General features: G+C 66.5%; 102 protein-coding genes, 1 tRNA gene and 3 pseudogenes (2 of these 106 cut by a window edge). 62 read left to right on the forward strand and 44 right to left on the reverse strand.

Features of this window, described 5'->3' with window-relative positions:
* Both ASE30_RS04835 and ASE30_RS04840 read left to right on the forward strand, forming a co-directional pair.
* Positions 1-45, forward strand: the 3' portion of a protein-coding gene (locus ASE30_RS04835) for an alpha/beta fold hydrolase (protein ID WP_057283082.1). Its footprint begins 828 nt before the window's first position; only the last 45 of its 873 coding nucleotides appear in the window; its start codon lies off the left edge, out of view; its stop codon occupies positions 43-45.
* A gap of 54 nt (positions 46-99) precedes the next feature.
* The gene (locus ASE30_RS04840; protein ID WP_057283083.1) at positions 100-1,005 is read left to right on the forward strand and encodes a LysR family transcriptional regulator; all 906 of its coding nucleotides are present in this window, start codon (positions 100-102) and stop codon (positions 1,003-1,005) included.
* A gap of 8 nt (positions 1,006-1,013) precedes the next feature.
* Here ASE30_RS04840 and ASE30_RS04845 read toward each other — a convergent pair whose 3' ends face one another.
* The 5 genes from ASE30_RS04845 to ASE30_RS04865 form a co-directional block, all read right to left on the reverse strand.
* Complete coding sequence (locus ASE30_RS04845; protein ID WP_057283084.1) at positions 1,014-1,478, reverse strand: RidA family protein; 465 nt, start codon at positions 1,476-1,478, stop codon at positions 1,014-1,016.
* Positions 1,479-1,529: 51 nt separating this feature from the next.
* Entirely contained in the window at positions 1,530-2,261 is a 732-nt protein-coding gene (locus ASE30_RS04850) for an SDR family NAD(P)-dependent oxidoreductase (RefSeq protein ID WP_057283085.1), read from the reverse strand.
* A gap of 149 nt (positions 2,262-2,410) precedes the next feature.
* Complete coding sequence (locus ASE30_RS04855; RefSeq protein ID WP_156407533.1) at positions 2,411-3,187, reverse strand: ABC transporter ATP-binding protein; 777 nt, start codon at positions 3,185-3,187, stop codon at positions 2,411-2,413.
* A 5-nt stretch (positions 3,188-3,192) separates the two neighbouring features.
* Positions 3,193-4,863: an iron ABC transporter permease gene (locus ASE30_RS04860; protein ID WP_057283087.1), complete on the reverse strand. Its 1,671-nt coding sequence runs from the start codon at positions 4,861-4,863 to the stop codon at positions 3,193-3,195.
* 145 nt (positions 4,864-5,008) lie between these two features.
* Positions 5,009-6,052: a Fe(3+) ABC transporter substrate-binding protein gene (locus tag ASE30_RS04865; RefSeq protein ID WP_057283088.1), complete on the reverse strand. Its 1,044-nt coding sequence runs from the start codon at positions 6,050-6,052 to the stop codon at positions 5,009-5,011.
* 342 nt (positions 6,053-6,394) lie between these two features.
* Here ASE30_RS04865 and ASE30_RS04870 point away from each other — a divergent pair, with 342 nt between their 5' ends.
* From ASE30_RS04870 to ASE30_RS29855, 3 genes and pseudogenes are all read left to right on the forward strand, one after another.
* Positions 6,395-7,171 carry a ferredoxin--NADP reductase gene (locus ASE30_RS04870; RefSeq protein ID WP_057283089.1) on the forward strand — a complete coding sequence of 259 codons (777 nt, stop codon included), beginning with the start codon at positions 6,395-6,397 and terminating at the stop codon, positions 7,169-7,171.
* Positions 7,172-7,303: 132 nt separating this feature from the next.
* Positions 7,304-7,900 (forward strand): DUF6088 family protein, encoded by a 597-nt coding sequence (locus ASE30_RS04875; RefSeq protein WP_057283090.1) that lies wholly within the window; start codon positions 7,304-7,306, stop codon positions 7,898-7,900.
* A pseudogene (locus ASE30_RS29855) lies at positions 7,893-8,913 on the forward strand (nucleotidyl transferase AbiEii/AbiGii toxin family protein). Before ASE30_RS04875 ends, ASE30_RS29855 begins: the two are co-directional and overlap by 8 nt.
* An 81-nt stretch (positions 8,914-8,994) precedes the next feature.
* Here ASE30_RS29855 and ASE30_RS04885 read toward each other — a convergent pair.
* From ASE30_RS04885 to ASE30_RS04895, 3 genes are read right to left on the reverse strand one after another with little or no spacing between them, the layout of a single operon-like run.
* Positions 8,995-9,957: a tripartite tricarboxylate transporter substrate binding protein gene (locus ASE30_RS04885; protein WP_057283091.1), complete on the reverse strand. Its 963-nt coding sequence runs from the start codon at positions 9,955-9,957 to the stop codon at positions 8,995-8,997.
* Between the two features lie 37 nt (positions 9,958-9,994).
* Positions 9,995-10,384 carry a hypothetical protein gene (locus ASE30_RS04890; RefSeq protein WP_057283092.1) on the reverse strand — a complete coding sequence of 130 codons (390 nt, stop codon included), beginning with the start codon at positions 10,382-10,384 and terminating at the stop codon, positions 9,995-9,997.
* Complete coding sequence (locus ASE30_RS04895; protein WP_057283093.1) at positions 10,381-11,739, reverse strand: acyclic terpene utilization AtuA family protein; 1,359 nt, start codon at positions 11,737-11,739, stop codon at positions 10,381-10,383. The genes ASE30_RS04890 and ASE30_RS04895 overlap by 4 nt, the downstream gene beginning before the upstream one ends.
* 97 nt (positions 11,740-11,836) lie before the next feature.
* On the opposite strand from ASE30_RS04895, the gene ASE30_RS04900 reads away from it, so the two are divergent.
* The 5 genes from ASE30_RS04900 to ASE30_RS04920 all read left to right on the forward strand — a co-directional run bounded on the left by ASE30_RS04900 (position 11,837) and on the right by ASE30_RS04920 (position 17,065).
* Complete coding sequence (locus ASE30_RS04900) at positions 11,837-12,751, forward strand: LysR family transcriptional regulator (protein ID WP_057283094.1); 915 nt, start codon at positions 11,837-11,839, stop codon at positions 12,749-12,751.
* Positions 12,752-12,859: 108 nt separating this feature from the next.
* A complete protein-coding gene (locus ASE30_RS04905) occupies positions 12,860-13,246 on the forward strand; it encodes a Rid family detoxifying hydrolase (protein ID WP_057283095.1) in 387 nt (128 codons plus the stop codon).
* Between the two features lie 39 nt (positions 13,247-13,285).
* Positions 13,286-15,376 (forward strand): ATP-dependent DNA helicase RecG, encoded by a 2,091-nt coding sequence (gene recG, locus ASE30_RS04910; RefSeq protein WP_057283096.1) that lies wholly within the window; start codon positions 13,286-13,288, stop codon positions 15,374-15,376.
* Between the two features lie 80 nt (positions 15,377-15,456).
* Positions 15,457-16,407, forward strand: coding sequence for a LysR substrate-binding domain-containing protein (locus tag ASE30_RS04915; RefSeq protein ID WP_057283097.1), 951 nt, complete (start codon positions 15,457-15,459; stop codon positions 16,405-16,407).
* A 157-nt stretch (positions 16,408-16,564) separates the two neighbouring features.
* A complete protein-coding gene (locus ASE30_RS04920; RefSeq protein ID WP_057283098.1) occupies positions 16,565-17,065 on the forward strand; it encodes a Dps family protein in 501 nt (166 codons plus the stop codon).
* Positions 17,066-17,149: 84 nt separating this feature from the next.
* On the opposite strand, the gene ASE30_RS04925 is transcribed toward ASE30_RS04920, so the two are convergent.
* The 3 genes from ASE30_RS04925 to ASE30_RS28355 form a co-directional block, all read right to left on the reverse strand.
* On the reverse strand, positions 17,150-19,288 hold the full coding sequence (locus ASE30_RS04925) for a capsular biosynthesis protein (protein WP_235515180.1): 2,139 nt from the start codon (positions 19,286-19,288) through the stop codon (positions 17,150-17,152).
* A 262-nt stretch (positions 19,289-19,550) separates the two neighbouring features.
* The gene (locus ASE30_RS04930) at positions 19,551-21,632 is read right to left on the reverse strand and encodes a glycosyltransferase (protein ID WP_057283100.1); all 2,082 of its coding nucleotides are present in this window, start codon (positions 21,630-21,632) and stop codon (positions 19,551-19,553) included.
* 13 nt (positions 21,633-21,645) lie between these two features.
* Entirely contained in the window at positions 21,646-22,968 is a 1,323-nt protein-coding gene (locus ASE30_RS28355) for a glycosyltransferase family A protein (protein WP_235515181.1), read from the reverse strand.
* Positions 22,969-23,297: 329 nt separating this feature from the next.
* On the opposite strand from ASE30_RS28355, the gene ASE30_RS04940 reads away from it, so the two are divergent.
* The 14 genes and pseudogenes from ASE30_RS04940 (at position 23,298) to ASE30_RS05000 (ending at position 39,848) form a co-directional block, all read left to right on the forward strand.
* Complete coding sequence (locus tag ASE30_RS04940; protein WP_057283101.1) at positions 23,298-24,071, forward strand: ABC transporter permease; 774 nt, start codon at positions 23,298-23,300, stop codon at positions 24,069-24,071.
* 23 nt (positions 24,072-24,094) lie between these two features.
* Positions 24,095-24,781: an ABC transporter ATP-binding protein gene (locus tag ASE30_RS04945; RefSeq protein WP_057283102.1), complete on the forward strand. Its 687-nt coding sequence runs from the start codon at positions 24,095-24,097 to the stop codon at positions 24,779-24,781.
* A 47-nt stretch (positions 24,782-24,828) separates the two neighbouring features.
* Positions 24,829-26,007, forward strand: coding sequence for a hypothetical protein (locus tag ASE30_RS04950; RefSeq protein WP_057283103.1), 1,179 nt, complete (start codon positions 24,829-24,831; stop codon positions 26,005-26,007).
* A 32-nt stretch (positions 26,008-26,039) separates the two neighbouring features.
* Positions 26,040-28,133, forward strand: a complete 2,094-nt coding sequence (locus tag ASE30_RS04955) for a glycosyltransferase (protein WP_057283104.1) — start codon at positions 26,040-26,042, stop codon at positions 28,131-28,133.
* Between the two features lie 61 nt (positions 28,134-28,194).
* On the forward strand, positions 28,195-29,283 hold the full coding sequence (locus ASE30_RS04960; RefSeq protein WP_057283105.1) for a polysaccharide biosynthesis/export family protein: 1,089 nt from the start codon (positions 28,195-28,197) through the stop codon (positions 29,281-29,283).
* A gap of 18 nt (positions 29,284-29,301) precedes the next feature.
* The coding region (locus ASE30_RS28360; RefSeq protein WP_369819286.1) for a nucleotide sugar dehydrogenase at positions 29,302-29,937 on the forward strand (636 nt) is incomplete at its 3' end.
* 1 nt (position 29,938) lies between these two features.
* Positions 29,939-30,940 (forward strand): annotated as a pseudogene (locus ASE30_RS04965) (nucleotide sugar dehydrogenase); the annotation flags it as partial.
* An 11-nt stretch (positions 30,941-30,951) separates the two neighbouring features.
* On the forward strand, positions 30,952-31,977 hold the full coding sequence (locus ASE30_RS04970; protein ID WP_057283106.1) for an SDR family oxidoreductase: 1,026 nt from the start codon (positions 30,952-30,954) through the stop codon (positions 31,975-31,977).
* A 1-nt stretch (position 31,978) separates the two neighbouring features.
* A complete protein-coding gene (murJ, locus tag ASE30_RS04975; RefSeq protein WP_057283107.1) occupies positions 31,979-33,328 on the forward strand; it encodes a murein biosynthesis integral membrane protein MurJ in 1,350 nt (449 codons plus the stop codon).
* Positions 33,329-34,468: a glycosyltransferase family 4 protein gene (locus ASE30_RS04980; protein ID WP_057283108.1), complete on the forward strand. Its 1,140-nt coding sequence runs from the start codon at positions 33,329-33,331 to the stop codon at positions 34,466-34,468.
* Between the two features lie 45 nt (positions 34,469-34,513).
* Positions 34,514-36,445: an asparagine synthase (glutamine-hydrolyzing) gene (asnB, locus tag ASE30_RS04985; protein WP_057283109.1), complete on the forward strand. Its 1,932-nt coding sequence runs from the start codon at positions 34,514-34,516 to the stop codon at positions 36,443-36,445.
* Positions 36,446-36,448: 3 nt separating this feature from the next.
* Positions 36,449-37,564 carry a glycosyltransferase family 4 protein gene (locus ASE30_RS04990; protein ID WP_057283110.1) on the forward strand — a complete coding sequence of 372 codons (1,116 nt, stop codon included), beginning with the start codon at positions 36,449-36,451 and terminating at the stop codon, positions 37,562-37,564.
* Positions 37,561-38,718 carry a glycosyltransferase gene (locus ASE30_RS04995; RefSeq protein WP_057283111.1) on the forward strand — a complete coding sequence of 386 codons (1,158 nt, stop codon included), beginning with the start codon at positions 37,561-37,563 and terminating at the stop codon, positions 38,716-38,718. The genes ASE30_RS04990 and ASE30_RS04995 overlap by 4 nt, the downstream gene beginning before the upstream one ends.
* The gene (locus ASE30_RS05000; protein WP_057283112.1) at positions 38,715-39,848 is read left to right on the forward strand and encodes a glycosyltransferase family 4 protein; all 1,134 of its coding nucleotides are present in this window, start codon (positions 38,715-38,717) and stop codon (positions 39,846-39,848) included. The genes ASE30_RS04995 and ASE30_RS05000 overlap by 4 nt, the downstream gene beginning before the upstream one ends.
* Here ASE30_RS05000 and pgi read toward each other — a convergent pair.
* Together pgi and ASE30_RS05010 are read right to left on the reverse strand one after the other, a co-directional pair.
* The gene (pgi, locus tag ASE30_RS05005) at positions 39,838-41,385 is read right to left on the reverse strand and encodes a glucose-6-phosphate isomerase (protein ID WP_057283113.1); all 1,548 of its coding nucleotides are present in this window, start codon (positions 41,383-41,385) and stop codon (positions 39,838-39,840) included. The two genes, ASE30_RS05000 and pgi, sit on opposite strands and share 11 nt — an antisense overlap.
* Before the next feature lie 7 nt (positions 41,386-41,392).
* Positions 41,393-42,784 carry a phosphomannomutase/phosphoglucomutase gene (locus ASE30_RS05010; RefSeq protein ID WP_057283114.1) on the reverse strand — a complete coding sequence of 464 codons (1,392 nt, stop codon included), beginning with the start codon at positions 42,782-42,784 and terminating at the stop codon, positions 41,393-41,395.
* Positions 42,785-43,101: 317 nt separating this feature from the next.
* On the opposite strand from ASE30_RS05010, the gene ASE30_RS05015 reads away from it, so the two are divergent.
* The 5 genes from ASE30_RS05015 (at position 43,102) to ASE30_RS05035 (ending at position 48,140) form a co-directional block, all read left to right on the forward strand.
* Complete coding sequence (locus ASE30_RS05015; RefSeq protein ID WP_057283115.1) at positions 43,102-43,734, forward strand: BPTD_3102 family carboxylase-like protein; 633 nt, start codon at positions 43,102-43,104, stop codon at positions 43,732-43,734.
* Between the two features lie 100 nt (positions 43,735-43,834).
* Positions 43,835-45,250 carry an FAD-binding oxidoreductase gene (locus ASE30_RS05020; RefSeq protein ID WP_057283116.1) on the forward strand — a complete coding sequence of 472 codons (1,416 nt, stop codon included), beginning with the start codon at positions 43,835-43,837 and terminating at the stop codon, positions 45,248-45,250.
* Between the two features lie 29 nt (positions 45,251-45,279).
* Positions 45,280-45,993: a response regulator transcription factor gene (locus ASE30_RS05025; RefSeq protein WP_057283279.1), complete on the forward strand. Its 714-nt coding sequence runs from the start codon at positions 45,280-45,282 to the stop codon at positions 45,991-45,993.
* The gene (locus tag ASE30_RS05030; protein ID WP_082601441.1) at positions 45,990-47,333 is read left to right on the forward strand and encodes a HAMP domain-containing sensor histidine kinase; all 1,344 of its coding nucleotides are present in this window, start codon (positions 45,990-45,992) and stop codon (positions 47,331-47,333) included. Before ASE30_RS05025 ends, ASE30_RS05030 begins: the two co-directional genes overlap by 4 nt.
* 63 nt (positions 47,334-47,396) lie before the next feature.
* Positions 47,397-48,140, forward strand: a complete 744-nt coding sequence (locus ASE30_RS05035; RefSeq protein WP_082601442.1) for a phosphatase PAP2 family protein — start codon at positions 47,397-47,399, stop codon at positions 48,138-48,140.
* On the opposite strand, the gene ASE30_RS05040 is transcribed toward ASE30_RS05035, so the two are convergent.
* From ASE30_RS05040 to ASE30_RS05060, 5 genes are all read right to left on the reverse strand, one after another.
* Positions 48,133-49,416 carry a TRAP transporter large permease gene (locus ASE30_RS05040; RefSeq protein WP_057283118.1) on the reverse strand — a complete coding sequence of 428 codons (1,284 nt, stop codon included), beginning with the start codon at positions 49,414-49,416 and terminating at the stop codon, positions 48,133-48,135. The genes ASE30_RS05035 and ASE30_RS05040 overlap by 8 nt on opposite strands.
* Complete coding sequence (locus ASE30_RS05045) at positions 49,407-49,973, reverse strand: TRAP transporter small permease (RefSeq protein WP_082601443.1); 567 nt, start codon at positions 49,971-49,973, stop codon at positions 49,407-49,409. Before ASE30_RS05045 ends, ASE30_RS05040 begins: the two co-directional genes overlap by 10 nt.
* Positions 49,974-49,980: 7 nt before the next feature.
* Positions 49,981-50,958, reverse strand: coding sequence for a TRAP transporter substrate-binding protein (locus ASE30_RS05050; protein WP_057283119.1), 978 nt, complete (start codon positions 50,956-50,958; stop codon positions 49,981-49,983).
* Between the two features lie 111 nt (positions 50,959-51,069).
* Positions 51,070-51,948 (reverse strand): SMP-30/gluconolactonase/LRE family protein, encoded by an 879-nt coding sequence (locus tag ASE30_RS05055; protein ID WP_057283120.1) that lies wholly within the window; start codon positions 51,946-51,948, stop codon positions 51,070-51,072.
* Between the two features lie 7 nt (positions 51,949-51,955).
* Positions 51,956-52,774, reverse strand: coding sequence for an NAD-dependent epimerase/dehydratase family protein (locus ASE30_RS05060; protein ID WP_369819287.1), 819 nt, complete (start codon positions 52,772-52,774; stop codon positions 51,956-51,958).
* A 150-nt stretch (positions 52,775-52,924) separates the two neighbouring features.
* On the opposite strand from ASE30_RS05060, the gene ASE30_RS05065 reads away from it, so the two are divergent.
* The 3 genes from ASE30_RS05065 (at position 52,925) to ASE30_RS05075 (ending at position 56,881) form a co-directional block, all read left to right on the forward strand.
* Positions 52,925-53,653 (forward strand): FadR/GntR family transcriptional regulator, encoded by a 729-nt coding sequence (locus tag ASE30_RS05065; protein ID WP_057283122.1) that lies wholly within the window; start codon positions 52,925-52,927, stop codon positions 53,651-53,653.
* A gap of 212 nt (positions 53,654-53,865) precedes the next feature.
* A complete protein-coding gene (locus tag ASE30_RS05070) occupies positions 53,866-55,761 on the forward strand; it encodes an LTA synthase family protein (RefSeq protein WP_057283123.1) in 1,896 nt (631 codons plus the stop codon).
* 205 nt (positions 55,762-55,966) lie between these two features.
* Positions 55,967-56,881 carry an acyltransferase gene (locus ASE30_RS05075; RefSeq protein ID WP_057283124.1) on the forward strand — a complete coding sequence of 305 codons (915 nt, stop codon included), beginning with the start codon at positions 55,967-55,969 and terminating at the stop codon, positions 56,879-56,881.
* 105 nt (positions 56,882-56,986) lie between these two features.
* On the opposite strand, the gene fahA is transcribed toward ASE30_RS05075, so the two are convergent.
* Both fahA and hmgA read right to left on the reverse strand, forming a co-directional pair.
* Positions 56,987-58,306: a fumarylacetoacetase gene (fahA, locus tag ASE30_RS05080; RefSeq protein ID WP_057283125.1), complete on the reverse strand. Its 1,320-nt coding sequence runs from the start codon at positions 58,304-58,306 to the stop codon at positions 56,987-56,989.
* Positions 58,307-58,440: 134 nt separating this feature from the next.
* The gene (gene hmgA / locus ASE30_RS05085) at positions 58,441-59,739 is read right to left on the reverse strand and encodes a homogentisate 1,2-dioxygenase (protein ID WP_057283126.1); all 1,299 of its coding nucleotides are present in this window, start codon (positions 59,737-59,739) and stop codon (positions 58,441-58,443) included.
* Positions 59,740-59,903: 164 nt separating this feature from the next.
* Here hmgA and ASE30_RS05090 point away from each other — a divergent pair, with 164 nt between their 5' ends.
* Positions 59,904-60,812 (forward strand): LysR family transcriptional regulator, encoded by a 909-nt coding sequence (locus ASE30_RS05090; RefSeq protein WP_057283127.1) that lies wholly within the window; start codon positions 59,904-59,906, stop codon positions 60,810-60,812.
* Positions 60,813-60,860: 48 nt separating this feature from the next.
* Here the strand turns inward: ASE30_RS05090 and ASE30_RS05095 are convergent, their stop codons facing one another.
* The 4 genes from ASE30_RS05095 to mutM form a co-directional block, all read right to left on the reverse strand.
* On the reverse strand, positions 60,861-61,061 hold the full coding sequence (locus tag ASE30_RS05095; protein ID WP_057283128.1) for a DUF2783 domain-containing protein: 201 nt from the start codon (positions 61,059-61,061) through the stop codon (positions 60,861-60,863).
* A gap of 18 nt (positions 61,062-61,079) precedes the next feature.
* Positions 61,080-62,759, reverse strand: coding sequence for an FAD-dependent oxidoreductase (locus tag ASE30_RS05100; protein WP_057283129.1), 1,680 nt, complete (start codon positions 62,757-62,759; stop codon positions 61,080-61,082).
* Between the two features lie 123 nt (positions 62,760-62,882).
* A complete protein-coding gene (locus ASE30_RS05105) occupies positions 62,883-63,836 on the reverse strand; it encodes an MBL fold metallo-hydrolase (protein WP_057283130.1) in 954 nt (317 codons plus the stop codon).
* A 139-nt stretch (positions 63,837-63,975) separates the two neighbouring features.
* Positions 63,976-64,803 carry a bifunctional DNA-formamidopyrimidine glycosylase/DNA-(apurinic or apyrimidinic site) lyase gene (mutM, locus tag ASE30_RS05110; RefSeq protein WP_057283131.1) on the reverse strand — a complete coding sequence of 276 codons (828 nt, stop codon included), beginning with the start codon at positions 64,801-64,803 and terminating at the stop codon, positions 63,976-63,978.
* Between mutM and ASE30_RS05115 the strand changes: the two are divergent.
* From ASE30_RS05115 to ychF, 10 genes and pseudogenes are all read left to right on the forward strand, one after another.
* Positions 64,802-66,686: pseudogene (locus ASE30_RS05115) on the forward strand (tetratricopeptide repeat protein). The gene mutM and the pseudogene ASE30_RS05115 sit on opposite strands and share 2 nt — an antisense overlap.
* Positions 66,683-67,285 carry a lipoprotein insertase outer membrane protein LolB gene (lolB, locus tag ASE30_RS05120; RefSeq protein ID WP_057283133.1) on the forward strand — a complete coding sequence of 201 codons (603 nt, stop codon included), beginning with the start codon at positions 66,683-66,685 and terminating at the stop codon, positions 67,283-67,285. Before ASE30_RS05115 ends, lolB begins: the two are co-directional and overlap by 4 nt.
* A gap of 223 nt (positions 67,286-67,508) precedes the next feature.
* Positions 67,509-69,107, forward strand: a complete 1,599-nt coding sequence (locus ASE30_RS05125) for a methyl-accepting chemotaxis protein (RefSeq protein ID WP_057283134.1) — start codon at positions 67,509-67,511, stop codon at positions 69,105-69,107.
* Positions 69,108-69,191: 84 nt separating this feature from the next.
* Positions 69,192-70,157 carry a 4-(cytidine 5'-diphospho)-2-C-methyl-D-erythritol kinase gene (gene ispE, locus ASE30_RS05130; protein WP_057283281.1) on the forward strand — a complete coding sequence of 322 codons (966 nt, stop codon included), beginning with the start codon at positions 69,192-69,194 and terminating at the stop codon, positions 70,155-70,157.
* 1 nt (position 70,158) lies between these two features.
* Positions 70,159-70,235 (forward strand) — tRNA-Gln (locus ASE30_RS05135).
* Between the two features lie 156 nt (positions 70,236-70,391).
* A complete protein-coding gene (locus ASE30_RS05140) occupies positions 70,392-71,342 on the forward strand; it encodes a ribose-phosphate pyrophosphokinase (protein ID WP_006227587.1) in 951 nt (316 codons plus the stop codon).
* Positions 71,343-71,489: 147 nt separating this feature from the next.
* A complete protein-coding gene (locus ASE30_RS05145; RefSeq protein WP_057283135.1) occupies positions 71,490-72,098 on the forward strand; it encodes a 50S ribosomal protein L25/general stress protein Ctc in 609 nt (202 codons plus the stop codon).
* Between the two features lie 110 nt (positions 72,099-72,208).
* Entirely contained in the window at positions 72,209-72,805 is a 597-nt protein-coding gene (gene pth, locus ASE30_RS05150; protein ID WP_057283136.1) for an aminoacyl-tRNA hydrolase, read from the forward strand.
* A complete protein-coding gene (locus ASE30_RS05155) occupies positions 72,805-73,584 on the forward strand; it encodes a type II CAAX prenyl endopeptidase Rce1 family protein (protein WP_057283137.1) in 780 nt (259 codons plus the stop codon). Before pth ends, ASE30_RS05155 begins: the two co-directional genes overlap by 1 nt.
* Positions 73,585-73,680: 96 nt before the next feature.
* The gene (gene ychF, locus ASE30_RS05160) at positions 73,681-74,772 is read left to right on the forward strand and encodes a redox-regulated ATPase YchF (RefSeq protein ID WP_057283138.1); all 1,092 of its coding nucleotides are present in this window, start codon (positions 73,681-73,683) and stop codon (positions 74,770-74,772) included.
* A gap of 101 nt (positions 74,773-74,873) precedes the next feature.
* Here ychF and ASE30_RS05165 read toward each other — a convergent pair whose 3' ends face one another.
* Positions 74,874-75,890: a tripartite tricarboxylate transporter substrate binding protein gene (locus ASE30_RS05165; protein WP_057283282.1), complete on the reverse strand. Its 1,017-nt coding sequence runs from the start codon at positions 75,888-75,890 to the stop codon at positions 74,874-74,876.
* 52 nt (positions 75,891-75,942) lie between these two features.
* The gene (locus ASE30_RS05170) at positions 75,943-77,112 is read right to left on the reverse strand and encodes a M20 family metallopeptidase (RefSeq protein WP_057283139.1); all 1,170 of its coding nucleotides are present in this window, start codon (positions 77,110-77,112) and stop codon (positions 75,943-75,945) included.
* Between the two features lie 81 nt (positions 77,113-77,193).
* Here ASE30_RS05170 and ASE30_RS05175 point away from each other — a divergent pair, with 81 nt between their 5' ends.
* Positions 77,194-77,964, forward strand: coding sequence for an IclR family transcriptional regulator (locus tag ASE30_RS05175; RefSeq protein WP_057283140.1), 771 nt, complete (start codon positions 77,194-77,196; stop codon positions 77,962-77,964).
* An 18-nt stretch (positions 77,965-77,982) separates the two neighbouring features.
* On the opposite strand, the gene ASE30_RS05180 is transcribed toward ASE30_RS05175, so the two are convergent.
* Both ASE30_RS05180 and ASE30_RS05185 read right to left on the reverse strand, forming a co-directional pair.
* A complete protein-coding gene (locus ASE30_RS05180; RefSeq protein ID WP_057283141.1) occupies positions 77,983-78,432 on the reverse strand; it encodes a MarR family winged helix-turn-helix transcriptional regulator in 450 nt (149 codons plus the stop codon).
* A 3-nt stretch (positions 78,433-78,435) separates the two neighbouring features.
* Positions 78,436-80,034, reverse strand: coding sequence for an MDR family MFS transporter (locus tag ASE30_RS05185; protein WP_057283142.1), 1,599 nt, complete (start codon positions 80,032-80,034; stop codon positions 78,436-78,438).
* A 330-nt stretch (positions 80,035-80,364) separates the two neighbouring features.
* Between ASE30_RS05185 and ASE30_RS05190 the strand changes: the two genes are divergently transcribed.
* Together ASE30_RS05190 and ASE30_RS05195 are read left to right on the forward strand one after the other, a co-directional pair.
* A complete protein-coding gene (locus ASE30_RS05190) occupies positions 80,365-82,860 on the forward strand; it encodes an AsmA family protein (protein WP_057283143.1) in 2,496 nt (831 codons plus the stop codon).
* Complete coding sequence (locus ASE30_RS05195; RefSeq protein ID WP_057283144.1) at positions 82,857-83,243, forward strand: MOSC N-terminal beta barrel domain-containing protein; 387 nt, start codon at positions 82,857-82,859, stop codon at positions 83,241-83,243. The genes ASE30_RS05190 and ASE30_RS05195 overlap by 4 nt, the downstream gene beginning before the upstream one ends.
* Positions 83,244-83,269: 26 nt before the next feature.
* Here ASE30_RS05195 and ASE30_RS05200 read toward each other — a convergent pair whose 3' ends face one another.
* The 4 genes from ASE30_RS05200 to rsmD all read right to left on the reverse strand — a co-directional run bounded on the left by ASE30_RS05200 (position 83,270) and on the right by rsmD (position 85,990).
* Positions 83,270-84,430, reverse strand: coding sequence for a benzoate/H(+) symporter BenE family transporter (locus tag ASE30_RS05200; RefSeq protein ID WP_156407552.1), 1,161 nt, complete (start codon positions 84,428-84,430; stop codon positions 83,270-83,272).
* 65 nt (positions 84,431-84,495) lie between these two features.
* On the reverse strand, positions 84,496-84,747 hold the full coding sequence (locus ASE30_RS05205) for a YfhL family 4Fe-4S dicluster ferredoxin (RefSeq protein WP_006391351.1): 252 nt from the start codon (positions 84,745-84,747) through the stop codon (positions 84,496-84,498).
* A 114-nt stretch (positions 84,748-84,861) separates the two neighbouring features.
* Entirely contained in the window at positions 84,862-85,365 is a 504-nt protein-coding gene (gene coaD, locus ASE30_RS05210) for a pantetheine-phosphate adenylyltransferase (protein ID WP_006227601.1), read from the reverse strand.
* A gap of 58 nt (positions 85,366-85,423) precedes the next feature.
* On the reverse strand, positions 85,424-85,990 hold the full coding sequence (rsmD, locus tag ASE30_RS05215; protein WP_057283283.1) for a 16S rRNA (guanine(966)-N(2))-methyltransferase RsmD: 567 nt from the start codon (positions 85,988-85,990) through the stop codon (positions 85,424-85,426).
* Between the two features lie 184 nt (positions 85,991-86,174).
* On the opposite strand from rsmD, the gene ftsY reads away from it, so the two are divergent.
* A complete protein-coding gene (gene ftsY, locus ASE30_RS05220; protein ID WP_082601444.1) occupies positions 86,175-87,470 on the forward strand; it encodes a signal recognition particle-docking protein FtsY in 1,296 nt (431 codons plus the stop codon).
* Between the two features lie 72 nt (positions 87,471-87,542).
* On the opposite strand, the gene ASE30_RS05225 is transcribed toward ftsY, so the two are convergent.
* The 7 genes from ASE30_RS05225 to ASE30_RS05255 form a co-directional block, all read right to left on the reverse strand.
* A complete protein-coding gene (locus ASE30_RS05225; protein ID WP_057283147.1) occupies positions 87,543-89,201 on the reverse strand; it encodes a CYTH and CHAD domain-containing protein in 1,659 nt (552 codons plus the stop codon).
* Between the two features lie 213 nt (positions 89,202-89,414).
* Positions 89,415-90,239 (reverse strand): phosphonate ABC transporter, permease protein PhnE, encoded by an 825-nt coding sequence (gene phnE / locus ASE30_RS05230; protein WP_057283148.1) that lies wholly within the window; start codon positions 90,237-90,239, stop codon positions 89,415-89,417.
* Positions 90,236-91,123, reverse strand: a complete 888-nt coding sequence (phnE, locus tag ASE30_RS05235; protein ID WP_057283149.1) for a phosphonate ABC transporter, permease protein PhnE — start codon at positions 91,121-91,123, stop codon at positions 90,236-90,238. The genes phnE (ASE30_RS05230) and phnE (ASE30_RS05235) overlap by 4 nt, the downstream gene beginning before the upstream one ends.
* Positions 91,120-91,890, reverse strand: coding sequence for a phosphonate ABC transporter ATP-binding protein (phnC, locus tag ASE30_RS05240; protein WP_057283150.1), 771 nt, complete (start codon positions 91,888-91,890; stop codon positions 91,120-91,122). The genes phnE (ASE30_RS05235) and phnC overlap by 4 nt, the downstream gene beginning before the upstream one ends.
* A gap of 6 nt (positions 91,891-91,896) precedes the next feature.
* The gene (phnD, locus tag ASE30_RS05245; protein WP_057283151.1) at positions 91,897-92,895 is read right to left on the reverse strand and encodes a phosphate/phosphite/phosphonate ABC transporter substrate-binding protein; all 999 of its coding nucleotides are present in this window, start codon (positions 92,893-92,895) and stop codon (positions 91,897-91,899) included.
* Positions 92,896-93,042: 147 nt separating this feature from the next.
* The gene (locus ASE30_RS05250) at positions 93,043-93,855 is read right to left on the reverse strand and encodes an IclR family transcriptional regulator (RefSeq protein WP_057283152.1); all 813 of its coding nucleotides are present in this window, start codon (positions 93,853-93,855) and stop codon (positions 93,043-93,045) included.
* Between the two features lie 12 nt (positions 93,856-93,867).
* A complete protein-coding gene (locus ASE30_RS05255; protein WP_057283153.1) occupies positions 93,868-94,695 on the reverse strand; it encodes an HAD-IIB family hydrolase in 828 nt (275 codons plus the stop codon).
* Between the two features lie 150 nt (positions 94,696-94,845).
* Here ASE30_RS05255 and ribBA point away from each other — a divergent pair, with 150 nt between their 5' ends.
* The 6 genes from ribBA to ASE30_RS05285 all read left to right on the forward strand — a co-directional run bounded on the left by ribBA (position 94,846) and on the right by ASE30_RS05285 (position 99,290).
* Complete coding sequence (gene ribBA / locus ASE30_RS05260; protein WP_057283154.1) at positions 94,846-96,021, forward strand: bifunctional 3,4-dihydroxy-2-butanone-4-phosphate synthase/GTP cyclohydrolase II; 1,176 nt, start codon at positions 94,846-94,848, stop codon at positions 96,019-96,021.
* 10 nt (positions 96,022-96,031) lie between these two features.
* Positions 96,032-96,565, forward strand: a complete 534-nt coding sequence (gene ribH, locus ASE30_RS05265) for a 6,7-dimethyl-8-ribityllumazine synthase (protein WP_057283155.1) — start codon at positions 96,032-96,034, stop codon at positions 96,563-96,565.
* Complete coding sequence (gene nusB / locus ASE30_RS05270) at positions 96,534-97,043, forward strand: transcription antitermination factor NusB (RefSeq protein ID WP_057283156.1); 510 nt, start codon at positions 96,534-96,536, stop codon at positions 97,041-97,043. Before ribH ends, nusB begins: the two co-directional genes overlap by 32 nt.
* Before the next feature lie 149 nt (positions 97,044-97,192).
* Entirely contained in the window at positions 97,193-98,158 is a 966-nt protein-coding gene (gene thiL / locus ASE30_RS05275) for a thiamine-phosphate kinase (protein WP_057283157.1), read from the forward strand.
* Positions 98,159-98,220: 62 nt separating this feature from the next.
* Entirely contained in the window at positions 98,221-98,727 is a 507-nt protein-coding gene (locus ASE30_RS05280; protein WP_057283284.1) for a phosphatidylglycerophosphatase A, read from the forward strand.
* A complete protein-coding gene (locus tag ASE30_RS05285; protein WP_057283158.1) occupies positions 98,724-99,290 on the forward strand; it encodes a CinA family protein in 567 nt (188 codons plus the stop codon). Before ASE30_RS05280 ends, ASE30_RS05285 begins: the two co-directional genes overlap by 4 nt.
* 34 nt (positions 99,291-99,324) lie before the next feature.
* Here the strand turns inward: ASE30_RS05285 and pyrF are convergent, their stop codons facing one another.
* From pyrF to ASE30_RS05300, 3 genes are read right to left on the reverse strand one after another with little or no spacing between them, the layout of a single operon-like run.
* A complete protein-coding gene (gene pyrF, locus ASE30_RS05290; protein WP_057283159.1) occupies positions 99,325-100,143 on the reverse strand; it encodes an orotidine-5'-phosphate decarboxylase in 819 nt (272 codons plus the stop codon).
* A gap of 7 nt (positions 100,144-100,150) precedes the next feature.
* Positions 100,151-101,470 carry an NAD(P)/FAD-dependent oxidoreductase gene (locus ASE30_RS05295; protein WP_057283160.1) on the reverse strand — a complete coding sequence of 440 codons (1,320 nt, stop codon included), beginning with the start codon at positions 101,468-101,470 and terminating at the stop codon, positions 100,151-100,153.
* Between the two features lie 48 nt (positions 101,471-101,518).
* Positions 101,519-101,917, reverse strand: coding sequence for a diacylglycerol kinase (locus tag ASE30_RS05300; protein ID WP_057283161.1), 399 nt, complete (start codon positions 101,915-101,917; stop codon positions 101,519-101,521).
* A gap of 171 nt (positions 101,918-102,088) precedes the next feature.
* Here ASE30_RS05300 and ASE30_RS05305 point away from each other — a divergent pair, with 171 nt between their 5' ends.
* The 9 genes from ASE30_RS05305 to ASE30_RS05345 all read left to right on the forward strand — a co-directional run bounded on the left by ASE30_RS05305 (position 102,089) and on the right by ASE30_RS05345 (position 111,951).
* Positions 102,089-102,802 carry a FadR/GntR family transcriptional regulator gene (locus ASE30_RS05305; RefSeq protein WP_057283162.1) on the forward strand — a complete coding sequence of 238 codons (714 nt, stop codon included), beginning with the start codon at positions 102,089-102,091 and terminating at the stop codon, positions 102,800-102,802.
* A gap of 150 nt (positions 102,803-102,952) precedes the next feature.
* A complete protein-coding gene (locus ASE30_RS05310) occupies positions 102,953-103,927 on the forward strand; it encodes a sialic acid TRAP transporter substrate-binding protein SiaP (RefSeq protein ID WP_057283163.1) in 975 nt (324 codons plus the stop codon).
* A 63-nt stretch (positions 103,928-103,990) separates the two neighbouring features.
* On the forward strand, positions 103,991-104,617 hold the full coding sequence (locus tag ASE30_RS05315; RefSeq protein ID WP_082601445.1) for a TRAP transporter small permease: 627 nt from the start codon (positions 103,991-103,993) through the stop codon (positions 104,615-104,617).
* Between the two features lie 52 nt (positions 104,618-104,669).
* Positions 104,670-106,079 (forward strand): TRAP transporter large permease, encoded by a 1,410-nt coding sequence (locus tag ASE30_RS05320; RefSeq protein WP_057283165.1) that lies wholly within the window; start codon positions 104,670-104,672, stop codon positions 106,077-106,079.
* Between the two features lie 13 nt (positions 106,080-106,092).
* Entirely contained in the window at positions 106,093-106,839 is a 747-nt protein-coding gene (locus ASE30_RS05325; RefSeq protein WP_057283166.1) for an SDR family oxidoreductase, read from the forward strand.
* A 38-nt stretch (positions 106,840-106,877) separates the two neighbouring features.
* A complete protein-coding gene (locus ASE30_RS05330; RefSeq protein ID WP_057283167.1) occupies positions 106,878-107,744 on the forward strand; it encodes a fumarylacetoacetate hydrolase family protein in 867 nt (288 codons plus the stop codon).
* 28 nt (positions 107,745-107,772) lie between these two features.
* Positions 107,773-109,308, forward strand: coding sequence for a UxaA family hydrolase (locus tag ASE30_RS05335; protein ID WP_057283168.1), 1,536 nt, complete (start codon positions 107,773-107,775; stop codon positions 109,306-109,308).
* A gap of 60 nt (positions 109,309-109,368) precedes the next feature.
* Complete coding sequence (locus ASE30_RS05340; protein WP_057283169.1) at positions 109,369-110,889, forward strand: mannitol dehydrogenase family protein; 1,521 nt, start codon at positions 109,369-109,371, stop codon at positions 110,887-110,889.
* Positions 110,890-110,898: 9 nt separating this feature from the next.
* Positions 110,899-111,951 carry an Ldh family oxidoreductase gene (locus tag ASE30_RS05345; protein WP_057283170.1) on the forward strand — a complete coding sequence of 351 codons (1,053 nt, stop codon included), beginning with the start codon at positions 110,899-110,901 and terminating at the stop codon, positions 111,949-111,951.
* Positions 111,952-111,965: 14 nt separating this feature from the next.
* Here ASE30_RS05345 and ASE30_RS05350 read toward each other — a convergent pair whose 3' ends face one another.
* Together ASE30_RS05350 and groL are read right to left on the reverse strand one after the other, a co-directional pair.
* Complete coding sequence (locus ASE30_RS05350; RefSeq protein WP_057283171.1) at positions 111,966-112,910, reverse strand: YihY/virulence factor BrkB family protein; 945 nt, start codon at positions 112,908-112,910, stop codon at positions 111,966-111,968.
* A gap of 214 nt (positions 112,911-113,124) precedes the next feature.
* Positions 113,125-113,845, reverse strand: partial view of a chaperonin GroEL gene (groL, locus tag ASE30_RS05355; RefSeq protein ID WP_057283172.1) — the 3' end only. The gene runs 920 nt beyond the window's last position; only the last 721 of its 1,641 coding nucleotides appear in the window; the start codon falls outside the window, past its right edge; its stop codon occupies positions 113,125-113,127.

The raw sequence follows: 113,845 nt of genomic DNA on the forward strand, positions 1-113,845 counted from the left end.
GGGCAGTACATTGGCCAGCGTATCGTGGATGTGCTGGGCCGCTGATTGCCCAGGCACGTTGCCGGGGCCGCCGTGGGTGGCCCCATTCTAGAGATCGCCATGACCCGCCATTTCGACGATCTGCAGCTTGGCAGCATCGAGATCTTCTGCCTGGCCGCGGAGCTCAGCAGCTTCACGGCGGCCGCCAACGCCGCGGGCGTGACACCGGCGGCGGTCAGCCGCAGCGTGTCGCGGCTGGAGGCTCGCCTGGGCATCCGCCTGTTCGTCCGCAGCACCCGGCATATCCGCCTGAGCGACGAAGGGCGGGCCTACTTCGAGCAGGTCCGCCCCGCGCTTGCGCAACTGGTCGACGCCGAGCGGCAGGTGGGCGGGCACGAGGCGGCCGGGCGGCTGCGGATCAGCCTGCCCACGCCCTATGCGCACTACCGCATTCTGCCGCTGCTGCCGGCATTCCGCGCGCGATATCCCAATGTGGATGTCCACATCCACATCAGCAACCGCAACGTCGATTTCGCGGACGATGGTTACGACCTGTCCGTGCGCGGGCGCGCGCCCGACGATTCGGCGCTGATCGCCCGCAAGCTGGAGGATGCCGAACTGGTGGTGGTAGCGGCCCCGGACTACCTCCGGCAGCGAGGCGTTCCGCAGCAACTGGCAGACCTGGCGGCGCACGACTGCATCCAATTCGATCTGCCCAGCAGCGGCCGCCGCCTTCCCTGGACCTTCCAGCATGAGGGCGAATCCGTGGATATCCTGAGCGATGGCCCGTACAGCACCGCCGAGGACGTGCTGGGCGGCGTCACGCTGGCGCGCGCCGGGGCGGGGCTGTTCCAGACCTACCGCTTCGTGGTCGAAGAAGACTTGCGGCAGGGGCGCCTGGCCGAGGTGCTGCAGGCGCATGGCGGCAGCACCCGTCCGTTCGTCCTGCTGTACCCGCATGCGCGGCATGTGTCCCGCAGGGTGCGGGGGTTCGTGGATTTCCTGGTCGACAAGCTGGCGGATTGAGCGCCGTCTCAGGGGTGCTTGAGCTGCGCAATCACGACCAGGATCACGGTGGCGTTGCCGGGCTGCTGCGCGACCGAATTCGCCGTGCGCGCGTGGCCGGCCTTGTCGCCGAGCACCCGCGCAAACAGGCCGGACGCCCCATCCAGGACCTTGGGCTGATCCAGGAATCCGGCCGCGCTGGCGACATAGCCTTCGACACGGACGATGTGGTCCAGCCGGTCGAAGCTCCCCGCGTGCTGGCGGATCTGCGCCAGCACATTCAGCGCGGCCAGCTCGGCGGCCTGCTGGCCCTGTTCAAGCGTGAGTTCCGCGCCCACACGGCCTTGCCAGACGACGCGGCCGTCGCGTAGGGGCAACTGGCCCGAGATGAACAGCAGGTCGCCGGCCTGGCTGGCGGCGGTGTATTGGCCCAGCGGTTGCGGCGCGGGCGGGAGGTCGAGGCCTAGGTCGGCCAGCTTGGCTTCAATGGACATGGTGTGGCTCTCTGAGCGCGGAACGCCCGGAAGGGCGCTCCGCGTTGGTGGCTACCAGTGCCCGGCGGCGGCGCCGCCATCGACCGGAAGAATGGCGCCCGTGGTGAAGGACGAATCGGTCAGGTAGGTTACCGCGCCAACGATATCGTCGACCTTGCCCATCCGTCCCGCAGGCTGCAGCGACTTCAGGAAATCGAAGCTGCCGGGATCGTGCATCGGCGTCTCGATGATGCCGGGCGCGACGGCGTTGACCCGGATGTTCTGCGGCGCCAGTTCGATGGCAAGGCCACGCGTGGCGTGATTCAGGCCGCCCTTGATCAGGATGGGCAGCAATGCCGGCACCCGGGTGCTGGGCTGCATGGCGATGCTGGCCGTGATGTTGACGATATGGCCATCCAGATTGCCGGCCATGTGGGCAGCGGTCTGCTGGGTGATGTGGAAGAAGCCCTTCAGGTTGGTGTCGATGATGCGGTCCAGGTCTTCATCGGTGTATTCGCCCAGGGGCTTGGGGATGAAGATCCCGGCGTTGTTGATCAGCACGTCGATCTTGCCGAAGCGCTCTATGGCCTGGCGCACGATGTCGCGCGCCGTGCTGGCCAGCGCGATGTCGCCGGCCACCGCCAGGAAGTTCGCGGGGCGTCCCAGGCGTTCGGCGGCGGCGTCCAGCCCTTCGATGCCGCGGGCGTTGCCCACCACGTTGTCGCCGCGGCGCAGATAGGCCTGCGCCAGGGCAAATCCGATACCGCTGGACGCGCCCGTGATCACTACAGTCTTGTTGGACATTTCAATTCTCCGGTTCTGGCATTCAAGGAAGCCTGCGCGCACAGACAGTGAACGAACTATAGGGGCGCGCGCGGGGGCGATAAACGCCCGCCGCGGAACATGAATTGATACCTGGAGGAACAAGCGGCGGCCGGCCGCAAGCCCGAGCGTTAGCGGCCGCGCGCCAGCGCCTGTTCGCGCTGCGCTTCAAGCGCCTCGCGCCGGATGAAGTCGCGCACGAAGGTGTCGGCGGGATTGTGGTGCAGGTTGTAGGGCGTATCCCACTGCGCGATCCGCCCCTTAGACATCACGCCGATGCGGTCGGCGATGGCAAAGGCCTCGGCCTGGTTATGCGTGACCAGTATCGCCGTGTGGCCCGTGGTCTTGAGGATCTCGCGCACCTCGAACGCCAGGCGTTCGCGCGTGTCCACATCCAGGTTCGAGAACGGTTCGTCCAGCAGCAGCAGGTCGGGCGAGGGCGCCAGCGCGCGCGCCAGCGCCACCCGCTGTTGCTGGCCGCCCGAGATTTCGTGCGGATAGCTGTTGGCCGCGTGCGCCAGGCCCACCAGTTCCAGCAGTTCCTCGACGCGGCGCGCGCGGTCCGCGCGGGCCAGCTTGCGCAGCCCGAAGGCCACGTTCAAGGCCACGGTCAGATGGGGGAACAGGGCATAGTCCTGGAACATCATGCCGACGCGGCGTTGCTCCGGCGCCACCTGCATGGTGGGCGACGAAATGACGCTGCCGTCCAGCAGGATGCGGCCGGCGCGCACCGGTTCGAAGCCCGCGATGGCGCGCAGCACCGTGGTTTTGCCGCAGCCGGATTCGCCCAGCAGGCAGCCGATGTGGCCAACCGGCAGACCCAGGGTCAGGTCCTGCACGATCGGCTTCAGGCCGGCGGGCGTGTCGTAGGCAAGCGAGATATGGTCGATTTCTAGCAGATCGGGCACGATGATCAATGTCCCATTTTGAGATTGGTGCGCGCCAGCAGGATGACAGGCAAGAGGCCGGCGAGCACGATGGCCAGCGCGGCCACGGCGCCTTCCTCGTACGTGCCGCGGGCGGCTTCCGCATACAGCCAGGTGGCCAGGGTGTCGAAGTTCATGGGCCGCAGCAGCAGCGTGGCGGGGAGTTCTTTCATGGCGTCCACGAACACCAGCAGCGCGCTCGCGGCCAGCGCCGGCCGCAAGAGCGGCAGGTGGACGCGGCGCAGCGTGCCGCCGGAGGTCTCGCCCAGCAGGCGCGACGCCTGTTCCAGCGATGGCGGAATGCGCGCCAGGCCCGCTTCGAGCGCGCCGGTGGAAATCGCCAGGAAGCGGATGGCATAGGCGCATACCAGCGCGCCCATGGATCCCATCATGAACAGGCCCGCGCCGCCAAACACCTTGGCGACGGCCGTGTCGATCCACACGAAGGGCGTCAGCAGGCCGATGGCCAGCACGGTGCCGGGCACCGCATAGCCCAGGCTGGCGATGCGTGCGCAGGCGCGGCCGGGATTGAAGCCGGCGCTTTCGCGCAAGCTGCGGCCTGCCCACGCGACCACCAGGCCGCAGAGCAGCGTAACGAGGGTGGCGCTGAACGCCACGATCAGCGTGTTGCTCAGGCCATTGATCAACTGCGCCGACACGCCGCCCACCAGGTGCAGGCGCTTGGAGGTCTCCACGACCAGATACAGGGCAGGGGCGGCGAAGCCCACGATGACCGGAATCCAGCCCAGCACGGCGGCCACCCCGGCGGGCACGCCGTGCAGCCGGCGCGGTTGCATCGGCCGCATGCGCTGGGTGTTGGCGTAGCGCTGGCGCTTGCGGCCGTGGCGCTCCAGCAGGATCAGCCCGATCACGATGGCCAGCATGGTCAGCGCGATCTGCGCCGCGCCCGCCAGATCCGAGCGCGTGACCCAGGTGGTGTAGACGGAAACGGTCAGCGTCTGCACGCCCAGGAATTCGGACGCGCCGATGTCGTTCAGCGTCTCCAGCAGCGCCAGGCTCACGCCCACCACGATGGCGGGCCGGGCCAGGGGCAGGGCGACCCGGCAGAAGACGGCGACGCGGCCGGCGCCCAGGGTGCGCGCGGCTTCCAGCAGGCTGGCGGCCTGCGTCATGAACATGACGCGCGTGCTCAGGTATACATAGGGGTACAGCACGAAGCCCAGCACGAAGATCGCGCCGTAAATCGAGCGCAGGTCGGGCAGGCGGAACTGGCGGGGGCTGTCGTAGCCCAGCAGCGCGCGGATCGCCGTCTGGATCGGGCCGATCGGATGGAGCAGGTCCAGGTAGGCGAAGGCGATGATGTAGGTGGGCACCGCCAGCGGCAGCAGCAGGGCCCAGGTCAGGATGCGGCGCGTGGGGAAGTCGTAGGCGGTCACCAGCCAGGCGGCGCCGGTTCCCAGCAGCGTGACCATCACGCCCACGCCGGCCAGCAGCAGGGCGGTGTTGGCCAGGGCCTGCGGCAGCACGTAGCTGGCAAGGTGTTGCCAGTGGGCCAGGCTGCCGCCCAGGGCCCACCAGCCCAGCGTCAATACCGGCGCCAGAACGGCCAGCGCGATCAGGGCGGCGCCGGCCAGCCAGCCGGCCCCGCGTTCAGACCAGCGCAGACGCAGCGGCCGGGGCAAGGAATCAGTATGCATGCTTCAAAGTCGATGGCATCAATGGCAAGGCCTGTTCCCCCGAAAAAGGGGAACAGGCCCTACGCGCGGCCCCGCTGGCGGGGCGCGCGCGTGTCACTGCCGCAAGGTTGCGCCACGCTCGCGGGCATGGCGATCCGGCGGCTTATCAGTTGTCGAAGCCGACCTTGTCCACCAGTTCGCTGGCTTGCTTGCGATGCTTGGCGATCTCGGTCAGGGGCAGCGGATCGACCTTCAGTTCGCCAAAGCTGGCGATCACGGGGTCCAGCTTCACGCCCTTGCGCACCGGGTATTCATAGTTGGCCTGCGCATACAGCGCCTGAGCCGGTTCCGACACCAGGAAGTCCAGCAGCTTGACCGCGTTGGCCTTGTTGGGGGCGTGTGCCGCCACGGCCGCGCCGCTGACGTTCACATGGGTGCCGCCGCTCTTGGCGTTGGCGAAGGTCGGGCGGATGACCTTGATGGCATCGCCCCACTTGCGCGCGTCGGTGCCGGGTTCGGCGTTCTTCATGTGGCCGACGTAATAGGCATTGGCCAGGCCGATGTCGCAGATGCCGCCCAGGATGTCGCGCGCCACGTCGCGGTCGCCGCCGGCCGCCTTGCGGGCCAGGTTGGCCTTGACGCCGCGCAGCCATTTTTCGGTGGCTTCGGCGCCGTCATGCGCGATCATGGAAGCGACCAGCGCGGTATTGTAGGGATGCTGGCCCGAACGGATGCAGACCTTGCCCTTCCACTTGGGATCGGCCAGGTCTTCGTAGCGGAAGGACTCCAGCTTCAGGTCCTTTTCGACATACAGCACGCGGTCGCGCAGCGACAGCGCATACCATTTGCCGTCGGCGCCGCGCAGGTTGGCGGGGATGACGGATTCGAGCGTCTGCGATTTGACCGACTGCGTCACCCCGCCGTCCACCAGATCCAGCAGGTTGCCGATGTCCACGGTCATCAGCACGTCGGCGGGCGACTTGGCGCCTTCGGCCTTGACGCGCTCGAGCAGGCCGTCCTTGACGAAGACGGTATTGACCTTGATGCCGCTTTCCTTGGTGAAGGCGTCCAGCAGCGGCTGGATCAGCTTGGGTTCCCGCGTGGTGTACAGGCTGACTTCATCGGCGGCGTTGGCCGACACGGTGAAGGCGGCGGCGCCGGCCAGCGCCAGCGCGCGAAGCAGCGAATTCAATTGGGGACGCTTAATCATGAAGGAAACTCCAGCAAGGGCTGCATCGAGAAAAGCCGTGACGCGCAATAGGCGCGCCGCCGCTCAAAACGGTCTGCTAACGAAAATGATTATCAACTGAGAATGCGACAATAACAGGAAGCAATGCGGTGTTCAACTACCCGTAAGCCAATGGTTCAAGACGTTGATCCCCATCAATACGTTATAAGCGTATTACGGAATAATGAGAGCAGTTATCATCAAGACCCTGTAGAATAGGGTCAACCCTAATGCCGGTCGCGTCCTTTGTGCGATACGGATTGACCTCGCGGCGCAAGCGGGCCTTCTGGTCCGATGTTTGCCCCGCCCCTTACTCAATACGACATGGCTGCTTTCAATACTGAGCGCGTACTAAGCGTGCACCACTGGAACGACACCCTGTTTTCCTTCACCACGACGCGTGATTCGGCCTTGCGGTTCCACAACGGCCACTTCGTGATGATCGGTTTGGAAGTTGAAGGCAAGCCGCTGCTGCGGGCCTACAGCATCGCCAGCGCCAACTACGAAGAGAACCTCGAGTTCCTGAGCATCAAGGTGCAGAACGGGCCGCTGACGTCGCGCCTGCAGCATCTGAAAGAAGGCGACACCATCCTGGTCAGCCGCAAGCCGGTGGGCACGCTGGTCGTTGACGACCTGCGGCCGGGCAAGCATCTGTTCCTGTTCGGCACGGGCACGGGCCTGGCGCCTTTCATGAGCATCATCAAGGACCCGGACGTCTACGAACGCTTCGACAAGGTCATTCTGGTGCATGGCGTGCGCTGGGTCAGCGAACTGGCCTACGCCGACTTCATTGAAAAGGAATTGCCCAACAACGAGTTCTTCGGCGACATCGTGCGCGAAAAGCTTGTCTACTACCCGACCGTGACGCGCGAACCTTTCCGCAACCAGGGCCGCATCACGGAACTGATGGAAAACGGCAAGCTGTGCGCCGACATCGGCATTCCGCAGATCAACCCCGAAACCGACCGCGCCATGATTTGCGGCAGCCCGCATATGCTGGCCGACATCAGCGCCATGCTGGACAAGCGCGGCTTCGTGGTGTCCCCGGGCGTCGGCCAACCGGGCGACTACGTGGTCGAACGGGCGTTCGTGGACAAATAAGCTGCATCGTGGCCGGGCCATAGGTATGGCCCGGCTCGTTGCGCCCTAATTTCAATGAGCCGCCACGAGCGGTATTTTATTGCCCAGAGTGTCAGAAATAAGGGTATCATTTCTGACTAAAGAGGTGCCTTGATGACCACACTGCCGGAAACGATTCTGCGACAAGCCCAATCCCTGCCCGAGGGAGGCGTGTTGTCGCCCAAGGAATTTCTGCATCTGGGAAACAGGGCGGCGGTTGATCAGGCGTTCTCGCGGCTGGCCCGCGCCGGCAAACTGCTGCGCGTAGCACGCGGTGCGTATGCCGCTCCGGTTGTCGGCCGGTTCGGTCCGCGTGCGCCCGCACCGAAGCGCGTCGTCACCGCACTGGCCGAGCAAAGAGGCGAAACCGTCGTGCCGCATGGCGCCAGTGCAGCCAATGCCTTGGGGCTGACCCAGCAAGTGCCAATACGCGAGGTCTACCTGACTTCCGGCAAGACCCGGAAGCTGAAGCTTGGGCAGTCGGAAGTGCTGGTGAAGCACGCGCCGAGCTGGATGCTGGCGCTGGGTGAACGGCCGGCGGGCGCTGCCATTCGAGCTCTGGCCTGGATTGGTCCGGCGCATGCCGCCGAATCGCTGGCAACGCTCCGCCGCGTCCTGCCTCTCTCCGAATGGCAGGCGCTGGCCTCGGCGCGCGCGGCGCTGCCCGGCTGGATGGCGCTCGCTATCGGCAAGGAAGCCGCGCGTGCCTGAGGGCTTCTTCGACCTGAGCAAAGCGGATCAGCGCGAAGCGCTGGAATACGGGCGCGCCCAAACTGGCCGTCCCGCCCATCTGCTGGAAAAGGACATCTGGGTGGTATGGGTGTTGCGCGAATTGTTCGCGTCCCCGCTTTCATCCGATCTGACGTTCAAGGGAGGCACGTCGCTGTCGAAGGTCTACAAGGTCATCGACAGATTTTCCGAAGACATCGACCTGACCTACGATATTCGCAAACTGCTTCCGGATTTGATCGGGAAAGGTAGCGAGTTGCCGGCAAGCCGCAGCCAGGCGGGCAAATGGACACAAGCCGTGCGGCATCGGCTGCCGTGCTGGCTCGCGCAGAACGTACAGCCGGTGATTCAGGCCGCTGGAGCGCGACGGTCTGGACGCCCGGCTCGACATTGGCGGCCAGGAGAACGATAAGTTGATGCTGCGCTATTCCGCCATGACGCAAGGCACGGGCTACGTCGCGCCTGTCGTCACGCTGGAATTCGGAGGGCGCGCTACCGGTGAACCCCACCAGATCTTTCAGGTGGAATGCGATATCGCCCAGCATCTGACCGACGTGTCGTTTCCCCGCGCGGCGCCATTGGTCATGAGCGTCTCGCGCACCTTCTGGGAGAAAGCGACCGCCGCGCACGTTTTCTGTGCGCAAGGCCGTATCCGCAGCGAACGCTATGCACGGCATTGGCACGACCTGGCCGCGATCGCGCGCAGCCCGCACTACGCCACCGTCATTGCTGATCGAACGGTCTCAACGGCCGTTGCGCGGCACAAGTCTCTTTTCTTCATCGAGAAGGACGCCAATGGCCAGGTCATCGACTACGTGGCCGCGATTACGGGGCAACTAAGCATCGTGCCCGAAGGTGAAGCCAGAGTCGCGCTGGCCAAAGACTACGATGCCATGCTGGCCGACGAAGTGATGGCAGGCGACGCGCTCTCCTTCGACGCGCTGCTGCAAGCATGCGCCGACCTCCAGGACCGCATGAACATGGCCAGCCCATGACATCGAAAAAGTAAAAAAAACCCATCGCAAGCGCGATGGGTTTTTGCTTTTGGGGCGCCGGCGGCAAGGCCGGCCGCGGTGTCATTCCGGCTGGATGCCCGCCTTCTTGATGATGTCTCCCCACTTCGAGGACTCGGCTTGCTGGAACTTCGCCAGCTCGTCCGGCGTGGACGTGGCGGCGTCGGTGCCCGTCTGCGCGTAGAACTGCTGCGCGGGCTTGGTCTTGGTGGCGTTGACCAGCAGTTCGTTCAGGCGCTTGACCACGTCCGGCGGCGTGCCGGCGGGGGCGTAGGCGGCGAACCAGTAGCCCATTTCGTAGCCCGGCACGCCGGCTTCCGCGATCGTGGGAACGTCCGGCGCCAGCGGCGAGCGCGCCTTGCCCGTGACGCCCAGCGCGCGCAGCTTGCCCGACTTGACCTGCGGCAGTCCGGTGGCGGTGTCGGTGATCATCATGTCGATCTGTCCGCCCAGCAGGTCGGTGACCGCCAGCGGGTTGCTCTTGTACGGCACGTGCAAAAGCTGCACGCCCGCCATCTGCTGCAGCAATTCGCCCGCGATGCGGCTGCTGGAGCTGCCGCTGCCGAAGCTCAGCTTGCCGGGGGACTGCTTGGCCTGGGCCAGGAAATCGCCCACGGTCTTCGCTGGCGAGCTGGGATTGACGACCATGATCTGGCCGCCTTTGCCCAGCAGCGTGAGCGGCGCATAGTCCTTGACCGGGTTGTAGGTCAGCGTCTTGTACAGGTGTTCGTTCGCGGCGTGCGTGGTGTTGGTGGTGATCAGGACGGTGTAGCCGTCCGGGGCCGCGCGGGCGCCGGCCGCGGCGCCGATCATGGCGCTGGCGCCGGGCTTGTTTTCGATCACCACGGCCTGGCCCGTCTGTTCCGTGACGCCCTGGCCGATGGCGCGGCCGATCTGGTCGGTAGCGCTGCCCGCGGCGAAGGGGACGATGAAGGTGATGGGCTTGGCCGGGAATTGCGCCATGGCCGCGAAGGGCAGGGCGGCGGCCAGAAGCAAGGCCAGTCGGCCCTTGGTAGCGATACGCATGTGTGTCTCCTGTGGTGTTTTTTTCTAGGTACGGAAGTCAGGCGGCCGCGGGGCGGTCGCCGGGTATGTCTGGCAGCCGGCGTGCCAGCTCGGGGCTGACCTCCACCGTCATGTCCAGCAATCTGAAAGACAGGCTCTTGCCGTGCGTGTCGAGGTTCAGGGCGTCGTTGACGCCGCCATCCAGCACGCCTTCCAGCACGAAATTCATGGCGTGCAGCATTGGCAGCTCGTAGCGCGTGACCCGCTTGGGATGGCGGTAGGCGAACCACTGCGCGACCCGCGACTCGGTCACCTGCGCGGCCAGCACGGCATGGCATTCGGGATCCCAGGCGATAAGGCTCAGGTTGGAGATGTCGCCCTTGTCGCCGGAACGGCTGTGGGCCAGCCGGTACAGCGGCACGGCCAGCATCGGGGGTGTCGGGGTCATGGCGCGATCTCCTCCAGGAAGTTCCAGCCGCTCTGCACGGCCTCGCGGGGAATGGTGCAGGACATCATGTTCAGGCGCGGGCGCAATGCCGTGCGCACGCCGCCGCCGCCGGCCGGTCCGCAGGTGTAGAGCGCGGTCACCTCGCGCAGCACCCGTTCGGCCTGGGCGCGATCCACGTGTTCGCCGGCAAGGCGCAGCCGCACGTCGCGGGCATGGCCGTCGCCCAGGGCGCCGAGCATTTCGCCCGCGTCGTCGCCCAGGATGCTGACGGCGCCGATCAGGTCGGCGCGCAGCTTGAATGCGGAACCGAGCCGCTTCTGCACGATGTCCGCGGCCAGGCGGGCGCGCGCTTCGGCTTGCACGCCCGCGTAGGAGATCTCGGCTTCGGCCAGCCAGCCGCCGCGATAGCACACGTTGACCTTGAGCTCGGGCGGACGGGCATGGCCGGTGATGCCGTGCACCGCGACGCGGTTGCCGCCCAGTTCGACGACGCGTGCCTGACTCAGGTCGGCCACGACATCCGGCGTCAGGTAGCGCGCCGGATCATGGACTTCGTACAGCAATTGTTCCTTCACCGTGCGGGCGTCCACCGCGCCGCCCGTGTCGGCGGCCTTGCCGATCACGAACTCGCCGTCGGCCTGGATCTCGGCGATGGGAAAGCCCGCCGCGTGGACGTCCGGCACTTCCTTCAGGCCGGGCACGCAGAAATAGCCGCCCGTGACCTGCAGCCCGCATTCCAGCATATGGCCGGCCATGGTCGCGCGGCCCAGGCGCGGCCAGTCCGCCGCGTCCCAGCCGAAGTGCGCCAGGGCGGGGCCCAGGGTCAGCGAAGGATCGGCCACGCGTCCGGCCACCACGATCTGGGCGCCCGCCGCCAGCGCCTGCGCGATCTCTGTGGCGCCCAGGTAGGCGGTGGCGCTGACGATGTCCAGCCCCTCCAGCGCGGCGCCCAGGCGTTCCGAGAGCAGGGCGCGATGGGCCGGCGTGTTCAGCGTGTCGCCGTACACCACCGCGATGCGCGGAGCCGGCAGGCCTTGCTCCCGCGCCAGCTCGGCGATGCGCCGGGCGGCGGCGGGCGGGTTGGCCGCGCCGAAGTTGCTGACGATATTGATGCCACTGCGCAGGCAGTCGCCGAGGATGGGCCCGACCAGTTCATCCAGCAGCGGCTCGTAGCCGCGGCGCGGGTCGTCGTTGCGCGCCAGTTGCGCGAGCGCCAGCGTCCGTTCGGCCAGCGTCTCGAAGATCAGGGTGCCGCCGCCTTGGGCGGCAAGGGTGCGCACCACGGCCGCGGCGCCGTCGGTGCGGTCGCCGGAGAACCCAGAGGCGCAGCCTATGAGCAGGGGGGATTGAGACATGAGCGGTCCAGACGGCATTCAGGGATTTCCGGCCACTATAGGCAAGCCTTAGTCATCAGTAAAATAGAAAGATCGGATCAATTCATTCAAGAAAGCCATGAATCTATCAGCCCGGCAATTGCGCGCTTTCGTGGCCCTGGCCGACGAAAAGCACTTCACCCGCGCGGCGCAGCGCTGCCATTTGACGCAGCCGGCATTCAGCGCCTTAATCCGGTCGCTGGAAGACAGCGCCGGCCTGCGCCTGTTCGACCGCAATACGCGCCGCGTGGAGCTGACGGCCGAAGGCCGGGTGCTGGACGCATCCGCGCGCCGCCTGCTGGCCGACATGGACCTGGTCATGGGCGACCTGCGCGACCACGCCGCGCGCCGGCGGGGCCGCGTGACGCTGGCCGCGCTGCCCTCGCTGGCGGCAGGCTGGCTGCCGGGCCTGCTGGCGCGGTTTCGCGAAGAACATCCGGGCATCGTGCTGGACCTGCGGGACGCGCTGCTGGATCCTTGCCTCGACATGGTGCAGAACGGGGTGGTCGATTTTGCCGTGGCCTCGCGCCGGCCCGACATGACGGACCTGGACAGCGAATTCCTGCACGCCGACCGCTATTTCCTGGTGTGCCGGGCCGATCACCCGCTGGCCAGCCAGAGCCGCGTGCGGCTGCGCGATGTGCTTCGGCACCCCGTCATTCAGCTTGCGCGGGGCAGCAGCGTGCGTAAACATCTGGACGAGGCGCTGGGCGCCGACGCGCCGCCGCCGGTCTTCGAGGTCGAACACCTGGCCACCGTCACGGGGCTGGTGCGCGCGGGTCTCGGGGTGTCCGTCGTGCCGGCCATGACACTCTTTCATTTCCGCAGCGACGACCTGCGTATCGTGCCGCTGGCGGGCCGCGCCTTGACCCGCCCGCTGTACCTGGTGCGGCGCCAGGGCCGCGGGCTGTCGGTGGCGGCGCAGGCGCTGGTCGAGCTTCTGATCGCGCATCGGGCGGATATCGGCGGCGCGGGCCATCCTCCGGATGCCTGAATCGCGTTCTAGGCCATCTCTATAAGCGTTCGGCCCTTTCGCAAATGTCTATTGCTGTTTAAACTTCGATAGTTGTAGCTTCTATCCGTCACTTGAAGGATTCCGCCCATGAGCAAGCAAATCATCCATACCGACGCCGCGCCCGCCGCCGTCGGCCCTTACTCGCAAGCGGTTGCCGTTAGCGGCACCAAGACCGTCTACCTCTCGGGCCAGATCGGCCTGGAGCCGGGCACCGGCGACCTGGTTTCCGAAAACTTCGACGCGCAGGTGCGTCAGGCTTTCGCCAACATGCAAGAAGTCATCACCGCCGCGGGCGGCACGCTGGACAACGTGGTCAAGCTCACGCTGTTCCTGACCGATCTGGGCAAGTTCACGGCGGCCAACGCCATCATGGCCGAGATCATTCCCCAGCCGTTCCCGGCGCGCTCCACCATCGGCGTGGCCAGCCTGCCGAAGGGCGCGCAGTTCGAAGTCGAAGCCATCCTGGTCCTGTAAGGCGCGCCCGGACGTTTCATTCCAGGGGCTCGTTCCTTCATGACGGCCGCGGCCGTGGCCTCCAAGCGAACCGGCGCCGACAAGAGCGGCGCCGGCAAACCGATGACGGATACGGAGCGCAAGCTCCGTAACCTGGGCCTGGTGCTGCCCGAGGACTTCGTGCTGCATCTGCCGCTGCGCTACGAAGACGAAACCCGCGTCATCCCGATCAGCGCCTTGCGACCCGGCTTTGCCGGGCAGGTCGAGGGCGAGATCACCAAGTCCGAGGTGCAATACCGGCCTCGGCGCCAGCTCACCGCGACCCTGGCCGACGAAACAGGCGAACTCCAGTTGCGGTGGCTGAACTTCTATCCCAGCCAGCAGAAACAGATTGCCGTGGGCAAGCGGCTGCGCGCCCGCGGCGAGGTCCGTGGCGGCCTGTTCGGCCGCCAGATGGTGCATCCCCGCATGACCAACGCGGACGCGCCGCTGCCCACGGCCCTGACGCCGGTCTATCCCACCACCGAAGGACTCCCGCAGTTGCCCCTGCGGCGCGCCATCGCGCAGGCGCTTGACCGCGCGGACCTGTCCGACACGCTGCCCGACGAGGCCCGCGCCCGCTACGACCTGCCGCCTTTTGAGCCGGCCATCCGCGCCTTGCACACGCCGGCGCAGGGCGAATCGGAACAGGCGCTGCTGGACCGCGTGCATCCCGCCTGGCGGCGGATCAAGTTCGACGAGCTGCTGGCGCAGCAGCTTTCGCTGGCGGCGGCGCGCGCCGCGCGCCGCGTCAAGGAAGCGGAGTCCCTGCCGGTCCAGACCGGGCCGGGCGGACTGGTCGCCAAACTGTATGAGACGCTGCCGTTCAAGCTGACCGGCGCGCAAGAACGCGTGGTCCAGGAAATATCGGCCGATCTGGCCAAACCGTATCCCATGCACCGCCTGCTGCAGGGCGACGTGGGCAGCGGCAAGACCGTCGTGGCCGCGATCGCGGCGGCGCAGGCCATCGCCGGCGGCGCGCAGGTCGCGCTGATGGCGCCCACGGAAATCCTGGCCGAGCAGCACTTTCGCAAACTGGTTTCCTGGCTGCAGCCGCTGGGCGTGAATGTCGCCTGGCTCAGCGGCAGCCTGAGCGCCAAGGCGCGCCGCGAAGCCGCCGCGGCCGCCGCGGCCGGCAGCGTGCAGCTCGTGGTGGGCACACAGGCGCTGATCCAGGACCACGTCGAATTCCATCGCCTGGGCCTGTCCATCGTGGACGAGCAGCACCGTTTCGGCGTGGGTCAGCGCCTGGCGCTGACGCGCAAGGGCGAGACCGTGCGCGGGCGCATCGTTCCGCATCAGCTCAACATGAGCGCCACGCCCATCCCCCGCACGCTTGCCATGACCTTCTTCGCGGACCTGGACGTCTCCGTGATCGACGAGTTGCCACCGGGGCGCACCCCCGTGCTGACCAAGCTGGTCTCGGATGCGCGGCGCGAGGAAGTGATCGCCCATGTCGCCCAGGCCGCGCGCGGCGGGCAGCAGGCGTATTGGGTCTGTCCGCTGGTCGAGGAAAGCGAGGCCCTGGAACTCCAGACGGCGGTGGATACTTACGAAGGCATGCGCGCCGATCTGCCGGACCTGCGGATCGGCCTGGTCCATGGGCGTCTGCCGCAGGCCGAGAAGGCCGCGGTGATGCAGGCCTTCCGCGACGGCGAGGTGGACCTGCTGGTGGCCACGACCGTCATCGAGGTCGGCGTGGACGTGCCGAACGCGTCGTTGATGGTGATCGAGCACGCGGAACGCTTCGGCCTGGCGCAACTGCATCAACTGCGCGGGCGGGTGGGGCGTGGCACCGCCGAATCCGTGTGCGTGCTGCTTTACCAGACGCCGCTTTCGCAGGTGGCGCGCGAACGCCTGCGGGCCATGTTCGAAACCTCGGATGGCTTCGAGATCGCCAGGCGCGACCTGGAGCAGCGGGGCCCGGGCGAGTTCCTGGGCACGCGCCAGTCCGGCATGGCGCTCCTGCGTTTCGCCGACCTGGAAACCGATGCCGCGATCGCCGAGGACGCGCGCGACGCCGCGGTCTGGCTGCGGGCCGAGCACCCCGCCGCCGTCGAGGCGCACCTGACGCGCTGGATGCGCGGCCGTGAAGACTTCCTGCGGACCTGACCATGCGGCTCGACCCACACCTTAATCCAGCAAGCGCCGGCCGCAGGGCCGGCGCATAACCCCCGGGGGCGTAGTCCACCATGACTCTCACCGAACTGAAGTACATCGTCGCCGTCGCGCGCGAACGGCACTTTGGCCGTGCGGCGGAGGCCTGTTTCGTCAGCCAGCCGACGCTGTCGGTCGCGATACGCAAGCTGGAAGACGAGCTGGGCGTGACGCTGTTCGAACGCGGCGGCGCCGAGGTGGGTGTGACCCCCATCGGCCAGCGCATCGTCGCGCAGGCGCAGAAGGTGCTGGAAGAAAGCGCCAGCATCAAGGAGATCGCCAGGCAGGGGCACGACCCGCTGGCCGGTCCCTTGCGCGTGGGCGTCATCCACACCATCGGCCCGTACCTGCTGCCCAAGCTGGTGCCGGTGCAGATCGCGCGCACGCCGCAGATGCCGCTGCTGCTGCAAGAGAACTTCACGGTCCGCCTGGTGGAGCTGCTGCGCCAGGGCGAGATCGACTGCGCCATCATGGCCTTGCCCCTGCCCGAGGCCGGGCTGGTGATGCAGCCGCTGTACGACGAGCCGTTCGTCGTGGCGGTGCCCAATGACCACGAATTCGCGCAGCGCAAGGCGATCGATGCGCAGGACCTCAAGCAGCAGACCATGCTGTTGCTGGGCAGCGGCCATTGCTTTCGCGACCAGGTGCTGGAAGTCTGCCCCGAACTGTCGCGTTTCTCGGCCGCCAGCGACGGTATCCAGCGCACCTTCGAAGGGTCGTCGCTCGAAACCATCCGCCATATGGTGGCGGCCGGCATTGGCGTTACGGTCCTGCCTGTCACCGCCGTGCCCGAGCACCCGCCGTCCAACAGCCTGCTGCGCTATCTGCCTTTCGATGGCCACGTGCCCGAGCGCCGGGTGGTGCTGGCGTGGCGCCGCAGCTTCCCCAGGCTGGCCGCCATCGAAGCGCTGGCCCAGGCCGTGTACGAATGCGAACTGCCCGGCGTGAAGATGCTGGCGGGCGAGGTGGCCGCGGTGCAGGATTGAGCGGCGTCGGCCGCCATGCCCCGGCCTTGCGGCGCGCCACGATTTGCGCCGCGTCAAAAGGTCGCAGGGGCATCCCGGCGCCCGCGCCGTCCGCGCCTCGGATTGTCGTGTTTGCAGTGGTATCCTTATTTCGCACTTTTATCCATAGGAGCTAGCAATGGCCAAGTCCACCAAGAAGACCTCGGGCGTTCCGCGCATCAATATCGGTATTTCGGACAAGGACCGCGCCGCGGTCGCCGGCGAACTGTCCAAGCTGCTCGCCGATTCGTACACGCTGTACCTGATGACGCACAACTTCCACTGGAACGTCACGGGGCCCATGTTCAACACGCTGCACCTGATGTTCATGACGCAGTACACCGAAGAGTGGAACGCGCTGGACAGCGTGGCCGAACGCATCCGCGCCCTGGGCCACTATGCGCCCGGCACCTACCGCGAATACTCCAAGCTGTCTTCCATCGCCGAGCCCGAGTCCGTGCCGGAAGCCCTGGAAATGGTGCGCCTGCTGGTCGACGCCAACGAATCGGTGGCCAAGACCGCGCGCGCCGCCTTCGAAAAGGCGGACGCCGCCAACGATCAGCCCACGGCCGACCTGCTGACGCAGCGCCTGGACGTGCACGAAAAGAACGCCTGGATGCTGCGCAGCCTGCTGCAGTAAGCCTTCCCGCTCCAGCGGTAAAAAGCCCCGGCGCCTTGCGGCGCCGGGGCTTTTTTTCGGCTGCGTTCCGCGCCGCGGGGGCCCTTAGGCGGGGCTGCCCTGCAGGAAGCGGTCCAGAATGCGCCGGCTTTCGGCGATGTTGCCGTTCTTGAGGTTCTGCATCGCCAGTTCGATGTTGGCTTCGCGGTCCATCGGGCTGGCCTGGATGACGCGTTGCGCGCTGGCGATCACGTCGTCGGCATTGGCGGCGTTGCTGCGGCGGGCCAGGAACTCGCGCTTGTGCGCATCGGCCAGGGAGCGCTGCAGCGAAATCAGCCCCTGATACGACGGATCGATCGACTGGATGCCGTTGATCGCGTCTTCGGCGTCGCGCAGGCGTTCCTCGGTCAGGCACTTGCGGAAGCTGCGGGCAAGCGCGCGCAGGCACTTGTCGATGTGCTCGTGGGCGCTGGTGAGGTCCATGGCGCCGCTTTGCGACAGGCGGGCGTAGACCTTGGCGGCGGCCTGATGAGCGCCAAGCTGGGTCAGGCGGGCGGCGGCCAGGGTCGCGGTCTCGCTTTCGGCGGGAAGCGGCGAATTGGCCAGGCGCTGCCAGCATTCGATGGCCGGGCGGACATGTCCTTGCGCCTGCAATTGCTTGGCCGCGCGTTGCACGTAGCGGGGATCGACGGGTTCCAGGGAAGCCAGGCGGCCGAGCAGGGAAATGGTCTCGGTGCTGTTCTGGTATTCCGGGAAGGTCTCGTAGGCCTTCAGCAACCGGCGATAGGCCTGGTTGATCTGGTCCTCGTGATCGTCCTGGGCCGTCTGCGGCAGGGATTGCAGGGCATAGAACGCGCTGAGCGAGGGCAGCAATGCGCCCACGCGGCCGGTGCGCTTGACCTCGCGGGCGGCGCGCTTGAGCACGGCGGCGCGTGCGGCCTCCAGGCCATCCTTGTCGATCGAGGGCGTGCTGGCCAGGGCATTGACCATGTTGGCGGCATCGGCAAGCGGCGTGAACGAACGGGTGGCGAAGCGCAATGCGCGTTCGGGGTCGCCGGCCGAGTACTTGCGGAAGGCCGCTTCGGCCTGCTGATTCTGGCCCAGCTTCGAATGAACGCGGCCAAGCAGCAGCGCGGTCTTTTCGTCGCTTTCCTTATCCAGCGATTCGGCGGCCCAGGCCTGGGCGGTGTCGTACTCGCCGACCTTCATCGCGCCTTCGGCGGCCTGGCGCAGGATGAAGGCGCTGCGGTTGCTGTCGATCGAGAGCGCGATGGACCAGGCGTCGAGGATGTCGTCGGTCTGTTCCAGCGCCGTGACGGCGCGCGCGCGCAGCACGTAAGCCGTGGGGCTGCCGTTCTTCAGTTCGATGGCGCGGTTGGTCAGGAGCAGGGCGCTGTCCCATTCCAGTTCCTTGGCGGAGGCCTTGGCGCGTTCAATGCATTGCTTCCAGTCCAGCGGATCGGCCGCGTTCGCGGCGCTTTCCGCGCTGCCGTTGCCAAGCAGCTTTTCGCAGATTGCGCGGCCTACAAGCTTGGCGAAGGCGGGCGTGTAGTGGGCCGTATCGCGGCCTTCATCCGGCATGCCGCGGCTTTGGCCGAAGTGCGCCAGCAGCGTGCCCGGCTCCACGAGGGGAATGCCCAGCGTGTTGGCCGCCAGCTTGATGGTCTCGACCATCTGCGCGCGGTCCGCGATGGGCTGGCCATTGGCGTTGATCGCGTTGCAGTGGGTGACCAGGACGAATCCGTTGCCCAGCAGTTGCTGGATGATCTTCAGGTCATCGAGGATTTCCTGGGCGCTCTGGATGTGCAGGACGGTGTGGAGCAGGGCGTGCTGCACGTGATCGGGCACGTGGGCGAAGCTGGGCGCGGCTTCGAGCGCGGCGCGGCGCTTGTCCCGCGCATCGGACGAGGAATTGTCAAAGAAGATCTTGAGCAGCTCGGGGCAGAAATTCAGGGCTTCCTTGAAGCGCACCAGTTGAAGGAACTTTCCGTCCAGTTCCAGCACCTTGGTCGAGCTGATTTCCACCACGTAGCGGGTTCCCGCGATATGGGCGTGAGCGGGGTTCGTTTCGCGCAGCGGTTCGCTGGAGATGAACGACCACGCGCTTTCCGGCAACGAGGCCTCGCCGCGCATGTAGCGGATGGCTTGAACGGTTTCCTTGGTGTTGTGCGTGAAACCGTAAAGAAGGCGATTATCCAGAACGAAGTTTCGCTGCGCCTGGAGTTTGGTAAGAGGGCCTGCCACACGGCAAGATCCGATCGTTGAGATAATCACTGGTCGATACTCCTTCATAACATCAGGGCAAAAAGATACAGGAAGCCGCAGGCTGTCCCGGGGCCGGGTCGTGAGTAGGCGTAACTCACTTCAGCGCCCCGCCCGGCGAAAAGATGCAGGCGCGGATGACAGGACGCAATATAAAAAGAAGTGTTGCAAATGCGGTTTCGAAATAATCAAATGAATGCTGGCTATTAATCCGGACGAGTTCGCGGATTATTACGGACGCATGTCAGGATATTTTCATCTGCAGCAGCCGGGGCTCCGTCCGCACGCCCGGACGATCCAGCGGCTGCGGCTTGGCGGCCTGCATCAGGAAGTCGTCAAGCGCGCGCTCCAGCGGGGGATATTCCTCCGCCAGCCGCTCGCGGGCGCGCTTGCCCATTGCCCGCAGCGCCTGCGGGTCCTCCAGCGCTTCCAGCACGCGATGCGCGGTGGTGGCGGCGCTTTGCGAATAATCGAGGTGCAGGCCGCCTTTATCGGGGTCGACCAGGTCGATATACGCCGAATTCATGCCGACGGCAGGGCAGACCCCCAAGGCCATGCATTCCAGCAGGCCGGCGGTAAGCGGCAGCGGGGCGATTTCGGCGCGCGTCGGAATATAGGGGAATAGCGCCAGTTCCACCCGGGCCAGCAGTTGTTCCCGGGATACCTGGTCGCCGATATCCGGCACGAAAAGCAACTGTTCGTCATGCAGCCCGATGGAAACGGCATGGCGATGCATGGTCGCCGCGGATTTCTCGTCGCCCAGCACCATCAATATGACGTCATGGCGGCGCAGCGCGATTTCGGCATATATGTCGATAATGGTCCGCGCCGTGACGGGATCGGGATGGTCGTCCGTCAGCGCCAGCACCCGTTTGCCTTCCAGCGCCTGCATCGCGGCGTCGATCTCGGGCGCAGCCGCTTTGCGCGCGCGGCCCGGCGGCAAGGGCAGGGGCGGGAGGATGGTCGCGTCCTGCGCGCCGCCCAGCAGTTGCTCGGTGGCGCTTTGCATCGCGCGGGAACCCAGCGCGACCAGATCCGCGTCCACGATGGCTTCGGTGACCAGCTTGAGCTCCAGACGGCCGCGTTCCGACAGCGCGTGGTTGCCGCTGGCTTTCTGGAAGTAGTCCAGGCCCAGCAGGACCAGGCCATAAGGCACCCGCAGCGTCTGCGCGGCGTTGTTGGCCGCGATGGCGCAGCGCACGCTGTTCCAGGCCAGGACGGCGCGCGGCGGATGGCCGACGGTGGCCGCCAGCACGGCCTCGGACAGGGCCGAGGCCGCGTCCTCGATCGCTTGCGTCTGGCCCGGCTCGGTCCGCACCGCCCGGTACATCACGCCATCCAGGACGATATCGGTGTGCGGCAGCTCGGCGCGCAAGTGGGCGTCGGCGCGCGCGGTGTCGTCATTGGCGAGGCTGACGACGCAGACCGACCCATAACGCTGATGCAGCAGCGCCGCGTGGCGGTGAAGCGCGTTGCTCGCCGCGTTGCGTCCATGCAGCAGGGACACCGAAGAGACAATCACGATCGGACCGGCCGCGGCGAAATCGAACGCCTGGCGGGGCCGGGGAGCGCGGCGGCGGGCGCGCCGCATCAGCTCGTGGGCATTGCGCACGCGGCGCGCGCGGTGCTGCTCCGATGCGCTGAGTTCACCGCCGGCGCCTTGCACGCATTCCAGCAGCTTGGCGGGCGCGGCCACCAGGCCCGCGTCGTACAGGCTGAACGCCAGTTGGCGCACATGCGGCGCGTCCGGTCCCAGCGTCAGGAGCTGTTCGACGATCTGTTCGGAGATCTGCGGGTAACTGGTGCGAGCCCACTTGGCCACTTCGCAGAACACCTTCACCTTGGTCTGCGTGGGCCAGGGCTGCTTCGAGATCCAGAGAATGATCTCGGGGTCGCGCACGCGGCGGGCCTGATCCAGCGCCTCTTTGATGGCGCCGGCGGTTTCCGCGGGCAGCGCGGCCGGGGCCTGGCGCTTGGCGACGGGGGTATGGCGCCGCTGGCGCTTGTGGGAGTCCGACAGCCTGAACAGGCGCAGCGGCAGCATCATGTAGTCGGAGATGCTGCGCGCACGCGTGACCTCCATGCCGAACTGCCAGGTCAGCGTGCGCTCCTGGCGCGCCAGAAGCTGGTTGGACTCGCGCAGCAGCGCCTTCACGCCGGCCAGGTCCTTTTCAGCCTGCAGACGGGCGGCGCGCTCTTGTTCCAGGCGCGCATGCATCAGCTCGTTTTCCTGCGCCAGTTGTCGCAGCCGTTCCGGGGGCGCGGCGCGATGCGCGGCGGGTTCAACGGAGTGGGAGGTGGGCAAGGGGGCGGTGCTCGGTGGCATGGAATCCTGGTACTTATAAAGTGGCGGCCTGGCCCTGCGCCGCCAACAGGCGGTGCCGGCGGATCCAGGACTCGCGGTAAGCAATGCGGGCCTGCCGGCCCGCCATGGTCGCCAGGCCGGAGTCCGGCGATTGGGTCAACGACCCGGCCCGGTGCAGCGCCAGGGTATGGATGCCGGCGGTGCGCAGCAGCGCGGACTTTCCCAGACGCAAGGCGATGCGGTGCTCGTATTCCTCGTCCGCGCCAAAGCGCGATTCATCGAAATCGCCGACGGTGGCAGCGGTTGAACGGCGCATCATGAGCGAGCAGGGGTTGTGCCGGACAAAGGGGTAGATGCGTGGTGCGGCAAGGCGTCCATCCTCCGAGATGCGTATCAGTCTGCTGACCGTGGCGGCCGCGCCGGAATGCTCCAGCGCGGCAAGCTGCGAGGAGATTCTGTGCGGCAACATAATGTCGTCGGCGTCCAGGAAGGTAATGAATTCTCCTCGCGCCAGACGCAATCCAATATTCCGTGAGGCGTAAGCCCCATTATTGGCAAAGCGATGTGCAGTTATACGCGGATTTTCATCCGCGATCTGCCGCATTTGTTCGAATGTGTGATCCTGCGATCCGTCATCTATCGAAATGATTTCAACATTAGGATAGTTTTGATTCAGCACGGAGCGCAGGGCGGCGCCGATGAAAGGCGCGGCATTGTACGCGCAGATAATGACGGAAACCAGCGCGCCATCAGCGGGTGCGGAAGGCGCTAAGTCCCCGTTTTGCCCCAGGAAATCCAGCAAACTCAGGGGGGAATTACTGACGGAATCAAGGTTGCGTGCATCCGTCAGCAAAGATTTCAAGTATTGACGGGATTGTTGGAATTCGTTGGCATGACTGTGCAGCCCTGCAAGAATTACATGCAAATCCTTGGATTTTTTAATGTCTGCCGACATCCGGCCGGCCGCGGCGAAGCCAGCGGCGAGATCCCCCGCCGCCAGGGCGAAGGCGGCCTTCAGGTCCCATTCCCCCTCTATGAGCCACGCCGCCGCGGCCTTGGGATCGTGGCGGGCGAGCGCCAGCGCGTACTGGCGCCGTTCGTAGTCGGAGACCCGCGAACGGTAGTGTCCCACGTCCAGTTCTATCGGCTTGCCGGTCACTTCCAGCCTGGCCCGCTCGCGCGCGAGGCGAAATTCAGCAAAAACAGGGTCGGATGTTTCCGATGATGTCAGAAATAATCCAATTCTATTGAGAAAAACCGGGTTTTCGGGCCCGTTTTCATAGAGCTCATGAGGCCGCAGCGTCCGCGTAAGCCTATGTACTTTTCTTTGATAAATATTGAACAGGGGTTTAAGCAATATAGGGTCCGAGTCGGCGCGCCGCCGGTGGTCCCGGCGGTGGTCCGTCCCTGTGAAGCGGGGAGGCCGGGCGAAATTCACGATTAATTATAGGACCGCCTATACCTCATTTACTTGTCAGACCCGAATCCGGCCACGATTGATTTGATTTGATAAATATTGAAATCAACCCGCTGTCGCCGGCCTCGTATCATTCGTTCCGATTTTCCGGCAAGCCTGTTTGCGCCGGAAAGCACAACACTATTCACGGACCGGCCGTTTGGCGGCCGATTATTGGGAGCGGGTTTTCATGAGCGAGAGAATTGGATGAGCCAGGACGGAGGGGCCGGGTGAGCGCGACGGCGTTGCAGGTGCAGGTGCGCGTCGTGCTGTCCCTGATCTTCCGGGAGACGCGCGTGCGCTTTGGCGGCACCCGGCTGGGCTATGTCTGGGCGCTGATCGAGCCGATCCTGCACGTGGCGGTGCTATCCGCCATCTACGTGGTGTGGGGACGGATTTCGCCGATGGGGAACCTGCAGATGTTCTTCATCACCGGGATCATGCCGTTCTTCCTGTTCAGCCACACCTCTTCGCAACTCTCGCGCGCCATTTCCTCCAATGCGCAGCTGTTGCGGCTGCCGCCGATCACGAACATGGACATCGTGTTCGCCAAGGCGCTGCTGCAAGGCCTGACGTGGATCATCGTTTTCTTCATCCTGCTGTTCATCGTGATGCTGGGCGGCAAGTTGATCCTGCCCGAGCATGTCGAAGAGTGCGGGGCCGCGGCCTTTTTCACGTTTCTGCTGGGTTTCGGTTTCGGCCTGAACAACGCGGTTCTGAACGTGATGTTCAAGTCGTGGGAACGGGTCTACAGCGCCGTCACGCGGCCGCTGTACCTGCTGTCGGGGGTCTTTTATCTGGTGGACTCGTTGCCCGACCAGGCGCGCCGCGTCCTGGTGTGGAACCCCTTGGTGCACGCCATCGAGTGGTTCCGCGAAGGCTATTTCGCCAACTTCAGTTCGCTCACGCTTGACCGGTCCTATCTCATCAAGTGGTCGATCGCCAGCGTGGTCCTCGGCCTTTGCATGGAGCGCGCGTTCCGGCGCCGCCTGCATTCCCGCTGAATCCGCGGCGCCAGAACACAGACATGGAGGGCAATGTGCTTGAACTAAGGCATATCTCGAAGGGCTTTCGCTCCAAGAAAGGAGTGAAGCGGGTGCTGAACGATATTTCGTTCAAGTTCCGCGAGGGCGAGAACATGGCCATCCTGGGCGGAAACGGCTCGGGAAAATCCACGCTCGCCCGCATGATCTGCGGCATGGAACTGCCCGATTCGGGCCAGATCCTGCGCCAGGGCACGGTCTCGTTTCCGCTGGGCTTTGCCGGGGCGATCAGCCCCAACATGTCGGGCCGCGACAACGTGCGCTTCGTCGCGCGGATCTACGGCGCGAATGTCGCGCAGGTGGAACGCTTCGTGTACGAATTCTCGGAGCTGGGGCGGGCATACGACCTGCCGGTGGTGACCTACGCCAACAGCATGCGCGCCCGCCTGTCGTACGGCATCTCCATGGCCTTGAAGTTCGATGTCTACGTCGTGGACGAGATGGTCGCGGTGGGCGACCCCGCGTTCAAGCGCAAGTGCCTGGAGATCTTCGCCGAGCGTTCGAAAGACGCCACGGTGATCATCGTTTCCAGCGTGACGACGTCGCCGGCCCGTTTCTGCTCGGTCGGCATGATTTTGCAGGACGGCAAGCTGAGCGAGGTGGCTCCCCTGAAGGACACCATTGCCCGCTATAGCGCAGTGCCCCAGGAAGCGGCCGCCGCCGCCGTCTGATTCCACGCCGCCCGAGGGCGCCGTCCATTGAACCAACGAGTAACTAGATGACGAGTACGGAGAAAGTCTATACGGGGCCGCGTTTGCCCGACAACACCACGCCGCCGACGATGAGCCGCTTGCGGTGGTCCGCCGTCGCGGTGATCGGGGTGCCGGCGCTGCTGCTCGCCCTGTACCTGTTCTTCATCGCGGCCGGGCAATACGTGTCCGAAGCCCGCTTTGGCCTGCGGGCGGGCTCGCAGAGCCAGGTGGCGGGCGCGGGTTCGCAAAGCCATCCCATGGCTGGCGGCGCGGGCGTGACGACGGAATTGTTCGTCGATTCCTTCGCGGTGGTGGACTACGTGAAGTCCCGCCAGATCGTGCAGGAGCTCGACAAGAAGCTGGACCTGCGCAAGATGTGGTCGGGGCCCACGCTGGACTTCTGGTACGGCATGGACAAGGACGACACGGCGGAAGGCCTGTGGCGCCAATGGAACCGGATGGTCGACATCCAGTTCGACATGTCCACCGGGGCCATCATTCTCAAGGTGCGGGCGTTCTCGGCGGAAGATTCGCTGTTGCTGGCCCAGTCGATCCTGGAGTCCAGCGAGAAGCTGGTCAACCAGATGTCGGTCAAGTCGCGCGAGGACAGTGTCCGCTTCGCGACCGAGGAGGTCCGGCTGGCCGAGACGCGCCTGGTGGACGCGCGGGTCATGGTGCAGGATCTGCGCGCGCGCACCGGGGTGCAGGATCCGGTCAAGGAGGCCGAGGCCAATCTGGCGCTGGCGGCCAAGGTGCGCGGAGACATCGCCACGGTCGCGGCGGAGCTGGACGCCTTGCGTAACGGCGGCCTGTCCCGCGGACCGGCCTACGACCGGGTGCAGGCGCGCTACGAGGCGCTCAAGCGTCAGCTCGTCGCGCTGAACGATCATCAGATCAGCGGCGGGCGCGAGACGGACGGCAAGGGCCGCGGCGCGCTGTCCGCCCTGTTGCGCGAGTACGAAGCGGCCGAGACGCAGCGGCAGTTTGCCGAGGCTTACTACACCGGCGCCATGAAGGCGCTTGAGGATGCGCGCGCGCTGGCGTCGCGCCAGGTCCTGTACACGGTCATCGCGTCGCAACCGCAACTGGCCGACGAATCGCTGTATCCGCGCCGCATCGTCGACACCGCGTTGGGCATCCTGGCGCTTTTCATTCTCTGGATTGTGGGCGTGCTGATCACGTACGCGATCAAGGACCACGCCTGAGCGGGCGGCTGACACAGGACAGGAGGTAAGGCATGTTCTCCCTGCTTTCCAAATTGCGCCGTCCGCGGCGCGCGGACACCGGCGACAAGGCGGCCAGCGGCAACGCGCCGCCGGCCGTGGCGGTGTCCGACCGGCTGGCGGCGGCCCTTGCAGACGCCAGCGACGACCATGGCGAACCCGAGCGGGATCTGCTGCAGCGCGCGCGGCATGCGCTGGAAACCCGCATCAAGGCGGGCGATCCGCTGGGCGCGGTGCCGGAGCTGCTGGGCTATGTGCAGCAGTATCCGCAGACCGAGCTGTTCCAGGTGCTGGTGGCGCGCAGCCTGGAGGCCGCGCACCGGCCTGACGACAGCCTGGTGGTGTGGCGCGGCATCCATCAGCGGTTTCCCGATTCGCCCGACGCTTTCATCCTGATGCTGCGCGGGGTGAAGCGCCAATTGGGCGCGGACGCGGGCCGCAAGGAAATGGAACTGTATTTTTCGGGCGGCAGCGTCGCGGCCAAGGATATACAGCTGGAGGCCAAGAGCTGGGACGAACTGGGCGACGCGGCGCAGGCCGATGCCTGCTTCGAACGGCTCACGCAGGCGCATCCGCGTTTCGAAAACGGTTATGCGGCCTGGGCGCAATCGCTGGTGCGCCGCGGTTTTCCGTGGCGCGCGCGGCAGGTGCTTGAGGCCGGTATCGGCGTGCTGGGCGAGGCCGCGCGCAAGCTGTCGCGCCGCCTGAGCGACCTGAACGGGGATCTGATCGCGCTGCGCAGGCTGGGCGTGGAGGGGGAGGCCGGTGACATCCCGGTCAGCATCCTGGTGCTTGAAAGGCTGTTCGAAGAGATCGGCCGCCGGCGCAACGCCGAGTACGAAACGCTCGATGAATCCTTCGTCGGGCCTGTCCTGATGATCAATGGTTCGCTGGGGGCCGGCGGCGCGGAGCGGCAGTTCGTCAACACCGCCGTGGCGCTGCAATCCGCGATCCAGGAAGGGCGTTCGATTGCCGGATATCCGGTGCTGGGCCCCGTCCAGGTCGTGTGCCGGTCCTTGCGCAGCCGGGAAGGCGCGGACTTTTTCGCGGCCGCGCTGAAAGAGGCCGGCATTCCGGTCTCGGTCTATTCCGACATGGAGGCCTGGGGCGGATGCGAGGTGTCGTCCCTGCTCAGCACCTATCGGGACTACCTGCGCTTTCTGCCCAAGCAGATCGTCGAGGGCACCTCCAAGCTGACCGACGGCCTGAGAGCGTCAGCGCCGTCCATCGTGCACATCTGGCAGGACGGCTCCATCTTCGCCACGGCGCTGGCGGCCTTGCTGGCCGGCGTGCCGCGCATCGTGCTGTCGGTGCGGACCATGCCGCCGGTGGATCGTCCGGACCGCTACCGCGTCGAATACGACACGATCTACCGCGCGGTGCTGGGCATGCGCGGGGTGGCGCTGAGTTCGAATTCAAGCTTTGCCGCGAAGCGCTATGCGGACTGGCTGGGCCTGGATGAGCGGCGCATTCCGGTGGTCTACAACGGGCTGGCGCCGCTGAACGCGGCGCACGACGAGACCTGCACGCGGATGTGGCGCGAGTTCAAGGCGGCGGCGCCGGACAACGCCTTTGTCATTGGCACGGTGATGCGCGTGGACGACAACAAGCGGCCCTTTCTCTGGGTCGAGGCCGCGCATCTGTATGCGCAGTCCAACCCGGACGCGCGCTTTGTCATGGTGGGCGGCGGACCGCTGCTGGAGCCTGTCAAGGAGTTCGCGCAGCGCCTGGGCATGGACGGCCGCATTCTGTTCACGGGCATTTCCCGGCGCGTCGGCTTCTGGCTGTCGCACTTCAACGCCTTCATGCTGCTGTCGCGGTTCGAGGGCCTGCCGAACGTGCTGATCGAGGCGCAATTCTCGGGCGTTCCGGTCGTGACGACCCTGGCGGGCGGCGCGGGCGAAGCCGTGCAGGAAGGCGTGACGGGCTTGACGCTGCCCAGCGGCGAGATCGAGGCGGCGCCGGTGGTGCGCGCCATGGAACGGATGCGGGAAATGTGCGCCAGCGATCCCGATATCGGCGAGAAGGCGCGCACCTGGGCATCCGCCCGCTTTTCGCTGGAGCGGATGATCGCGTCCACCGTCAATTGCTATGTCAATTCCTACTAGTGGCGCGAGCCGCGAGGCCCTGCGGCATTACCGCCCACGGCCGGAACATTGGAACGGAGTCATGAATACACGAGTTTTACGCTTTGCCGCAGTCTTTGCCCTGGCCTTGCTGTCGGGGTGCAGCTGGCTTTCGGGCTCGGGCCCCACGCGCTCGGCCATCCTGAGCGGCCCCGAGGATACGGCCGCCGCCGCCAACTATGAACTGGTCGACCTGCAAGCGGGGACGATCGCCCCGTATCTGCTGGACCGGACCCGCAAGGATGACGGCATCACGTCCGAAGGCTATTCGGGCAACATCCGCGTGATGCCCGGCGACGTGATGCGCGTGCTGGTGGCCGATAGCGTCGAGGGCGGGTTGTTCGCGCCGCTGGCCGCGGGCGGCACGGTGTTCGAGGCGGTGCGCGTGGATGCGAACGGCGCCATTTCGCTGCCCTATGCCGGCAGGCTGAAGGTGCAGGGCAAGTCCCTGCCCGCCATCGAAGAGATGATCAAGGGCAGGCTGCAGCACTCGGCGGCCGTCAAGCCGCAGGTGATGGTGGACCTGGCCGACGACCGCAGCAATTCGGTGCTGGTGGCCGGCGCCGTGCCGCGCCCCGGCCGGTTTGGCGGCATCAAGGCGCCTCTGACGGCGCTGGACGCGATCACCCTGGCGGGGGGCTCGACCTTGCCCGCCTATCAGGCCGACGTGGTCATCCGCCACGGCCGCAGCGTGACCCGCATTCCTTACCACCAGCTCCTCAATGGCAAGAACGTGGCGGTCGAGCCGCGTTCAGAACTGGTCGTCGAGCCCAACCTGAAGCGCTTTGTCGCGATGGGCGCGCTGACCAAGCCCGGCCTGCATGAACTGCCGTCCAAGCAGACCAATCTGCTGGATGCGCTGGGCGTTGCCGGCGGGCTGAATGACCGGGCCGCGGATGCCACGGGGGTGTTTGTCTTCCGTCTGGATGGCAAGACCGCCGAGGGCGCGCCCAAGCCCATTGTGTTCCGCCTGAACATGCGCAACCCGGAATCCATGTTCCTGGCCAAGCAGTTCGAACTGTTACCTGAAGACGTCGTCTACGTCAGCAATGCGCCGATGTACGAGTGGGAGAAGATCATTACTCCCATCGTGCAGGTGTTGATTGTCGGCCAGCGCGTCGGTACCTATTGAATCTTTTAGAGGTATGAAATGTCCCACCAACCTGTGAACCTGTCGGATGTGAAGCTGGCCGTTGTCGGCCTGGGCTATGTAGGCCTGCCGCTGGCGGTGGAGTTCGGCAAGAAGCGTCCCGTGGTCGGCTTCGATATCAACAACCGCCGGATCGACGGCCTGCAATCGGGCTTCGACCAGACGCTGGAAGTGAGCGAGGCCGAACTCGCCGAAGCGACGCAGCTCAGCTACACCGCCGACCGCGCCCAGTTGGGCCAGGCCAACGTGTACATCGTGACCGTGCCCACCCCGATCGACGAGTACAAGCAGCCGGACCTGACCCCGCTGGTCAAGGCCAGCGAAACCATCGGCGCCGTGCTCAAGCGCGGCGACATCGTCATCTACGAATCCACCGTCTATCCGGGYGCCACCGAAGAAGACTGCGTGCCGGTGCTGGAGCGCGTGTCGGGCCTGAAGTTCAACGTGGACTTCTATGCCGGCTACAGCCCCGAGCGCATCAACCCGGGCGACAAGGAACACCGGGTCAGCACCATCAAGAAGGTGACGTCCGGCTCCACGCCCGAAGTCGCCGAACTGGTCGACCAGCTGTACAAGCAGATCATCACCGCCGGCACGCACAAGGCGTCCAGCATCCGCGTGGCCGAAGCCGCCAAGNGCCACCGAAGAAGACTGCGTGCCGGTGCTGGAGCGCGTGTCGGGCCTGAAGTTCAACGTGGACTTCTATGCCGGCTACAGCCCCGAGCGCATCAACCCGGGCGACAAGGAACACCGCGTCAGCACCATCAAGAAGGTGACGTCCGGCTCGACGCCCGAAGTCGCCGAACTGGTCGACCAGCTGTACAAGCAGATCATCACCGCCGGCACGCACAAGGCGTCCAGCATCCGCGTGGCCGAAGCCGCCAAGGTGATCGAGAACACGCAGCGCGACGTGAACATCGCGCTGATCAACGAACTGGCCCTGATCTTCAACAAGATGGGCATCGACACCGAAGCCGTGCTGCAGGCRGCCGGCACCAAGTGGAACTTCCTGCCGTTCCGTCCGGGCCTGGTGGGCGGCCACTGCATCGGCGTGGACCCGTACTACCTGACGCACAAGGCGCAGTCCATCGGCTACCACCCCGAGATCATCCTGGCGGGCCGCCGSCTGAACGAYTCGATGGGCGGCTACGTGGTGTCGCAGCTCGTCAAGRCCATGACCAAGARCCGCATCCATGTGCAGGGCGCGCGCGTGCTGGTGATGGGCCTGGCCTTCAAGGAAAACTGCCCCGACCTGCGCAACACGCGCATCGTCGACATCRTCCGYGAACTGGSCGACTACAACGTCGACGTGGACGTCTATGACCCGTGGGTCGACGCCGAGGAAGCCGTGCATGAATACGGCCTGACCCCGGTGAGCCAGCCCGAGGAAGGCAAGTACGACGCCGTCATCCTGGCGGTGGCGCACAACCAGTTCAAGGCCTTGGGCGCGGAGGGCATCCGCAAGCTCGGCAAGGCGCAGCCCGAGGAAGGCAAGTACGACGCCGTCATCCTGGCGGTGGCGCACAACCAGTTCAAGGCCTTGGGCGCGGAGGGCATCCGCAAGCTCGGCAAGGCACAACACATTCTGTACGACCTGAAGTACGTGCTGTCGCCTGCCGAATCCGATCTGCGTCTGTAAGGGATTTTGCAATGACCACACGTTTTGAGACCATCACCAAGGAACTGTCCGCCACGCCGCGCAAGTGGCTGGTGACCGGCTGCGCCGGCTTCATCGGTTCGAACCTGCTGGAAACCTTGCTCAAGCTGGGGCAGTCCGTCACCGGCCTGGACAACTTCGCCACGGGCCACCGGCGCAACCTGGACGAGGTCCGCGCATCGGTCTCTCCCGAGCAATGGGCGCGCTTCACCTTCGTGGAAGGCGACATCCGCGATCTGGACGCATGCCGCCGCGCCTCGGAGGGCGTGGACTACGTGCTGCACCAAGCCGCGCTGGGTTCCGTGCCCCGTTCGCTGAATGACCCGATCACCACCAACGAGGTGAACATCGGCGGCTTCCTGAACATGCTGGTCGCCGCGCGCGACGCCAAGGTGAAGTCGTTTGTTTATGCCGCGTCCAGCTCCACTTACGGCGACCATCCGGCGCTGCCCAAGGTGGAAGAGAACATCGGCAAGCCCTTGTCGCCTTACGCCGTGACCAAGTACGTCAACGAGTTGTACGCCGACGTGTTCGCCCGGTCCTATGGCTTCGAGACCGTGGGCCTGCGGTACTTCAACGTGTTCGGCAAGCGCCAGGATCCGGACGGCGCCTACGCCGCCGTGATTCCGAAGTGGACGGCCGCGATGATTCAGGGCAAGGACGTCACCATCAATGGCGACGGCGAGACCAGCCGCGACTTCTGCTTCGTGGAAAACGCGGTGCAGGCCAACATTCTGGGCGCGACGGCCGCGCCCGAAGCGCGCAACCAGGTCTACAACGTGGCCGTCAGCGGCCGCAGCACCCTGAACCAGCTTTTCGGTTTTCTGGTGCAGGCCCTGGGCAACCAGGGCGTGGTGTACGGCAAGCAGCCGGTATATGCCGACTTCCGCGCGGGCGACGTGCGCCATTCGCAGGCCGACGTCAGCAAGGCCGGCCGGCTGCTGGGCTATGCGCCCACGCATACGGTGCTGCAAGGCCTGGAAGTCGCCATGCCCTGGTACACGCAATTCCTGCGTTGATTTGAAAGCACTCATCCGAAAACTCGGCAACATCCACCCGGACCATCAGCGCATCTTCAAAGGCGCTTTCCGGGTGGCCGTGTTTCTGTTGCTGGGCAAGGCCGCCGGCGCCATCAAGGAGATGGCGGTGGCGTACCGCTACGGCGTCAGCGACGCCGTGGACGCCTATCAGTTCACGATGACCATGGCCACCTGGCTGCCGGTCACGATCGTGGGCGTGCTGTCGGTGGTGCTGATTCCGGTGCTGGTGCGCCTGCGCCGCGCCGACGGCGCCGAAAGAGAACAATTCATCCGCGAACTGCAGGGATGGGTGGCCGCGGCCGGTGTCGCGCTGGCCCTCCTGACCTGGTTCGCCTGGCCCTATGTGGCGGACGGGCTGGGCCAGGGGCTGTCCGCCCGCGTGCGCGCAATGACGGGCGATCTGCTGGTCGCCTTTGCCCCCGTGTCGGCCCTGCTGCTGATCGCCGGCATCAGCGCCGCGCGCCTGCGCGCGCAGGAACGGCACGTCAATACGCTGCTGGACAGCGTACCCGCGGTGGCGACGCTGGCGTGGGTGATGCTGGCCGTCAGCGCCGATGGCGTCGGGCCGCTGCTGTGGGGAACGCTGGTCGGCTACGCCATCCAGGCCGTATGGCTTGCCTGGCTGGCGGCGCGCGCCGATGGCGGGTTCTGGGGCGCGCCGCGGCTGACCCTGCGGTCGCCGCATTGGCCCGAACTGATGAGCGCCGCCGGCGTGATGCTGATTGGCCAGGTGGCGATGAGCTTCGTGGGTCCGCTGGACCAGTACGCCGCCGCCAACCTGGGCGCCAACGCCAATGCCACGCTGGGCTACGCCAGCCGGCTGCTGTCGCTGCTGCTGGGCATCGGGGCCGTGTCCGTGGGGCGCGCCGCGCTGCCCGTGCTGGCCGACGTGCAGGCCCGCGGCGATACCGCGCGCGCGCGCAGCATGGCGCTCAAATGGTCGGTGCTGATGGTGGGTGCGGGCGCCGTCGCGGTTGCCGTGGGCTGGGTGCTGGCGCCGTGGGGCGTATCGGTGCTGTTCCAGCGCGGCGCCTTCACCGCCGAAAACACCGAGGCCGTCGCGCATGTGCTGCGCTGGGGTCTGTTGCAGCTTCCGTTCTACTTCGGGGTGCTGATCCTGGTGCAACTGCTGGCCAGCCAGAACCGCTACCGCATCATGGCCGCCATCGCGGTCGCCAATTTTGCGCTGAAGGCCGCGCTGAATGTCGTGCTGGCGCCCAGGATGGGCGCGGCCGGCATCATGCTGGCGACCAGCCTCATGTATGTGCTGTCCTTCGCCTGCTACCTGGTAGTGGCGATGCGCAAGGCCGAACCCAGGGAGGCAGATTGAATGTCCGTAGCCGACTCCGCTCAAGCGACGCGCGTGTTGCTGTTCATCCATTCGCTGCATGGCGGCGGCGCTGAACGGGTTGCCGCCGATCTGAGCGCCCACTGGGCCGGCATGGGCCGCGAGGTCATGGTCGTGACGCAGGCCGGCGCCGAGGGTGATGTCTACACGCTGCATCCCAAGGTCCACCGCGAAATCCTCAATACGGCGGGCGAGGGCGGAGGCCTGCGCGGCATCTGGAGCAATGTGCAGCGCGTGCGCGCCCTGCGCCGCGTGATCAGGTCCTTCCGGCCCGATATCGTGCTTGGCATGATGACGACGGCGTCCGTGCTTTCCGTGCTGGCCTGCGCTGGCCTGCGCTGCCGCGTGATCGCCACCGAACATACGCATCCGCCGTCCCAGACCCTGTCCGGGTTCTGGCAGCGCCTGCGCCGCCTGACCTATCCGCGCGCCGCGCGCGTGGTGGCGCTGACCCGCGGCACGGCCGACTGGATCGAGCGGCACGTCCCGGGCTCCCGGCTGGCGGTCATCCCCAACCCCGTACACTTTCCGCTGCCGCGCGCCGAACCCATCCTGACCCCGGTGACGGGCGACGGACGCAAGCGCTTGCTGGCGGTGGGGCGGTTGCACGCGGACAAGGGCTTTGACCTGCTGATCCAGGCCTATGCGCGCCTGGCGGCATCGCATCCCGACTGGGATCTGGTTATTCTGGGCGAAGGCGACGAACGTCCGGCCCTGGAAGCGCAGGTGCGCGAAGCCGGACTGGAATCGCGCATCGCGATGCCCGGGCGCGCCGGCAATGTGGGCGACTGGTACGACAGCGCCCATCTGTATGTGTTGACGTCGCGCTTCGAAGGGCTGTCGAATACGCTGCTCGAATCCATGGCCAGCGGACTGGCCGCCGTATCCTTCGATTGCGACACCGGGCCGCGCGAGATCGTGCGTGAAGGCATCGACGGCGTGCTGGTGCGGCCCAATGGCGATGTGCCCGCCCTGTGCAAGGCGCTGGACGCCGTCATGAGCGATGATGATGGCCGCTTGCGCATGGCGCAGGCAGCGACGGATGTGCGCGACCGGTTCTCGGCCGCGCGAGTGCTGCGGAAATGGCAGGAAATTTTTGACGGTGTCCGCGGACCGGGCTAGGCCCGCGCGGCGCACCGTCGCTACGGTGACCACGAGAACCTCATCATGTGTGGAATAGTCGGAATTTGGGGCCCAATCGGGAACAAGGCGCAGGTGCTGGCGGAAAGCTGCCGCCGCATCCGCCACCGCGGGCCGGACAGCAATGGCTTCTGGGAAGACACCGGCGCCGAACTGGCGCTGGCGCACGTCCGCCTGGCGATCCTGGACCTGACCGAAGCGGGCCACCAGCCCATGACGTCCGCCTGCGGCCGCTATGTGATGGTGTTCAACGGCGAGGTCTACAACCACCTGGACATCCGCAAGCAGCTCGAGCAATCGGCGCTGGCGCCGTCCTGGCGCGGCCATTCCGACACTGAAACCCTGCTGGCCGGCTTCACCGCGCTGGGTATCGAGGCCACGCTGCAGGCCGCGGTGGGCATGTTCGCCATTGCGCTGTGGGACAAGGCGTCGCGCAAGCTTGTGCTGGCCCGCGACCGCATGGGCGAAAAGCCCTTGTATTACGGTTATTCGGGCGCGGAGCTGGTCTTCGCCTCCGAACTCAAGGGCCTGATGCCGATTCCGGGCTTTGGCCGCAACCTGAACCGCAATGCGCTGGCGTCGTTCATGCGGCACAACTACATTCCGGCGCCGCAATCCATCTACGAGGGCATCGCCAAGCTGCCGCCGGGCACCTGGGTGGAGTTCACCGCCGACGATACCCGCAGCCGCCGCATGCCCGAGCCGCGCGTGTACTGGTCGGCGCGCGAGGCCGCCGACACGGCCGCCGGATCCAGGCTGGCGTTCGACTCCGACGCGCAGGCCACGGACGCGCTGGAAGGCGTGCTGTCCAAGGCCGTCGGCGGACAGATGCTGTCCGACGTGAGCCTGGGCGCATTCCTGTCGGGCGGTATCGATTCCTCGACCATCGTCGCGCTGATGCAGGCGCAAAGCTCGCAGCCGGTGCGCACCTTCGCCATCGGCTTTCACGAAAAGGGCTACGACGAGGCGCAGCACGCCAAGGCGGTCGCCACGCACCTGGGCACGGACCACACCGAGCTTTACGTGACGGCGGACGACGCGCTGGCGGTCGTCCCGTCGCTGGCCGATATGTACGACGAACCGTTCGCGGATTCGTCGCAGATCCCGACGTCGCTGGTGACGCGCATGGCGCGCCAGCACGTGACCGTGGCCTTGTCCGGCGACGGCGGCGACGAGCTCTTCGGCGGCTATTCGCGCTACTTCCGCGTGAACAACTGGTGGCAGCAATGCGAGCGCGTTCCCGCGCTGCTGCGCAAACCGGCGGGCGCGCTGATCAGCGCCACCACCCACCTGCCCGGACGCGGCGCCTGGCGCGGCAAGGTAGGCAAGCTGGGCGAACTGCTGCGCGCCGACACGCGGGGCGAGTTCTATCGCCTCTTCGTGTCGTACTGGTCGGACCCCGCCCGCGTCGTGAAGGGCGGTGTGGAACCAGTGTCGGAGTTCGAGCGGGCGATGCAGGGCTCCACCTTCGAATCGATGATGAAGCTGGACACGGTGACTTACCTGCCCGACGACATCCTGGTCAAGGTGGACCGCGCAGCCATGGCGGTCAGCCTGGAAACGCGCGTGCCGCTGATCGATCACCGCGTGTATGAATTTGCCTGGAGCCTGCCACATCAGTACAAGGTGCGCGGCAACACGGGCAAGTGGCTGCTGCGTCAGGTGCTGCATCGCCACGTGCCGCAGGCGCTGGTCGACCGCCCCAAGCGCGGCTTTGCCGTGCCGCTGGCCGCGTGGCTTCGCGGCCCCTTGCGGGAGTGGGCCGATGCGCTGCTGGACCCGGCGCGCCTGCGCCAGGAAGGGTGGTTCGAACCCGAGCCCATTCTGCGCAAGTGGCGCGAACACACGTCGGGACACCGGAATTGGGACAGCCATCTGTGGGGCGTGCTGATGATGCAGGCCTGGCTGGACCGCTATCGCGCGGGAATGGACCAAGGGGGATCGATTGGGGGGCGTTGACGAATGAAGATATTGATGCTGGTCAGTTCCATGCATGCCGGCGGCGCGGAAAGAGTGGCCGCGACGCTGGTCAACGCCTGGTCCGAACGCGGGGATACCGTCATCCTGACGCCCACCTACTCGTCCAAGGGAACCTGCTTCTATCCCCTGTCGGACAAAGTCGAACTGGCATGGCTGGCGGACCTGGCCGGTACGCGGATGTCGGGCCCGATGGCCGCGTTCAGGCGGCTTCGGACCTTGCGCAAGCACATCCGCGACACCAGGCCGGACGTGGTGGTGTCCTTCCTGACCAACGTCAATGTGGCCGCGATCCTGGCCACGCGCGGCTTGCGCGTGCCGCTCATCGTGTGCGAACGCACCAACCCCGTGGCCGAAACCACGACCGGCAGCGTCTGGCGCAAGCTGCGCCGCATCCTGTATCCGCACGCCGACATGGTGACGGTGCAGGCGGCGGACACCGCTGGTCCGTTCTCGCGCCAGATACCGGGCATGAAGCGCCTGGCCGTCATTCCCAATCCTTTGCCAGCGCCGCTGCTGGATGCGCCGCGCGTGCAGCAGCGCGACGACGGCGGACCGCGTGAGCTGCTTGCGATGGGGCGGCTGGTCCCCGACAAGCAGTTCGGTCTGCTGATCGATGTCTTCGCGCAGTTGGCGCCGCAATTCCCGGACTGGAACCTGCGCATCTGGGGCGAAGGCCCCGAGCGCGGCGCGCTGGAGCAGCAGATCGCCCGGCTGCGCCTGCAGTCCCGTATCAGCCTGCCCGGGCGCACCGAGGCGCCCTGGGAGGAACTGGCCCGCGGCCAGGCATTCGTGCTGAGCTCGCTGGTCGAGGGCTTTCCCAATGTGCTGCTGGAAGCCATGTCGCTGGGCCTGCCTTGCGTGGCCTTCGACTGCCCCAGCGGTCCGCGCGAAATGACCCGGGACGGCCAGGACGCGCTGCTCGTTCCGGCCGGCGACCGCGTTGCGCTGACCGATGCCTTGGAGCGCTTGATGAGCGACGTCTCCCTGCGCCAGCAATTGGGCGTGCGCGGCGCGGCGGCCGTGCGTCATCGCTACGCGCTGGCCAGCGTGCTGGGCGAATGGGATGAACTGTTCGAAGCGGTGCGGGAGGGGCGATGAACGCCCCCGCATTGCGTGTCCTGCATATCATCACGGGCCTGGGCCAAGGCGGCGCGGAGTCCGTGCTGTTCCGCCTGGCGACCTATCCCGGCATGGATGTCGAGCACATCGTCGTGTCGCTGACCGACGAGGGCATCTATGGCGAACGCCTGCGCGCGGCGGGCGTGGCCGTGCACGCGCTGGCCATGAAACGCGGGCGCGTCAGCCTGGCCGGCTTCAGAACCCTGCGCGGCTTGATCGCCCAGACCCGCCCGGACGCCGTGCAGACCTGGATGTATCACGCCGACCTGATCGGCGGCCTGGCGGCGCGCCTGGCAGGCGTCAAGGCCATTGCCTGGGGCATCCGCAATTCCGGCGCGCATCTGGAACGCAGCAGCCGTTCGGCCCGGCTGGTGCTGCGCGCGTGCGCGCTGCTGTCCGGCAGCGTGCCCAGGGCGATCGTGTGCGCCGCGCAGAACGCGGCGCGCCGCCACGCCGAAAAAGGCTACCGGCGCGACCGCCTGGTGGTGATACCCAACGGCTACGACCTGTCGCGCTACGCGCCGGATCCGCTGGCGCGCACGCGAGTGCGGGCCCAGTGGGGATTATCCGAGGACGTGCCCGTGATCGGCTGCGTGGCGCGATGGGATCCGCTCAAGGACCATGCCAATCTGCTGCGCGCCGTGGCCGCGCTGGTGCGCGACGGCCGCGATGCCGGCCTGCGCTGCGTGCTGATCGGACGCGACATGACCGAGGGCAACGCGGAGCTCGGCGCGCTGCTCGACAAGCTGGACCTGCGCGACCGCGTCGTGCTGAACGGCCCCAGCGATGATGTGCCCGCCATGATGAACGGACTGGACCTGCACGTGCTGTCGAGCTGCGCGGAAGGCTTTCCGAACGTGGTGGCCGAAGCCATGGCTTGCGGGGTCTATTGCGTGGTGACGGACGTCGGAGACGCGGCCTACATCGTTGGCGATACCGGCGTGGTGGTGCCGCCCGAACAGGCCGAGGCCCTGGCGCGCGGCATCGAGACCGCCTTGGGCGACGTGGCTGCCCGCGGCCGCGCACGCGCGGGCGAAGCCGGGCGTGCGCGCGTGCTGGAAAACTTCGACCTTGCGCGCATGGCGCAAAGCTATATCGCCGTCTGGCGCCGTATTTCTGGAGTCCAAGCATGAGCGCCGGACGCTGTCTGCTGTTTGTCGTCAACAACCCGGCCTTCTTCATGTCGCATCGCGTGCCGGTGGCGCTGGCCGCCCAGCGCGCGGGCTACGACGTGCATGTCGCCACGATGGATGGGCCGGCCGTGGCCGATATCCAGGCGCTGGGCATGACGCATCACCCGATTCCCATGACGCGCAGCGGCAAGCATCCCTTGCAGGAACTGGGCACGCTGCTGGCCTTGATCCGCCTGTTCCGCCGCCTGCGTCCCAAGGTGGTGCACCTGGTCACCATCAAGCCCGTGCTGTATGGCGGCATCGCCGCGCGGATCGCCCGCGTGCCGGGCATGGTGGCCGCGATTTCCGGCCTGGGATTCGTCTTTCTTTCCAATTCGCTGAAGATGCGGCTGGTGCGGTCCGTGGTGGCGCGCCTGTACCGGCTCGCGCTGGGCCATCCCAACAGCCGCGTGATCTTCCAGAACGCCAGCGACCGCGACCTGCTGAAATCCCTGGGCGCGGTGCGCGACGGCCAGGTCGTCATCATCCGCGGCGCGGGCGTGGACCTGGACGCCTACCGCGCCTCGCCCGAACCGGCCGCGCCGCCGGTCGTCGTCACGATGGTCGCGCGCCTGCTGCGCGACAAGGGCGTGCAGGAATTCGTGCAGGCGGCAAGATTGCTGCGCGAGCGCGGTGTACCGGTGACGATGCAGCTTGTGGGCGGCGTGGACGCCGGCAATCCCGCGTCGGCCACGCAGGAAGATGTCGAGGCCTGGCGGCGCGAAGGCTGCGTCGAGGCCTTGGGCGAGCGCGCGGATGTGCCGGCGCTGTATGCGGCCGCGCATATCGCGGTGCTGCCGTCCTATCGCGAAGGCCTGCCCAAGTCGCTGATCGAAGCCGCGGCGTGCGCCCGGGCTGTCGTGACCACCGATGTGCCGGGTTGCCGCGACGCCATCGAGCCCGACGTGACCGGATTGCTGGTGCCGGTGCGCGATGCAGAGGCGCTGGCCGCCGCCATCGAACGCCTGGCCGCGGATGCGGCATTGCGGCGCTCGATGGGAGCCGCCGGCAGGGCGCTCGCGGAACGTGAATTCGACATCAGGCGGGTCGAGCGGATTCACGTCGAACTGTACGACGCCCTCAGCGCCTGATGGCGTCGATCCAGAAGCGGGTGGACGGATCCTGCTGGCTGGCCTGCGGCGCGTCCAGTTCGCGCATGATGTTCTTGGCAAGCACCTTGCCGAACTCCACGCCCCATTGATCGAAGGGGTTGATGCCCCAGATCACGCCTTGCGTGAACACCTTGTGTTCGTACAGCGCCAGCAGCGCGCCCAGCGTATAGGCCTCGAGGCGGGGCAGCACGATCAGCGAGGACGGGCGTCCGCCGGGATGGACCCGGTGCTGCGCCAGTACACGCGCGCGCGCGGGATCGCTTTCCGTGGCCGAGGTTTCGGCCAAGGCTTCTTCGTACGACTTGCCGCGCAGCAGCGCCGCGCGCTGCGCCAGGCAATTGGCGATCAGCAATTCGTGGTGCCGCGCATAGGCGTGGTTCGGCTGCTCGCACAGGATGAAGTCCACGGGAGCGCCCGCGGCGTCCTGATGCAGCCATTGGAAGAACGTGTGCTGGCAGTCGGTGCCCGACATGCCCCACACGGCGGGGCCGGTCGGAACGCCGGCCGGGCTGCCGTCGGCGGTGGCGACCTTGCCCAGCGATTCCATTTCAAGCTGCTGTGCCCACGGCACGATGTGATAGAGGCGCGAATCGTAGGGGGCGATGACCAGGGAGTCATACCCCAGCACGCTGCGGTTGGCCACGCCGGCCAGCGCCATCTGCACGGGAGCGTTGTCGGCGATGGGGGCGGTGCGGAAATGCTCGTCCATGGCCGCGGCGCCGGCCAGCAACTGGTCGAACGCATCGTTGCCCAGCGCCAGCGCGATCGGCAGGCCGATCGCGGACCACAGCGAATAGCGGCCGCCCACCCAGTCCCAGATCTGAAAGATGTGGTCGGGCAGGATGCCCAGGTTCAGCGCCGCTTCGACGTTGGCGGTGATCGCCACGACCTGCTTGATGGGATCAGCGACCCCGGCCTCGCGCAGCCAGTTCATCGCGACTTCGGCATTGGCCAGGGGCTCGGTGGTGGTGAACGATTTCGAGGCGACGATGACCAGCGTATTGTGCGGGTCCAGCCGGCTCATCGCATCGGCCACGGAATGCGAGTCCACATTGGATGCGAAACGCACCTCGCGGCGCGCGCCTTCGTGGCGCAAGGCGCGGGTGACCAGCCGGGGGCCCCAGTCGCTGCCGCCGATTCCCAAGTGCAGCACGCCGCTGTAGCGGCCGGCGGCATCGGCCTCGCGCACGAACTCGCGCAGGCGTTCGCGTTCGGCCAGCACCGCCTTGGCCACCATCGCGGGCGGCTCGGGGGCGCGCAGGGCGGTGTGCCATGCTGCCCGTCCTTCCGTCCAGTTGGCTTGCCCGCCGTCAAACAGCCGCGCGCGACAGGCTTCGAAGTCCTGTTGCGCGAGCAAGGCCGCCGAGGCGGCTTGCAGGGCGGGCGATTGGGCCTGGGCGCTCAAGTCCAGGCGCAGCCCGGGAGCGGAGACCACGCGTAGCTGCTGGCCGTCCCGGGATGCGGCGCGTGTCGCTGCGATGAATTGCTGCCACGCTGGGCTGTGGGCTAGAGACATGGGTGGATCAGAAAGGCAGGGTGGCGTTTGGCGCGAGCTTGCTCAGTTCGCGCCGGAAGTCGGCCTGGATACGTTCCAGCGCTTGCGGGGTTTGCGCTTCGAAGCGCAGCACCACGACGGGCGTGGTGTTGGACGGGCGCGCCAGGCCAAAGCCGTCGGCGTATTCCGCGCGCACGCCGTCGATGGTGATCACGCGTTCCGCATCGGGGAACTGTCCCTGGTCTTGCAGGGCCTTGACCAGCGTGAAGGGCTGGCCTTCTTCCATTTCGAGCTTCAGCTCGGGCGTGGAGACGTCTTGCGGCAGCGCCTCCAGGGGCGCGCACGGATCGGCAAAGCGCGACACGATCTCCAGCAGGCGGGCGCCGGTGTAGAGGCCGTCGTCAAAGCCGTACCAGCGTTCCTTGAAGAAGATGTGGCCGCTCATTTCGCCGGCCAGCGGCGCGCCGGTTTCGGCCAGCTTGGCCTTGACCAGCGAGTGGCCCGTCTTCCACATCAGCGGCACCCCGCCGGCGGCGTCGACCGACAGGCCCACGTGACGGCTGCACTTCACGTCGTAGATGATGGTGGCGCCGGGGTTGCGATCCAGCACGTCGCGGGCGAACAGCACGAGCTGCCGGTCGGGCCAGATGATCTGGCCGGATTTCGTGACCACGCCCAGGCGGTCGCCATCGCCGTCGAACGCCAGGCCGAGTTCGCAATCGCTCTCGGCGACGTGCTTGATCAGGTCTTGAAGGTTCTTCGGTTCGGCGGGGTCGGGATGGTGATTGGGGAACGTGCCGTCCACGTCGCAGAACAGTTCGTCGACGTCGCAGCCCAGGGCGCGGAACAACTGCGGCGCGACGGCGCCGGCGACGCCATTGCCGCAATCGATGGCGATCTTCATGGGACGCGCGAGCTTGACGCCAGAGGCGACCCGCGCAATGTAGCCGTCCACCAGGTCAAGCTGGCGGCGCGTGCCGGCGCGTGCCGCGGGCGCGGGGGCCGTGCCGTTCATGACCTGGGCCAGCGCCTGGACGTCGTCGCCGTAGAGCGCGCGGCCGCCCATCATTATCTTGAAACCGTTGTACTTGGGCGGATTGTGGCTGCCCGTGATCGCCACGCCCGAGCCGGTCTGCATGATGTTGGCGGCAAAGTAGACGAGAGGGGTGGGGACCATGCCGACGTCCAGCGTGTCGACGCCGCCTTCCAGCATGCCTTCCTGCAATGCCAGCGACAGCATTTCGCTACTGAGCCGGCCGTCGCGGCCCACCACCAGCGTTTGCACGCCTTCGGCGCGGGCGCGCGCGGCCAGCGCCACGCCCAGCGACCGGGCGAAGGAGGCATCGATCAGGTCCGGCACGGTGCCGCGGATGTCATAGGCCTTGAAAACCGAGGCCGGAAATTGAGTATTGTTGCCCACGACGATTCCTAGGTAGGGGACAGCGCGGCTTTGGTAATGGGCTAGTGGTAAACCCGTACGTGAGCGCCGCCATGGCAGGGGGTAAACCAGAATTATCCCCCATCGGCGCAGGGGGCCTCATCCGGCGGGCGGAGTAGGGCGTTTTCCCGGTGGCGCTTGCCCTGGTTTGGTGCGCGCGGCACGCGCCGCGGCTTGTTTCCAGTGCATGGCGCCCGGCACGAAAATGCACTGGCGCAGGGGGGCGCGGATGGCATGGAACTTGCTCGTCATCCGAAGGTGATACGCTTGCGATGCAAGCAGTAAGACCAGGAGGGGCCATGGGCGCCAAAGTATCCACTGTCATGTCATCGGGCGGCGCCACCACCAGGCGGGGCCCCCCCACGGACTACGCCGGGCCGGCCGCGGGCCGTGAGCGCCGGCTCGACATCCATGTATCCGTATCCGCCACCGGCGACCTCGCCACTGGCCGCGCCTGGGAGCGCAGCGTCTGGCGCGAGGCCCGGGTCCTGATCGCCGAATGTCCGGCGCCGCATCTGGCGTCCTCCATCGAAAGCGCCTTGCGCACGGTGGCGGCCAGCGTCGCGCGGGACCGGGGCTGGCAGGGCGTGGGCACGGTCTCGTTTTCGCTGGATGACCGCAGCGGCGTGTTCCGCGTCATTGGCGCGCAGGCGCAGGCCCACTCCGAGACGATGGCGGTGGCCGACCATGAGCCGGTGGCCCCGCATGTGCTGGAAGTGCGCATCGACGGCTGCGGCGATCGCCGCCTGCCATGCACCCGCCTTCTGGTGTGCGGCGCGACGCGGGGCGAAGTGCTGCGCCGCGCCTACCGCGCGCTGTCCGAATTGCCCGGACCCGCGGGCGTCGACCGTGCCTTCCTGATGAACCGCATCGCTTCCCGGGCGTTCTGCTCGGGCATGACGGGCACGCGGCTGGACCAGGCGGTGGGCTGACGCGGACCGGGCTTCGGCCCAGGCCGCGCAACCCCTACAATAGTCCGCACATCCCTTGAACAGCGCCTGGGCGCGACCCGGCCTTCCTTGTGCGGCAGCCATGACATTGCTGAGCGATCTACAGTCCCTCCTGGGCGTTTCCCATGTGTTGACCGGCGCGGACGCCGAGCCCTACGTGCTGGATTGGCGCCGGCGCTACCGTGGCGCGGCGCTGGCGGTGATACGCCCCGGCACGACCGCCGAAGTGGCCGCCGCGATCAAGCTCTGCGCCGGCCACGGAGTCCCCGTGGTGCCGCAGGGCGGCAATACCGGCCTGTGCGGCGGCGCCACCCCCGATGATTCCGGCACCGCCGTGGTCTTGTCCACCGCCAGGCTCACCGCCGTGCGCGCGCTGGATACCGACAACGACACGATCACCGTGGAAGCCGGCTGCATCCTGCAGGCCGTGCAAGAGGCGGCCGCTTCCGCCAACCGGCTGTTCCCGCTGAGCCTGGCCGCCGAAGGCAGTTGCACCATCGGCGGCAACCTGGCGACCAACGCCGGGGGCACGCAGGTGCTGCGCTATGGCAACACGCGGGACCTGACGCTGGGCCTGGAGGTCGTGACCGCCGAGGGCGAAATCTGGGACGGCCTGCGCGGCTTGCGCAAGGACAACACGGGCTACGATCTGCGCGATCTGTATATCGGCAGTGAAGGCACGCTGGGCATCATCACCGCCGCCACGCTCAAGCTGTATCCCCGGCCGGTGGCCTCGTGCACGGCGCTGCTGACGCTGGACAGCATCGACAGCGCCGTGGAAGTGCTGTCGCGCGCCCGGTCGGGCTTCGGCGCGGCGCTGACCGGCTTCGAACTCATGAGCGGCGCTTGCCTGCAGGCGGTCGTGCGCCTGTTTCCGCAACAACGCCTGCCCTTCGAGGGCGAATCCGCGGCGTCGCCGTGGTTTGCGCTGCTGGAACTGTCCGACAGCGAAAGCGAAACACACGCCCGCGAACGCTTCGAGGCCGTGCTGGGCGACGCCATCGACGCGGGCCTGGTGAACGATGCGGCCATCGCCGCGAACGTCGCGCAGAGCAAGGCGCTGTGGCACTTGCGCGAGAGCATCCCCCTGGCGGAAGCTGAATTGGGCAAGTCGGTCAAGCATGACGTGTCGATTCCCATCTCGTCGATCGCGGGCTTCGTGCACAAGACCAATGCCCTGCTGCAGGCGCGTTTCCCCGGCGTGCGCCATGTGATCTTCGGCCACCTGGGCGACGGCAACCTGCATTACAACGTGGCCAATGCGCCCGGGCAGACCGAGACCGAGCTGCTAGCGCTGCAAGCCGAGGTCTACGGCGTCGTGCACGACAGCGTGCACGCGCATCAGGGGTCCATCAGCGCCGAGCATGGCGTGGGCCAGCTCAAGCGCGACGAGCTGCCGCGCTACAAGAGCCCGGTCGAGCTGGCGCTGATGCGCAAAATCAAGCGCGCACTGGATCCGCAAGGGCTGATGAACCCGGGCAAGGTGCTGCAAGCGTAGACGTGCCTGTTCCCCAGGAAACCATGAGCATGACATCGAGTCCCGCGGCAGGCGCGCATCACCGGGTGCTGATCGTCGAAGACGATCACATCATCGCCGGCAATCTGTACAGCTTCCTGGAGGCGCGGGGATTCCTTCCGGACGTGGCTTACAGCGGCCCCGCCGCCCTGCAGCGCCTGCAGGAACAGCGCTTCGACGCGGTGCTGCTGGATATCGGCCTGCCGGGCATGGATGGCAATGCCGTGCTCCACGCCATGCGCACCGAAAGGCGGCTGGACGTGCCGGTGCTGATGCTGACCGCGCGCGACAGCCTCGAAGACAAGCTGGCCGGGTTTTCGCATGGCGCGGACGACTATCTCACCAAGCCGTTTGCCCTGCTCGAGGTCGAAGCCCGCCTGCTGGCCCTGATCCTGCGCGCCAAGGGGGCGACGGTAGAGTCGGTGCGCGCTTTCGGCCCCCTGCAGTACGACACCCGCAGCCGCGCCGTGTCCGTCAATGGCGTGCCCGTCCATCTGACGCGCAAGGCAGGCATCATCATGGAAGTCCTGCTGCGCGATCCCGGCAGAGTGGTGTCGCGCGAGGAGCTGGAATCGGTGCTGTGGGGCAATGAGCCGCCGTCCTCCGACGCGCTGCGCAGCCAGGTTCACCTGCTGCGGCGCGCCCTGGCCGACGCGGGCTTTGACGGTATCGAGACCATGCATGGCACCGGCTGGCGGCTGAGCCTGCCGGGAACTCCGTCATGAAACGCGCCACCGCCGGCACGCTGACCCAGCGCGTGGTGTGGGCGCTGACGGGAACGGTGGCCCTGTTCGTCACCGCGCTTGCGCTGCTGGCCTACCTGACCTTCGATCAGATGGAAGACGATCTGGTCAACGACATCCTCAACACCGAGATGGACCGCCTGGTCCAGCACGCGCGCAACAGCGACGAGTTCCTGCCGCGCGTTGGCGCACGCGAACTGGGCGGCTCCATGCGCGCCTGGCTGAGCACGGACGGGCAGCCGCCCGTGGGGATGCCCCCGGAGCTCCTGTCGCTGGACAGCGGGCTGCACCTGATCGAGCCGGGGGCATACACCTGGCATGTGATGGTGGCCGAGACCGGCCGGGGCAGGGTGTATCTGCTGTACGACGCCACCGACAACGAAGAGCGGGTGCATGATTTCGGCCTGATCGTCCTGGGCGTGGGCGCCATTTGCGTCGTGGGCGCCTACGCGCTGTCGCGGCGCGTGGCCGCGGTGGCGGTCGGGCCGCTGCTGGACCTGACGGACCGGCTGGCCACCTGGGCGCCCGGCTCGCCCGACCTGGCCGTCACGCGCGACGACGAGGCCGGCAGGCTGATCGAGGCGTTCAACCGGGTGCAGAACCAGGTGGACAAATCGATCGCCCGCGAGCGGGAGTTCGCGGGAAATCTCAGCCACGAGGTGCGCACGCCGCTGGCGGCCATCCGTTCCGATAGCGAACTGATGCTGCTGACGCAGGTATTGACGCCGGATCAGCGGCTGCGCCTGACCCGGGTGATGGATAACGTGGATGACGTCATCGTAAGCCTGGAGAGCGCGCGCGCCATGGCGCGCGACCAGCTGCGGCCGCCGGAACCCGTCGACCTCGCCGAATGCATGGAAGACGCCTGGCGCGGCTATGCGGCCCAGGCCAAGATCGCGGACCTGCGGTTCGACAACCAGGTATCGGAGGGGCAGGTTCTTACGCTGGACCGCTATGCCTTGTTGACGGTCTTGCGCAACCTGGTCCGCAATGCGGTCGAGCACGCCGCCCCGGCCACCCTGACGGCCACGCTCGGCGCCGAAGGCGGGCTGGAACTGCGAGACGACGGCAAGGGCATCGCCAGCGCCGATCTGCCCTTCCTGTTCCGCCGCTACTACAGCGGCCGCATGCGGGATTCGGGCGTGGCGGACGGCGACGAACCGGCTCGCGGGCTGGGCCTGGCGATCGCCAAGCGTGTCTGCGACATGCAAGGCTGGTCGCTGAGCGTGGAGTCCTCCCGCGAAGGCGACGCGCGCGGCACGCGGTTCTCGCTGCGCTTCGAGCCCGGCCCCGCGGCAAATCGGGCGCAGACGCGGATTTGACGAATTTTCGACTGTCGGGACCGTAAAGTCTCCGCTTGCCCGATACGTCCCGATTCATCGCCCATGCCGTTCCCATCGCTGCCGGCGCCCCGCGCGCCGGCCAGAGTTTCATACCTGCTCACGCACGTCGCCGGCGTCACGCTGATCCTGGCATGCATGGCGTGGTGGGCCAACGCCTCGGGGCTGGACCTGCGCATCGCCCGGACGCTGTTCGATCCGGTTCTGAATGATTTTCCACTGCATGGCAACCGCTGGCTGGAACTGCTCGGCCATCGCATGGTGCTGGCCTTGCCGATCGGCGTGGCCCTGGCCGCGGCCGGGGTAGTGGCGGCGAGTTTCCGCATACCGGCCTGGCGCCGCTGGCGGGGGGCGGCGCTGGCGGTGGCGGCAACCTGCCTGACCGGACAGCTGCTGGTCAACCAGCTCAAGCACCATACGACCTTGCCTCGTCCCTATGACCTGGAAACGCTGGGCGGCTATACGCTGTACCCGGTGCATTGGTGGACTTGGGCCCGCGCGCGCGCCGGGGGCGCGCTTCCCAGCGGCCATGCCGGTGCGGGCTACGCGATGCTGAGCCTGTATTTCGCGGGCTGGTCGTTGGGTAGGCCCGCCTGGCGCTGGGGCGGACTGGCCATCGGTGTGGCGGCGGGCCTGGGCTTTTCCGTTGTGCGCATCCTGCAGGGGGCGCATTTTCTCAGCCAGACGATCTGGTCCGCCGCGCTGATGTGGCTGCTGGCGGCGGTTTTTTTCTATCCGGTGATCTGGGGGCGGACCGCGGACGGCCCGCCCCGCCGTCCGGTCAGTTGAGCAGCACGCCCGGCAGCCACAGCGAAAACGCCGGGACGTAGGTCACTAGCGCCAGCGCGGCCAGCAGCGCGCCGTAGAACGGCCAGATGGTCCGCATCACGGTACCCACGGATACGCCGCCTATCGCGCATCCCACGAACTGCGTGGTGCCCACTGGCGGGGTATTCAATCCCAGCGCGCAGTTCAGCAATATGACCATGCCGAACTGCACCGGGCCCATGCCGTACTGCATGCAGATCGGCAGGAAGATCGGCGTGCAGATCAGGATGGTGGCGGCCATGTCCAGGAACGTGCCCAGCACGAACAGGATGATGTTGACCATCAGGAAGATGGCCCACGGTTCGGTGGACACCGACGCCATGAGCTGGCCCGTCTTCTCGGCCACGCCGTAGAAGCTGATCAGGTAGCCGAACGTGGCGGAAATGCCGATCAGCAGTAACACCACGCCCGTCGTCTTCACGGCCTTGCTGGCGGCGCGCACGAACTGGTCCCAGGTCAGCGAGCGGTAGACGAAGATCGTCAGCGCCAGCGCGTACAGCACCGCCACGGCGGCCGATTCCGTCGCGGTGAAGACGCCGCTCAGGATGCCCGCGATGATCAGCACCACCACGAACAGGCCGGGCGCGGCCGCGACCAGCGAGCGCAGCACGATCTGCCAGCCCGGGAAGGTGCCGGCCGGGTAGCCCCGGCTGCGTGCCACGAAGTAGGCGGCGGCAAGATTGCACAGGGTCAGGATGAGCGCGGGCACCACCCCCGCGGCAATCAGCGCCGCGATGGACACCTTGCCTCCCGCGGCCAGCGTGTAGATGATGATGTTGTGGCTGGTCGGCATCAGCGCGCCAACCAGCGCCGCGTGCGTGGTGACGTTCACCGCGTAGTCCGCGTGATAGCCCTCGCGCTTCATCATCGGGATCATCACCGACCCCATCGCCGAGACGTCCGCCACGGGTGATCCCGACACGCCGCCGAACAGCGTGCAGGCCACCACGTTGGACATGCCCAATCCGCCGCGCACGTGGCCTACCAACGACTTCGCGAACGCCACGATGCGGTCGGCGATGCCGCCATACAGCATCAGTTCGCCCGTGAAGATGAAGAAGGGGATGGCCAGGAACGAAAACGCGTTCATGCCCGAGGTCATCTGCTGGAAGGCCACCGCCAGCGGCAGGTCTTCGTACATGATGGCCGTGATGGACGACAGTCCGATGGCGAAGGCCACCGGCACCCCGATCACCAGGAACCCCATGAACGTAAAGGAGAGGAGGGTCAGCGCCATGCCGGTACCACCTTCTGGTTGCGCAGGATTGCGATGATGTGCTCGATGGAGAAGAGCGCGATCAAGACGCCCGACAGGGTTGCGGGGATGTACTTCCAGGCGTTGGAGATGCCAAGGTTGGGAATCTTGTAGGCGGCCACGGATTCGGCCAGCACGCCGCAATTCCACGCCATCAGCACGCCGAACAGCAGCACCAGCAGATGGATGAATATCCGCAGCCTCCGCCGGCCGGCGGCCGGCAGGAGATCCTGCAGGGACTCAAAGCCAATATGCCCCGCATCGCGCACGCCGACCGCGGCGCCCAGCATGGTGACGTACAGCACGAGCAGCAGCGCCAGGCTTTCCGCCCAGGTCGGCGTGCTGTTCAGCACATGGCGTCCGAAGATCTGCAAGGTGACGGCGATGATCAGGCAGACCAGCCCGAACACGCTGGTCCACATGCACGCGCGCGCGAGCCCGGCGCAGCCGCGCGCGTAGGCGTCAAGAAGCGGGGCGGACAGGGCTTGCGCCCCGCCTCCCTCGGTCACATCCGGTTCATTCGTGGGTGTCGCCAACATGGTGTCCTCACTTGACGGCCTGGATCTTCGCGACCAGGTCCTTCATCTCGGGCGTGGTGACGAAGCGTTCGTATACGGGCTTCATCGCGCCTTGGAACGAGGGCTTGTCGACCTCCACGATCTGCGAACCGGCCTTCTCGACCACGGCGCGCGACTTCTGTTCGCGCTCTTCCCAAAGCTTGCGCATGAACGGCACCGATTCGCGCGCCGCCTCGCGCAGGATCTTCTGGTCTTCCGGGGGCAGCTTGTCCCATTGCCGCTTGGAGAAGATCAGGATCTCCGGCGTCATGGTGTGCTCGGTCATCGAGTAGAACTTGGCCACTTCGTAGTGATGGGCGCTTTCGTAGCTGGGGAAGTTGTTTTCGGCCGCATCGACCAGCCCCGTCTTCAGCGAGGTGTAGACCTCGCCCATCGGCATCGGCGTGGCGTTGCCGCCCATGGCCTCGACCATGGCGACGGACAGGTCCGACTGCTGTACTCGGATCTTCAGGCCCTTGGCGTCGGCCAGCGTCTTGACGGGCTTGTTGCGCGTATACATGGAGCGCGAGCCGCTGTCGTACCAGGCCAGCCCGACGAACCCCGCTCCTTCGCACGAGCGCAGGATCTGGTCGCCGATTTCGCTGTCCAGCACTTTGTGCAAGTGCTCTTTGGAGCGGAACAGGAAGGGCAGCGAGGGCACGCGCGTGGTCTGGCAGATATTGTGCATGGCCGCGCTGGACACGCGGGCCATGGCCAGGGCGCCCAGCTTCACCTGTTCGATCGAATCGTCCTCGCTGCCGAGCGAACCGCCGGCATACACCTTCACGGTGATGCGGCCATTGGTGCGCTGCTTGACCAGCTCGCCGAACTGGCGGACGGCTTGAACGGTGGGATAGTCGTCGGGATGGATGTCCGCGGAGCGCAGCTCGGCGGCATGGGTGGCGGGAACAAGGGTCAGCAAGGCGGCCGCCGCCAGAATGGCGCGGGTCAGGTGAGGGTGCAGCATGTCTACCTCCGGTTGGAGTACGGCGTTTCGTTAAGGGCCGAATCGGCCCCGAAGCTCTTTGATATGGTCTGACCTACTCAACACGGGCGCGCAACCGGCGCCGATCGGGTGCTAACCGTTGCTGGCGGCTTCCTCCAGGCCTCGCGCGCCGGGACGCAAGGCAAAGACCGCACCGTCCAGCGAGCCGGGGGCGGCGCTGGCGGGGCGGATCGATGTGACGAAAAGCGTGTCCATGCCTGTGCCGCCGAATGCGCACATGGCGACCTTGGCGGCGGGCACTTCCAGGGTGCGGTCCAGGCGGCCGTCCGGGGTGTAGCGGTAGATCCTGCCGGCATCGTTGCCGCAGATCCAATAGCCGCCATCCGCGTCCACGGCGGCGCCATCGGGCCGGCCGGCGGGCAGGGCGGCGATGAAGACGCGGCGGTTGCGCGGTACGCCCGTGCCGGGGTCGTAGTCGAACGCCCAGACCGACGCACGCGATGGATGGGAGTCCGACAGGTACATCGTCGCGCCATCGGGGCTGAACGCCAGGCCGTTGGGTACGATCAGATCATCCAGCAGGACGGACACGCCCGAGGCGTCGTGGCGGTAAAGCCGGCCCGCCGGCAAGGCCAGGCCCATGTCCATGGCCATGGTGCCGGCCAGAAAGCGCCCCTGCCGGTCACAGCGGCCATCGTTGAAGCGCATGTCCGGCGCGGTGTGGGCGACGGCGGCCAGCAGGCGGGGCGAGCACGGCATTCCGGCCTGCAAGGCGTCGCACACGTAGAGGCCGTCCTGCATGGCCAGCAGCCATCCGTCGCCGCGCATGGCGATGCTGCCAGCCATCTGGGGCAGCTCCCAGTGCGCGAACGCATCGGTGGCGGGCGTCCAGCGCCAGAGCATCCGGCCCGGAATGTCGGTCCAGTAGAAGGCCTGGTCGGCGGGGCGCCAGACCGGACTTTCTCCTACGCCGCACAACTGGGTTCCTACACGTTCGGCGGTCGCTGGCATGGGAGCTTCAGGTGTTGGGGAAGGGGAACGGGCCGGCTTTCACGAAAGCGCCGCCCTGGTAGCGCCCGGCGGGATCGTCGGCGGGCAGCGGCGGCTGCGCCTCGACCTGGGCGCGGAACCGTTCGGAAGAGTCCTTGGGGGCGAAGCCAAGCATGGCCGCGCCGCTGTTGTCCCACCAGGTGTCGCGGTTGGCCGAGGCGCCGTACACGATGAGGTGGCCGACGTCGGGCGTGAACAAGGACCTGACGACCAGATCGGTCAGGTCGTCGTAGCTGAGCCAGGTGACCATCATGCGGCGGTCCTTGGGCTCGGGGAACGAGGAGCCGATGCGCAGGCACACGGTCTGGATGCCGTAGCGGTCGAAGTAGAAGCGCGACAGGTGTTCGCCGTAGGCTTTGCTCAGGCCGTAATAGCCGTCGGGACGCAAGGGAACATTCGCGTCCAGCGTGTGCCCCTGTTCATAGAAACCGATGACGTGATTCGAACTGGCGAAGACGACGCGGTTCACGCCGTGGAGCCGCGCGGCTTCGTAGACGTTGTAGATGCCCTGGACATTGGCGGGAAGGATTTCCTCGAAGGGCCGCTCCACGGAAACCCCGCCCAGATGCACAATGGCGTCCACGCCCCGGATCAGCTCGGAAACCGCGGCGGCATCGGCCAGATTGCAGGCGACGGCCTCTTCGCCCTGTTCAGCGGGGGCGGGATCGACGAGATCCGAGACACGCAGTATGTCGGCGTGGGCCCTGAGCCTGGGCCGCAGCACCTTGCCCAGGTTGCCGGCGGCGCCGGTCAATAACAAACGATGACAGCGGGGAGATGCAGGCATGTTGTTGACAGCTCGGCTCATGACGCAACGCTCGGTGAATGGCGCGGTGGAGTGGACTTGTCTGGTACGTTATCGTACAACTGATGCAAAGTATAATGAACGCCAAATTTCAGCGTCAAGCTTTGCGCAACCGCTTTCGGACAATCCCTGATGAACGCTCCTGTCGTTACCCCTGCTTTACCGCAGCGTCGTCCCCGGAACCTGGCCCAGGGCCTGGTGGAGAGCATTTCCGAGCGCATCCGCGGCGGAGAAATCCGCCCCGGCGACAAGCTGCCCACCGAGTCCGAGATCATGCGTCAGTTCGGCGTAAGCCGGACCGTCGTGCGCGAGGCGCTGTCGCGCCTGCAGGCCTCCGGCCTGGTCGAGACGCATCATGGCGTGGGCACCTACGCGCTGGAACCCAGCGGCGGCGGCGACTTCCGGGTGGACCCGGCCGACATCGCCACAGTGCGCGACGTGCTTGTCCTGCTGGAACTGCGTATCTGCCTGGAAAGCGAGGCCGCGGGGCTGGCCGCCATCCGGCGCAGCGATACGCAACTGCAAGAGATGCGGCGCGCGCTGGATGCATTCAAGCACTCGCTGGAGATCGGCGGCGACACGATCACGCCCGATTTCCAGTTTCACCTGCTGGTGGCGCAATCCACCGACAACCGCTACTTCGCGGATCTCATGTCGCACCTGGGTTCGGCCATCATTCCCCGCACCCGCATCAACTCCGCCAAGTTCGCGCATGAAGACCGGGCAGCCTATCTGGCGCGCGTGAATCTCGAGCACGAGGACATCTACAGCGCCATTACGCGCCAGGATGCCGAGGGTGCGCGCGCGGCCATGCGCACGCATTTGAGCAATAGCCGGGAACGCCTGCGCCGCGCGCAATAGCGGGGCCGGAATACGCTGCGGCGTGTCCCCGGAATTGATATGTGATGTCGTACAACATTTGTTTGCACGACACCGCCGCCATGCGCCCGAAACCGCGTTAACCTTGGCCCGTTTTCACTTTGTAGTCAACGAGGCGGCATGGTCCTGCTCGGCATAAACAGCGGCATTTTTTCATTTGGGCAGACGCCTGCCCCCTTGCAGAGGGCCGTTGCATGCGCCGCCTGACACTGCGGTTCGTTCTGGCCATTCTCGCGCTGCTGACGCTGTCCCGGCTGGGCCTGGCGTTCTGGATGTGGGACCGCGTGGAAGCCGCTGGCGGCCTGGGGCCGCTACTGCTTGGGGGCCTGCGCATCGACGTATGTTTGCTGTCGATGGTGATTGCGCTGCCTGCGGTGTTCTCGCCGTGGTTCGGGCATCGCCCGCTGGCCGCGCGCATCACGGCGTGGTGGTTCCGTGTCTGGTGGATGCTCTATGTGCTGCTGGAGGTTTCGACGCCGCAGTTCATTGCCGAATACGACACGCGTCCCAACCGCCTGTACTTCATCTACCTGCTGAACCCGAAGGAAGTCGGTTCGATGCTGTGGCAGGGCTACAAAGGGGTGCTGCTGGCGTCGTTCGTCGTGCTGCTGGCCGCAGCCTGGCTGGCGGTGAAGCTGTTCCCGGTGCGGGCGCGGGATCCCTTCATGTCCTGGTGGAAGCGGCCGGTGGCCACGTTCCTGATACTGGCGCTGGTGTTCATGGGCGCGCGCGGCACGCTGGAACACCGCCCGATCAATCCGGCCAAGGTGGCGTTCAGCTCGGACGCCATGGTGAATTCACTGGCGCTGAATTCGCTGTACAGCGTGTTCGACGCGGCGTATCGCATGCAGGACGAGCGTTCGTCCGCGGCGATGTATCCGAAGATGCCGGTAAACGAGATGAACGCCATCGTGCGCGAGAAAGCCGGCATGCAGGGCCCGCCGCTGGACCCGCGCTACCCGAGCCTGCATGAACAGAAGGCCACGGTTCGGCGGGACAAGCCGCTGAATGTGGTGATCATCCTGCAAGAGAGCCTGGGCGCCCAGTACGTCGGCAGCCTGGGCGGCCGCGACCTCACGCCCAACATCGACCGGCTGGGCAAAGAGGGCTGGATGTTCCATCGCGCCTACGCCACGGGCACGCGTTCGGTGCGCGGCATCGAGGCGGTGACGGCGGGCTTTCTGCCCAGCGTCGCGGATGCGGTAGTCAAGCTGCCGCGCTCGCAAAAGGGGTTCTTCACGCTGGCGCAGCTTTTGGGCAAGCACGGCTACCACTCGCGCTTCGTGTACGGCGGCGAGTCGCATTTCGACAATATGCGCGCCTTCTTCCTGGGCAACGGCTTTGACGAGATCGTGGATCGGCCCAAGTTCGTGGATCCCGTCTTCGAAGGGTCGTGGGGCGCATCGGACGAAGATATGTTCAATCAGGTGGACCGCCTGCTGCGCGCCGACGGCGAGAAGCCGGTGTTCACACTGGCGTTTTCGGTGACGAATCATTCGCCCTGGGAGTATCCGGCGGGGCGCATCCAGCCGGTGGGCGATCCCGCCACGGTGGACAACACGGTGCGCTATGCGGATTGGGCGCTGGGCCAGTTCTTCGACAAGGCGCGCAAGGCGCCGTATTGGGACAACACGGTGTTCCTGGTGATCGCGGACCATGATTCTCGCGTCTATGGTTCCATTCCCGTGCCCGTGCGGCATTTCCAGGTTCCGGCGCTGATCCTTGGCGCGGGGATCGCGCCGCGGCAGGACCATCGCCTGGTGAGCCAGATCGACATGGCGCCGACGCTGCTGTCGCTGATGGGGCTGGACAATGTGAACCCGATGCTGGGCGCGGACCTGACGCAGCGGGATCCGGACCGCGCCATGATGCAATATGGGGACAACTTCGGGTACTTGCGCGGCGATGAACTGCTGGTGCTGGAACCGTCCAAGCCCGCGCGCCAGTTCCATTACCAGGCGGCGCCTGTGGGGCGCGACGAAGTCTATGCTCCCGCGGAACCGGCCGATCCGGCGTTGACACAAGAGGCGCTGGCCCACGCGCTCTGGGCAAGCTGGGTCTACCGGGAAGAGAAGTACCGCTTGCCATGACAGGTTTCATGGCGGCGGCCAGGGGGCGAGGCGGGTTGCAAAGTGGCCGTCTTGATCCTGCGCAAGCCGCTTTTCGCCGCGCGATAGCAAACTGGAGGCCATGACTTTGCCGAACCCGTCCTCCGGAGCGCCCCGCGCCGCTCCCGCGGCTCTATCCAGCGCGCACGAGTCGGCCGCGCGTGCGCGCCGCCATTTTGCGCTCCCCGTGCCGCGCGGCCGTCTTGCGTGGATCACAGGCGTCGTCAGTTCGGTGCTGCTGGCCGCGAACACGCTGTTCTGGTGCCTGCTGCTGTTTCCGATTGCGCTGCTGAAGCTGGCGCTGCCTTTCGCCCCGGTCAGGCGGCGCATCGATCCCATCCTCAACGCCATCGCCACGGCGTGGGTATCCTGCAATACCGGGTGGTTCGCGCACATTCAGCCGGATCCCTGGGACGTCCAGGGCAATACGGGCCTGCGCTACGCGGACTGGTATCTGGTCAACTGCAATCACCAGACGTGGGTGGACATCTTCGTGCTGCAGCGTACGCTGAACCGGCGCATCCCCCTGCTGAAATTCTTCCTGAAGCAACAGCTTATCTATGTGCCGGTGATCGGGCTGGCCTGGTGGGCGCTGGACTTCCCGTTCATGAAGCGCCATGGCAAGGCGGCGCTGCGCAAGAACCCGGATCTTGGACGCCAGGACCAGGAGGCGGCGCGCCGCGCCTGCGCGAAGTTCTCGCTGGTGCCGACCAGCGTGATGGTGTTTGCCGAAGGCACCCGCTTCAACGAGTCGAAGCGGGCCGCTCAAGGCTCACCATACCGCCATCTTTTGAAGCCCAAGGCGGGCGGACTGGCGGTGTCGCTGAACGCGATGGGCGCGCGTTTCCGCTCGATGATCGACGCCACCATCGCCTACCCCGAAGGCGCGCCCAGCTTCTGGGACTTTGCCTGCGGGCGCGCGGGCCCGGTGGTGGTGCGCATGCGGCAGGTGCCGGTGCCGCCGGCCTTCTGCGAGGCCGACTACACCCGGGACAAGGCGTTTCGCACGACATTCCACCAATGGCTGGGCCAGCAGTGGCAAGCCAAGGACGACGAGATCGAGGCCTTGACCGCGCGCGGCGCGAATGCGCCCAAGAGCTAGCGCCTGCGCCGGCCAGGGCCTGTCCCGGCTAGCAAAGGCGCCAGCTAGGGCCTGTCCCGGCTGGAAGCCTGTGTCAGGCCGATGCGCCGCACAGGGGCCGGGCGATCAGACGCGGGCCGGCAGGACGAGGCCCGAGCTTTCCCCAAATCCGATGCGCGGATATCCCGCCTTCACGCATTCGGCGCGCATGATGACCTGATCGCCGTCCTGCAGAAAGGTGCGCTTTTCGCCCCAGGGCAGGTCGATCGGGGCCTTGCCGCCGTTGCTCAGTTCCAGCATCGAGCCGGCCTCCGAGGCCAGGGGACCGGACAACGTGCCGGTGCCCAGCATGTCGCCCGGCTGCAGGTTGCAGCCGTTGACCGTGTGATGCGTGATCAGTTGCGCGACGTTCCAGTAGGCGTCGCGGAAATTGCTGCGCGACAGCGACACAGGCGGCCGGCTGTCGGCACGGGACTGTTCGGTGGTGAGCAGGACTTCCATCTGCACGTCGAAGGCGCCCTTGGCGCGGTTGGCGTCGGACGCCAGGTAGGGCATCGGCTGGGGTTCGGCGGCGCCGCGGTTCCACTGCGTGCGGAAGGGTTCCAGCGCTTCCATGGTGACGACCCACGGCGAGATCGTGGACGCGAAGTTCTTGGCCAGGAAGGGGCCCAGCGGCTGGTATTCCCACGCCTGGATGTCGCGCGCCGACCAGTCGTTCAGGATGCACAGGCCGAACACGTGCGATTCCGCGTCGGCCAGGGCGATGCGGTCGCCTTGCGCGTTGCCCGTGCCCACGAAGATGCCCAGTTCCAGTTCATAGTCCAGGCGGGCGCACGGCCCGAATTGGGGCGCGTCGCCTTCGTTGGCCGGACGGGTCTGGCCGATGGGGCGCGGGAACTTCTGGTCCACGCCGATGCTGGAGGCGCGGCCGTGGTAGCCGATAGGCACCCACTTGTAGTTGGGCAGCAGGGGATTGTCGGGACGGAATTGCTTGCCCACGGCGGTGGCGTGATGCAGCGAGATATAGAAGTCGGTGTAGTCGCCGATGCGGGCGGGCGTGGTGTATTCGGCGCTGGCTTGCGCGATCAGCAGCGGCTCGACCTCGGCGCGCAGGGCGGCGCCTTCGCGCAGCGCGCGCGACAGCGCCAGGCGCAGGGCGCTCCAGTGCGGCTGGCCCAGGGCCATCAAGGCGTTCAGGCTGTCGGTGGCGCACGCGGCAAGGGCGTCGGCGGCCAGGCCTTCGAACGGCTGCCTGGCAGCCAGCGCGGCCAGGTCCAGGATCTGGTCTCCGATGGCCACGCCGGGGCGGAAGGATTCCTGCGAGCCCTTGCGGCGGAACGAGGCGTAGGGCAGGTTCTGCACCGGGAAATCCGACGCGTCCGAATTGGCGCTAGCGATCCAGCTCTTGAGGGACGGGTCGTGGGTTTCGTTGATCGTGGTGGTCATGGCTGCGTGTCTCTGTCAGTGTGGTTATGGGGTGGCTGGCCCGGCGGGCGTCTCGGCGCGCCGGATCAAGCAAAAGCCAAACGGCGATGAGCTTGCGCTCATCGCCGCGGGCGTGGAAAGCAGGCGCTTTCGCGTCACGCCTTGGTGGGATCGAAGTGCTTGGCGATGCCTTGCCAGCACCGGTAATAGTCGCCCTGCAATTCTACCGAGGCCAGCGCCTGCCCGGTCGGGCGGATGACGCGGCGGGTTTCGAACATGAACGCCATCGTGTCGCGGATGTAGTGCGCCGTGCTGGTGTCGGCGTGCGAGGCTTTTTCAAAGGTCTCGGCGTCGGGGCCGTGGCCGCTCATGCAGTTGTGCAGGCTGGCGCCGCCGGGCGCGAATCCGTCTGCCTTGGCGTCGTAGACGCCCTGGATCAGGCCCATGAATTCGCTGGCGATGTTGCGGTGGAACCAGGGCGGGCGGAACGTGTTTTCCATGGCCAGGATGCGCGGCGGGAAGATCGCGAAGTCCATGTTGGCCGTGCCCGGGGTATCCGACGGCGCGGTCAGCACCGTGAAGATCGAGGGATCGGGATGGTCGTAGCTGATCGAGCCGATGGTGTTGAAGTTGCGCAGGTCGTACTTGTATGGCGCATGCGTACCATGCCAGGCCACGACGTTCAGCGGCGAATGGCCGATCGACGCGCGCCAGAAGCCGCCGGTGAACTTGGCGATCAGTTCGAAATCGCCTTCCACGTCTTCATACCAGGCCACCGGCGTCTTGAAGTCGCGGGCGTTGGCCAGACAGTTCGAGCCGATAGGTCCCAGTTCGGGCAGGCGCATGGCCGCGCCGAAGTTCTCGAGCATGTAGCCACGCGCGGCGCCGTCCAGCAGTTCCACGCTGAAGCGCACGCCGCGGGGGATGACGGCGATTTCCAGCGGTTCCAGGTCGATCAGGCCCAGCTCGGTGGCCAGGCGCAGGCGGCCTTCCTGCGGAACCAGCAGCAGTTCGCCGTCGGCGTTGTAGAAATAGCGGCCCTGCATCGAACGGTTGGCCGCGTACAGGTGGATGCCCACGCCGCCCTGTTCATCGGGGCCGCCGTTGCCGCCCCAGGTCTTCACGCCTTCCAGGAAGTCGGTGGGGGCGGCGGGAATCGGCAGCGGGCTCCAGCGCAACTGGTTCGGCGTGACCGGACCCTGGCCGAAGGTGCTCAGCCAGCCGGCGGCCCCGTCGAAGGCCTCGAAGGGCTTGTGCTGGGCGCCGGGGCGGATGCGATAGAGCCAGGAACGGCGGTTTTCCGAGCGGGGCGCCGTGAAGGCGGTGCCGGACAACTGTTCGGCGTATAGGCCATACGGGCATTGCTGCGGCGAGTTTCGGCCTGACGGCAGGGCGCCGGGCAAGGCCTCGGTCGCGCATTCGTTGCCAAAGCCGGTCTGATATTGCAGTTCCATGGAATCCTCCTGGGCGGCTGCGCGGTGCATGGCCGCGCGGTCTGGTCTGATTGGCAGGCCGGGGGCGGGGCCCAGGCCGATACGCCATTGTCGGAAAAAAACCCCGCTACCGCTACGGGAATGCAAAAATAGAGACTATAAATTTTGTGAATAATGGGGGGTGTATGGCGGAGCTGCGCGATGTGGACCTGAACCTGTTGCTGCTGTTCCAGCACTTGCTGGAAGACCGCAATCTGTCGGCGGTGGCGCGGCGTATGGACTTGTCGCAACCGGCCGTGAGCAACGCGCTGCGCCGCTTGCGGGTGGCGTTCGGCGACGAGCTGTTCGTGCGCACCGCGCAGGGCATGCTGCCCACGCCCCGCGCCCAACGGCTGGCGGGGCCCGTCAGCGAGGCGCTGGCGGTGCTGTCGCAGGCCTTGCAGGACCAGGACGCCTTCGACGCCGCGACCAGCAACCGGCGCTTTCGCGTCGCCATGACGGACGTGGGCGAAATCCACTTCATGCCGCGCCTGATGGAAGTCTGCGTGCAGGTGGCTCCGCTGGTGCGCATCGACTCCGTGCGCGTGCAGGGGCCGGATCTCCCACGCGAAATGGAGGCAGGCCGCGTGGATCTGGCGATCGGCGCCTTCGATGAAATGGGGGCGGGGACGTTGCAGCGCATGCTGTTCCGGCAGGGCTACGCCACGCTGTTCCGCCAGGCGCATCCCACCGCGCATGCGGGCATGGGCATCAAGGCGTTCCGCGCCGAACGCCATCTGATCGTGTCGCGCGCGGCGCCGTATGGACAGGTCAATCAGTCGATGGAGCGGGCGGGCGTCGACCTGGCCGAGCACTTCAGCGTGCCGCATTTTTCGGCGGTGCCCTACATCGTGAGCGCGACCGACCTGCTGGCCACGGTGCCCGAAAAACTGGCCGCCAGCGCCGCGCCGCCATTCGGCCTGCGCTTCATGACGCCGCCGGTGAAAGTGCCCGCGCTGCAGACCAACATGTACTGGCAGCGCCGGGTCGACCGCGATGGCGGCAATCAGTGGCTGCGCGCCCTGATCGTGAACGCCTTCGCGGTCGGGTCCTAGGGGCCGGCCCAGCGCCTGTGGCGCGCACAGGCTCCCCTGGGCTGGGCATCAGGCGGCGGGCGCCACCGATGCGCGCGCCTGCCCCAGCGCTTCCTTCAGCAGCGCCACGTCGCCAAGATGGTTGGCCAGCAGCAGGATCAGGGCCGCGTTCAACTCCTGGCTCTGCTCGTTGCTCAAGCCCTGGTGAGCATCGATCAGCGCTTCGTAGAAGTCGTCCGGCGAGCTCAGATTGGTTTCGGTAATCAGCATGATGGTTGACCTCGAAGTTCAGGCGCGGCCGATGGCGCGGCCGACGGCGGCGGCGACGGTATCGGTGTTGACGGCGCGCCAGCGCGCGGCGATGTGCTGGTCGGGTCGGATCAGGTAGGCGGTGCCGGGCTGCGCGTCGTAGCGCTTGGCGAGGCACCCATCGCTATCCGTCACCACGGTCAGCTCCTTGGGCAGCGCCGACACGTCGCACCGCGGGCTGGCCACCAGCACGGTCTTGACCGGCACGGGCGCCATGAGCAGGGCCTGCACGGCCTGCAGCGTGTCGTGTCCGGGCGGCGTATCGCCGCAGAACACCGCCAGCACGAAGTCCCCGTCCAGTTGCGCCAGCCACCAGCCCGGTTCGCCATTGGCGGCCACGGGCGCGTCCAGCGCCACGGCGCCAGGCGCCATGCGGCCCGAGAAGGCATCAGTGTCGGGCGTGTTCAGCGGCGAGCCCGAGTAGGTGGCGGGCAGCGAAAGGCGGCCGCTGTTGACCAGCGAGCGCGCGAAGGGATGGGTCTTGGCCAGATTCAGCACGGCATTGCGGAAGCTGCGGCTGATGTCGCTCTTGGGCGTGATGAAGTCGGTGGCCCGCGATGAGTTCAGGATGTTCTCGTCGGCGGCGTACTCGCGCTCGGCGCTGTAGCTGTCGATCAGCGCATCCGGCGCCAGGCCCGCCAGCACCAGTTTCAACTTCCAGGCCAGATTCTCGGCGTCCTGCACGCCGCTGTTGGCGCCGCGCGCCCCAAAGGGCGACACGCGGTGCGCGGAGTCGCCCGCGAACACGATGCGGCCGTGGCGGAACTTGTCCATGCGTTCGCATGCAAAGGTATAGACGCTGACCCATTCCAGATCGAACTGCGCGTCCGGACCCAGCAGCGCGCGGATGCGCGGCAGCACGTTCTCGGGCTTGACGGCTTCGACGGGGTCGGCATTCCAGCCCAGCTGGAAATCGATGCGCCAGACGTTGTCGGGCTGCCGGTGCAGCAGCACCGATTGATTCGGGTGAAAGGGCGGGTCGAACCAGAACCAGCGTTCGGCCGGAAAGTCGGCCTTCATCTTGACGTCCGCGATCAGGAAGCGGTCGCGGAAGATGCGGCCATGGCTTTCCTGGCCGATCAGTTTGCGCACGGGCGAGCGCGCGCCGTCGCAGGCGACCAGCCAATCGGCATGAAGCTGATAGGGGCCTTCCGGCGTTTCCACGGTCAGGGTCACGCCGGCGTCGGTCTGGACGACACCGGCGACCTTGTTCTTCCAGCGCAGTTCGATGTTGGGTTGCAGGCGCGCCTGTTCATACAGGTAGCCTTCGGCGTAGTACTGCTGCAGATTGATGAAGGCGGGGCGGCGGTGGCCCGGCTCGGGCAGCAGGTCGAAGCGCCAGACCTCCTGTTCGCGGAAGAACACCTTGCCCACGTTCCACGACACGCCCTTGTCGATCATGCGCTGCCCCACGCCCAGGCGGTCCCAGATTTCCAGCGTGCGCTTGGAAAAGCAGATGGCCCGCGATCCGGTGGACAGGCGGTAGTCGTCATCCAGCACCACCACGCGCACGCCCTGGCGGGCAAGGTCCAGCGCGGTGGTCAGTCCGACCGGGCCCGCGCCCACCACCACGACCTGGTGCCGGGCAAGCTCGCTGGCGGTCTGGTCCGCGTGCTTTTCATAGGCGAACTCCATCGCCTGAAAGTCGATGTCTCCCACGGTTGTCTCCTGTGTGGGTCATTTTTTATTTATGCGGACACGCGTCGCCTTCGCGGGCGCGCGTGTCCGGTTCTTGCGGGTTCTAGCAGGTTCCGGCGTAGGGCCTCGTAGTGGCCCGGACGGTCAGCCTTCCAACTGCGCCCACATTTCCAGGTCGCGCTTGTCGGTCCAGATGCGCGGATCGGTGTAGCCGGACGCTTCGTCATAAGCGCGCGACACATCGAACGGCATGCAGTGGTCGAAGATCACCCAGTCGCTGTAGCGCGGCTTCATGAAGTCGTAGACCTCGCGGTAGATGGTCTTCAGGTCCTTGCCTTCGGCCACGCCGCGGTTCACGGCGCCGTACAGATCGGTAAGGAAGGCGCGCGTGCCCGCCAGGCCCTGGCGGACCTCGGTGGCGTTCTTCAGCGCGGGGCCGCGGCCGGGCACCATCTTTTCTGCTTCAAAGCCCGACAGCGCGTCCAGCGTGGTGGGCCAATCGCGGAAGTAGGCGTCGCCGCAGTAGGGGGTGGACTGGTATTCGACCAGGTCGCCGGCGAACAGGATCTTCTGGTCGGGCAGCCAGGCGATGGTGTCGCCCTTGGTGTGGCCGCGGCCCACCTGCAGCAGCTTGACTTCCAGGTTGCCCAGGTTGACGGTCATTTCGCCCTTGAACGTCATGGTCGGCCAGACCAGGCCCGGCGGAATCGATTCGGCGTTGCGGAACAGGCGCGGAAAGCGGCCGATCTCGCTGGCCTTGTCCTGTTCGCCGCGTTCGGCGATCAGGTCGTAGGTGTCGCGGCTGGCCAGGATTTCCTGGGCGTTGTAGGCGGAGGCGCCGAACACGCGCACGGCGTGGTAATGCGACAGCAGGATGTACTTGATGGGCTTGTCGGTGACTTCGCGGATGCGGCGGATCACGTCCTGGGCCATGACCGGGGTGGCCTGGGTGTCGACCACCATGACGGCTTCGTCGCCGATGATCACGCCCGTGTTGGGGTCGCCTTCTGCGGTGTAGGCGTAGGCGTTGTCGGACAGCTTTTCGAACGAGACGACCTTGTCGTCCATGTCCGCGTGCGAGGCGAATTGCTTGCTCATGAGGGCTCCTTCCACTTTTATAGGAATAGGGTGTGTGGAAGGAATATAGCCCTGCGTTAGTGTTTGTGCAATACGTTTGCTATAAACGAATGGCCGGGCTCCTGCAGGGGTTTCCCGGGGGTTCTGGGGGCGGAACGGCTCAGTTCCGCTGGCATTTCGGGCAGAAGTAGGTGGCCCGCTGCCCCTGGACGAAGCGCCGGATCGGGGTGGCGCAGACCCGGCACGGCAGGCCTTCGCGTTCGTATACGGCCGCATGGATCTCGAAGTAGGCGCCGGGCTCGCCGGTTGCGCCCACGTAATCCCGCAGGGTGCTGCCGCCCGAGGTCAGGGCGTCGGCCAGCGTGGCCCGCACCATGTCGGCCAGCCGGTCGCAGCGGGCCCGTGACAGCTTGTTGGCCGGGGTCTTGGGATTGATGCGCGCCCGGAACAGGCATTCCGATGCGTAGATATTGCCCACGCCCACGACCGCCATGCCCGCCAGCAGCACCTGCTTGACCGCCGCGCCGTGGTTCTTGAAGTGCCGGTGCAGCCAGGCGCCGTCGAACCGGGGGTCGAAGGGTTCAATGCCCAGCTTGGCCAGCAAGGGGTGCGTGTCGATGGGACCATCGGCCTCGGGGTGCCACAGCACCGCGCCGAAGCGCCGGGGATCGTGCAGGCGCAGCACCGCCTCGTCGAAGATCCATTCGACGTGGTCATGCTTGCGCAGGAACTCGCCCGGCGCGACGCTGCGCAGGGATCCCGACATGCCCAGGTGCACGATCTGGGTGCCGTGCTCGAAGCGCAAGAGCAGGTACTTGCCCCGGCGCGCGCACTCCAGCACGGCCCGGCCGCCGATCAGGGAAGGCAGGTCCGAAGGAATGGGCCATCGCATGCGGGCTTCATGGACGACCAGCCGCGTGAGCGTCCGGCCGGTGATGACGGCGTCGATTCCTCGGCGCGTGGTTTCGACTTCAGGCAGTTCCGGCATGAGCCAGTGTAAGATCATCAATTGCGTACGAAGATTGTGCCATCAACCGGACGGGCCGCGTGAAGTCGTCTTTTAAACAAATGAATATCGGGATCGCCGCGTTGGGGCTTGCGCTGGCAGCAATAATGGCCCCGCCGGCCCACGCCGCCGACAGCCGGACGCGCGACGCCACCGGGCCTCGCATGGCTCCCCAGAGCCGACAGCCAGAAACCGAGGTCATCCGCCTGCGTCCGGGGCAGTTGCCCTACGTTTCGTTGACCGCCGACATCTTTTACCGCGTGCTGGCTTCCGAAATCGCCGCCCAGCGCGGCATGTACGGCACGGCCGCCACCACCATGGTCGGTTTGGCCCGGGACACCGGCGACCCCCGCCTGGCCCGCCGCGGCCTGGAATTCCAGCTTGCCGGCGGCAATCTGCCGGGCGCGCTGGACGCCGCCCGGGTCTGGGCGCGCCTGTCCCCCAACGACCCCGAGGCCACTTCCACCGAGCTGGCGCTGGCCGCGGCCAATGGGCAGACCAAGGGGCTGGCCCAGGCGCTGCGCAAACGCATTGATACCTCGCGCGACAAGCCGGCCGCCATCGGCCAGGCGCTCGCCGTCCTGAGCCGCCTGAACGACCGCCGCCTGGCGCTGCGCATACTCGACGAATCCCTGAGCGACAGCGTGCGCAAGCTGCCGGCCGCGCATCTGGCATTGGCCGACGTCGCTTCCGCCTCGGGCGACTACCAGCGCGCCGCGCAGGAATCGCGCGCCGCCCTGGCCGCCGATCCCAAGTCTGAACCCGCCGCCCAGCGCGTGCTGGAATATGGTTCCCGGGTGGATCCCCAGCAGGCGCAGGCTGAAGCCCGCGCCTTTATCGGCCGCAATCCCGGCGCCCGCAAGGTGCGTCTGATGCTGGCCGGCCAACTGGCGGACAGCGGCGACTACAACGGCGCGCTGGCGGAACTGCAGGCCATGTCGCGCCGCTCGCCCGAAGATTTCGACCTGCTCTTCATGCAGGCCCAACTGGCCTACAAGGCCGGGCAGCTGCCGCAAGCGAAGACCCTGCTCCAGCAGTACCTGGATGTACAGAATCAGCGCCAGCGCGCGACGGTGCCGGGCGCTACAGACGCCGGCGCCGCCGCCGCCGATGCGCACGTGCTGCTGGCGCGCATCGCCGAGGATCAAGGCCACTACGACGAGGCTATCGCCGAACTTGGCCGCATCGACGACGCCACGCTGCGCTATTCGGTCCGCATGCGCCAAGCCGCCCTGCGCGCCAAAAGCGGGCGCGTGGACGATGCCCTGGCCATGATCGACGCCGCCGGCCCCCAGGACGAAGAAGAGCGCACCCTGGGCGTGCTGACCAAAGCGCAGATCCTGCGCGACGCCGACCGCGTGGGCCAGGCGGTCTCCGTGCTGGAAGCCGCCGACCAGGCGCTGCCGGACACCGTCGAGATCAAGTACGAGCTGGCCATGCTGTACGAGCGCCAGAACCGGCTGGCCGACCTGGAGCGCATGCTGCGTCAGGTCATCGCGCTGGATCCGGACCACGCGCATGCGTACAACGCGCTGGGCTATACCCTGGCCGACCACAACCAGCGCCTGCCCGAAGCGCTGGATCTGATCACGCAGGCGCTGGAGCTGTCGCCGAACGACCCTTTCATCCTGGATAGCATGGGGTGGGTCAAGTTCCGCATGGGCGACTCCGCCGCCGCCGCCGACTATCTGCGCCGCGCCTACAGCGTGCGGCCCGAGGCCGACATCGCCGCGCATCTGGCCGAGGTGCTCTGGAGCCAGGGCAAGCGCGACCAGGCCGCCGAGCTGTTGCGCGCCGCGCTACAGAAGGATCCCCGCAACAAGACTGTCCAGGACGTCGTCAAGCGCCTTGGAGTCAACCTGTGACGGCAGCGGTCCATCGTTTGCGCGAGGCCGGGGCGCTGGTGCGCTGGGCCTTGCTGGCGCTGCTGGCCTTCCTGCTGGCCGCCTGCACCACGACGCCCAAGCCCATCGAGGGCGCCAGCGCGGATGCGTTTTCGCGTATCGGCCGTTTCGCCATCACGGTCAACGAAGAAAGCGGCAAGCAGAATGCCGTGCAGGGCGGTTTCTCGTGGTCCGACGATGGCAGGCGCTACATCCTGGACCTGACCAACCCGCTGGGTTCGACCGAAGCGCGGGTGGAAGGCCGGCCGGGCGCCGCCAGCCTCACCAAGGCCGACGGCACGCGGCTGGTCGCCGACAATCCCGACGCGCTGGCCGAGGACGCGCTGGGCAGCAGCATGCCGGTCTCTGGCCTGCGCGACTGGCTGCGCGGCAGGCTGCCCGCCGATCCCGAAGCCACGGAAGTGACCCGCGACGAACTTGGCCGTCCCGCCGCCTTCGAGCAAGGCGGCTGGCGGGCGCGCCTGTCGCGCTATGACACGCTGGGGCCCCAGTTGCTGGTCCTGGAGCGCCAGGAACCCGGCCGCCGCATCGTGGTGAGGCTGGTCGTCAACCAGCCTTGAGTTCGGCCGCGCCGGCTTCGGGCCCCTGGTGGACATCGGGTTAACCCTAGCATATTGGCCGGGTTTCAATCGTGCAAACAGAGCGGTCAAAACCGCCTATGTTACGGTTTGAAATATATTGTCCTGACTGAATAATTCTCCCTGCATGCGGGCGCCGGTCGCGCCGCGCGGGCGGCACCGCCATCGGCGACGTTGGCAGCCGCCGCTTTTTCGGAGAATGGCTATGTTCAGGAACACCCGCATCGCGACGGTGCTATTGGGAATCATCGCGATATTTTTCACCTTCCAGTTGCTCGTGGGCGGCATGGGCTTTGTCGCTTTGCGGCAGACCAACCAGGACGTCGTGCAGCTATATCGGCTTTCCTCGCAGCAGGTCAACGCGGTGAACTCGGCCTCCCTGTCGCTGGTGGCGGCCCGCACCGACCTGAGCCGCTACGCCACCCGTGTCGCGCAGGGCAATACCAGCGATCAGACGTCGCTGCAGCAGGCGCGCCAGCGCATCGTTTCGGCCGATCGCGCTTTCCAGCGCTTTTCCGGCGGACTGTCCGCCCAGGAAAAGACCGACTCGGCCAGCCTGATCGACGCCTACACCAAACTCAGCGCCAATCTGCAAAATGTGGGCAGAGTGCTCGAGGCCGGCGACATGGAGGCCTACTTCAAGCAGGGTACGCAGCAGGTGCAGGAGAAGCTGGTGAGCGAGCGCGATGCCTTCGTGCTGCGCGCCGAAGAAACGGGGCAGGGGGTGATGGACGAGATTTCCATGTTCCACACCCTGTTTACGTCCTTGCTGGCGGGAATCCTGGCGCTGGGCCTGCTGATGGCCGTGGGCGCGCATGTGATGATCCGCCGCATGATCGTGCGTCCGCTGCTGGAGGCCGGCGAGGTCTTCCGCCGTATCGCGGAGGGTGACCTGACGCGCCGCGTGGCGGACCGGGGCAGGAACGAGATCGGCGCGCTGCTGGCCGCGCTCAAGGGCATGCAGGACAGCCTGGTGCGCACCGTGTCGGCCGTGCGCCGGGGCGTGGACGAGATCAACGTCGGCGCCCGCGAGATTTCCTCGGGCAACACCGATCTTTCCAGCCGCACGGAAGAGCAGGCCGCATCGCTCCAGGAAACCGCCGCCAGCATGGAAGAGCTGGCGACCACGGTGAAGCAGAACGCAGACACCGCGCGCGAAGCCAACCGCATGGTGGCCGCGTCGGCGGCGGTCGCGCAACGGGGCGGCGAAGCCGTTTCCAGCGTGGTCGACACGATGCGCGCCATCTCGGGCAGCTCGTCGCGCATCGCCGATATCGTCGGCGTGATCGACGGCATTGCGTTCCAGACCAACATTTTGGCGCTCAACGCGGCGGTCGAAGCAGCGCGCGCGGGCGAGCAGGGCAAGGGCTTCGCGGTCGTGGCCAGCGAAGTGCGCACGCTGGCGCAGCGCAGCGCCGCCGCCGCCAAGGAGATCAAGCAGCTCATCGAGGATTCCGCGCAGAAGGTTGGCGTCGGTTCCGATCAGGTCGAAAACGCAGGCGCCACGATGCGCGAGATCGTCGAGTCCGTGCAGCGCGTGACCAGCCTGATGGGTGAGATCTCGGCCGCCTCCGAAGAGCAGGCCACCGGCATCGATCAGGTCAACCGCGCGGTGTCGCAGATGGACAGCGTGACCCAGCAGAACGCCGCCCTGGTGGAAGAGGCCGCGGCCGCGGCCGGCGCGCTGGAAGATCAGGCGCTTCAGCTTGCCGGCGCGGTGTCGGTGTTCAAGCTGCCCGAGGGCCGCGTGATCGACGCGCCGGCGGCAAGGCTTGCGCCGGGCGCGGCGCCCCAACTCGCCTGAACCTGATGGCGCGCCGTGCATCGCGGCGCGCCCGCCCGGGCGGTCTGGCTAGAATGTGGGATTCCCTCGCAACGGTTGTTTTTCGTGACCCTTTACGACGTTCCCGCTCCCGCCAAGGTGAACCTCTTCCTGCACGTGGTGGGCCGCCGCGCCGACGGCTATCACCTGTTGCAGACGGCGTTCCGTTTCATCGACCTTTGCGACACGCTGCATTTCGATGCGCGCACGGATGGGGTCATCAGCCGAGCGGCTGAACTGCCGGGCGTGCCCGAGGCGCAGGATCTGACACTGCGCGCCGCCCATGCCCTGCAACGGGCCACCGGCACGCGCCAGGGCGTGCAGATCGGCCTTGAGAAGCGCATCCCGCAGGGCGGTGGGCTGGGTGGCGGGTCCAGCGATGCCGCGACCGTGCTGATCGCGCTGAACAAGCTGTGGGGCACCGGCCTGTCGCGCCGCGAACTCATGGCGCTGGCCTTGCCGCTGGGCGCCGACGTGCCGGTTTTCGTGTTCGGCCAATCCGCGTTCGCGGAAGGAATCGGCGAAGAACTGACGGCCCTGACCTTGCCCGAACGCGCCTATCTCGTGGCGCAGCCGGATGCAAGCGTGCCGACTGTCGGCATATTCTCCGCCCCCGATTTGACAAGGGATTCTTCTTACATCACAATAGCGGACTTTCTTGCTTCGCAAACATTTTTGCCCAGCGGTTCACCCCGCAGCAATGCTCAAGGAAACGCGCACGGCAACGTGCTCTTTGGCAGAAATGATCTGGAGCCGGTGGTCTACCGTCTTTACCCTGAAGTGCTTGGGGCATCGCGGTGGCTTGCAGGACAAGACGCCCTTTTGGGAAATACTGTCCGCATGTCGGGATCTGGCGCGTGTTTATACGCCGAGTTTTCCGAACTGTCCGAAGCCGTTTTGGCAGAAGCAGAAATTACCGCTATAATGCGCGGCGCTGATAAAACATTCAGCCAAACGCATCCACGGTTTCGGTTAGTGCAGGCATGTACTGGATTGACTGAACATCCGTTGCGGAATTGGATTGCAAGATAGTTGGGGAGTCGCCAAGCTGGTTAAGGCACCGGATTTTGATTCCGGCATGCGAAGGTTCGAATCCTTCCTCCCCAGCCAACCGAATACATAAAAAAGCTGTTGAACACGCCTGTAAGACACTGGCCCGGGTTCAGCAGCTTTTTTATTTTCCGGGCTCTGGCGAAAGTTGTGCATTGCTGGCAGTACCTCGCATCACCTCGTTAGTGTCTTAAAACGACCATCGCATCATCCATCATGGCAAACGATAGCTTCATGATCTTCACGGGCACCGCCAACACTCGGCTGGCCGTGGACGTAGTCAACCACCTCGATATGTCCCTGGGCAAGATGACCGTCGGTCGCTTCTCGGACGGCGAAGTGATGGTCGAAATCAACGAGAACGTGCGTGGCAAGGACGTCTTCGTCCTGCAGCCCACCTGTGCTCCCACCAACGACAACCTGATGGAAATCATGGTGATGGTCGATGCCCTGCGCCGCGCTTCGGCTGGCCGCATCACCGCCGCGATTCCCTACTTCGGCTATGCCCGCCAGGACCGCCGCCCGCGTTCGGCGCGCGTGGCCATCTCGGCCAAGGTCGTGGCCAACATGCTGCAAGTGGCTGGCGTAGACCGCGTCCTGACCATGGACCTGCACGCCGACCAGATCCAGGGCTTCTTCGACATCCCCGTGGATAACATCTACGCCGGTCCGATCCTGCTGGGCGACATCTGGCGCCGCAACTTCTCGAACCTGGTCGTCGTGTCCCCGGACATCGGCGGCGTGGTGCGCGCCCGCGCGCTGGCCAAGCAGCTCGAAGCCGACCTGGCCATCATCGACAAGCGCCGTCCGCGCGCCAACGTGTCGGAAGTGATGAACATCATCGGCGAAGTCGACGGCCGTACCTGCATCATCATGGACGACATGGTCGACACCGCCGGCACGCTGTGCAAGGCGGCCCAGGCCCTGAAGGACCGCGGCGCCGGCGCCGTTTACGCCTATTGCACGCACCCCGTGCTGTCGGGCGGCGCCATCGACCGCATCGAAGCGTCGGAACTCGACGAACTCGTCGTGACCGACACCATCCCGCTCTCCGAGCAAGGCCAGGCCAGCGGCAAGATCCGCCAGCTCTCCTGCGCCGCGCTGCTGGGCGAGACCATTCTGCGTATTTCCAACGCGGAATCGGTCAGCTCGCTGTTCGTCGATTGACGCTGGTGCGTTGATCGGGCCGACAGCCCGGACATCCAGTTTTTGCACCTTGCTGGTCGCGGCAAGGCGCAATCAACACGGCGGGCATTTTGCGCGCCGTGCATAAACCGGTGAAGTCTCTTCACCTTATTGTTTTCGGAGTTATCCATGAAATTCATCGCCACTGCGCGTAGCGTCCAGGGATCGAGTGCGAGCCGCCGCCTGCGCCGCGCGGGCCGCGTTCCCGCCATTGTCTATGGTGGTACGGCTGCCCCCCTGAACATCGAACTCGACCACAACGAGATCTACCACGCCCTGCGCAAGGAAGAATTCCACGCGTCGATCCTGCAAATGCAGCTCGAAGGCGCCAAGGAAGAACAAGTTCTGCTGCGTTCGGTTCAATGGCACGCCTACAAGCAACAAGTCCTGCACGTTGACTTCCAGCGCGTCGATGCCAACCAGGCCCTGCGTACCAAGGTGCCGCTGCACTTTGTGAACGCCGAGATCTCGCCGGCTGTGAAGCTGAGCGGCGCCATCATCAGCCACGTGACGACCGAACTGGAAATCACCTGCCTGCCGTCGGCTCTGCCCCCGTTCATCGAAGTCAACCTGGCCGACATCCTGGCTGGCGCTTCGATCCACCTGGCCGACATCAAGCTGCCCATGGGCGTGACCTACGTGCCCCACGGCGCGGAAGACAACCCCCTGCTGGCCGCTGCCGTGGTCAAGGGCGGCGCTGCCGCTGCCGACGAAGCCGAAGCCGCTCCGGCCGCCTAAGTCCTGCCGGAAAGCCTTGCGGCTTTCCTGCGGCTTATGGCCGGGCTTGTGCCCGAAACCCTGCGTGTGCATTTGCATGCGCAGGGTTTTTTGGTTTAAACACCCCCATCATGTCTATTCCCATACGCCTCATCGTGGGACTGGGTAATCCCGGTCCCGACTACGAAACCACCCGGCATAACGCCGGCTTCTGGCTGGCCGACCACCTGGCGGACGACTTGCGCACGTCTTTTGCGCTGGAGAAGTCCTTCTTCGGCATGGTCGCCAAGTCGCGCCTGGGCGCCGACAACGTGCTGCTGCTCAAACCCATCACCTACATGAACAAGTCCGGCCAGGCGGTCGGGGCGCTGGCGCGCTTCTACAAGCTGGCGCCGGAGCAGGTGCTGGTGCTGCACGATGAACTGGACTTGATGCCGGGCCAGGTGAAGCTCAAGCAGGGCGGCGGACACGCGGGCCATAACGGCCTGAAAGACATCCAGGCCGTGCTGGGCAGCCCAAATTTCTGGCGCCTGCGCATCGGCATCGGCCATCCGCGCACGCTCGGCCTGGCGCAGCAGGTGGCCGACTTCGTGCTGCATCCGCCCCGCCGCGATGAACAGAAGGCGATCGAAGCCGTCATCGACCGCTGCCGCGCGGTCGTGCCGGCCATGCTGGCGGGCGATTTTCCCTTGGCCACGCGCCAATTGCATAGCGGCAACGAATCCTGATGGACGCCGGCCAGCCGTCCCCCTCCCGCAGGACATTGCGGTTTCGCAGCGAGATCGCGGACTTCTGGCGCTTCATCCGCCATCCGCATCCCGTCTCGCGCCAGCCGGGACGAACCCAGGCCAGCGGGCTGGTGGCGGATTGGTGGCCGGGCGTCGGCCCGGGTCGCATCCTGGCCTGGGCCGCCGTGCTGTGGGCCGTGAATCTGTTTGCGCTGGGCCCCGTGGCCGTCGCCGCCGCGGGCCTGGGCGGCGTCACCCATCGGCTGGACCCCCACAACATACCCTGGCTAACCGCCGTCCTGTGGGCGCCGCTGGTCGAGGAAATGCTGTTCCGGTACGGATTGCGCCGGCCCCTGCAAGTCCTGTGGCTGATCCCGGCGCTGGTCCCCGTGGTGCTTTGGGGTCCCAAGGTGTGGACGGGCCTGCTGCTGGCCGCCTTCATCATCCTGGCATGCTGGGGCACCCGCCAACGCGCGGAGCCGCTGAAAGGCTGGGACACAACCTGGAGGCGGTACTACCTGAAGCACTTCGGCCTGGTGTTCCATCTGGTCGCGCTGACGTTCGCCGCGGTCCACCTGACCAACTTCGTCTTCAACAAGACGCCGTACTGGCTGCTGCCGCTGCTGGTGCTGCCGCAGTGGCTGACCGGCCTGGTGCTCGGCTGGATGCGCGTGCGGCGCGGCATCGGCGCGGCCATCCTGCTGCATTCCATCTTCAATGCCGGTCCCATCCTGCTGATCTGGGCCGTCATGCGCTGGGTGCCCGCCGCGGCGAATTAGCGGGGCCGCATGCCCGCCTCCCGCCCAGGTTCCCATTCGCCCGGGCGGGGTAAACTAGAACGTTAACGATCAATACCGTACTTACACAGGATTCCCATGGCTCTGCAATGCGGCATCGTCGGCCTGCCCAACGTTGGCAAATCGACACTCTTCAATGCTCTGACCCGCGCCGGCATCGCCGCCGAGAACTACCCGTTCTGCACCATCGAACCCAACGTCGGTGTGGTCGAGGTGCCGGATCCGCGTCTGCAGAAGCTGGCTGAAATCGTCAAGCCCGAACGCATCCTGTCGGCCACCGTCGAATTCGTCGACATCGCGGGCCTGGTCGCCGGCGCGAGCAAGGGCGAAGGCCTGGGCAACCAGTTCCTGTCGCACATCCGCGAAACCGACGCCATCGTCAACGTGGTGCGCTGCTTCGAAGACCCCAACGTGATCCACGTGGCCGGCAAGGTCGACCCCATCGCCGACATCGAAGTCATCGAGACCGAACTTGCCCTGGCTGACCTGCAGACCGCCGAAAAGGCCCTGCAACGCCACCAGAAGACCGCGCGTTCGGGCGACAAGGAAGCGCAGCGCATCGTGGCCGTGCTGGAAAAGTGCATCGCCCAGTTGAACGAAGCCAAGCCCATCCGCGCGCTGGACCTGACCACCGAGGAAAAGGCCGACATCGCCCAGCTCTGCTTCATCACCGCCAAGCGCGCGATGTACGTGGGCAACGTCGCCGACGACGGCTTCACCAACAACCCGCTGCTCGACCGCCTGACCGAATTCGCCGCGTCCCGCAACGCACCGGTCGTGGCCATCTGCGCCGCCATCGAATCCGAAATCGTTGACCTGGACGACGCCGACCGCCAGGCCTTCCTGTCCGACATGGGCATGGAAGAACCGGGCCTGAACCGCCTGATCCGCGCCGCCTTCAAGCTGCTGGGCCTGCAAACGTACTTCACCGCGGGCGTGAAGGAAGTGCGCGCCTGGACGGTCGCGATCGGCGCCACCGCGCCGCAGGCCGCAGGCGTCATCCACACCGACTTCGAACGCGGCTTCATCCGCGCGCAGACGATCGCCTATGAAGACTTCATTGCCTACAAGGGCGAGCAGGGCGCGAAGGAAGCGGGCAAGATGCGCGCGGAAGGGAAGGAATACATCGTGCAGGATGGGGACGTGATGAACTTTTTGTTCAACGTCTGATCGTCATCCGGTCCCGCATTCGCCGGGACCGGAATCTGTTTGAAGCGAGGCCCCGGAAAGAAATCCTCTCTCCGGGGCCTCGGCGTTTGGCGCCCGCGTTTTCAACCCGCCTGAACGTACCCCGTCACCCGGATCATCTCCTTGTACTTCGCCACCTCGCGCGCATAGGCGGCGGCCGCATCCTCCAGGCTCATGCGGGGCGAAACGTTGCGTCCATCCGCTTCCAGTTTGGCGATGACGGTCTTGTCTTCCAGGGCGTGGCCGATTGCCTTGTTCAGGGCTTCCTTGACGGCTACGGGCGTGCCTTTCTTCACGTAGTAGCCGGCGTAGCTGGCGTATTCGAAATCGGCCAGCGCGGGCGTGTCGGCGATGCTGGGCACGTGCGCCAGCACGGCGGGCTTGTTCTTCGACAGCACGGCGATCGCCTTGAATCGTCCGCCCTTGATCATTTCCAGCATCGACGCCTGGAAGGGCATGATGCTGAAATCGATCTGGCCGCCGGCCAGATCCTGGATGACGGGTGCGGTGCCGCTGTAGGGCACGTGCGTGAACGGCACCTTCACGACCTTGCCCAGGTGTTCCGTGATCAGGTGGTAGAGGGATCCGACTCCCACCGTTCCGTAGGTCAGGGACTCGGATGCATCGCGCTGGCCGGCCAGTTTCAGGAAGTCTTCGACCGAGTTGACGGGCAGCTCGGCGCGCACCAGCAGCACCAGATGCGTGATGGTGATGGGCTGGAGGCTCTCGAAGGCGTCGGGCTGGTAGCGGACGGCGCGGTTGGTCAGCGGCGGCAGAATCAGTTCGTTCTGCGTGCCCTGGAAGAATATGCCGCCGTCGGCTTTGGCATTGAGCACCTTGGAGGCCGCGATCGTGCCGGTGGCGCCGCCCAGGTTTTCAACCACGACCCGCGCGCCGAGGCTGTCGCCGATGGGGCCGCTCAGGATGCGCGCGCTGACGTCGCTGGGGCCGCCGGCGGGGTAGGGAACCATCATGCTGACCGGGCCAGCGGGATAGGCCTGCGCCTGGGCGGATTTCATCCACAAGGCGGCGGGCGCGAACGCCAGCGCGGCGCTGGCTTTGAGTAGGGAACGGCGGGTCTGCAAAGCGTGTGACGTCATGAAAATCACCTGGTGAGAATGCAGGGTGGTCGGGCGGCGGTCTGGGCGCCGGCTACCACTGGGTGTGGGAAAGCCGCAGTATCGTGTTCAGCACCGCCTGTCCCCGGGGGACGATGGTGCCGACCTCGCAATATTCATCCAGGGTGTGGAATTTGCCGCCGACGGGGCCGGTGCCGCACAGCGTGATGGCGCCCAGGCTGGACGTCACGCCCGAGTCCGCGCAGCCGCCGCTGAATTCCGCCTCGGCCTTGTGGCCGATCGCGCCCAGTTCGGCCTGGTATAGCTCGAACAGTTTGCGCGATTGGGCGGTGGGCACGAAGGGTTTGAATTCGCCGGTGATGTCCAGCTTGGACAAGGTGCCCTTGATGAAGGATTTGTTGCAGATGCAGCGGATGCTTCCGACCAGGGATTCGCGCTGCTCCAGGTTGAAGATGCGCAGGTCGATCGCCGCGCTGGCCGATGGGGCGGAGGTGTTGACGGACAGTCCGCCGTTGACCAGGCCGACGTTGACGGTGACGCCCGCGTCGATGTCGGTCAGGGCGTCCAGCGCGACGACCTTGTGCGCCAGTTCGGAGATCGCGCTGATGCCTTCGGCGAAATTCGCGCCGGAGTGCGCGGCCTTGCCTTCGATTTCCATGTTGAAGAACACGCCACCCTTGCGGCCGGTCACGACGTTGCCCGACGGGCGTCCGGGTTCGGCGTTGAAGACGAAACCGGCCTGTTTGCCGAACGTGGTGATCGCGTCCTTGCTGAGCGGGGAGCCGATCTCTTCGTCGCAGGTGAACAGGCCGGTGACTTCGGGTACGTCCTTGCCACTGCGGGCGATCGCGGCCAGCAGGAAGGCGTTCATGACGATGCCCGATTTCATGTCGGCGACGCCCGGGCCGTAAGCGCGGCCGGCCTCGATGCGGAACGGCCGCCGGGCGGCTTCGCCCGCCGGGAAGACGGTGTCACAATGCCCCATCAGCAATACCGGCTTGCCCACGGTGCTGCCGCGATTCGCCGTGACGGAGATGGCGGCTTCGATGTCGCCCGCGTAGTGCGACGTGACGGTCAGCCCATGCAAGGAGAAGAACGCTTCCAGGCGCCGGAACACGCGCGCCACGCCCGGCTTGTCATAGCTGTTGGAGTCGATATTGACGATATCGGCCAGCAGGGCAAGCATGGCCGGTTGCTGGCTTTCAAGCCATTGCGCCGCGGTGAGTCCGTTGTCCAGTGTCATTCCTTATTCCTTAGGTATTATTATTTAATACTTAGTATTATTATGCGCTACCAGGGCGCAGCTCGACCATTAGGTAAAACGATGACGACGAATGCACTGTACGTAGGGTCCGTGGGCAAGGCGTTCCAGGTGCTGGACTGTTTCAAGAGCGCGGCGGGCGACCTGAGCCTGACGGAAATCATGGAGCGCAGCGGGCTGGACAAGAGCGCCGCGCAGCGCTATGCCTACACGCTGTGTGCCGAGGGATATCTGGAGCAGAACGCGGGGACGCGGCGGTACCGCCTGGGCACCGGCATGCTGAACCTGACCTTCCATTTCCTGCGCACGCACGCGCTGGTGGAAGCGCTGAACCCCATCATGCTGGACCTGTCGCAAGCCACGGGCGAGAAGATCAGCCTGTCGTTGCGGGATGGCGATGAGCTTGTCCATGTCATGCGGCACCAGACCCAGACCGAGCACTACCATGCGTCGCTGGTTGGCCGGCGGGTGCCTTTGTATTGCACGGCCGGCGGGCGCGCGGTGTTGTCGCGGCTGAGCGAGGCCGAGTTGTCCGCGCAGTTGGCGGGGATGGAACTGTCAGCCCACACGCCCAAGACCTTGACGACTGCCAGGGCGGTCAAGGCAGAGGTCAAGAAGGCGCGCGAACAGGGTTACGCGCTGGTCGTGGACGAGTTCATCGTGGGCGAGGTCAGCCTGGGCGCGGCGGTGACGAATGCGCAGGGCGAGGCCTATGGGGCGCTGCATGTGGCGGGCGCCTCCCACGCGTGGACGGGCGACGCCTACGCGGCGAAGTTCGCGCCTTTGCTGTTGCAGGCCATCGCCCAGTTCCAGCGCCGCAATCCGGAAGATTGAGGCCAGGCGGAAGCTGGGTCAGGCGGCTTTTTGCCTGTCGCCGGCCGCATGCAGGAAATTCTCTTCCAGCACGCTCAGCACGCGGTTCAGCGTGTCGATATCGGCGGCCGACAGGCCCTTGAGCGACTCTTCGAAGAAAGCCGCGCGTTTTGGCAAGGCCTGATTCACGACGGCCTGTCCGGCCGGCGTCAGGCTGGCGTTCGTCAGCCGGTTGTCCTGCGCGTCCACGGCGCGCGCGATCCATCCCAGCTTCTCCATGGCCTGCAATTGGCGCGTCAGCGATGCGGGATCCAGCCGGCAGCGTTCGGCCAGGTGCTTTTGCGAACACGGGCCGTTTTCATGCAGCGCAAGCAGGATGCGCCATCGCGGCAGCGCGTGACCGACCTTGCTGCTGAACGCGCTTTGCATCACGCGGTAGGTCTGGCCCATGTGCTGGATGACTTGAAGGCCGTGTTGTTGTTTGGGCAAAGGCTACTCTCCGACGCCGGCGGGCTCCGGCTTGGACGGCCGGGCCAATTGCACCAGGGGCACGCGCCGCACGCACCAGATCGCGAAGATGGCCACGGCCAGGGCGATGAGCTGCCCTTCATGGATGGCGCCCACCAGCGCGACCCGCGCGATCTCGATCAGCGACGTTCCATCCTGGCCTCGATGCGCCAATTGTGCCAGGAACTCGGTCTGCGCCGCGGGATTGACCAGCATCTGGGGATCGTTCAGTTCCGGCAGCCATTGCGCGGACGCGCCCCGCAGGGTGGATTCGACGCCGTTGAAGTAGCTATGGCTGACCATGGTGCCGACGACCGCCGTGCCCAGCATGCCGCCGATCATGCGCAGGGACTGCAGCAGCGCGGTGGCGATGCCCAGGTGGCTGCGCCCCGCGGTCTGCTGCGCGAAGACGGTCAGGTTGGGCATGATGAATCCCATGCCCAGGCCGGCCATCAGCATGTAGATGGCGATGAGCGCATGTGACGTATAGCTATGGGTCGTAACAATCCCCAGGCAGGAAAACGCCATCAGGATGAAGCCGGCGTACAGCATGCGGTTGGGATTGCGGATGCGGGTGATGATGCGTCCGTTGACGATGCTGCCGACGGTGATGAAGACGACCATGGGGGTGATCAGCAGGCCGGCATCCTGGGGCGACAGGCCAAAACCGCCTTGCAGCAGCAGCGGCGCGTAGAACAGCAGTGAATACATCGTCACGCCCACCAGCAGGGCCAGCGTGAAAAGGGTGGCCAGCCCGCGGTTGCGGAACATGTCCAGGGGCAGGAGCGGATGCGGGCAGCGCTTCTCCCACCAGATCAGCACGGCGAAGGACGCGACGCTGCCCGCGCCCAGCAGCACGAGGGGAAGGCTGAAACCTTCCTTGGGCAGCAATTCCACCAGCAGTTGCAGGCTGCCCAGCGCCAGGGCGATCAGCAGGGCGCCCTGCCAGTCGAGCCGCACCTTGCCGGAGGTGTGGTTGCGAAGATGCGGCAAGTAGCGCGCCACGAACCAGAGGCCCAGGATGCCGATCGGCAGGTTGACGTAGAAGACCGAGCGCCAGCCGTAGTGCTCGGTCAGCGCGCCGCCCAGGGTCGGGCCGACGGCGTTGGCGATGCCAAAGGCGGAACTGAGCATGACCTGCCACCGCAGCCGCACATGGGGATCGGGGAACAGGTCGGGGATGGACGCGAAGGCGGTGCCCACCAGCATGCCGCCGCCGATGCCCTGCAGCGCCCGCGCCAGCACCAGCGAGAGCATGGTGTCGGCGGCGCCGCACAGGGCCGACGCCAGCGTGAACAGCACGATGGCCGCGACCACGAACGGCTTGCGGCCGTAATAATCGCCGAGCCGGCCGAAGATCGGCACCGTGATGACGGAGGTCAGCAGGTAAGACGTCGCTACCCATGCATACAGTTCGAAGCCCCGCAGTTCCGCCACAATGGTCGGAAGCGCCGTGCCCACCACCGTCTGGTCGATGGCGACCATCATCATGACGAAGCACATGCCCAGCATGGCCAGCAGGGTCTGCCGGAAAGGAAGGACCTGGCCGGGCGAGTGCGGAGTTGGCGGGACGGGGGGTGACATTGTTGGATGCATCAATGATTGATAGATCAATCATTCTAGCCCTACAATCCGCCCGACAGAAAGTCGTCAGCTTGGGCGATCCCGCTAAGCGGCCCGATTTGTTACGATAGCGGTGTCTGTACGCTGGGTTAGCAGCGTCTTCAGCAGGCCTTCCTTGGTAGATCCTCCCTTGTCGCCCTTGCCGCAGGCTCGGCAGGAGCGAGGACACGCCCTGAAAGGCAGACAGTTCAATAAGCCTGGCTGGCGGTTTCTGCCGGCAACGCACCTTCCCCGCGCCCGGCGCGGTGGTCGGCATCAAGGATTTCCAGTCGAGGTACCGACGGGGCAGCAATGAAAACGTGGTTCAAGCGCATTTTGATAGGCCTGGTAGTGTTGGTTGTCGTGGCCGTCGTTGGCCTGGCCATCTTCTTGCTGACATTCGACCCCAACGCGTACAAGTACAAGCTGGAAGAGCTTGTCCAGGAACGTTATAACCGCACGCTCACGATCGACGGCGAAATCGAGCTTTCGCTCTTCCCGCGGATCGGTCTGTCGGTGCAGGGCGTGTCCCTGTCCGAACCCAACAGCACGGACACTTTCGCTTCGATTGAAAGCACCCGCCTGGCGGTGGCCGTGTGGCCCCTGCTGTCCAACAGCTTCGTGGTGGACCACGTCGCCATCAGCGGCCTGAAGGCGCGCGTCATCCGGGACAAGCAAGGGCAGTTCAACTTCAGCAACCTGGTGGGCGGCGCGGCGCCGGTCACCGAGGCGCCGTCCAATCCCGCCGGGACCTTGATGGGCGCGGCGCAGACCGCGGCGCAGGCGATCACCAGCGGCACCCTGCCGCCGTCGCGCAACAACATGCAGATCGATATCGCCGGCCTGGACCTGAAGGACGGCGAAGTGCAGTTGCAGGACGCCATCACGGGCATGGCGGTGGCCGTGACCCGCATCAACGCCAATACGGGCCGTGTCACGTTCAACCAGCCGTTCGACGTGCGGATGTCGGCGCGAGTCGAAGGCGGCAATCCGCGCGTGGACGCCAACCTGACCGGTCAGGCCCTGCTGACGCTGGACCCTTCCGCCAAGCGCTACGCCGCGCAAAAGCTGGACCTGCGCATGGACGGCAAGCTGCCTGGCGCCGAGGCCAAGAGCCTGGCGGTGCGCGGCAACCTGGCGTTCAACGGCCAGAAGTCGGCGCTGGACGTGGCCGGCCTGGAAGTCGTGTTCCAGGGCGACATCACCGATCCGGCCGCCCGCGCCACCAATGTGGACGCCAGCGTAGCGATCCCCAAGCTGGCGATCGATCCGCACAAGAGCCAGTTGCAGATCGAGAAGCTTGCCGTGCGCGCCAAGGGCGGCGTGGCCGATGGCCCCTTCGAATTCGCGGTGGATGCGCCGGCGCTGAATATCTCGCCCGCGTCGGCCACGGGCGAAGCCCTGACCGGCCGCGTGCGCATCAGCGGCCTGGACGCCAGCTTCGGCCTGAACGGCATCAGCGGCAACGCCGGTGAACTCGATATCAAGGAAGCCAAGCTGGACAGCACGTCCAAGAATGGCGAACGCGTGGTGAAGCTGAACTTTGCCTCGCCCTTGTCCTTGAACCTGCTGCAACGCAGCGGCGGCCTGTCCGGCCTGCGCGGTGACGTGAACATCACCGATCCGGGCCTGCCCAAGGGCAGCCTGCAGATTCCCGTCATCGGCAGCCTGTCGGTGGATCTGCTGAAGGATCAGGCCACCAGCAAGATCAATGCGGTGCTGGAAGGCGGCAAGTTCGATCTCAGCGCCGACATCACCAGGCTCTCGGACTCGCCGCTGGTGAAATTCGCGCTGGCGGTCGATACGCTGGACCTGGACAAGCTGGTGCCGCCCGTGGCCGCCGCGCCGGCTAAGCCGCCGGCCGAAGGCAAGAAAGACGAGAACAAGCCCGCGCAGCCCGCGCCCGCCGCGCCCGTCGACGATTCGATCGACCTGTCCGCGCTGGTCGGCCCCAGCGTCAACGGCACGCTGAAGGTCGGCAAGCTTGTCGTGCGCGGCCTGAAGGCCGACGAGGTCGCCGCCGCGGTGAAACTGGACAAGGGCAAGCTGGAAATCTCCAGCCTGACCGCCGGCCTCTACGGCGGCAAGCTGGCTGGCGCCCTGTCCGTGGATGCCGCGCAAGGCAATCAGGTGGCCACCAAGATGTCCTTGGCCGGCATTGCGATCGAACCCTTGCTGATGGACCTGGCGCAGCGCAATGTACTAAGCGGCACGGGCAGCCTGGCGCTGGATCTTAAGACCGCCGGCGCCAATGTCTATGCCATGAAAGGCGGCCTGGGCGGCACCGTGCAGCTGCGCTTGCGCGATGGCGCGGTCAAGGGCATCGATCTGACGCAGACGCTGCGCGACCTGAAGGCCGCGTTCTCGCCTGAATCGCAGAACGAGACCGTTGCCGCCGACAGCAGCAAGCGGACCGAGTTTTCCGAAATGGACGCCGACCTCGCGATCGCCAAGGGCGTTGCTACCGTGAAGCGCCTGAATTTCGTGTCGCCGCTGCTGCGGGTGACGCAGGGCGATCCGGCCACCATCGACTTCGTCAAGAGCGAACTGGACCTGGTGGCGCGCGCGCGCATCGTCAACCCGGCCGCTAACCCCGAAGGCAAGGAACTGATCGACCTGAAGGACGTGACCATTCCCGTCCATCTCAAGGGGCCGTTCGAAACGCCCACCTACACGCTGCTCTGGAAAGACGCCATCGGCGGCATTCTCAAGCGCAGCCTGGAGAACAAGCTGCGCGAAGCGGTCTCCGGCAAGGGCAAGAGCGGCGCCGCCGTGGACAAGGCCTTGAAGGGACTGCTGGGCAGATGACGACAGACCAATTCCAGCCCATCGCCGAATGCGGCGTCACGGCGCAGGCGCACGCCGCCGGCTATCACCGGCAGTGGCTGATCGCCAATGATTCGGGGCAGTGGCTGAACCGCGGGCTTTGTCCGCGGCTTGCCGAGGTATCCGTCGAATTGCGCCTGGGCTACCTGGTGCTGAAGGCGCCGGGCATGCTGCGCATGGATATTCCGCTGGACGTCATCGAAGACGACGACAGCGTGCGCTACAGCATGAAGGTGGGCGAACAGGTCATCGATGTGATCGACGAAGGCGAGCTGGCCGCCGCCTGGATCTCCAATTTCGTGCAGGTGCCTTGCCGCATCATGAAGGTGCACCCCGAAACGCCCGTGGCCGCCTGGCCCGTGTGAACGCCGGCCTGGCTTGAGCCGGACGGTCAGGGGCCCGAGCGGGTCCGCCTGTATTCGAACGCGGCGTGGGCCAGCAGGCCCGCCGCAAGGCCCCAGAAGGCCGATCCAATACCCCAGAAACTGAACCCCGACGCGGTGGCCAGCAGCGTGATGAGGGCCGCTTCGCGCCGTTGCGGGTTGGCCATGGCGGCCGCCATGCCGCCCATGATGGTGCCCAGCAGCGCCAGGCCCGCCAGCGCCGCAAGCAATGCGGCGGGCAGCGCCTGGAAGAAGACCGCGACCGCGCCCGCGACGATACTGAGCGCGACGTAGCCGATCCCGTAGGTGGCGGCGGCGATGTAGCGCTTGCCCGGATCGGCATGCGCCTCGGGGCCGGTGCAGATGGCTGCGCTGATCGCACCCATGGTGACGCTGTGCGCGCCGAAGGGCGCCGCCAGGAGGCCCAGGAAGCCCGTGGCGGCCACCAGGCGCGAGGCCGGGGGGCGGTAGCCCGCCGCCTGCAGGATGGCGAGGCCGGGCAGGTTCTGCGACGCCATGGCCACCACGAACAGCGGGATCCCCAGGCTGACCGCCGCTTGGGCGCTGAAGGCGGGCGTGGTCCAGACGAATTCGGTCAGCCGCCAGTCCAGCAGGTCCACCCGCATCAGGCCCAGCCCGGCCGCCATGGCGACGGCCACCGCCATCACCACCAGCACCGCGTAACGCGGCGCCCAGCGGCGGCATACGAGGTAGGCGGCGCACATGGTCAGCACCAGCACGGGTTGCTTGCCAATGTGGGTGAAGATGCCCATGCCGAAATTGAGCAGGACGCCGGCCAGCATGGCGGCGGCGATTTCACCGGGAATGCGGCGCAGGATGGGATCGATCCAGCCGAACAGCCCGCACGCCAGGGTCAGCGCGGCGGCCAGCACGAAGGCGCCGATGGCTTCATTGAAGGGCACGCCGGCCAGCGCCGTGACCAGCAGGGCCGCGCCGGGCGTGGACCAGGCCATGACGATGGGCAGGCCGGTGCGCAGGCTGTAGAACGCGCCGCCCAAGCCCAGCACCAGGCTCAGCGAGCCGATCCAGGAGCCGATGCGCGCGGCGTCCAGCCCCGCGGCATGGCCCGCTTGCACCATCAGCACGGCGGTGCCGCCAAAACTGACCAGGACGGCGACCAAGCCCGCCGCGATCGCCGACGCGGACATGTCGCGGCGGGCGTGGTGGGAAACAGAGGGGAAATCGATGCGGGATTCGGATTGCGCCGAGTCGCTCATGCGGCACCGGTCAGGCGGCGGTACTTGGCCATGAGCTGCTCCTGGCCTTCATTCCATTGGGGATGCAGTTCGATGCACTCCACCGGACAGACCACCTTGCATTGGGGTTCGTCGTGATGCCCGACGCATTCCGTGCAGCGGTCGGGATCGATGACGTAATAGTCCTCACCCATGGAGATCGCGTCGTTCGGGCACTGGGGCTCGCAAACGTCGCAATTGATGCATTCTTCGGTGATGGTCAGGGCCATGATGGGCAGCGGAGCAAAGCAAGGGGCGCTGTCATTGTAGCGCCGGGGCGGGCGCCGCCGGGAAAGCGCAAGAAGGGCGCCAAAAGCGCCCTTCCGGGATGGTGCGGGGGCGTCTCAGCCCGGCCAGGACTGCTCGCGGCGTTCCTTGGCCTTTTCCTGGAGCCAGCGTTCGACGGACGGGAACACGAACTTGCTCACGTCGCCGCCCAGTTGGGCGATTTCGCGCACGATGGTGCCCGAGATGAACTGGTATTGGTCCGACGGCGTCATGAACAGGGTCTCGACGTCCGGCAGCAGATGGCGGTTCATGCCGGCCATCTGGAATTCGTATTCAAAGTCGGACACCGCGCGCAGGCCGCGGACGATGACGCGGCCGCCCTGGTCGCGGACGAAGTCTTTCAGCAGGCCGCCGAAGCTCTGCACTTCCACGTTGGGGTAGTGGCCCAGCACTTCGCGCGCGATTTCCACGCGTTCGTCGATGCTGAAAAAGGGCTTTTTGTTGCGGCTAAGGGCGATTCCCACCACGACTTTGTCGAAAAGCGTGGCCGCACGGCGAACCAGGTCTTCGTGGCCCCGGGTCAGCGGGTCGAAAGTGCCGGGATAAACAGCGATGATCATGCGAGCTCCGTACCGTTATTAGTGGTGTACACCATCCTCCGAAGCCCGGATTATTGATCTATTTCCGCAATGCAGCAAATTCCAGCAGATGGTAATGGACCGCGCCTGCCTTGTCCTGCCGCAAGATCTGGAATCCTTCGGGGGCTTCGATGGCGGCTTCCGCCTCTACGTAGACTAGCCCATGATCGGTCAAAATGCCCGGCAGAATCGGCCAAAGGCGCGGCAGCCAGCCCTGTCCGAAGGGCGGATCCAGCAAGATCAGGTCAAACCGGGAGGCGTCCATGCGTTCGGCCACCTGCATCGCATCGCCCACATGGATGCGTATCATGTCGGCTTTGAGCTTGTCGCGCAGTGTCCGCAGCGCGGACGCGGCGGTTCTGTCCCGCTCGACCATCTGCACATGCGCCACGCCGCGCGAAGCCGCTTCGAACCCCAGGGCGCCGCTGCCGGCGAACAGATCCAGCACCTGCTTGTCGGCGAACTCGCCGTCCCACAAGTGACCGAGCCAGTTGAACAGCGTCTCGCGAACCCGGTCGGGCGTGGGACGCAGTGTCTCCACGTCGGGCACGGCGATGGGGGTGCGTCTGTATTGGCCCCCGACGATACGAATATACTTGTTACCCATGTTTAGCCGCTTCTTCAAGAAAAAATCCCCTCCGCCCGCCGCGCCGGCCCAGCCCGCGCCGCCGCCGGAGGTCATTGACGCCCCCGCCCCGCTGGTGGAACCCGCCGTGGCGGCCCCCGTTGTAGCTCCGGCCGCAGCTCCAGTTGTAGCCCCAGTGCCGACGCCTGCCGCGCCGTCCGCGCCCATGCCTGCGCCGCCTCCGTCCGCCGCGCCCGCCGCAGCGGATCGGCCAGCTTCTGCTGCGCCAGTCGTGCCCGCAGCGCCAACGGTCGAGCCGGTTCGCGCGCCAGCGCCCGCCCCGGTACCTCCCGTGCCGGCTCCTGCCGCCACGATTGCTTCGCCTACGCCTACGCCTACGCCTGTGGCGCGGCCGGCGGCATCGTCGCCTGCTCCCGCGCCATTACCGGCTTCGTCGCCTGCCACGGCGTCGGTAGCCGCGACGTCGGCCGCCACGGCGTCAGTCGCCGCTCCGGCATCTGCGTCCATACCGGCCCCGGCCCCGGCTCCTGCCGCTTCGTCCGTGCCTGCATCCGTCCCCACACCTGAGCCTGCCGCCGATGCGCCGAAAAAAGCGTCGTGGCTGTCCCGCCTGAAGCAGGGTCTGTCGCGGACGGGGCAGAGCCTTGGCGGCATCTTCGTCGGCGTCAAGGTCGACGAGAACCTGTTCGAGGAGCTCGAATCGGCCCTCATTATGGCCGATGCGGGCCTGGAGGCCACCGAGAAGCTGTTGACCGCGCTGCGCGCGCGCGTCAAGAAGGACCGCATCGAGGATCCGGCCAAGGTGAAGACGGCGCTGTGCCAATTGCTGGCGGATCACCTGCGCCCGCTGGAGCGCGCGTTCGACTTGAAGCGCACCCAACCCCTGGTCGTCATGATCGCCGGCGTCAACGGCGCCGGCAAGACCACGTCCATCGGCAAGCTGGCGCATACGTTCCAGCGCCAGGGCGCCAGCGTGCTGCTGGCGGCTGGCGACACGTTTCGCGCGGCGGCGCGCGAGCAGCTCGTGGAATGGGGCAGCCGCAACAACGTCAGCGTGATCTCGCAGGAGGGCGGCGATCCCGCCGCCGTGGCGTTTGACGCCGTCAACGCCGGCCGCGCGCGTGGCATGGGCGTGGTGATGGTGGATACCGCCGGCCGCCTGCCCACGCAGTTGCACCTGATGGAAGAGCTGAAGAAGATCCGCCGCGTCATCGGCAAGGCGGATGCCGCCGCGCCGCACGAGGTGCTGCTGGTGGTGGACGGCAATACCGGCCAGAACGCGCTGGCGCAGATCCGCGCCTTCGACGCCGCCATCACGCTGACTGGCCTGGTCGTGACCAAGCTGGACGGCACCGCCAAGGGCGGCACGCTGGCCGCCGTGGCCGCGGGCAGCCAGGGCGTGCGTCCGATCCCCGTGTACTGGATCGGCGTGGGAGAAAGCCTGGAGGATCTGCAGCCCTTCGTGGCGGACGAATTCGCGGCGGCCTTGCTGGCCGACTGATCCGCCCGCGGCGCGTGTCACAGCGGGACGGCGTGCAAGCGCCGTCCCGTTGCTATTTTTGCGGTACGGGCATCACTTCCAGAACGGCTTGCTGCGGGCCAGGTCGTCGAACGCCTTCTGCGCTTCCTCGGCCAGTTCTTCCAGCCGCGCGCTGATCCAGCCCAGCGCGAACCAAGCCTGGGGATGCGTGGCCGTACACGACTCGTAGTAGTCCTTGGCCACCGCCAGATCGTTGATTTCGCCCAGCACGTCCTGCACCTTGGACAGCAGCTTGCGATAGCCCCGCAGCTTGCCGGCGGGCAGCAGCGATTCCGCAAACGCCAGGCTGTAGCGCAGCCGCTTGCCGCGCTTGCGCAGTTCATGCCGGGTGGGGATGTCCAGCGTGGCGAACTGCGTGCCCTGGTCGGCCACCTTGCTGTGCCAGCGGTGCAGGCGCCGCGCCACCTGTTTGTGCAGGCGCTGCGGGTCGGGTTCCGGCGCCAGCATGGGAATGATGGTGGGCTTCACGCTGGGGCCCGCCATGCCGCCTTCCAGGCGGATGGCGGGTTCGGGCGCGGTGTCGCTGGGCGTGCCGTTGGCGATGGTCTGGCCTTCCGTGCCGGGCTGCAGAGGCGGCACGTCCAGGGTCCATTCCAGCAGTTCCAGCAACCAGGCCTGAAAGGCCTTGCCGCCGGCGATGGTCTGGGCGTCCTGTTCGGGCGGCGCGGCTTCCATGGGAATCACGGGCATGCCGGCGCGTATCAGCGCGGGCGCGACGGTTTCATTCAGCACGTCCTGGTCGCGATTGGCGCCGAAGGCGGCGAAGTGCGTGCGCACGCCCTGCAGCAAGGAGTCCGGAACCGGTGCGATCCAGCCGTCGAACAGCTTCCAGGCCGAGCGCAGGCGGCGCACGCCCACGCGCAACTGATGCACGTGTTCGGAATTGCCGGCGCGGTACACGCCTTCGGTGTCGACTTCGGCCAGCACCGAGGCGTTGCGGCAGATCTGGTCCAGGCATTCCGCCGCGATGCGGCCCATGGCCTGGGAGGGCGTCATGTCGTCGCGCAGCTTGACCGAGGCTGCGCCGCGCGGCGCCCAGAACTGGGCAATGGCGCGTGCCCGCCGCGCTTCCAGGTCATCGCCCGGGTTCGCGTCCACGTCCGCCAGACGTTGCGCAAGCAGGGCCAGCGCGTCGCCGCGTTCGGACTTGCTGCGCGGGTCCAGCACCAGGCCGTGGCGTTGCTGCCAGCCCCGCGCGGTGGCGAAGATGGCCGCGGGACGGCCCGACACCAGTTCGAATTCCAGTTCGGAGATGGGCAGCTCCAGCGCGCCCGCGCGCAGGATGCCGGTGTCGTAGGCGAGTTCGACGGTGCCGAAACGCGTGCGGACCTTGCGCAGCAGGCGCTGGACGTCGGTTTCATAGCGCAGGCCAAGCTCGCCCTTGATGGCCGCCAGCGCGCCTTCGACTTCGGTGCCGGCGTACACGGACAGGTCCAGCACGGGGCCCGGCCGGGGGTGGTTCATTTCGATGCGGGTGATGGCATTGATGCCGGGCATCTTGAGCGTCTGCACCCAATCGCGGCCCTCCTGGCGCAGCCGGATGGCGATGCGCGCGCGCGCGAGTTCGCGTTCGGGCGTATCGAAATACATGGCGTGCAGGCGGATGTGGGTGGCTTCGCGTTGCTTGATTTCCCGAAGCACGGCCTGGCGCGAAGCCGTGGGCACGTGCAGTTTCAATTCCTGTTCCGACATGGCGGTGGGTGTCCAACGGCAAAAGCCGAGATCTTAATCAACGAAGGGGCGCGATTTGATGACGGGTCATATTTTGTTCACATTGAGCTTAGACGCGTTTGGGGCGCAATAACAAGGACCCGCGCCGCACAAAAGAAGACGCCGCCCGTTGCGGGGCGGCGGCTGGAAGCGCTGGTCAGGGGAAACCGGCACGCGTTATGGGGGGATGCTGCGCTACAGGATGCGTTTGCGCGCCTGGGTGATGATGACCTCGGCCAGCACGACCACCACGAAGATGGCGGCCAGCACCAGCGCCACGCGGTCCCATTGGAACAGGTTCAGCGCGGTGTCCAGCGCCATGCCGATGCCGCCGGCGCCGACCAGGCCCAGCACGGCCGATTCGCGCACATTGATGTCCCAGCGCAGCAGCACGATGGACCAGAATGCCGGCCGGATCTGCGGCCAGTAGGCGTACCAGATGACGGAAGCCTTGCTGGCGCCGGTAGCGGTGACGGCTTCGATGGGGCCGCGCTGCGCTTCCTCGATGGCTTCGCCGACCAGCTTGCCGACAAAGCCGATGGAGCGGAACGCGATGGCCAGCGTGCCGGCCAGCGCCCCGGGGCCGAAGATGGCGATGAACAGCAGCGCCCACACCAGCGAGTTGACCGAACGGCTGGACACCAGGATCAGCCGGGCCAGCATGTTGATGGTCTTGCTGGGGGTGAGGTTGTTGGCCGCCAGCAGCCCCACCGGCACGGCCATGAACACCGACAGGATGGTCCCCAGCGTGGCGATGTGCAGCGTTTCGATCAGCGCGTTGTGGACGCCGTCCGGGTAGTATGCCCAGTCGATCGGCCACATGCGGCGGAACAGGTCGGCCATCTGCTCGGGGGCGTCATACAGGAATTCCGGTATGACTTCGACGCCGCGGATCGCCTGCACGATGGCGGCCACCACCAGCAGGTACAGGGCAAAGCGCAGCAGCCGCTGCCCCATGCTGTAGCGCTGCCACACGCGGGGCTGGCCCGCCGGGTTCAGGGGGGAGACGTGGGCGTTCATTCGTCCACCTCCGCCTTGCGCGCCGCCGTCGGCTTGCTGGCGCCGATGCCGCGCGCCCCGGCGAAGCGGCTTTGCAGGATGCGGTCAAAGCCCAGGTTGTCCAGGAACACCGCCCGCACGAAGCCCGCGATGATTTCGCCCAGCATGATGATGGCGATCAGGGTCAGCAGGATGGCGCTGACGAAGTCGTAGTCGAAGCGCTGGAAGGCCGAGAACAGGGTGCCGCCCACGCCGCCCGCGCCCACGATGCCCACCATGGTGGAATTGCGCAGGTTGGAGTCGAACTGATAGGTCGCGAAGCCGATGAAGCGCGCGAACACCTGCGGCAGCACGCCGAACACGATCACGTTGGCGAACGAGGCGCCGGTGGCGCGGACCGCTTCCACCTGCTTCAAGGAAATCTCTTCGATGGCTTCGGTGAAGAGTTTGCCGATGAAGCCGATGGACGCGACGGTCAGCGCCAGGATGCCCGCCAGCGCGCCAAAGCCCACGGCCTTGACGAACAGGATGGCGACGATGACCGGGTGCAGGGCGCGGCACAGCGCCACGAGCGACCGCGCGGGCCACGAGACCCAGGCGGGCATCATGTTGCGCGCGCCGAGCAGGCCGACGGGCAGGGCAAGGATGATGCCCAGCACCGACGCCAGTACCGCGATCTCCAGGCTCTCGGCGATGCCCTTCCACAAGGTGGCGGGTTTTTCGAAATTGGGCGGGAACATGCGCGCAAGAAACGTGGACGCGTGCCCCATGCCGGTTTCGAAGCGCGCCCAACTGAAGTCCAGTTGCGCGCCGGCGTAAATGGTGTAGATCACCAGCAGCAGGACGCCCGCCTTGGCGCGCCCGGACATGGCGAAGGGACGGATGCCGCCCCGGGGTTGCATCATTCCAGCCAAGACTCGCCTCCGTAGATGGTCTTGAGCATGGACGCATCCAGGCCCTGGCCGTCGCCGTCATAGACCACGTGCCCGCCGGACATGCCGACGATGCGCGTGGCGTAGCGCCGAGCCAGTTCGACGTCGTGGATGTTCACGATGACGGGAATGCCGGTGGCGCTGCCCTGCGCGGACAGCAGTTCCATGATTTCGACGGAGGTCTTGGGATCCAGCGAAGACGTCGGCTCGTCGGCCAGCAGCACCTGCGGGCGCTGCATCAGCGCGCGGGCGATGCCCACGCGCTGGCGCTGGCCGCCGGACAGCGCATCCGCGCGCTGGTCGGCAAAGCCTGCCAGCCCGACGGTATCCAGCAGCTTGTACGCGTGCTCGATGTCTTCGGGTTCGAAGCGGCGCATCCAGGCCTTGACGGCGGACGTATAGCCCAGCCGGCCGGTCAGCAGGTTCTCCATCACCGTCAGGCGTTCGACCAGGTTGTATTCCTGGAAGACCATCCCGATGCGCCGGCGCGCGCGGCGCAATGCCGCGCCGCGCACGCGCGCCAGGTCCACGGCGCCGTCCTGGGACTCCAGCACGATCTCGCCCTTGGTGGGTTCGATCAGCCGGTTGATGCAGCGCAGGAGCGTGCTCTTGCCGGTGCCCGAAGGCCCGATGATGGCGGTTAGGCCCTGGCCGGCGATGTGCAGGTCAATGCCATTGAGAACCGGCCGGCCGGCCCGGTATTCCTTGACCAGGCCGGAAATGCGTAGCGACGTCTTCATGCTGGATTACTTCTTGCTCTTGGCGGATTCGCGGTCGTAGGCGGCGCGGTTGAAGCTTTCGCCGCCGGATTCGGCGACCTGGCGGACGATGGCCCAGTCCTTCTCGTAGGTGACCGGGTAGAAGCGGTCAGCGTTGTCGAAGGCCTTGGACATTTCCGGGGGGAAACGGTAGTCGTAGAAGCACTTCAGCATCTGGTCGCGGAACTTCGGTTCCAGGTCATGCGCGTATGCGAACGACGAGGTGGGGAATTTCTCGCTGGTATAGATGACGCGGAAATCGGCTTCCTTGACCTGGCCGCGTTCGACCATGCGTTTGAACACGTCGGAGGCGACGGCGGCCGCGTCGTAATCGCCCGAATTCACGCCCATGACGGACTGGTCGTGCTTGCCCGAGAAGATGACCTTGTAGTCCTTGTCGGGTGTCAGGCCTTCCTTGGGGAACAAGGCCACCGGCGCCATGTGGCCAGAGTTGGACGAAGGCGCGGTGTGTGCAAGCTTCTTGCCCTTCAGGTCGCTCAGCTTCTGGTAGGGGCTGTCTTTCTTGACGATGACGATCAGGTTGTAGCCCTGGAATCCATCGGCGTAGCCCTTGACCGCGAACGGCACGGCGCCGGCGATGTTCACCGCGAAGGCGGTGGGGCCGGTGGAAAAGCCGCCCACGTGCAGGCGCCCGGAGCGCATAGCTTCGATTTCGGCGGCGTTGCTCTGCACCTGGTAGAACACCACGCGCTTGCCCGTGCATTCGGACAGGTGCTTGGTGAAGGGCTTGAAGATGTCTTCGTAGACGGCGGGGTCTTCAACCGGGGTGTAGGTGAACACCAGCGTGGAGGGCGTCTTGAGCTTGGACGCGTCGGCAGGGGTGTCGGCCACCAGGTTCTTGTCGGCGTCGCAGTACATCTGGTCCAGATCGCCCCGGTTGGAGCAGGTGTCGGCGGCCTGGGCGGCGGATGCTCCAAAAACGAACGCGGCCAGCGTGGCCGCTTGCAATAGACGCAAGGCTTGCATCGTGTGTCTCCTCGTGGGTATGAATTGTTTGAATAATTGCTGAATTCAAACATACAACGGGGGACAGCACACCTGGGAAAGTCCCTGCCTTTCTTTTCGTCTTTTGTTCCTTTTGTTCGTTTTATTTTCGTTTGTGCGCGATCTGGTTCAGCCGTGAAAGCCAAGCTTACGGGAGATCTCTTGCGCGCAGGCCAGCAGCGGGCGCGCGATCGCGCCGTCCCAGGACACGTCGAACAGGCCGGTGGGGCCCAGGCTGGTCAGCGCCAGAACCAGGCTGCCGGTGTTGTCGAACACGGGCACCGACAAGGCGTCGACGCCGGGCAGCGGGTTGCCCAGCGCCCGCGCCATGCCGTGGACCCGGATGTCGGCCAACTGCGCCTCGATGTTGGCGCGGGACGCCTTGCGCGGCGGCGGCACGCTTGCGATCACGGCGGTGTCGCCTTCCTCGCGCGCGATGTAGTGCTCGCTGACCTTGGGCGGCAGCCATGCGGCGAACACCAGGCCGGTGGCCGTGTGCAGCATCGACATCACCGTGCCCTTGCGCATGTTCACGTGAACCGGATAGCTTGCTTCGGTCATGTGGATCATGGTGGGGCCGTGCGAGCCCAGCACCGCGATGCCCAGCGTGTGGCCGATGTCCGACTGCAGCTTGGCGATCTCGGGCATGGCGATGCGCACGGGGTCCAGGCGCTGCAGGCTGACCAGGCCCATCTGCAAGGCAAAGGGGCCAAGTTCGTACTGGCCGGTAATGGCGTCCTGCTGCACCAGCCCCACGCGGACGAAGCTGACCAGATAGGGGTGGGCCTTGGCGGAGGTCATGCCCGCGCCGGCGGCAAGGTCGCGCAGCGTCAAAGGCTTGGCCGCGTCGACCAGGGCGGCCAGCAGCGGCACGCCCACCTCGATGGACTGGATGCTGCGGCGGCCGTCGTTGGCGGCGGCAGTGGTCTTGGATGTAGCCACGTTGTGCGGACCTCAGGCCGGCTGAACTTGGGAAGGCCGGGGGGCGGCGCGCGCCGCCAGCAGCCGGTCCGCCATTTCAACGAAGCCCGCGCCGCCATGGAAAGCGGCGACAAACGCGGGACGGTGCGTCAGGCGGTGCAACTGGGCCTGGATGTTGGCCACGCCGACCGAGATCGGGAAGTAGGCGAACATCGGTTCGTCGTTGGGGGAGTCGCCAATGAAGAGGGTGCTGTCCAGTGCCTGCGCGACGTCGGCGCCGAATTCCCGCTGGAACATGGTGCGGGTCATGGTGAGCTTGTCGTAGTCGCCGAACCACCCGTTGACGTGGATGGAGCTGACCTTGGCCTGGGCGCCGGCTTCCTGGAAGATCTGGACGATCCTGCTGATGGCCGAGTCGGCCAGGGCGGGCACGTCCTCGCAGAAGTCGATGGCCAGGTCGGCCACGCGGTAGTCCTGGTCGCTGGCGACGGCGCAGCCCGGCACCTCGGCCAGGACGCGGTCGCGGATGGCGTCCAGCCGCTTGCGGCTGGCCTGGCGCGATGCCGCGTCGGTCCAGTAATGCGTCGTCATGCGGCGGGCCTGGCGGTCGTAGGCGTAGTAGAACGCGCCGTTTTCCCCGACCACGGCGCGCACCGGCCACATGCGGGCGATGTGATCGCACCAGCCGGCCGGACGGCCCGTGATCGGCACGACCTGGATGCCTGCCTGTTCCAGCCGTTCCAGCGCGGCGTATGCGTCGGCCGGCAGGCGGCCTTCGGTGGTCAGCGTGTCGTCGATGTCGGTCAGGACGACGCGGACGGCCGCGGCGACGTTCAAAGGCATGGCCGCAAGGGCTTGCATGGGGTTTTTCCTTGGTTTTCTTGGTGGGATCTCCGGGCGAAAGTTTAACCGGATGACCCCGTTCGCACGGGGGCGGCGCAAGCCGATAGGGGGTTCTGCCTTCAGGGGCGCTAAAATCCGGGTTTTCCCGCCTGGTTTACGTGTCCCGCCATGTCCGTCCAGTTGTCCTCCTTGCCCGGCTCAGAGCCGGAATCCTTCGGCATCGCTTCGGTTGCCGAGATCATCGCCGAGCTGCGCGCCGGCCGCATCGTCATCCTGGTTGACGAAGAAGACCGCGAAAACGAAGGCGACCTGGTCATGGCCGCCGAATTCGTCACGCCCGACGCCATCAACTTCATGGTTACCCACGGCCGTGGCCTGGTGTGCCTGACCCTGACCGAAGAGCGCTGCCGCCAATTGGAACTGCCCATGATGGCCGCCCGCAACGGCACGCGCTACGGCACCAATTTCACGCAGTCCATCGAGGCCGCCGAAGGCGTGGAAACCGGCATCTCGGCCGCCGACCGCGCCCGCACCATCCAGGTGGCCGTGGCGCGCGATGCCAAGCCGGCGGACCTGGTCCAGCCCGGCCACATCTTCCCCGTGCGCGCGGTGCCCGGCGGCGTGCTGGTGCGCGCCGGCCACACCGAAGCCGGCTGCGACCTGACCGCCATGGCCGGCCTGACGCCCGCCGCCGTCATCTGTGAAATCCTCAAGCCCGACGGCACCATGGCCCGCTTGCCGGACCTGGTTGAATTCGCCCGCCAGCACGGCCTGAAGATCGGCACCATCGCCGACCTGATCCAATACCGCAGCGAACACGAATCCATCGTCAAGCGCGTGGGCAAGCGGCCCATGCAGACGGCCTGGGGCACGTTCGAAGCCGTGGCCTACGAGGACGGCGCCACCGGCTCCGCCCATTTGGCGCTGGTGCATGGTAATGTGACTCCCGATGCCGAGACGCTGGTGCGCGTGCATGAACCGGCGTCCGTGCTGGACGTGCTGGACACCGGCGCAAGCCCGCATAGCTGGGGCGTGGCCCAGGCGCTGCAGGCCATCGCCGCCGCCCCGGCCGGCGTGCTGGTGCTGATGAACTGCCAATCGTCCACCGAACACCTGTTTGGCCAGATTGCCGGCTGGAACGACCCGAAGGCCCAGTCCAATCCCGCCAACGCCGATCGTTTCGGCCTGCGCACCTACGGCATTGGCGCCCAGATTCTGCGAGACCTGAACGTGGGCCAGATGAAGCTGTTGGCCCGGCCGCGCAAGATGCCCAGCATGGCGGGCTTCTCGCTCACCATTACGGGTTACGATTGCGACCCGCTGAATACTCCCGCAACACACTGAAGGCCGACACATGAACCCTTACATCCTTACCCCCGACCTGAACGGCGAAGGGCTGCACATCGGCATCGTACGCGCCCGCTTCAACGAAGAAATCGGCCAGGCCGAACTCGAAGCGTGCCTGAAGGAACTGGCCGAGCTCGGCGTGGACGAACGCGACGTGATGGTCGCCACCGTTCCCGGCGCGCTGGAACTGGGCGTGGCCTTGTCCCACATGGCCGAAACGTTTGAATTCGACGCCTTGATCGCGCTGGGCGCCGTCATCCGCGGCGAAACCTATCACTTTGAAGTGGTCAGCAACGAAACGGCCACGGCAATCACCCGCATCTCCCTCGAAACCGGCATCCCCGTCGCGAACGGCGTGCTGACCGTCGACACCGACGAGCAGGCGCAAGCGCGCGCCGCCGGCAAGGGCCGCGACTGCGCCCAGGTGGCCGTTGAAATGGCCAACCTGGTGGCGGCGCTCGAGCCCGAGGAAGAAGACGAAGACGACGAAGACGACGAGGACGAAGATTTTGACGACGAAGAAGACGACGACCAGCGCTGATAGCGCGGCGCAAGCCCGCGCCAACGCGCGCAGCGCGCGCCGCCGTGCGCGCGAATTCGCGCTGCAGGGCGTGTACGCGTGGCTGCTGCGGGGCGGCGAAGGCACGCAGGACGCCGGCGAGATCGACGCCCATCTGCGCGACACCGAGGACTTCTCCGAGGCCGACGCGCAGTGGTTCAAGACCTTGCTGCACGGCGTGCTGCGCGAAGCGCCCGCGCTGCGCGAACGGTTCACGCCCTACGTCGACCGCCCGCTGGCCGAGCTGTCGCCCGTTGAGCACGGCATCCTGCTGATCGGCAGCTTCGAACTGATTCATCATGTCGAAGTGCCGTACAAGGTTGCCATCAACGAAGCCGTCGAGCTTGCCAAGTCGTTTGGCGGCACCGACGGTTTCAAGTTCGTCAACGGCGTGCTCGACAAGCTGGCTGCCGACGTGCGCGCGACCGAGGTCCAGGCCGCGGCGCAGCAACGGCGCTAGACAGGACCCACCCCCGATGCGCTGCGCGCTCCCCTCTCAAGGGGGCGCCGCCGCGGACCGGCGGAGCCGGATCCGCGCGGCCTCTCTCTGCAGCGCGGTGACCGTGAGGGTGCAGCGCCGACCATTGAGAGCCGGATAGTGGAGGCGCGGTGGCGTCCGAATTTGACCTGATCGCACGCTATTTCACCCGGACGGCGCCTGCAGGCCTGCTGGGAGTCGGGGACGACTGCGCCCTGTTTCCCGTCCCGCCCGGCGAACAGGTGGCCACCAGCACGGATCTGCTGCTGGAAGGCCGCCACTTTTTTCCCGATGTCGATCCCAAAGCGCTGGGCCACAAGGCCCTGGCCGTCAATCTGTCGGACCTGGCGGCCATGGGCGCCCGCCCGATAGGCTGCGTGCTGGGCCTGGCGCTGCCGCGCCTGGACGAGCCCTGGCTGGCGGCCTTCGCGGAAGGCTTCCACGCACTGGCCGCCGCCCATGGCTGCCCGCTCATCGGCGGCGACACCACGCGCAGCGCGCATGACCTGGCGATCAGCGTGACGGTGTTCGGCGCGGTGCCGCCGGGCCAGGCGCTGCGCCGCGACGGCGCGGAAGCGGGCGACGACATCTGGGTGTCCGGCGAGCTGGGCGCGGCCGATGTGGCCTATCGCCTGCTGGACGGGCAGTATCCCGCCGACGCCTCCCTGCTGGCCGCCACCCGCGGCGCGCTGGAATGGCCGCAGCCGCAAGTGGCCCTGGGCCTGGCGCTGCGCGGCATCGCCACTGCGGCGATCGATCTGTCCGATGGTCTGTTGCAGGACCTGGGCCATATCCTGGCTGCCAGCAGGCTAGGCGCCTGCCTGCGTTTCGCGGATCTGCCCGCGGCGGCGTCCGTGGCCGGCCTGGCCGACGCGCCGCTGCGCCGAGCGCTGCTTGGCGGCGGCGACGTATACCAGTTGTGCTTCACCGCGCCGGTTGCCCGGCGCGAAGCCGTGGCGGCCGCCGCGCAGGCCGCCGGCGCGCGCGTGACCCGCGTGGGCCAGACGCAGGCGGATGCCGGCTTGTCCGTGCTGGACCCGCGCGGCCAGCCGATGGCGGCCTTGCCCGCGGGTTTCGATCACTTTCCCGCGGCCTGATCCGCTGCCTCCTGTCGTTTGCAGACTTAGCACCTATGCCTTCCGAAAAGCACGCTTCCTCCATGCGCGACCGCGCGCGGGCCGAGTATCCCCCGCTGTCCTGGATATGCCGGGACCCCGGCCGGCTGATCGCGTTCGGCTTCGGCAGCGGCCTGATCCGTCCGGCCTCGGGGACCTGGGGCACGCTCCTGGCCTGGGCGATCTGGCTGGCGGCCGCGCCCGCCGCGTCCGACCTGGCCATCGGCGTGTTTCTGGCGCTGGCCTTCGTGTACGGTTGCTGGGCCTGCCATCGCGTGGGCCGTGAACTCCGGCAGTCGGATCATGTCGGAATGGTCTGGGACGAGATGGTGGCGTTCTGGCTGGTGCTGTGGCTGACGCCCTCGGGCTTGCTGGCGCAAGCGCTGGCCTTCGTGCTGTTCCGCACGTTCGACATCGTCAAGCCGCCGCCCATCAAGTTCTTCGACGCCCATGTCAAGGGCGGCTTTGGGGTCATGTGGGACGATATCGTGGCCGCCGGATATGCCTTGCTGGTGATGGCGCTGGTGGCCCGCACAGGAGTCTTGGGATGAACGATCAACCAGAAAGCGCGCGGTCCAATCTGTCGGCCGCGCAGTTGTCGGAAGCGACCATCTACGGCCTGGCCGAACAGCTAGGCGATGCGATGCGGCGCCATGGCTGGATGCTGGGCACCGCGGAATCGTGCACGGGCGGTCTGCTGGCGGGCGCCGTGACCGCCGTGGCGGGATCCAGCGACTGGTTCGAACGCGGCTTCGTCACCTACAGCAACGAGGCCAAGGTGGCCGAACTGCAGGTGTCGCCCGACGCCCTGCATCACTTTGGCGCGGTCAGCGAACCCGTCGCGCTCGAGATGGCCAATGGCGTGCTACTGGCGGTGCCAGCGGCGCAGGTGGCCGTGTCGACCACCGGCATTGCCGGCCCCGGCGGCGCCACGCCGGGCAAGCCCGTGGGCATGGTGTGCTTTGGGTTTGCCAAGCGGGTGGGCGACGGCATCAGCAGCCGGGCGGTGACGCACGTATTTCCGGGCGATCGCGCGCAGGTGCGCCAGGCAGCGGTGGAATACGCGCTGCGTGGCCTGCTGGAGTTTCTTGGGGCGCCGGTGAACCGCCGCTGAAAAGGGCGGGATTCCAGCCGCGCGCCAGGCCGGGTCAGCGCACCGCGTTGATCGCGTCGCGCAAGCCCTTGGCGGCAGCGCCAGCCGCCGCGCGCCAGTCGTCGCCGCCGCTGGCGTAGATGATGGCGCGCGAGGAGTTGATCATCATGCCGCTGCGCGCGGCGTTCGCGCCCGCGTTCACGGTGGCGGTGATGTCGCCGCCCTGTGCCCCGATGCCGGGAACCAGCAGGGGCAGCGCGTCGCCGATGCGCTGGCGCACGGCGGCCAGCTCGTTCGGGAACGTGGCGCCCACGACCAGGCCGCATTGGCCATTGGCGTTCCATTTGTCGGCCACCAGGCCCGCGACGTGCAGGTACAGCGGTTCGCCGTTATCCATCTTCAGGAATTGCAGATCCGAGCCGCCGGGGTTGGACGTGCGGCACAGCACGATCACGCCGCGGTCGCGCCAGGCCAGATAGGGTTCGACCGAATCCAGGCCCATGTAGGGGCTGACCGTGAGCGCGTGCGCCTGGTAGCGCTCGTAGGCTTCGCGGGCGTAGTTCTCGGCGGTGGAGCCGATGTCGCCGCGCTTGGCGTCCAGCACGATGGGCAGGTCCGGATGGTTGTCGCGGATGTGCTGGCACAGCGCTTCAAGCTGGTCTTCGGCGCGGTGGGCGGCGAAGTACGCGATCTGCGGCTTGAAACTGCACGCGTAGGGCGCGGTGGCGTCCACGATGTCGCGGCAGAACTGGAAGATGGCGTCGGACTTATCCTGCAATTCGCGGGGAAAGCGCTGCGGGTCGGGGTCGAGTCCGACTTGCAGAAGCGAGTTGCTGGTGGTCCAGGCGTGTTCGAGTTTTTGCAGGAAATTCATGGGGAGTTCAGTGCAGTTTGACCCGGGGGCGCGTGCGCCGCATAAGCAGGCGAGCCAGGGCAAGGGAGACGGTGCGAGAGGCGCCCAGCACCGATCGGTGATGCATCAGGTGCAGGCTCATGTACATCAAGCGCGCCAGTGTACCGCTTACGAACAGTCCCCGTCCGGCCAGCTTGCCCATCAGGCTGCCGACCCCGGCGTCCTGGCCCAGCGACACCAGCGACCCGTGGTCCTGGTAGACGTAGGGACCGGCGGGTTCGGGGGCGTGGCGCAGCCGGGCGGTGAGCTTCTTGGCCAGGTAGTTGGCCTGCTGGTGCGCGGCCTGGGCGCGCGCGGGCACGGTGCGTCCGTCGCGCCATGGCGCCGAGCAGCAGTCACCGAGCGCCAGAACGTGCGGATCGGCGGTTTCCAGGCGTTCATTGACTTCCAGTTGGCCCAGCTTGTTCAGCGGCAGGTCCAGGTCGGCCAGCAGGGCGGGCCCCTTGATGCCCGCCGCCCACATGCATAGCTGCGCGGGAAACTCGCGGCCGTCGGCGGTGCGCACGGAGTTGGCGGCGACTTCGGATACCCGGCATGACGTTTCCACGCGGATGCCCAGTTCGGTCAGCCGGTTGGTCGCGGCCACCGAGATTTTCTCGGGCAGCGCCGACAGGATGCGCGGCGCCCCTTCGACAAGCGTGATGGCCAGGTCGCGCTCGGCGCGGAAATTGGGCAGTCCGTAAGCGCTGACGACGTGGCTGGCTTCGGTCAGCTCCACGGCCAGCTCGACGCCGGTGGCGCCGCCGCCCACGATCACCAGATCCAGCCGGGCCGAAGGATCGCGCACCTTGGCCTGGTCGACCTGCACCATGGCCTTGAGCATGGTCAGGCGGAACTGTTCGGCATTTTCCGTGGTGTCCAGCGTGACGGCATGTTCGGCCGCGCCGGGCGTGTTGAAAAAGTTGGATGTGCTGCCCAGCGCCAGCACCAGCGTGTCGTAGCCGAGTTCGCGGCGCGGCAGGACTTCCTGGCCCTGCGCGTCGTTCACGGCGTCCAGCGTGATCAGGCGGCGGGCGCGATCGACGCTTTCCAGGCGGCCCTGCGCGAACGAAAAGCCGTCCATGTGGGCCAGCATCAGGTACGAAAGGCCTTCCTGGTGGATGTCCAGCGTTCCCGCCGCCGCTTCGTGCAGCGAAGGCTTCCAGATATGGAAGGGGCGGCTGTCGACCAGGGTGATGTGTTGGCGGCCGTGGATACGGCCCAGTTTGGCGGCCAGTTCCAGGCCGCCGGCGCCGCCGCCGACGATAACGATGCGCTCGGAGGGGGCTGACGTCGATTTAGGAATCATGGGTCCCAGTATAAATAGAGTCGCATCCCCGCTGGGAGCGAACCCGTGTCAATGCATGACGAACCGGCTGATGGCGACGCCCACCCAGACCGCGCCGGCGAAGATCAGCAGCAGCATCACCGCCGCGCTGCCCAGATCCTTGGCCCGTCCCAGCAGGGGGTGGCGTTCTACCGAGAGCGCGTCGGCCAGGGCCTCGATGGCGGAGTTCAGCAGTTCCGCAGCCAGCACCATGACCACCGTGCCCACCAGGAAAAAGACCTCGACCGTGGTGCGGCCCAGGAAGAACGCCGCCGGAATCATCAGCACGGCCAGCGCCAGTTCCTGGCGGAAGGCCGCCTCGTATTTGACGGCAGCCTTCAGGCCCTGCCAGGAGTAGCGCAGTGCATTGAGGATGCGGCGCGCGCCACCGGAGCTCTTGAAGGGCGAGTGTTGCGGGTCGTGGGTCATGGAATCGAGGAAAGCCGTGTGTGGCGGCTTTTTAACAGATAAGGGTTGCCGGATGACATCCCATGACGCTATGGGCAAACCCTAATTGTGACCCTTCGTCAGCAGGCGCAGGATTCTGGTCAATTGGTAAGGCCACTTTACCTTTTTGTCCTGTCATTCCGCTGTAGACCCATGCCGATCCAGACTATCGAGCCGCGCCGCTTGTACCGCCAGATCGCCGACCAGCTCCGTTTGCTGATCGAGGCCGGCGAGTTTCCGGTCGGCGCGCGCCTGCCGCCCGAGCGCGACCTGGCCTTGAAGCTGGGCGTGTCGCGGCCGTCGGTGCGCGAAGCGCTGATCGCCCTGGAAGTCGAAGGCTGGGTGGAAGTCCGCATGGGTTCGGGCGTGTATGTGCAGAGCCTGGCCGGGCCGCCCCGCGCCAGCCTGACGGCCGAAAGCCCGCTGGAAACCATCCGTGCCCGGCGCACCATCGAAAGCGAACTGGCGGCCCAGGCCGCGCGCAATCCGGCGCCCGCGCAGGTGGACGGCTTGCGGGACGCCGTAAGCGCCATGGAAGACGAGGCGCGCGCCGGCAGCGTGCCCATACGCGGCGACAGGATGTTCCACCTGCGCGTGGCGGAAATGGCCAACAACGCCGTGCTGGTGCGCGTGGTCGGAGAGCTGTTCGACGAACGCCACAATCCGCTGTCGATGAAACTGGGCGACTACTTCGAGAATCCCGATAGCTGGGCCGTCGCCATCACCGAACACCGCCGCGTCATCGATGCCATCGCGGCCGGCGACGAACAGGGCGCGCGAACCGCCATGCATCAACATCTTTCCTGCTCGTACGACCGCTTGACGGCCAGTTGGCCGGGAGCGGCCGACGCGTTGCGCGCTGAATAGCAAATGGCAGGCGGCGCCACGGCGCCGTCAGCCGATCGCAGTCGCAGTACGAAGGTGCAACTCCGTAGGTGAACTCCATATGTAAAACATGACGCGGGCCGGCTCAAAACTACATCCGCCGCACCCGCCACCTCAAAGAGAGGAGACAACATGAAGCCAGGCAACGCTATCAAAGTGCTGTTCGCCGCCGTCGCGCTCGCCGTCAGCGGCAGCGCGCTGGCGCAGACCAAACTGAAGTGGGCGCATGTGTACGAGACGTCCGAACCCTTCCATACCTCGTCGGTGTGGGCGGCGCAGGAAATTGAAAAGCGCACCAACGGCCGCTATCACATCGATGTCTATCCGGCCTCTCAGCTGGGCAAGGAAAACGATATCAACCAGGGCCTCACCCTGGGCACGGTGGACATGATCATTTCGGGGTCCAGCTTCGCCGCCAAGAGTTTTCCGCGCATCGGCGTGACCTACTATCCCTACACCTTCCGCAGCCCCGAGCACCTGATCGCCTACACCAAGAGCGACATCTACAAAGAGCTGACGGGCGGCTACGACGAAAAGAGCGGCAATCACATCGTCGCCACCACCTACTACGGCACGCGGCAGACGACCTCCAACCGCCCGTTCACCAAGTGCACCGAAATGAAGGGCCTGAAGATCCGCGTCCCGGACGTGGCGGCGTACCTGGCGATGCCGCGCGCCTGTGGCGCCAACACGGCGCCCATCGCCTTTGCCGAGGTCTACCTGGCCCTGCAGAACGGCACGGTGGAGGCGCAGGAGAACCCCCTGACCACCATCGAAGCCAAGAAGTTCTACGAAGTGCAGAAGAACATCATCCTGACGGGTCACATCGTCGATCACCTGAATACGGTGATCTCCGGCAAGCTCTGGAAGAGCCTGTCCGACGAGGACAAGAAGATCTTTGCCGAGGTGGCGCAACAGGCCGCGGAAAAGGCGTCGGCGGAAGTGGCCGACTCCGAAAAGAAGATGGTCGAGGTGTTCAAGAAGCGCGGCCTGACGGTGGCCGAGGTCAATATCGATGACTTCCGCAACACCGTGCTGGAGAAAGTGCCGTTCAAGCAGTACGGCTACGAAAAGTCGGATTGGGAAAAGATCCAGGCGGTGAAGTAAGCCGCGGGCGGGCCGCCGCGCGGCCCGCCGTCTTCACCCTATCCCGCACGAGGGGGACTTTCCATGCAATCCAACGTGAAGGCCACAGCGATGGCGGCCGTCAGCCACACGCCGGCGCAACCGTCGGGCCCGCACCAGACCGCGTCGGTGGACGAGCTGGTCCAGAGTTTCGAAGAGGCCGACCACCACGAGGTCAGCCTGGCCGGCTATCAGCCGGAAGACTGGATCTGCCTGGCCGTGTTCTGGGCCATGGCCCTGCTGGTCTTCCTGCAGTTCTTTTCCCGCTACGTGCTGAACGACTCCTATGCCTGGACCGAAGAGCTGGCGGTGTATTGCCTGATCGGCGTGGTGTTCCTGGGGTCGGCCATGTGCGTGCGGGCCTGCCGCCACATCCAGGTGGACTTCCTTTACCGCTACCTGCCCAAGCCCGCTGGCCGCGTCCTGTCGACGCTGATCGACATCCTGCGCACCGCCTTCTTCGGATATGCCGTGTGGCTTACCTACCGCTACATCGTGCTGGTGGGCGACGAGCCCATGACCACGCTGTTCTGGAACAAGTCCTACGTGTATTGGGCGGCACTGGCGGGCTTCGCGATGATGTTCCTGCGGTCGGTGCAGGTGTCCCTGCAGAACTGGCGGCAGGGGTATTCGATCCTGGAGAACCCCGCGGCCTACGACTCGCTGGACTGAACCGCGAGCCAGAAGCATCCACGAATCCGCAGTGCCTTTCCCGGAGCGATACATGGGCACCCTGATTGGAACCTTTCTGCTGTTGATGATCATGGGACTGCCGGTGGCGGTTTCCATGGCGGGCGCATCCCTGCTGTTCATCCTGATATCGGGCAGCGTGCCGGACGTGGTGATCGCGCAGCGCATGATCGCGGGCGTTGAATCGTTTCCGCTGCTGGCCGTGCCGTTTTTCATCCTGGCGGGCAATCTGATGAACATCGCCGGCATCACCGGCCGCATCTATAACTTCGCGGTGGCGCTGGTGGGCTGGATGCGCGGCGGCCTGGGGCAGGTGAACATCATCGGCTCGGTGGTGTTCGCCGGCATGTCGGGCACCGCCATCGCCGACGCCGCGGGCCTGGGCACCATCGAGATCAAGGCCATGAAGGACCACGGCTACGAGACCGAATTCGCCGTGGGCGTCACCGCCGCGTCGGCCACGCTGGGGCCCATCATCCCGCCGTCACTGCCCTTCGTCATCTACGGCATGATGGCCAACGTATCGATCGGCTCACTGTTCCTGGCGGGGCTGATCCCGGGGCTCGTGCTCACCATCCTCATGATGCTGACCGTGGCCTACTACGCGCGCCGCAACAACTGGGGCGGCGACGTCGCCTTCAACTGGAAGCGGTTGGGCGGGGCGGGCCTGGAAGTGCTGATCGTGCTGGCGTTTCCGATGTCCATCTGGCTGATGACGCTGGCGGGCGTGTCGCCCAACATGGCCACCGGCATCGCCTTCGTGGCCTTGCTGGCGCTGGACTGGAAGTTCAATTTCTCGGCCGTCATGGCGTTGATGGCGCCGGTGATCCTGATCGGCGGCATGACGCTGGGCTGGTTCACCCCCACCGAGGCCGCGGTGGCCGCCGTGATCTGGGCGCTGTTCCTTGGCCTGGTGCGCTATCGCTCCATGACGCTCAAGACTCTGGCCAAGGCGTCTTTCGACACCATCGAGACCACGGCGTCCGTCCTGTTCATCGTGACGGCGGCGTCGGTGTTCGCCTGGCTGCTCACCACGACGCAGGCGGCGCAGACGCTGACCGACGCGATCCTGAGCGTGACGCAGAACAAGTGGGTGTTCCTGTTGATGGCCAATGTGCTGATCCTGATCGTGGGCTGCTTCATCGACACGATCGCGGCCATCACCATCCTGGTGCCGATCCTGCTGCCCATCGTGTTGAAGCTGGGCATCGACCCGATCCACTTCGGCCTGATCATGACCCTGAATCTGATGATCGGCCTGCTGCATCCACCCATGGGGATGGTGCTGTTCGTACTGGCGCGGGTGGCCAGGCTGTCAGTCGAGCGCACCACGATGGCCATCCTGCCGTGGCTGGTGCCGCTGTTCGTGGCGCTGATCGCCATTACCTACATTCCCCAGATCACGCTGTGGCTGCCCACGGTGATGGGGATGACCGGAAAATAAAGGAGGCACGCGTATGTCTGGAAGACTGCAGGGCAAGACCGCCATCGTCACCGCCGCCGGGCAGGGCATCGGCCGCGCCGTGGCGCAGGCCTACGCGCGAGAGGGCGCGGACGTACTCGCCGTGGACTTGAACGGCGCCGCGCTGCAGACGCTGTCCGGCTGCCGCACCCGGATCCTGGACGTGACCGACGGCCGCGCCGTGCGGGAGCTGGCGGACGCCGCCGGGCCGGTGGACGTGCTGTTCAACGGCGCGGGCTTCGTGCACGCCGGCACCATCCTGGACTGCGACGAAGACGCCTGGGACTTTTCATTCAACCTGAACGTGCGCTCGATGTACCTGCTGATCCGCGCCTGCCTGCCCGGCATGCTGGCACGCGGCTCGGGCGCCATCGTCAACATGGCGTCTGTGGCGGGCAGCATCAAGGGCGCGCCCAACCGCTGCGCCTACGGCGCCACCAAGGCCGCGGTCATCGGCCTGACCAAGGCGGTGGCCGCGGACTACGTGGCAAACGGCATACGCTGCAATGCGATCTGCCCGGGTACGGTGGAATCCCCGTCGCTGCGCCAGCGCATCGAGGCGCAGGCGCAGGCCAGCGGCCAGTCCATCGCCGCGGTGGAGGCCGCCTTCACCGCGCGCCAGCCCATGGGCCGCATCGGCCGCACGGAAGAGATCGCGGCGCTGGCGGTGTATCTTGCCAGCGACGAATCCGCTTTCACCACCGGCACCGCGCAGGTCATTGACGGCGGCTGGTCCAACTGACTTTTTCGCTTCAAGCAACACGCAACAAGGAACACGCTATGAAACTGATGCGCTATGGCCCCAAGGGCTTTGAGAAGCCCGGCCTGCTCGACGCCCAGGGCCAGGTACGCGACCTGTCGTCCGTCGTCGCCGACATCACCGCCGGGACGCTCGGCGCCGCCGGGCTGGCCGAGCTGCGCGCGCTGGACCCGTCCAAACTGCCGCTGGTGGCGCAGCCCGGCCGGACCGCGCCGCCCTGGAGCGGCATGGGCAAGTTCATCTGCATCGGGCTGAACTACGCGGACCATGCCGCGGAGTCCGGCCTGCCGGTGCCGGCCGAGCCCGTCGTCTTCATGAAAACGACGTCGGCCGTGGTGGGCAGCAACGATCCGGTCGTGCTGCCCCAGGATTCCGTGAAGACCGATTGGGAAGTCGAGCTGGGCGTGGTGATCGGCGAGAAGGCGCGCTACGTCAGCGAGGCCGACGCGATGAAGCACGTGGCCGGGTATTGCGTCGTGAACGACGTGTCCGAACGCGAATACCAGATCGAACGCGGCGGCACCTGGGACAAGGGCAAGGGCTGCGACACCTTCGGCCCCGTGGGACCGTGGCTGGCCACGGCCGACGAAATCCCGGATCCGCAAGACCTGGAGATGTGGCTGGAAGTGAACGGCAAGCGCTACCAGAACGGCAGCACCCGCACCATGGTGTTCGGCGTGGCGCAGCTTGTGGCCTACGTCAGCCGCTTCATGACGCTGTATCCGGGCGACCTGATCAGCACTGGCACGCCGCCCGGGGTGGGCATGGGCCAGAAGCCCGCGCCCATCTATCTCAAGGCGGGCGACGAGATCAAGCTGGGCATCGCCGGCCTGGGCGAACAGCGCCAGCGCGTCCATGCCTGGGATCCCGCCCTGATCGACGGCTGATTCGGGCCCCTTTCTTTCCGGAGTCTTCATGTCCCAGACCGACACGGCAGTCATACGCATCCACCCGGCGGACAACGTGGTGATCGCAAGACGGCAGCTTGTCAGCGGCACGCGCCTGGAAAGCGAGGGGGTGACGATCCTGGGCCTGGTGCCGCCCGGCCACAAGGTGGCCGTGCGCGCCATCGCGGCGGGCGAGCCCGTGCGCCGCTACAACCAGATCATCGGCGTGGCGCGGCAGGACATCGCGCCCGGCCAGCACGTCCATACCCAGAACCTGGAGTTCTCGGACTTCAAGCGCGACTATGCGGTGGGGCAGGGCGCGCACGCCACGGACTACGTGGCGGAGCCGGCCATGTTCGACGGCATCGTGCGCGCCGACGGCCGCATCGCCACCCGAAACTACATCGGCATCCTGACCAGCGTGAACTGTTCGGCCACGGTGGCGCGCGCCATCGCCGACCATTTCCGGCGCGACATCCGGCCCGAAGCCCTGGCGTCCTGTCCGAACGTCGACGGAGTCGTGGCGCTGACGCATGGCGCGGGCTGCGCCACCGGCAGCGAAGGCGAACCGCTGCGGGTGCTGCGGCGCACGCTGGGCGGCTATGCGCGGCACGCCAACTTCGGCGGCCTGATGGTCGTCGGCCTGGGTTGCGAGACCAATCAGATCGGCGGGCTGATGGAGCAGGAACGCTTGCGCGAAAGCGGCATGCTGCATACCTTCAACATCCAGGACACCGGCGGCACGCGCAAAACCGTGGCGCGCGGCATCGAACTGGTGGAGCGCATGCTGGACCAGGCCAACCAGGTACGCCGCGAGGCGGTGCCGGCCAGCCACCTGACCGTGGGCCTGCAGTGCGGCGGATCGGACGGCTACTCCGGCATCAGCGCCAATCCGGCGCTGGGCGCGGCGGTGGACCTGCTGGTGCGCCACGGCGGCACGGCCATTCTTTCCGAGACCCCCGAGATCTATGGCGGCGAACATCTGCTGACGCGCCGCGCGCAAACGCCTGCCGTCGCCGACAAGCTGCTGGCGCGCGTGCGCTGGTGGGAGGACTACTGCGCCCGCAACGACGCCGAGATGGACAACAATCCCTCGGCCGGTAACAAGGCGGGTGGCCTGACGACCATTCTGGAAAAGTCGCTGGGCGCGATCGCCAAGAGCGGCACGACCAACCTCACCGATGTCTACGAATACGCCGAGCCGGTGCGGGCGCGCGGGCTGGTGTTCATGGATACCCCCGGCTATGACCCCGTGTCCGCCACCGGTCAGGTGGCGGGCGGCGCCAACCTGATCTGTTTCACCACCGGGCGCGGGTCCGCCTATGGCTGCGCACCGGCGCCCTCCTTGAAGCTTTCGACCAACACCGCGCTGTGGCAGCGGCAGTCGGACGACATCGACATCAACTGCGGTGAAGTGGTTGACGGCGCGCAAAGCGTGGCGCAGATGGGCGAGCGTATCTTCCAGTTGATGCTGCAGACGGCGTCGGGCCGGCGCACGCGCAGCGAAACACACGGTTACGGTCAAAATGAGTTTGTCCCGTGGCAACTGGGCGCGGTGATGTAGCGAGACGGGACAGGGCATGCTATACCCTGGCGCTTCGCTCCTTTTTGGCATTGGCCGACCATGCATGAACGTTTGAGCACGGAGTCGTTATCGCGTCTGCCCGCAGACGTGGAGAAGCCCATTTATGACCGCAGCCGGCTGACGCCCGGCATCGTGCATCTGGGACTGGGCGCGTTCCATCGCGCGCATCAGGCGGTGGTGACCGATATGGCCATGCAGGCCAGCGGAGACCTGAGCTGGGGAATTCTGGGCGTGTCGCTGCGCCGCCCCGCCACGCGCGACGCGCTGACGCCGCAGGACGGCCTGTACACGCTGGCCGTGCGCGATGCCGGGCCCGACGGCCATGAACGCGAACAGCTCCGCGTCGTGGGCTCGGTCCTGCGGGTGCTGGTGGCGGAGGAAGATCCCAATGCGGTGCTGGAGCGCATAGCGTATCCGCAGACGCGCATCGTCAGCCTGACCGTGACCGAAAAGGGTTATTGCCACGAGCCCGCCAGCGGCCATCTGCGCTGGGACGATCCGGATATCCTGCATGATCTGGAAAACCCGCATCGGCCGCGCAGCACCATCGGCATCCTGGTCCACGGCCTGGCGCTGCGCCGGGAACGCGGCCTGCCCCCCGTCACGCTATTGTCCTGCGACAACCTGCGCGGCAACGGCGATACGCTGCGCAGCCTGGTGCTGTCCTTTGCCCTGCGCGTGGACGTCTCCTTGACCGATTGGATCGACCGGCACTGCACCTTTCCGAATTCCATGGTGGACCGCATCGTGCCGGTCACCCTGGACCAGGACCGCGAGCGGATCGCCGGGAAACTGGGCGTGGAGGATGCCTGGCCGGTGCTGGGCGAACCCTATCTGAACTGGGTGATCGAAGACAAATTCGCGGCGGGCCGGCCGGCCTGGGACGCCCAGGGCGGAGCAACCTTCGTGGGCAACGCGGCGCCCTATGAGCGCCTGAAGCTGCGCATGGTGAGCGGGCCGCATTCCACGCTGGCCTACCTGGGCGCGGCGCTGGGGCTGCAGACCATGGGCGAGGCAGTGAACACCCCGGCGCTGCGCGCCTTTGTCGAAGCCATGATGCGCCTGGAGATCGCGCCGACCCTGCGGGGCATTCCCGATGTGGGGCTGGAGGAATACCGCCAGCGATTCCTCGCGCGGGTATCCAACCCGGCGCTGCCGCATCCGGTGAAGCAGGTCGCCATGGATGGTTCGCAGAAGATCCCGCAGCGCCTGCTCGACACCATCCGCGACCGTCTGCGGGCCGGTCACGACATCGATCGCCTGAGTCTGGCGGTGGCGGCCTGGCTGCACTATCTGCGCGGCGAAAACGAGCAGGGCGGCCACTATGACATCCAGGATCCGCTTGCCGCAAGGCTGGCCAGGCTGCTGTCGCGCGCCGAGGTCGCCGCGCGCGCCGCCGCGCCGTCCCAGGCGGCGCATCGGCGGGCCATGGTGCTGTCAAGGTTCAAGCCGGTGTTCGGTGAATTGGGCGAATCGGCCGAGTTCGTCTCAAGCCTGGCCACGCATTTGGAAACGCTGCGCGAGCACGGTGTGATCCGCGCCGTGGAGGCAGCCACCTAGGAGCGCGACATGATTGCCGAAGGCCGAGTGGATGCCGCCGAATGGGAACGCTGGGGTGCGGACTGCCTGCTAGCCCAGGATTTCTCCGAGCCGGACGCGCGCTGCCTGGCCCAGAGCCTGGCCCAGACCAGCCTTTGGGGGATCGATTCGCACGGCATCGCGCGCCTGCCGCACTATCTGAACCGGGTCGCGCACGGGTCCATCCAGGCGCGCCCCGACATCGCTATCGAGCGCACCGGCCCGGGCACTGCTCAGGTGCATGGCGGCCAGGGGCAGGGCATCGTGGTGGCCCATCGGGCCAACGCGCTGGCGATCGAGCTGGCCAAAAGCGCCGGCGTGTCCGCGGTGGGTGTCAGCGATTCCTCGCATTGCGGCGCGATCGGCCTGTACAGCCGGGCCGCGGCCCGGGTCGGGTTCATCGGCATTGCCTTCACCCATTCGGACTCGATTGCCGCGCCCTTCGGCGGGCACGAGCCGTTCTTCGGTACCAACCCGATCTCGCTCGCCTTTCCCCAAGAGGGCGCCGACCCGCTCTGCCTGGACATGGCCACCACCGCCATTCCGTGGAACCGCGTGATGAACGCCCGGCGCGACGGCGTAGCGCTGCCGGCGGGCGTGGCGCTGGACGCGCAAGGCCGGGACTGCGCCGACGCCGCGCAGGCGCACGCCCTGCGCCCCTTGGGCGGGCCGGAATACGGCTACAAGGGCTACGGGCTGGCGATGATGGTCGAACTGCTCTGCGGGCCGTTGAACGGCAATCCCTTCGGACCGCATATTTCGCCCATGTACGACGCGCTGGACCGCCCCAGGGAATTGGGCGCGTTCTTCATAGTCATAGACCCCGCGCGCTTCGCCGGCGGCGCGGCGTTGGCCACGGTGATTGCCGGCATGGCGACCGAGCTGTCGCAGGCCCCGGGATCACCGCGTCTGCCAGGCAGCCCGGAAGCCGCCGCGCAGGCCGAACGCCAGCGGCAGGGCCTACCGGTGCCGCTCGCCCTGTGGGCCGAGATGCAGGCCTGGAGCAGCCGGCTGGGCGTGGCGCTGCCGGAGCGCTTGTCTTAGGAAGATCCGGGCGCTCAGGCGTCGCGCGTGGATGCGGAATCCGCCGCTGGGGCGGCTTGCGCCGTAGGCGCCGCATGCCGTTCCGCCTTGCCGAAGCGCAACGCGAATTGCCGCGTGAAGACCGCGCCAAAGAAGAAAATCTGCGCGGAATAGTAGATCCACAGCAGCAGCGCAATCAGCGAGCCCGCCGCGCCATAGGCGGACACCGCCGCGCCCCGGCTCAGGTAGACCCCTATCCCCCACTTGCCCAGCAGGAACAGCGCGGCCGTCACGATCGCGCCGGGGATGACGTCCGGCCAGGAAATCTTCGCGCTGGGCAGCAGTTTGAAGATCACGGCGAACAGGGCCGCCACCACAGAAAAGGAAAACAGGTTCGACACCCATTCCGCCACCAGCGCGAACGACGAGGCCGTCCATAGTTCGCCGTAATAGCCGCGCGCGGCCGCCAGCCCGGCGTTCACGGTCAACGACACCAGCAGGAACAGCGCCAGCACCAGCACCAGCCCAAACGACAGCACGCGGCTGCGCACCATGCCGTGCAGGCCGCCCTTCTCGTTGGCGGACACTTCCCACAGATCGTCCAGGCTGGCCTTCAGTTCGGCGAAGGCCGTGGTGGCGCTGAAGATCAGCACAAAAATCGAGATCAATGCGGCAATCCAGCCGCCGCCCGATTCATGCGCGCTGGCCAGCACCGTCTGGATCACTTCCGCACCGCGCTCGCCGATCAGGTCGCGCAGTTGCGTGACCAGTTCGTCGCGCACCGCATCTTCGCCAAAGAAAGCGCCCGCCACGGCAATCACCAGCAGCAGCATCGGGGCCAGCGAGAAGACCATGTAAAGCGCCAGCGCGGCACCCTTGCTGGAGGCGCGGTGGCTGGACCACTGCCTGGCGGAGTCCATCAACAGCCCGCTGATCTGGGAAGGACGCAGGACACGCAGCAGGGTCTTGGGAAGGCGCATGGGGCGAAGCTCGGTCTGGGTGAACCTTTATTGTAGGGACGCATATACCGCTGCGTAACCACCAGATTGTTCGTAAACGTGTGCTCGCCCAAGGGGGCGGCCCCCCGCGAAGAAACAACAGGCAAAGAAAAACCCCCGGGGCGAAGGTCCGGGGGTTTCTCGGGATACTGCGTTCCCCGGCCGAAGCCGGGGAGGCCTTGCAGGGTAGCGGGACTTAGAAGTCCATGCCGCCCATGCCGCCCATGCCGCCGGGCATTGCCGGAGCAGCGGGCTTGTCTTCGGCCAGTTCCACAACGGCGGCTTCAGCCGTCAGCAGCAGGCTGGCGACGGAGGCAGCGTTTTGCAGGGCGGTGCGGGTCACCTTGGTGGGATCCAGCACGCCTTGCTCGACCAGGTCGGTGTACTCGCCGGTCGCGGCGTTGTAGCCGTAGTTGCCCTTGCCTTGCAGCACGTTGCTGACCACGACGCTGGCTTCTTCGCCGGCGTTCGTGACGATGGTGCGCAGGGGCTCTTCCACAGCGCGCAGGATCAGCTTGATACCGGCGTTCTGGTCAGGCGTGTCGCCCTTCAGGTCAGCGATGGCTTGCTTGGCGCGCAGCAGTGCAACGCCGCCGCCAGCCACAACGCCTTCTTCCACTGCGGCGCGGGTAGCGTGCAGGGCGTCTTCGACGCGTGCCTTCTTTTCCTTCATTTCGACTTCGGTGGCAGCGCCAACGCGAATCACGGCAACGCCGCCGGCCAGCTTGGCCACGCGTTCTTGCAGCTTTTCACGGTCGTAGTCGGACGTGGCTTCTTCGATCTGCACGCGGACTTGCTTGACGCGAGCTTCGATCGACTTGCTGTCGCCAGCGCCGTCGATGATCGTGGTGTTTTCCTTGCCCACTTCGATGCGCTTGGCTTGGCCCAGTTCCTGCAGGCCGGCCTTTTCCAGCGAC

Source organism: Achromobacter sp. Root83, assembly GCF_001428845.1.
GTDB lineage: Bacteria > Pseudomonadota > Gammaproteobacteria > Burkholderiales > Burkholderiaceae_B > Achromobacter.

Excerpts from the sequence above, each read along its gene's own strand:
- ASE30_RS05320 (WP_057283165.1), top strand. The coding sequence starts at position 104,670 with ATGGGCACCCTGATTGGAACCTTTCTGCTGTTGATGATCATGGGACTG.
- ASE30_RS05325 (WP_057283166.1), top strand. The coding sequence starts at position 106,093 with ATGTCTGGAAGACTGCAGGGCAAGACCGCCATCGTCACCGCCGCCGGG.
- ASE30_RS05295 (WP_057283160.1), bottom strand. The coding sequence starts at position 101,470 with ATGATTCCTAAATCGACGTCAGCCCCCTCCGAGCGCATCGTTATCGTC.
- ASE30_RS05195 (WP_057283144.1), top strand. The coding sequence starts at position 82,857 with ATGACGACAGACCAATTCCAGCCCATCGCCGAATGCGGCGTCACGGCG.
- phnE (WP_057283148.1), bottom strand. The coding sequence starts at position 90,239 with ATGAACGCCCACGTCTCCCCCCTGAACCCGGCGGGCCAGCCCCGCGTG.
- ASE30_RS05330 (WP_057283167.1), top strand. The coding sequence starts at position 106,878 with ATGAAACTGATGCGCTATGGCCCCAAGGGCTTTGAGAAGCCCGGCCTG.
- ASE30_RS05255 (WP_057283153.1), bottom strand. The coding sequence starts at position 94,695 with ATGCAAGCCCTTGCGGCCATGCCTTTGAACGTCGCCGCGGCCGTCCGC.
- ASE30_RS04930 (WP_057283100.1), bottom strand. The coding sequence starts at position 21,632 with ATGCCACCGAGCACCGCCCCCTTGCCCACCTCCCACTCCGTTGAACCC.
- ASE30_RS05300 (WP_057283161.1), bottom strand. The coding sequence starts at position 101,917 with ATGACCCACGACCCGCAACACTCGCCCTTCAAGAGCTCCGGTGGCGCG.
- ASE30_RS04890 (WP_057283092.1), bottom strand. The coding sequence starts at position 10,384 with ATGACCCCGACACCCCCGATGCTGGCCGTGCCGCTGTACCGGCTGGCC.
- ASE30_RS04995 (WP_057283111.1), top strand. The coding sequence starts at position 37,561 with ATGAACGCCCCCGCATTGCGTGTCCTGCATATCATCACGGGCCTGGGC.
- ASE30_RS05165 (WP_057283282.1), bottom strand. The coding sequence starts at position 75,890 with ATGACGTCACACGCTTTGCAGACCCGCCGTTCCCTACTCAAAGCCAGC.
- ASE30_RS05350 (WP_057283171.1), bottom strand. The coding sequence starts at position 112,910 with ATGCGCCTTCCCAAGACCCTGCTGCGTGTCCTGCGTCCTTCCCAGATC.
- ASE30_RS05020 (WP_057283116.1), top strand. The coding sequence starts at position 43,835 with ATGACATTGCTGAGCGATCTACAGTCCCTCCTGGGCGTTTCCCATGTG.
- ASE30_RS04980 (WP_057283108.1), top strand. The coding sequence starts at position 33,329 with ATGTCCGTAGCCGACTCCGCTCAAGCGACGCGCGTGTTGCTGTTCATC.
- ASE30_RS04860 (WP_057283087.1), bottom strand. The coding sequence starts at position 4,863 with ATGCATACTGATTCCTTGCCCCGGCCGCTGCGTCTGCGCTGGTCTGAA.
- ASE30_RS05145 (WP_057283135.1), top strand. The coding sequence starts at position 71,490 with ATGAAATTCATCGCCACTGCGCGTAGCGTCCAGGGATCGAGTGCGAGC.
- phnD (WP_057283151.1), bottom strand. The coding sequence starts at position 92,895 with ATGCAAGCCTTGCGTCTATTGCAAGCGGCCACGCTGGCCGCGTTCGTT.
- ASE30_RS05045 (WP_082601443.1), bottom strand. The coding sequence starts at position 49,973 with ATGTTGGCGACACCCACGAATGAACCGGATGTGACCGAGGGAGGCGGG.
- ASE30_RS05200 (WP_156407552.1), bottom strand. The coding sequence starts at position 84,430 with ATGTCCGCGTCGGCGATCGCGGCGGGCTTGGTCGCCGTCCTGGTCAGT.
- ASE30_RS04915 (WP_057283097.1), top strand. The coding sequence starts at position 15,457 with ATGACTCTCACCGAACTGAAGTACATCGTCGCCGTCGCGCGCGAACGG.
- ASE30_RS05055 (WP_057283120.1), bottom strand. The coding sequence starts at position 51,948 with ATGCCAGCGACCGCCGAACGTGTAGGAACCCAGTTGTGCGGCGTAGGA.
- hmgA (WP_057283126.1), bottom strand. The coding sequence starts at position 59,739 with ATGGAACTGCAATATCAGACCGGCTTTGGCAACGAATGCGCGACCGAG.
- ASE30_RS05225 (WP_057283147.1), bottom strand. The coding sequence starts at position 89,201 with ATGTCGGAACAGGAATTGAAACTGCACGTGCCCACGGCTTCGCGCCAG.
- ASE30_RS05285 (WP_057283158.1), top strand. The coding sequence starts at position 98,724 with ATGAACGATCAACCAGAAAGCGCGCGGTCCAATCTGTCGGCCGCGCAG.
- ASE30_RS04955 (WP_057283104.1), top strand. The coding sequence starts at position 26,040 with ATGTTCTCCCTGCTTTCCAAATTGCGCCGTCCGCGGCGCGCGGACACC.
- ASE30_RS05105 (WP_057283130.1), bottom strand. The coding sequence starts at position 63,836 with ATGAGCAAGCAATTCGCCTCGCACGCGGACATGGACGACAAGGTCGTC.
- ASE30_RS04875 (WP_057283090.1), top strand. The coding sequence starts at position 7,304 with ATGACCACACTGCCGGAAACGATTCTGCGACAAGCCCAATCCCTGCCC.
- ASE30_RS05140 (WP_006227587.1), top strand. The coding sequence starts at position 70,392 with ATGGCAAACGATAGCTTCATGATCTTCACGGGCACCGCCAACACTCGG.
- ASE30_RS04905 (WP_057283095.1), top strand. The coding sequence starts at position 12,860 with ATGAGCAAGCAAATCATCCATACCGACGCCGCGCCCGCCGCCGTCGGC.
- ASE30_RS04900 (WP_057283094.1), top strand. The coding sequence starts at position 11,837 with ATGAATCTATCAGCCCGGCAATTGCGCGCTTTCGTGGCCCTGGCCGAC.
- ASE30_RS05175 (WP_057283140.1), top strand. The coding sequence starts at position 77,194 with ATGACGACGAATGCACTGTACGTAGGGTCCGTGGGCAAGGCGTTCCAG.
- pth (WP_057283136.1), top strand. The coding sequence starts at position 72,209 with ATGTCTATTCCCATACGCCTCATCGTGGGACTGGGTAATCCCGGTCCC.
- coaD (WP_006227601.1), bottom strand. The coding sequence starts at position 85,365 with ATGATCATCGCTGTTTATCCCGGCACTTTCGACCCGCTGACCCGGGGC.
- phnE (WP_057283149.1), bottom strand. The coding sequence starts at position 91,123 with ATGATGCAACCCCGGGGCGGCATCCGTCCCTTCGCCATGTCCGGGCGC.
- recG (WP_057283096.1), top strand. The coding sequence starts at position 13,286 with ATGACGGCCGCGGCCGTGGCCTCCAAGCGAACCGGCGCCGACAAGAGC.
- fahA (WP_057283125.1), bottom strand. The coding sequence starts at position 58,306 with ATGACCACCACGATCAACGAAACCCACGACCCGTCCCTCAAGAGCTGG.
- ASE30_RS05125 (WP_057283134.1), top strand. The coding sequence starts at position 67,509 with ATGTTCAGGAACACCCGCATCGCGACGGTGCTATTGGGAATCATCGCG.
- phnC (WP_057283150.1), bottom strand. The coding sequence starts at position 91,890 with ATGAAGACGTCGCTACGCATTTCCGGCCTGGTCAAGGAATACCGGGCC.
- ASE30_RS04920 (WP_057283098.1), top strand. The coding sequence starts at position 16,565 with ATGGCCAAGTCCACCAAGAAGACCTCGGGCGTTCCGCGCATCAATATC.
- ASE30_RS04895 (WP_057283093.1), bottom strand. The coding sequence starts at position 11,739 with ATGTCTCAATCCCCCCTGCTCATAGGCTGCGCCTCTGGGTTCTCCGGC.
- ASE30_RS05050 (WP_057283119.1), bottom strand. The coding sequence starts at position 50,958 with ATGCTGCACCCTCACCTGACCCGCGCCATTCTGGCGGCGGCCGCCTTG.
- ASE30_RS05000 (WP_057283112.1), top strand. The coding sequence starts at position 38,715 with ATGAGCGCCGGACGCTGTCTGCTGTTTGTCGTCAACAACCCGGCCTTC.
- ASE30_RS04885 (WP_057283091.1), bottom strand. The coding sequence starts at position 9,957 with ATGCGTATCGCTACCAAGGGCCGACTGGCCTTGCTTCTGGCCGCCGCC.
- ASE30_RS05040 (WP_057283118.1), bottom strand. The coding sequence starts at position 49,416 with ATGGCGCTGACCCTCCTCTCCTTTACGTTCATGGGGTTCCTGGTGATC.
- pyrF (WP_057283159.1), bottom strand. The coding sequence starts at position 100,143 with ATGAATTTCCTGCAAAAACTCGAACACGCCTGGACCACCAGCAACTCG.
- ASE30_RS04960 (WP_057283105.1), top strand. The coding sequence starts at position 28,195 with ATGAATACACGAGTTTTACGCTTTGCCGCAGTCTTTGCCCTGGCCTTG.
- ASE30_RS04945 (WP_057283102.1), top strand. The coding sequence starts at position 24,095 with ATGGAGGGCAATGTGCTTGAACTAAGGCATATCTCGAAGGGCTTTCGC.
- ASE30_RS05035 (WP_082601442.1), top strand. The coding sequence starts at position 47,397 with ATGCCGTTCCCATCGCTGCCGGCGCCCCGCGCGCCGGCCAGAGTTTCA.
- ASE30_RS05070 (WP_057283123.1), top strand. The coding sequence starts at position 53,866 with ATGCGCCGCCTGACACTGCGGTTCGTTCTGGCCATTCTCGCGCTGCTG.
- ASE30_RS05095 (WP_057283128.1), bottom strand. The coding sequence starts at position 61,061 with ATGCTGATTACCGAAACCAATCTGAGCTCGCCGGACGACTTCTACGAA.
- rsmD (WP_057283283.1), bottom strand. The coding sequence starts at position 85,990 with ATGGGTAACAAGTATATTCGTATCGTCGGGGGCCAATACAGACGCACC.
- ftsY (WP_082601444.1), top strand. The coding sequence starts at position 86,175 with ATGCCTGCGCCGCCTCCGTCCGCCGCGCCCGCCGCAGCGGATCGGCCA.
- ASE30_RS05345 (WP_057283170.1), top strand. The coding sequence starts at position 110,899 with ATGATTGCCGAAGGCCGAGTGGATGCCGCCGAATGGGAACGCTGGGGT.
- ychF (WP_057283138.1), top strand. The coding sequence starts at position 73,681 with ATGGCTCTGCAATGCGGCATCGTCGGCCTGCCCAACGTTGGCAAATCG.
- ASE30_RS05025 (WP_057283279.1), top strand. The coding sequence starts at position 45,280 with ATGACATCGAGTCCCGCGGCAGGCGCGCATCACCGGGTGCTGATCGTC.
- ASE30_RS04970 (WP_057283106.1), top strand. The coding sequence starts at position 30,952 with ATGACCACACGTTTTGAGACCATCACCAAGGAACTGTCCGCCACGCCG.
- ASE30_RS05305 (WP_057283162.1), top strand. The coding sequence starts at position 102,089 with ATGCCGATCCAGACTATCGAGCCGCGCCGCTTGTACCGCCAGATCGCC.
- ASE30_RS04870 (WP_057283089.1), top strand. The coding sequence starts at position 6,395 with ATGGCTGCTTTCAATACTGAGCGCGTACTAAGCGTGCACCACTGGAAC.
- ASE30_RS05315 (WP_082601445.1), top strand. The coding sequence starts at position 103,991 with ATGCAATCCAACGTGAAGGCCACAGCGATGGCGGCCGTCAGCCACACG.
- ASE30_RS04850 (WP_057283085.1), bottom strand. The coding sequence starts at position 2,261 with ATGTCCAACAAGACTGTAGTGATCACGGGCGCGTCCAGCGGTATCGGA.
- ASE30_RS05340 (WP_057283169.1), top strand. The coding sequence starts at position 109,369 with ATGCATGAACGTTTGAGCACGGAGTCGTTATCGCGTCTGCCCGCAGAC.
- ASE30_RS05335 (WP_057283168.1), top strand. The coding sequence starts at position 107,773 with ATGTCCCAGACCGACACGGCAGTCATACGCATCCACCCGGCGGACAAC.
- pgi (WP_057283113.1), bottom strand. The coding sequence starts at position 41,385 with ATGTCTCTAGCCCACAGCCCAGCGTGGCAGCAATTCATCGCAGCGACA.
- mutM (WP_057283131.1), bottom strand. The coding sequence starts at position 64,803 with ATGCCGGAACTGCCTGAAGTCGAAACCACGCGCCGAGGAATCGACGCC.
- ASE30_RS05280 (WP_057283284.1), top strand. The coding sequence starts at position 98,221 with ATGCGCGACCGCGCGCGGGCCGAGTATCCCCCGCTGTCCTGGATATGC.
- ASE30_RS05030 (WP_082601441.1), top strand. The coding sequence starts at position 45,990 with ATGAAACGCGCCACCGCCGGCACGCTGACCCAGCGCGTGGTGTGGGCG.
- ASE30_RS05170 (WP_057283139.1), bottom strand. The coding sequence starts at position 77,112 with ATGACACTGGACAACGGACTCACCGCGGCGCAATGGCTTGAAAGCCAG.
- ASE30_RS04990 (WP_057283110.1), top strand. The coding sequence starts at position 36,449 with ATGAAGATATTGATGCTGGTCAGTTCCATGCATGCCGGCGGCGCGGAA.
- ASE30_RS05190 (WP_057283143.1), top strand. The coding sequence starts at position 80,365 with ATGAAAACGTGGTTCAAGCGCATTTTGATAGGCCTGGTAGTGTTGGTT.
- ASE30_RS04840 (WP_057283083.1), top strand. The coding sequence starts at position 100 with ATGACCCGCCATTTCGACGATCTGCAGCTTGGCAGCATCGAGATCTTC.
- ASE30_RS05155 (WP_057283137.1), top strand. The coding sequence starts at position 72,805 with ATGGACGCCGGCCAGCCGTCCCCCTCCCGCAGGACATTGCGGTTTCGC.
- ASE30_RS05205 (WP_006391351.1), bottom strand. The coding sequence starts at position 84,747 with ATGGCCCTGACCATCACCGAAGAATGCATCAATTGCGACGTTTGCGAG.
- ribBA (WP_057283154.1), top strand. The coding sequence starts at position 94,846 with ATGTCCGTCCAGTTGTCCTCCTTGCCCGGCTCAGAGCCGGAATCCTTC.
- ASE30_RS04845 (WP_057283084.1), bottom strand. The coding sequence starts at position 1,478 with ATGTCCATTGAAGCCAAGCTGGCCGACCTAGGCCTCGACCTCCCGCCC.
- ASE30_RS05185 (WP_057283142.1), bottom strand. The coding sequence starts at position 80,034 with ATGTCACCCCCCGTCCCGCCAACTCCGCACTCGCCCGGCCAGGTCCTT.
- ASE30_RS04950 (WP_057283103.1), top strand. The coding sequence starts at position 24,829 with ATGACGAGTACGGAGAAAGTCTATACGGGGCCGCGTTTGCCCGACAAC.
- ASE30_RS04865 (WP_057283088.1), bottom strand. The coding sequence starts at position 6,052 with ATGATTAAGCGTCCCCAATTGAATTCGCTGCTTCGCGCGCTGGCGCTG.
- ASE30_RS05090 (WP_057283127.1), top strand. The coding sequence starts at position 59,904 with ATGGCGGAGCTGCGCGATGTGGACCTGAACCTGTTGCTGCTGTTCCAG.
- ASE30_RS05060 (WP_369819287.1), bottom strand. The coding sequence starts at position 52,774 with ATGCCTGCATCTCCCCGCTGTCATCGTTTGTTATTGACCGGCGCCGCC.
- asnB (WP_057283109.1), top strand. The coding sequence starts at position 34,514 with ATGTGTGGAATAGTCGGAATTTGGGGCCCAATCGGGAACAAGGCGCAG.
- ribH (WP_057283155.1), top strand. The coding sequence starts at position 96,032 with ATGAACCCTTACATCCTTACCCCCGACCTGAACGGCGAAGGGCTGCAC.
- ASE30_RS05015 (WP_057283115.1), top strand. The coding sequence starts at position 43,102 with ATGGGCGCCAAAGTATCCACTGTCATGTCATCGGGCGGCGCCACCACC.
- ASE30_RS05065 (WP_057283122.1), top strand. The coding sequence starts at position 52,925 with ATGAACGCTCCTGTCGTTACCCCTGCTTTACCGCAGCGTCGTCCCCGG.
- ASE30_RS05310 (WP_057283163.1), top strand. The coding sequence starts at position 102,953 with ATGAAGCCAGGCAACGCTATCAAAGTGCTGTTCGCCGCCGTCGCGCTC.